The 89,040-nt window shown below is 71.3% G+C and carries 65 protein-coding genes, 1 tRNA gene and 2 pseudogenes; 46 read left to right on the top strand and 22 right to left on the bottom strand.

Features of this window, described 5'->3' with window-relative positions:
• The 6 genes and pseudogenes from AC3EQ1_RS20490 to argF form a co-directional block, all read left to right on the top strand.
• Positions 1 to 422, top strand: a pseudogene (locus AC3EQ1_RS20490) (3' terminal RNA ribose 2'-O-methyltransferase Hen1); the annotation flags it as partial.
• Positions 419 to 3,250 (top strand): polynucleotide kinase-phosphatase, encoded by a 2,832-nt coding sequence (locus tag AC3EQ1_RS20495; RefSeq protein WP_432095794.1) that lies wholly within the window; start codon positions 419 to 421, stop codon positions 3,248 to 3,250. The pseudogene AC3EQ1_RS20490 and the gene AC3EQ1_RS20495, both read left to right, overlap by 4 nt.
• A 289-nt stretch (positions 3,251 to 3,539) precedes the next feature.
• The gene (locus AC3EQ1_RS20500) at positions 3,540 to 4,088 is read left to right on the top strand and encodes a PadR family transcriptional regulator (protein WP_432095795.1); all 549 of its coding nucleotides are present in this window, start codon (positions 3,540 to 3,542) and stop codon (positions 4,086 to 4,088) included.
• A gap of 47 nt (positions 4,089 to 4,135) precedes the next feature.
• A complete protein-coding gene (locus AC3EQ1_RS20505; RefSeq protein ID WP_432095796.1) occupies positions 4,136 to 5,857 on the top strand; it encodes an acyl-CoA dehydrogenase family protein in 1,722 nt (573 codons plus the stop codon).
• An 80-nt stretch (positions 5,858 to 5,937) separates the two neighbouring features.
• The gene (locus tag AC3EQ1_RS20510; RefSeq protein WP_388856757.1) at positions 5,938 to 7,164 is read left to right on the top strand and encodes an arginine deiminase; all 1,227 of its coding nucleotides are present in this window, start codon (positions 5,938 to 5,940) and stop codon (positions 7,162 to 7,164) included.
• Positions 7,165 to 7,352: 188 nt separating this feature from the next.
• Entirely contained in the window at positions 7,353 to 8,360 is a 1,008-nt protein-coding gene (gene argF, locus AC3EQ1_RS20515; protein ID WP_432095797.1) for an ornithine carbamoyltransferase, read from the top strand.
• A 241-nt stretch (positions 8,361 to 8,601) separates the two neighbouring features.
• On the opposite strand, the gene AC3EQ1_RS20520 is transcribed toward argF, so the two are convergent.
• Positions 8,602 to 9,024 (bottom strand): ATP-binding protein, encoded by a 423-nt coding sequence (locus tag AC3EQ1_RS20520; RefSeq protein ID WP_432095798.1) that lies wholly within the window; start codon positions 9,022 to 9,024, stop codon positions 8,602 to 8,604.
• 344 nt (positions 9,025 to 9,368) lie between these two features.
• Here AC3EQ1_RS20520 and AC3EQ1_RS20525 point away from each other — a divergent pair, with 344 nt between their 5' ends.
• Together AC3EQ1_RS20525 and AC3EQ1_RS20530 are read left to right on the top strand one after the other, a co-directional pair.
• Positions 9,369 to 10,196, top strand: coding sequence for an enoyl-CoA hydratase family protein (locus tag AC3EQ1_RS20525; protein ID WP_432095799.1), 828 nt, complete (start codon positions 9,369 to 9,371; stop codon positions 10,194 to 10,196).
• Positions 10,197 to 10,228: 32 nt separating this feature from the next.
• Positions 10,229 to 12,655 (top strand): oxidoreductase, encoded by a 2,427-nt coding sequence (locus AC3EQ1_RS20530; RefSeq protein WP_432095846.1) that lies wholly within the window; start codon positions 10,229 to 10,231, stop codon positions 12,653 to 12,655.
• A gap of 75 nt (positions 12,656 to 12,730) precedes the next feature.
• Here the strand turns inward: AC3EQ1_RS20530 and AC3EQ1_RS20535 are convergent, their stop codons facing one another.
• Positions 12,731 to 13,564 (bottom strand): PaaX family transcriptional regulator, encoded by an 834-nt coding sequence (locus AC3EQ1_RS20535; protein ID WP_432095800.1) that lies wholly within the window; start codon positions 13,562 to 13,564, stop codon positions 12,731 to 12,733.
• Positions 13,565 to 13,573: 9 nt separating this feature from the next.
• Positions 13,574 to 15,451, bottom strand: a complete 1,878-nt coding sequence (locus AC3EQ1_RS20540) for an AMP-binding protein (protein WP_432095801.1) — start codon at positions 15,449 to 15,451, stop codon at positions 13,574 to 13,576.
• Between the two features lie 119 nt (positions 15,452 to 15,570).
• Here AC3EQ1_RS20540 and AC3EQ1_RS20545 point away from each other — a divergent pair, with 119 nt between their 5' ends.
• Both AC3EQ1_RS20545 and AC3EQ1_RS20550 read left to right on the top strand, forming a co-directional pair.
• Complete coding sequence (locus tag AC3EQ1_RS20545) at positions 15,571 to 16,701, top strand: acyl-CoA dehydrogenase family protein (RefSeq protein WP_432095802.1); 1,131 nt, start codon at positions 15,571 to 15,573, stop codon at positions 16,699 to 16,701.
• Positions 16,698 to 17,225 (top strand): RidA family protein, encoded by a 528-nt coding sequence (locus tag AC3EQ1_RS20550; RefSeq protein ID WP_432095803.1) that lies wholly within the window; start codon positions 16,698 to 16,700, stop codon positions 17,223 to 17,225. Before AC3EQ1_RS20545 ends, AC3EQ1_RS20550 begins: the two co-directional genes overlap by 4 nt.
• Before the next feature lie 329 nt (positions 17,226 to 17,554).
• Here AC3EQ1_RS20550 and AC3EQ1_RS20555 read toward each other — a convergent pair whose 3' ends face one another.
• The 3 genes from AC3EQ1_RS20555 to AC3EQ1_RS20565 form a co-directional block, all read right to left on the bottom strand.
• On the bottom strand, positions 17,555 to 19,207 hold the full coding sequence (locus AC3EQ1_RS20555) for an LCP family protein (RefSeq protein WP_432095804.1): 1,653 nt from the start codon (positions 19,205 to 19,207) through the stop codon (positions 17,555 to 17,557).
• A 297-nt stretch (positions 19,208 to 19,504) separates the two neighbouring features.
• Positions 19,505 to 21,586: a bifunctional polysaccharide deacetylase/glycosyltransferase family 2 protein gene (locus tag AC3EQ1_RS20560; RefSeq protein WP_432095805.1), complete on the bottom strand. Its 2,082-nt coding sequence runs from the start codon at positions 21,584 to 21,586 to the stop codon at positions 19,505 to 19,507.
• Between the two features lie 44 nt (positions 21,587 to 21,630).
• Positions 21,631 to 21,960 carry a hypothetical protein gene (locus AC3EQ1_RS20565; protein WP_432095806.1) on the bottom strand — a complete coding sequence of 110 codons (330 nt, stop codon included), beginning with the start codon at positions 21,958 to 21,960 and terminating at the stop codon, positions 21,631 to 21,633.
• A gap of 584 nt (positions 21,961 to 22,544) precedes the next feature.
• Here AC3EQ1_RS20565 and AC3EQ1_RS20570 point away from each other — a divergent pair.
• On the top strand, positions 22,545 to 23,963 hold the full coding sequence (locus AC3EQ1_RS20570) for an MFS transporter (protein WP_432095847.1): 1,419 nt from the start codon (positions 22,545 to 22,547) through the stop codon (positions 23,961 to 23,963).
• A 103-nt stretch (positions 23,964 to 24,066) separates the two neighbouring features.
• Here the strand turns inward: AC3EQ1_RS20570 and AC3EQ1_RS20575 are convergent, their stop codons facing one another.
• On the bottom strand, positions 24,067 to 25,065 hold the full coding sequence (locus tag AC3EQ1_RS20575) for a bifunctional lysylphosphatidylglycerol flippase/synthetase MprF (RefSeq protein WP_432095807.1): 999 nt from the start codon (positions 25,063 to 25,065) through the stop codon (positions 24,067 to 24,069).
• A gap of 241 nt (positions 25,066 to 25,306) precedes the next feature.
• On the opposite strand from AC3EQ1_RS20575, the gene AC3EQ1_RS20580 reads away from it, so the two are divergent.
• From AC3EQ1_RS20580 to AC3EQ1_RS20615, 8 genes are all read left to right on the top strand, one after another.
• Positions 25,307 to 26,992 (top strand): aldehyde dehydrogenase family protein, encoded by a 1,686-nt coding sequence (locus AC3EQ1_RS20580; protein ID WP_432095808.1) that lies wholly within the window; start codon positions 25,307 to 25,309, stop codon positions 26,990 to 26,992.
• A gap of 195 nt (positions 26,993 to 27,187) precedes the next feature.
• Positions 27,188 to 28,321, top strand: a complete 1,134-nt coding sequence (locus AC3EQ1_RS20585) for an acyl-CoA dehydrogenase (RefSeq protein WP_432095809.1) — start codon at positions 27,188 to 27,190, stop codon at positions 28,319 to 28,321.
• A gap of 9 nt (positions 28,322 to 28,330) precedes the next feature.
• Positions 28,331 to 29,665, top strand: coding sequence for an aspartate aminotransferase family protein (locus AC3EQ1_RS20590; protein WP_432095810.1), 1,335 nt, complete (start codon positions 28,331 to 28,333; stop codon positions 29,663 to 29,665).
• A 4-nt stretch (positions 29,666 to 29,669) separates the two neighbouring features.
• Complete coding sequence (locus AC3EQ1_RS20595; protein WP_432095811.1) at positions 29,670 to 30,179, top strand: type II toxin-antitoxin system RatA family toxin; 510 nt, start codon at positions 29,670 to 29,672, stop codon at positions 30,177 to 30,179.
• Complete coding sequence (locus AC3EQ1_RS20600; RefSeq protein WP_432095812.1) at positions 30,179 to 30,673, top strand: hypothetical protein; 495 nt, start codon at positions 30,179 to 30,181, stop codon at positions 30,671 to 30,673. The genes AC3EQ1_RS20595 and AC3EQ1_RS20600 overlap by 1 nt, the downstream gene beginning before the upstream one ends.
• 73 nt (positions 30,674 to 30,746) lie before the next feature.
• Positions 30,747 to 30,986, top strand: coding sequence for an acyl carrier protein (locus tag AC3EQ1_RS20605; protein ID WP_351513536.1), 240 nt, complete (start codon positions 30,747 to 30,749; stop codon positions 30,984 to 30,986).
• Positions 30,986 to 32,224, top strand: coding sequence for a beta-ketoacyl-[acyl-carrier-protein] synthase family protein (locus AC3EQ1_RS20610; RefSeq protein ID WP_432095813.1), 1,239 nt, complete (start codon positions 30,986 to 30,988; stop codon positions 32,222 to 32,224). The genes AC3EQ1_RS20605 and AC3EQ1_RS20610 overlap by 1 nt, the downstream gene beginning before the upstream one ends.
• Positions 32,225 to 32,311: 87 nt before the next feature.
• Entirely contained in the window at positions 32,312 to 32,800 is a 489-nt protein-coding gene (locus AC3EQ1_RS20615; RefSeq protein WP_432095814.1) for an SRPBCC family protein, read from the top strand.
• 295 nt (positions 32,801 to 33,095) lie between these two features.
• Here AC3EQ1_RS20615 and AC3EQ1_RS20620 read toward each other — a convergent pair whose 3' ends face one another.
• Positions 33,096 to 34,298 (bottom strand): GDSL-type esterase/lipase family protein, encoded by a 1,203-nt coding sequence (locus tag AC3EQ1_RS20620; protein WP_432095815.1) that lies wholly within the window; start codon positions 34,296 to 34,298, stop codon positions 33,096 to 33,098.
• A 199-nt stretch (positions 34,299 to 34,497) separates the two neighbouring features.
• Between AC3EQ1_RS20620 and AC3EQ1_RS20625 the strand changes: the two genes are divergently transcribed.
• The 8 genes from AC3EQ1_RS20625 to AC3EQ1_RS20660 all read left to right on the top strand — a co-directional run bounded on the left by AC3EQ1_RS20625 (position 34,498) and on the right by AC3EQ1_RS20660 (position 43,160).
• Positions 34,498 to 34,584, top strand: a tRNA-Ser gene (locus AC3EQ1_RS20625).
• Between the two features lie 97 nt (positions 34,585 to 34,681).
• Positions 34,682 to 35,362, top strand: coding sequence for a class I SAM-dependent methyltransferase (locus AC3EQ1_RS20630; RefSeq protein ID WP_351513529.1), 681 nt, complete (start codon positions 34,682 to 34,684; stop codon positions 35,360 to 35,362).
• Between the two features lie 23 nt (positions 35,363 to 35,385).
• Positions 35,386 to 36,852, top strand: a complete 1,467-nt coding sequence (locus AC3EQ1_RS20635) for a cytochrome P450 (RefSeq protein WP_432095816.1) — start codon at positions 35,386 to 35,388, stop codon at positions 36,850 to 36,852.
• Positions 36,853 to 37,007: 155 nt separating this feature from the next.
• The gene (locus AC3EQ1_RS20640) at positions 37,008 to 38,027 is read left to right on the top strand and encodes a hypothetical protein (protein ID WP_432095817.1); all 1,020 of its coding nucleotides are present in this window, start codon (positions 37,008 to 37,010) and stop codon (positions 38,025 to 38,027) included.
• Positions 38,024 to 40,402: an MMPL family transporter gene (locus tag AC3EQ1_RS20645; protein ID WP_432095818.1), complete on the top strand. Its 2,379-nt coding sequence runs from the start codon at positions 38,024 to 38,026 to the stop codon at positions 40,400 to 40,402. Before AC3EQ1_RS20640 ends, AC3EQ1_RS20645 begins: the two co-directional genes overlap by 4 nt.
• Positions 40,403 to 40,508: 106 nt before the next feature.
• Positions 40,509 to 41,012 carry an SRPBCC family protein gene (locus AC3EQ1_RS20650; RefSeq protein ID WP_432095819.1) on the top strand — a complete coding sequence of 168 codons (504 nt, stop codon included), beginning with the start codon at positions 40,509 to 40,511 and terminating at the stop codon, positions 41,010 to 41,012.
• Between the two features lie 184 nt (positions 41,013 to 41,196).
• Entirely contained in the window at positions 41,197 to 41,829 is a 633-nt protein-coding gene (locus AC3EQ1_RS20655) for a flavin reductase family protein (protein ID WP_432095820.1), read from the top strand.
• Positions 41,826 to 43,160 (top strand): NAD(P)/FAD-dependent oxidoreductase, encoded by a 1,335-nt coding sequence (locus AC3EQ1_RS20660; protein ID WP_432095821.1) that lies wholly within the window; start codon positions 41,826 to 41,828, stop codon positions 43,158 to 43,160. The genes AC3EQ1_RS20655 and AC3EQ1_RS20660 overlap by 4 nt, the downstream gene beginning before the upstream one ends.
• Positions 43,161 to 43,393: 233 nt before the next feature.
• On the opposite strand, the gene AC3EQ1_RS20665 is transcribed toward AC3EQ1_RS20660, so the two are convergent.
• Positions 43,394 to 43,783, bottom strand: coding sequence for a hypothetical protein (locus AC3EQ1_RS20665; protein WP_432095822.1), 390 nt, complete (start codon positions 43,781 to 43,783; stop codon positions 43,394 to 43,396).
• Positions 43,784 to 44,006: 223 nt separating this feature from the next.
• Between AC3EQ1_RS20665 and AC3EQ1_RS20670 the strand changes: the two genes are divergently transcribed.
• From AC3EQ1_RS20670 to AC3EQ1_RS20680, 3 genes are all read left to right on the top strand, one after another.
• Positions 44,007 to 44,810 carry an AraC family transcriptional regulator gene (locus tag AC3EQ1_RS20670; protein ID WP_432095823.1) on the top strand — a complete coding sequence of 268 codons (804 nt, stop codon included), beginning with the start codon at positions 44,007 to 44,009 and terminating at the stop codon, positions 44,808 to 44,810.
• 381 nt (positions 44,811 to 45,191) lie between these two features.
• Positions 45,192 to 45,950: an AfsR/SARP family transcriptional regulator gene (locus AC3EQ1_RS20675; RefSeq protein ID WP_432095824.1), complete on the top strand. Its 759-nt coding sequence runs from the start codon at positions 45,192 to 45,194 to the stop codon at positions 45,948 to 45,950.
• Positions 45,951 to 46,143: 193 nt separating this feature from the next.
• Complete coding sequence (locus AC3EQ1_RS20680) at positions 46,144 to 46,998, top strand: AfsR/SARP family transcriptional regulator (RefSeq protein ID WP_432095825.1); 855 nt, start codon at positions 46,144 to 46,146, stop codon at positions 46,996 to 46,998.
• 816 nt (positions 46,999 to 47,814) lie between these two features.
• Here AC3EQ1_RS20680 and AC3EQ1_RS20685 read toward each other — a convergent pair.
• Positions 47,815 to 49,344, bottom strand: a complete 1,530-nt coding sequence (locus AC3EQ1_RS20685; RefSeq protein WP_432095826.1) for a helix-turn-helix domain-containing protein — start codon at positions 49,342 to 49,344, stop codon at positions 47,815 to 47,817.
• A gap of 328 nt (positions 49,345 to 49,672) precedes the next feature.
• Here AC3EQ1_RS20685 and AC3EQ1_RS20690 point away from each other — a divergent pair, with 328 nt between their 5' ends.
• Positions 49,673 to 50,281, top strand: a complete 609-nt coding sequence (locus AC3EQ1_RS20690; protein WP_432095827.1) for a hypothetical protein — start codon at positions 49,673 to 49,675, stop codon at positions 50,279 to 50,281.
• Between the two features lie 378 nt (positions 50,282 to 50,659).
• Here AC3EQ1_RS20690 and AC3EQ1_RS20695 read toward each other — a convergent pair whose 3' ends face one another.
• The gene (locus tag AC3EQ1_RS20695) at positions 50,660 to 50,827 is read right to left on the bottom strand and encodes a hypothetical protein (RefSeq protein WP_432095852.1); all 168 of its coding nucleotides are present in this window, start codon (positions 50,825 to 50,827) and stop codon (positions 50,660 to 50,662) included.
• Between AC3EQ1_RS20695 and AC3EQ1_RS20700 the strand changes: the two genes are divergently transcribed.
• Together AC3EQ1_RS20700 and acnA are read left to right on the top strand one after the other, a co-directional pair.
• A complete protein-coding gene (locus AC3EQ1_RS20700; protein WP_432095848.1) occupies positions 50,813 to 51,655 on the top strand; it encodes a bifunctional helix-turn-helix transcriptional regulator/GNAT family N-acetyltransferase in 843 nt (280 codons plus the stop codon). The genes AC3EQ1_RS20695 and AC3EQ1_RS20700 overlap by 15 nt on opposite strands.
• A gap of 438 nt (positions 51,656 to 52,093) precedes the next feature.
• Positions 52,094 to 54,814: an aconitate hydratase AcnA gene (acnA, locus tag AC3EQ1_RS20705; protein ID WP_432095849.1), complete on the top strand. Its 2,721-nt coding sequence runs from the start codon at positions 52,094 to 52,096 to the stop codon at positions 54,812 to 54,814.
• Between the two features lie 95 nt (positions 54,815 to 54,909).
• On the opposite strand, the gene AC3EQ1_RS20710 is transcribed toward acnA, so the two are convergent.
• From AC3EQ1_RS20710 to AC3EQ1_RS20720, 3 genes are read right to left on the bottom strand one after another with little or no spacing between them, the layout of a single operon-like run.
• Positions 54,910 to 55,128 (bottom strand): DUF397 domain-containing protein, encoded by a 219-nt coding sequence (locus tag AC3EQ1_RS20710; RefSeq protein ID WP_432095828.1) that lies wholly within the window; start codon positions 55,126 to 55,128, stop codon positions 54,910 to 54,912.
• 14 nt (positions 55,129 to 55,142) lie between these two features.
• Positions 55,143 to 55,367: a DUF397 domain-containing protein gene (locus tag AC3EQ1_RS20715; RefSeq protein WP_432095829.1), complete on the bottom strand. Its 225-nt coding sequence runs from the start codon at positions 55,365 to 55,367 to the stop codon at positions 55,143 to 55,145.
• The gene (locus tag AC3EQ1_RS20720; protein ID WP_432095830.1) at positions 55,364 to 56,224 is read right to left on the bottom strand and encodes a helix-turn-helix domain-containing protein; all 861 of its coding nucleotides are present in this window, start codon (positions 56,222 to 56,224) and stop codon (positions 55,364 to 55,366) included. The genes AC3EQ1_RS20715 and AC3EQ1_RS20720 overlap by 4 nt, the downstream gene beginning before the upstream one ends.
• 150 nt (positions 56,225 to 56,374) lie before the next feature.
• On the opposite strand from AC3EQ1_RS20720, the gene AC3EQ1_RS20725 reads away from it, so the two are divergent.
• The 3 genes and pseudogenes from AC3EQ1_RS20725 (at position 56,375) to AC3EQ1_RS20735 (ending at position 58,959) form a co-directional block, all read left to right on the top strand.
• On the top strand, positions 56,375 to 56,857 hold the full coding sequence (locus AC3EQ1_RS20725; protein WP_432095831.1) for an ATP-binding protein: 483 nt from the start codon (positions 56,375 to 56,377) through the stop codon (positions 56,855 to 56,857).
• Between the two features lie 7 nt (positions 56,858 to 56,864).
• Positions 56,865 to 57,140: pseudogene (locus AC3EQ1_RS20730) on the top strand (transposase); the annotation flags it as partial.
• Between the two features lie 487 nt (positions 57,141 to 57,627).
• Positions 57,628 to 58,959 carry a hypothetical protein gene (locus AC3EQ1_RS20735; RefSeq protein ID WP_432095832.1) on the top strand — a complete coding sequence of 444 codons (1,332 nt, stop codon included), beginning with the start codon at positions 57,628 to 57,630 and terminating at the stop codon, positions 58,957 to 58,959.
• 67 nt (positions 58,960 to 59,026) lie between these two features.
• On the opposite strand, the gene AC3EQ1_RS20740 is transcribed toward AC3EQ1_RS20735, so the two are convergent.
• Entirely contained in the window at positions 59,027 to 59,386 is a 360-nt protein-coding gene (locus AC3EQ1_RS20740; protein WP_432095833.1) for a DUF6300 family protein, read from the bottom strand.
• Positions 59,383 to 62,979, bottom strand: coding sequence for a DNA polymerase III subunit alpha (gene dnaE / locus AC3EQ1_RS20745; protein ID WP_432095834.1), 3,597 nt, complete (start codon positions 62,977 to 62,979; stop codon positions 59,383 to 59,385). Before dnaE ends, AC3EQ1_RS20740 begins: the two co-directional genes overlap by 4 nt.
• Positions 62,980 to 63,331: 352 nt before the next feature.
• Between dnaE and AC3EQ1_RS20750 the strand changes: the two genes are divergently transcribed.
• A complete protein-coding gene (locus tag AC3EQ1_RS20750; protein ID WP_432095835.1) occupies positions 63,332 to 63,883 on the top strand; it encodes a GNAT family N-acetyltransferase in 552 nt (183 codons plus the stop codon).
• A gap of 111 nt (positions 63,884 to 63,994) precedes the next feature.
• Here the strand turns inward: AC3EQ1_RS20750 and AC3EQ1_RS20755 are convergent, their stop codons facing one another.
• Complete coding sequence (locus AC3EQ1_RS20755; protein ID WP_432095836.1) at positions 63,995 to 65,764, bottom strand: AAA family ATPase; 1,770 nt, start codon at positions 65,762 to 65,764, stop codon at positions 63,995 to 63,997.
• Positions 65,765 to 66,185: 421 nt separating this feature from the next.
• Positions 66,186 to 70,052: a GH92 family glycosyl hydrolase gene (locus AC3EQ1_RS20760; RefSeq protein WP_432095837.1), complete on the bottom strand. Its 3,867-nt coding sequence runs from the start codon at positions 70,050 to 70,052 to the stop codon at positions 66,186 to 66,188.
• Between the two features lie 473 nt (positions 70,053 to 70,525).
• On the opposite strand from AC3EQ1_RS20760, the gene ngcE reads away from it, so the two are divergent.
• The 9 genes from ngcE to AC3EQ1_RS20805 all read left to right on the top strand — a co-directional run bounded on the left by ngcE (position 70,526) and on the right by AC3EQ1_RS20805 (position 83,217).
• Positions 70,526 to 71,953, top strand: a complete 1,428-nt coding sequence (gene ngcE / locus AC3EQ1_RS20765; protein WP_432095838.1) for an N-acetylglucosamine/diacetylchitobiose ABC transporter substrate-binding protein — start codon at positions 70,526 to 70,528, stop codon at positions 71,951 to 71,953.
• Between the two features lie 62 nt (positions 71,954 to 72,015).
• On the top strand, positions 72,016 to 72,939 hold the full coding sequence (locus AC3EQ1_RS20770; RefSeq protein ID WP_432095839.1) for a carbohydrate ABC transporter permease: 924 nt from the start codon (positions 72,016 to 72,018) through the stop codon (positions 72,937 to 72,939).
• A 355-nt stretch (positions 72,940 to 73,294) separates the two neighbouring features.
• Positions 73,295 to 74,164 (top strand): carbohydrate ABC transporter permease, encoded by an 870-nt coding sequence (locus AC3EQ1_RS20775; RefSeq protein WP_432095850.1) that lies wholly within the window; start codon positions 73,295 to 73,297, stop codon positions 74,162 to 74,164.
• Between the two features lie 421 nt (positions 74,165 to 74,585).
• On the top strand, positions 74,586 to 75,785 hold the full coding sequence (locus AC3EQ1_RS20780) for an ROK family transcriptional regulator (RefSeq protein ID WP_388847206.1): 1,200 nt from the start codon (positions 74,586 to 74,588) through the stop codon (positions 75,783 to 75,785).
• Between the two features lie 120 nt (positions 75,786 to 75,905).
• Complete coding sequence (locus AC3EQ1_RS20785; protein WP_432095840.1) at positions 75,906 to 76,991, top strand: substrate-binding domain-containing protein; 1,086 nt, start codon at positions 75,906 to 75,908, stop codon at positions 76,989 to 76,991.
• A 259-nt stretch (positions 76,992 to 77,250) separates the two neighbouring features.
• The gene (locus tag AC3EQ1_RS20790; RefSeq protein ID WP_351514106.1) at positions 77,251 to 78,039 is read left to right on the top strand and encodes an ATP-binding cassette domain-containing protein; all 789 of its coding nucleotides are present in this window, start codon (positions 77,251 to 77,253) and stop codon (positions 78,037 to 78,039) included.
• Positions 78,036 to 79,349 carry a sugar ABC transporter permease gene (locus AC3EQ1_RS20795; RefSeq protein ID WP_432095841.1) on the top strand — a complete coding sequence of 438 codons (1,314 nt, stop codon included), beginning with the start codon at positions 78,036 to 78,038 and terminating at the stop codon, positions 79,347 to 79,349. Before AC3EQ1_RS20790 ends, AC3EQ1_RS20795 begins: the two co-directional genes overlap by 4 nt.
• A 246-nt stretch (positions 79,350 to 79,595) precedes the next feature.
• Positions 79,596 to 81,512 (top strand): 1-deoxy-D-xylulose-5-phosphate synthase, encoded by a 1,917-nt coding sequence (dxs, locus tag AC3EQ1_RS20800; protein WP_432095842.1) that lies wholly within the window; start codon positions 79,596 to 79,598, stop codon positions 81,510 to 81,512.
• A 193-nt stretch (positions 81,513 to 81,705) separates the two neighbouring features.
• Entirely contained in the window at positions 81,706 to 83,217 is a 1,512-nt protein-coding gene (locus AC3EQ1_RS20805) for an amino acid permease (protein WP_432095851.1), read from the top strand.
• Positions 83,218 to 83,363: 146 nt separating this feature from the next.
• Here the strand turns inward: AC3EQ1_RS20805 and AC3EQ1_RS20810 are convergent, their stop codons facing one another.
• The 4 genes from AC3EQ1_RS20810 to AC3EQ1_RS20825 form a co-directional block, all read right to left on the bottom strand.
• Positions 83,364 to 83,786: a PIN domain-containing protein gene (locus tag AC3EQ1_RS20810; protein ID WP_432095843.1), complete on the bottom strand. Its 423-nt coding sequence runs from the start codon at positions 83,784 to 83,786 to the stop codon at positions 83,364 to 83,366.
• A 208-nt stretch (positions 83,787 to 83,994) separates the two neighbouring features.
• Positions 83,995 to 86,121 carry a 3-hydroxyacyl-CoA dehydrogenase NAD-binding domain-containing protein gene (locus AC3EQ1_RS20815; RefSeq protein WP_432095844.1) on the bottom strand — a complete coding sequence of 709 codons (2,127 nt, stop codon included), beginning with the start codon at positions 86,119 to 86,121 and terminating at the stop codon, positions 83,995 to 83,997.
• Positions 86,118 to 87,338: a thiolase family protein gene (locus AC3EQ1_RS20820; protein WP_351514096.1), complete on the bottom strand. Its 1,221-nt coding sequence runs from the start codon at positions 87,336 to 87,338 to the stop codon at positions 86,118 to 86,120. Before AC3EQ1_RS20820 ends, AC3EQ1_RS20815 begins: the two co-directional genes overlap by 4 nt.
• 416 nt (positions 87,339 to 87,754) lie before the next feature.
• Positions 87,755 to 89,040 (bottom strand): HRDC domain-containing protein (locus tag AC3EQ1_RS20825; protein WP_432095845.1); only part of this gene is annotated, 1,286 nt, incomplete at its 5' end.

Below are 89,040 nucleotides of genomic sequence, written 5' to 3' on the forward strand. Positions count from 1 at the left end.
TGCTCCAGGGCTCCCTGGCCTACTCCGACAGCCGTCTCAAGGGGTACGACGCTGCCGTGCTCAGCGAGGTCATCGAGCATGTGGACCTGCCGCGGCTGCCGGCGCTGGAGTACGCCGTGTTCGGGTCCGCCCGGCCCACGACGGTCGTGGTGACCACGCCGAACGTCGAGTACAACGTCCGCTGGGACACCCTTCCCGCCGGGCGGGTGCGCCACCCCGACCACCGCTTCGAGTGGACCCGGGCGCAGTTCCGGTCCTGGGCCGGGGACGTGGCCGGACGGCACGGCTACGGCGTCGAGTTCCGGCCGGTGGGACCGGAGGACCCGGAGGTCGGCCCGCCGACCCAGATGGCGGTCTTCCACGCGGGTGGGACAGGGGAGCAGAGCGTGAGCGGGACGTCCGGGAAAGGGGCGGCAGCATGACGAACGAGTACGGTGCCCCGGCTCCCGGCCAGGACAGCCCCCTGACGGAGGCGTCCCGCCGGCCCCCCACGGACGGCCGGCCCGTCGCGGAGAGCCGGCCCCCCACGGAGGGCCGGTCCCTCACGGTCCCCGACCTGTCGCTCGTGGTCCTGGTGGGAACCACCGGATCGGGCAAGTCCACCTTCGCCCGCCGCCACTTCCTGCCCACCCAGGTCGTCTCCTCCGACGTCTGCCGCGGGCTGGTCTCCGACGACGAGCACGACCAGAGTGCGACCCCGGACGCTTTCGACGTCCTCGGCTACATCGCCGGCAAGCGGCTGGCCGCCGGCCGGCTGACGGTGGTGGATGCCACCAACGTCCAGGCCGAGTCCCGGCGCCACCTGGTGAAACTCGCCCGCGAGCACGACGTTCTGCCGGTGGCGATCGTCCTCGACGTACCGGAGCGGGTCTGCGCCGAGCGGAACGCCGCCCGTCCCGACCGTGCGGACGTCCCCGCCCATGTCATCCCGCGGCAGCGCCGCGAGCTGCGCCGTTCACTGAAGTCCCTGGCGCGCGAGGGATTCCGCACGGTGCATGTGCTGCGCGGCACGGACGAGGTGGACGCCGCCTCGGTCCGGCTGGAGCGCCGCTACAACGATCTGCGGCACCTCACCGGCCCGTTCGACATCATCGGCGACATCCACGGCTGCCGGTCCGAGCTGGAGACCCTGCTCGGCTCGCTGGGCTACGTCCTCGAACGCGACGCCGACGGGCGCCCGGTCGGCGCCGCCCACCCGGCGGGCCGTACCGCGGTCTTCGTGGGTGACCTCGTCGACCGCGGGCCGGACAGTCCGGGCGTGCTGCGCCTGGTCATGGGCATGGTCGCCGCCGGCACCGCGCTCTGCGTCCCCGGCAATCACGAGAACAAGCTCGGCCGCCACCTCAAGGGCCGCACGGTGCAGCACACCCACGGTCTGGCCGAGACCGTCGAGCAGCTGGCGAAGGAGGAGGCCGCCGATCCCGCCTTCCGCACCCGGGTGGCGGAGTTCATCGAGTCGCTGGTCAGCCACTACGTCCTGGACGGGGGCAGGCTCGTCGTCTGCCACGCCGGGCTGCCCGAGAAGTACCACGGCCGCACCTCCGGCCGGGTCCGCTCGCACGCGCTCTACGGGGACACCACCGGCGAGACGGACGAGTTCGGCCTGCCCGTCCGCTACCCGTGGGCCGAGGACTACCGGGGCCGGGCCGCCGTCGTGTACGGCCACACCCCCACCCCGCGTGCCTCCTGGCTCAACAACACCATCTGCCTCGACACCGGTTGTGTCTTCGGCGGCCGGATGACCGCCCTGCGCTGGCCCGAGCGGGAGCTGGTGGACGTCCCGGCCGAGCGGGTCTGGTACGCGCCGGCCAAGCCCCTCGCCACGCGGGCCCCGGGCGGCGCCGACGGGCGTCCGCTGGACCTCGCGGACGTCTCCGGGCGCCGCGTCGTGGAGACCCGGCACGCGGGCCGGGTGTCGGTCAAGGAGGAGAACGCCGCGGCGGCGCTGGAGGTCATGAGCCGGTTCGCCACCGACCCCCGGCTCCTGATGTACCTCCCGCCGACCATGGCGCCCTGTGCCACCTCGCAGGAGGAGGGGTATCTGGAGCACCCGGCGGAGGCGTTCGCCGCCTACCGCGCCGACGGCGTGCGGGAGGTGGTGTGCGAGGAGAAGCACATGGGCTCCCGGGCGATGGTCCTGGTGTGCCGGGACGAGAAGGTCGCGCGGGAGCGGTTCGAGGCCCCGGACGGGGCGTCGGGCGCGCTGTACACCCGCACCGGAAGGCCGTTCTTCGAGGACGCCGCGACGACCGAGCGGATCCTGGCCCGGCTGCGGACCTGCGTCGACAGGGCGGGCATCTGGGCGGAACTGGACACCGACTGGATGCTGTTCGACGCCGAGCTGATGCCCTGGTCGCTGAAGGCCGTCGGGCTGCTGCGCAACCAGTACGCGGCGGTCGGCGCGGCCTCCCGCGCGGTCTTCCCCGGAGCCCTCGCGGCCCTGGAGTCGGCCGCCGCACGCGGCCTGGACGTCTCCGGGCTGCTGGACCACCAGCGGGAACGGGCCGCGGACGCCGCCGCGTTCACCGACGCCTACCGCCGCTACTGCTGGCCGGTCGGGGCCGCGGCGCGCGGCCGGAAGGACGGGGCGGAGCGGGCGCCGGACGGCACCACCACGGTCCCGCGGAGGGCGGACGGCCTCGACGGCATCCGGCTGGCGCCCTTCCAGATCCTGGCGGTCCGGGGCCGCAGCCTCGCCGCGCTCCCGCACCTCGACCAGCTCGCGCTGATCGACCGTCTCATCGAGGCGGAGGGCGGCACGGACGGCAGCGCTCCCGGCGTCCCCGACGGCAGCGGCACCATGGACCGCGGCCACTCCCACCCGGAACCGGCAGCCGGCCTGTTGGCGCCCACCCGCCGGCTCGTCGTCGACACCGGGGACGCGGCCTCGGTGGCCGCCGGTGTCCAGTGGTGGCTGGACCTGACGGCCGCGGGCGGGGAAGGGATGGTCGTGAAGCCGGCCCGGGCCCTGGTCCGCGGGGAGAACGGGCGGCTCGTCCAGCCCGGCGTCAAGTGCCGGGGCCGGGAGTACCTGCGGATCATCTACGGCCCCGAGTACACCCGGCCGGAGAACCTGGAGCGGCTGCGGGTCCGGCACCTCGGCCACAAGCGGTCGCTGGCCCTGCGCGAGTACGCCCTCGGGCTGGAGGCCCTGGACCGGCTGGCGGCCGACGAGCCGCTGTGGCGGGTCCACGAGGCGGTGTTCGCGGTGCTGGCCCTGGAGTCGGAACCGGTCGATCCGCGCCTCTGAGCCGTCAAGACGTGTCCTCCGGGGCGCGGTGGCGGCGCTGAGCAGGCTCCGTTCCGTCCGTGCCCGACGGCGGCCCGGAGCGCCGCGGCCCGGAAGCGGCCCCCTCCCGGGCGCCCCCACGCCTCCACCTCAGCCGGAACAGCGGAGCCCCGACCTGATCCTGATCAGGTCGGGGCTCCGCTGTTCCGGCTGAGGCCGCGAGCCCCCTCCCCACCATCGGAGTGAGCCGTGTCTCATCCGGACCAGGCCCTCTTGTCTATGCAACAAGTTGCATAGCAGGGTGTGGGCCATGGCCCTTGAGCACGCGATCCTCGTCTCCCTGCTGGAGCAGCCGGGGTCCGGCTACGAGCTGGCCCGGCGGTTCGACCGGTCCATCGGGCACTTCTGGACCGCGACCCACCAGCAGATCTACCGCGTCCTCAAGCGCATGGAGGGCGACGGCTGGATCGACGTCCACGAGGTGGCCCAGGAGGGGCGCCCGGACAAGAAGACCTACTCCGTCGCCGCCCCGGGCCGGGCCGCGCTCTCGGACTGGCTGCACGAACCCGTCGAGCCCGAGAGCGTCCGCCACGACCTGGCGGTGAAGATCCGCGGCGCGGCCTTCGACGACCCGGCCGCGCTGATCGCCGAGGTGGAGCGCCACCGGAAGGCGCACGCCGACCGGCTCGACCGCTACCTCGCGGGGGAGCGGCGGGACTTCCCGGATCCCGGCGCGCTCGACACCGGCCAGGAGCTCCAGCACGTGGTGCTGCGCGGCGGCATCGAGTACGAGCGGATGACCCTCGCCTGGCTCGACGACGTCCTCGCCACCCTGCGCCGCCTCGGCGACCCGCACTGACCCGACCTCTCCCCGTCCGAACCCTCTTCCAGGAAGGTGTCCCGCACATGGCGGACCAGCTGCTGTTCAACCCGCGCACCTACGACCCCGCCCACTTCGACCCCGAGACGCGCCGGCTGCTCCGCGCCACCGTCGACTGGTTCGAGGCCCGGGGCAAGCGGCAGCTCATCGAGGACTACCGGTCCCGGGCCTGGCTCGAGGACTTCCTCGCGTTCTCCGGGAAGGAGGGGCTGTTCGCGACCTTCCTGACCCCGTCCGCCGAGGCGGGCGACAACGGCGACAAGCGCTGGGACACCTCGCGGATCGCCGCCCTCAACGAGATATTCGGCTTCTACGGCCTCGACTACTGGTACGCCTGGCAGGTCACCATTCTCGGCCTCGGGCCGGTCTGGCAGAGCGACAACGCCGCGGTCCGGGCCCGCGCCGCGGAACTCCTCCAGCAGGGCGAGGTGTTCGCGTTCGGCCTGTCCGAGAAGGCGCACGGCGCCGACATCTACAGCACCGACATGGTGCTCACCCCGGATGCCGAGGGCGGGTTCCACGCGACCGGCTCCAAGTACTACATCGGCAACGGCAACGCGGCCGGCCTGGTCTCGGTCTTCGGCCGCCGCTCCGACATCGAGGGCCCCGAGGGCTACGTCTTCTTCGCCGCGGACAGCCGGCACCCCGACTACCACCTGGTCAAGAACGTCGTCGACTCCTCGAAGTACGTCAGCGAGTTCCGGCTGGAGCGGTACCCGGTGCGGGCCGAGGACGTGCTGCACACCGGCCGTGCCGCGTTCGACGCCGCGCTGAACACCGTCAACGTCGGCAAGTTCAACCTCTGCACCGGCGCCGTCGGCATCTGCGAGCACGCGATGTACGAGGCCGTCACCCACGCCCACAACCGGATCCTCTACGGCCGCCGGGTCACCGACTTCGCCCATGTGCGCCGTGAGCTGACCGACGCCTACGCCCGCCTGGTCGGCATGAAGCTGTTCAGCGACCGTGCCGTGGACTACTTCCGCAGCGCCGGTCCCGAGGACCGCCGTTACCTCCTCTTCAACCCGATGACGAAGATGAAGGTGACCACCGAGGGCGAGAAGGTCATCGACCTGCTCTGGGACGTCATCGCGGCCAAGGGCTTCGAGAAGGACACCTACTTCTCGCAGGCGGCCACCGAGATCCGCGGCCTGCCCAAGCTGGAGGGCACGGTCCACGTCAACCTGGCCCTGATCCTGAAGTTCATGGGGAACTACCTCCTCAACCCGGCCGAGTACGCGCCGGTGCCGACCCGGCGCGACGACGCCGACGACACCTTCCTGTTCCGCCAGGGCGCGGCGCGCGGCCTGGGCTCCATCCAGTTCCACGACTGGCGCACCGCCTACGACGCCCACGCGGACCTGCCCAACGTCGCCCGGCTGCGGGAGCAGGCGGACGCGCTGTGCACCCTGGTCACCACCGCCGCGCCGGACGCCGAGCAGGCCAAGGACCTCGACCTGCTGCTCGCGATCGGCCAGCTCTTCGCGCTGGTCGTGCACGGCCAGCTGATCCTGGAGCAGGCCGAGCTCACCGGCCTGGACCGCGACGTCCTGGACGAGCTCTTCGGCATCCTCGTCCGTGACTTCTCGGCGTACGCCGTCGAGCTGCACGGCAAGGACTCGGCGACCGAGGCCCAGCAGCAGTGGGCGCTCGGCGCGGTCCGCCGCCCGGTCACCGACACCGAGCGCACCGCACGCGTCTGGGCACAGGTCGAGGCGCTGTCCGACGCCTACGAGATGCGGCCATGAGCCGGTGAAGTCCAGCCCTTGAGCCCGTGAAATCGGGCTCGGCAGGCGCGCGGGCCGCCCGTCTCGGCCAGGATGGAGCCATGGCGTTCCATGTGGATTCCGAGGCCGGGCGGCTCCGCCGCGTCATCCTGCACCGCCCCGACCTGGAACTGAAGCGGCTCACTCCCAGCAACAAGGACGCGCTGCTCTTCGACGATCTGTTGTGGGTGCGCAGGGCGCGGCAGGAGCACGACGGCTTCGCGGACGTGCTGCGGGATCTGGGCATCGAGGTGCACCTCTTCGGCGACCTGCTCGCCGAGACCCTGGAGGTCCCGGAGGCGCACAGGATGATCCTGGACCGGGTCTTCCAGGAGAAGGAGTACGGCCCGCTCGCCACCGAGCACCTGCGGGCCGCCTTCGACGAACTGCCGATCCCCGACCTGGTGGAGGCGCTCGTCGGCGGCATGACGAAGCGGGAGTTCCTGGAGCGGCACGCGGAGCCGGTCTCCGTCCGCTTCCACGTCATGGACCTGGACGACTTCCTCCTCGCCCCGCTCCCCAACCACCTCTTCACCCGCGACACCTCGGCCTGGGTGTACGACGGGGTCTCGATCAACGCCATGCGCTGGCCCGCGCGGCAGCGCGAGACGATGCACTTCGAGGCGATCTACCGGCACCACCCGCTGTTCACCCAGTCCGGCGCCTTCCACGTCTGGTCCGAGGGGCAGAGCGCCTACCCGTCGACCATCGAGGGCGGCGACGTGCTCGTCATCGGCAACGGCGCGGTGCTGATCGGCATGAGCGAGCGGACCACCCCGCAGGCGGTGGAGATGCTGGCGCGCGGCCTGTTCGCGGCGGGCTCGGCGACGACCATCGTGGCGCTCGACATGCCCAAGGCGCGCGCCTTCATGCACCTGGACACGGTGATGACGATGGTCGACGGGGACACCTTCACCCAGTACGCGGGGCTGGGCGAGCTCCGCTCGTACACCATCGAGCCCGGGTCCGGGGAGCGGGAGCTCAAGGTCACCGACCATCCGCCGGAGCACATGCACCGGGCGATCGCCGCCGCGCTCGGCCTGGACGGCATCCGGGTGCTCACCGCCACCCAGGACGTGCACTCGGCGGAGCGGGAGCAGTGGGACGACGGCTGCAACGTGCTCGCCGTGGAGCCGGGCGTGGTGGTCGCCTACGAGCGGAACGCCACCACCAACACCTTCCTCCGCAAGCGCGGCATCGAGGTCATCACCATCCCCGGGAGCGAGCTGGGCCGGGGCCGGGGCGGGCCGCGCTGCATGAGCTGCCCGGTCGAGCGGGATCCCGTGTAGCGCCGGGTCCCGGGGACTGCCGGACGCCCGCGCCGGTGGTGGGGCACTCCGGGGAGCGCGGAGGATGGGGTTCCGCGGGCGGGCCGCGGAAACGGGTGCCCCGTATAGAGATGCAAGGTGTCGTATATACTTCCAGTATTCGATCTCCTGATCCCTCACCGACCGATCCGTGACCGAGGAGCCCCACCATGGCGACAGACCTCTCGGGCCGCCACTTCCTCAAGGAGCTGGACCTCACCGCCGAGGAGTTCCGGCACCTCGTCGAGCTCGCGGCCCGGCTGAAGGCCGCCAAGCGGGCGGGGGCCGAGGAGCCGCGGCTGCGCGGCCGGAACATCGCCCTGATCTTCGAGAAGACCTCGACCCGGACCCGCTGCGCCTTCGAGGTCGCGGCGGCCGACCAGGGCGCCTCCACCACGTATCTCGACCCGTCGGGCTCGCAGATCGGGCACAAGGAGTCGGTGCGGGACACCGCCCGGGTGCTGGGCCGGATGTTCGACGGCATCGAGTACCGCGGGCACGGCCAGGAGGTCGTCGAGGAGCTGGCGGCGGCGGCCGGTGTGCCGGTCTTCAACGGTCTGACGGACGAGTGGCACCCCACCCAGATGCTGGCCGACGTGCTCACCATGACCGAGCACAGCGACCGGCCCCTGACGGAGATCGCCTTCGCCTACCTCGGCGACGCCCGCTACAACATGGGCAACTCCTACCTCGTCACCGGCGCGCTGCTCGGCATGGACGTGCGGATCGTCGCGCCGAAGTCGCTCTGGCCCGCCGAGGACGTGATCGCCCGCGCCCGTGAGCTGGCGGCGGAGAGCGGCGCCCGGGTGACCCTCACCGAGGACGTGGCCGAGGGCGTGCGGGGCGCGGACTTCGTCACCACCGACGTCTGGGTGTCCATGGGGGAGCCCAAGGAGGTCTGGGACGAGCGGATCGAACTGCTCACCCCGTACGCCGTGACCATGGACGTGCTGCGGGCCACCGGCCGGCCCGACGTGAAGTTCCTGCACTGCCTGCCGGCCTTCCACGACCTGGGCACCGCGGTCGGCCGCGAGATATACGAGCGGCACGGGCTGACCTCGCTGGAGGTCACGGACGAGGTGTTCGAATCGGAGCACTCCGTCGTCTTCGACGAGGCGGAGAACCGGATGCACACCATCAAGGCCGTCCTCGTCGCCACCCTCGCCGGGCCCGAGTAGCGGGCGGACGGGGGAGGGCGCGGGCCCGGCGGGGCAGCCTGGCGCCCGGCCCGCCGGCCGTCGGCCGACCGCGCCGGGGCCGTGGACATGCGGCCGCGGGCGGAGGCGGTGCGGGTGCGGCCGTGGGCTCGGGCGGGTCGACGTGCGACCGCGGGCCCGGGGCGGGTCGACATCCGGGCCCTGGGCGGGGTCGACGCGCGGGCGCGGGCGGCCCGGGCGGTGGGCGCACGGCCGCCGTGGGTCAGCGCGGCTCGCCCGGCGGGTGCAGCGTGAACCAGACCGCCTTCCCCCGCGGGGTCGCGCGGTAGCCCGCGCGCGAGCTGAGCGCGCGGATCAGCACCAGGCCGCGCCCCCGCTCCGCCAGGGCGTGCGGATCCGACTCCGGGTTCTTCAGGTCCCCGGGCGGGGCCGGGTTGCGGTCGTGCACCTCGATCCGGCAGCCCCCGGTCAGCAGCTCCACCACCAGGACGACCGACTGGTCGCCGGGGGTGTGCTGGATGGCGTTGGTCACCAGCTCGGCCGTGAGGAGCTCCGCGGTGTCGCGGTCGGCCGGTTCGTCCAGCTCCGCCAGGGCGTCGCGGACCAGGGATCGGGCCATCGGCACGGCCTCGGCGGTGTGGGGCAGCTCGAACTGCCAGAAGGTCGGGGAGTCGGCGTCAGGCACGAAGGGTTCCGGTCGGTAGGGGGATGGGCTCTCTGCGACGTTCCACCGTAGGGACGGGTGCCCATGGCCCGGCAGGGGTCGCCGGACCGCCCTGCGCGGGACCGAGGTCCCGAATCGGACGGGCCTTCCGCCCCGGGGCGGGCACGCTCCGCTCTCGCCGGGCCCTCTCCGCCCCGCCCTCGCCCGGGCCCTCTCCGCCCCGCTCAGCGGTGGCCCCCGGTTCCCCGGGCCCGGTTCACCCGGGGCCGCCCGCTGTCTTATGTCGTACTCATGACGACAGTCACACATCGGTGATAGCTTCGCAGGGCAGGTACCAGCCGCCCGGCTGAAGGAGGCCGTACTCCATGAGTCCGTTCACCGGTTCCGCCCGGACGACCGATCAGTGGCGGCATCTCCGCCTCACCCGGGACGGCGGCGTCGCCACGGTCACCCTGGCCCGCCCCGAGAAGCTCAACGCCCTGACCTTCGGCGCCTACGCCGACCTGCGCGATCTGATCGCGGAACTCGCCCGCGACGGCTCCGTACGGGCCCTGGTGCTCGGCGGCGAGGGGCGCGGATTCTGCTCCGGCGGCGACGTCGACGAGATCATCGGCGCCACCCTCGCCATGGACACCGGGGAGCTGCTGGACTTCAACCGGATGACCGGCCAGGTCGTCCGGGCGCTGCGCGAGTGCCCCTTCCCGGTGATCGCCGCGGTGCACGGCGTCGCCGCGGGCGCGGGCGCCGTCCTCGCGCTGGCGGCCGACTTCCGGGTCGCCGACCCGTCGGCCCGCTTCGCGTTCCTCTTCACCAAGGTGGGGCTCTCCGGCGGGGACATGGGCGCGGCCTATCTGCTGCCCCGCGTCGTCGGCCTCGGGCACGCCACCCGGCTGCTGATGCTCGGCGAGCCGGTGCGTGCCCCGGAGGCCGAGCGCATCGGCCTGATCAGCACACTCGCCGAGGAGGGCCAGGCGGGAGCGGAGGCCGCCGCGCTGGCCCGCCGGCTCGCCGAGGGGCCGGCCCTCGCCCACGCCCAGACCAAGGCACTGCTCACCGCCGAGCTCGACATGCCGCTCGCCGCCGCCGTCGAGATGGACGCGGCCACCCAGGCGCTGCTGATGAACAGCGCCGACTACGCCGAGTTCCACGCCGCCTTCAGCGAGAAGCGGCAGCCCAAGTGGCAGGGCAGGTAGCCGTGCCGGGGCGGAGCGCCGCGGCCGGGCCGCTGCGGGTCGCGGTCGTCGGCGGCGGGCCCGGCGGCCTCTACGCGGCGGCCCTGCTGAAACGCCTCGACCCTGCCCGGGAGATCACCGTCTGGGAGCGCAACGCCCCCGACGACACCTTCGGCTTCGGCGTCGTCCTCTCCGACGAGACCCTCGGCGGTATCGAGCACGCCGACCCCCAGGTCTTCCGGGAGCTCCGGAACGCCTTCGTCCGCTGGGACGACATCGACGTCGTCCACCGCGGCCGCACCCTCACCTCCGGCGGCCACGGCTTCGCGGCCCTCGGCCGCCGTACCCTCCTCGCCGTGCTGCACGCACGCTGCCGGGAGCTCGGCGTCCGGCTGCGCTTTCGCGCCGAGGCACCGCCGCACGCCGAACTCGTCCGCGACCACGACCTGGTGATCGCCGCGGACGGCGTGCACAGCGCCACCCGGGACGCCCTGGCCGGCGCCTTCCGGCCACGGATCGTCCGGCACCGCTGCCGCTACATCTGGCTCGCCGCCGACTTCGCCTTCGACGCCTTCCGCTTCGAGATCGCGGAGACCGAACACGGGGTGATGCAGCTCCACGGCTACCCCTACTCCCGCTCCTCACAGGGGCCCTCCGGGCCGCGGCACCCCGCTGCGTCACCCGGCCACCACCCCTCACCGCATGCGCAGCCCCCGGACGCACCCCCTGCGCCCTCGGAGCCCACGGCCGGCGCGCCCGGTGCCAGCACGGTCATCATCGAGATGCGCGAGGAGGTCTGGCGCCGTGCCGGTCTGGACCGGTGCGGGGAGGCGGAGTCCGCCGAGCGGTGCGCGAAGATCTTCTCCGACGCGCTCGGCGGCCGGGGGCTGCGCGGCAACCGGTCCACCTGGATCTCCTTCGCCACCGTCACCAACGAGCGCTGGAGCCACGGCCGTACGGTCCTGCTCGGCGACGCCGCCCACACCGCGCACTTCTCCATCGGCTCCGGCACCAAGCTCGCCGTCGAGGACGCCCTCGCGCTCGCCGCCTGCCTCCGGGAACACCCGGCGCTGTCCGACGCGCTCGCCGCCTACGAGGCCGAGCGCCGCCCCGTCGTGGAGTCCACCCAGCGGGCGGCCCGTGCCAGCCTGGAGTGGTTCGAGGAGCTGGACACCGTGCTCGGCCAGCCACCGCGCCAGTTCGCCTTCAACCTGCTCACCCGCAGCCGCCGCATCACCCATGACAATCTGCGGCTGCGCGACCCGGAGTTCGTCACCGCGGTCGAACGCGACGTGCTGCCGGACACCGCACCCGCCGACACCGGAGCGTCCGCCACCCCGCCGATGTTCACCCCGTTCCGGCTGCGCGGACTCACCCTGCGCAACCGGGTCGTGGTCTCCCCGATGGACATGTACTCCACCGAGGACGGCACCCCCGGCGACTTCCACCTGATGCACCTGGGCTCCCGCGCCCTGGGCGGCGCCGGGCTGGTGATGACCGAGATGGTCTGCGTCGCCCCGGAGGGCCGGATCACCCCCGGGTGCGCCGGGCTCTGGACCGCCGGACACGAAGCCGCCTGGCGGCGGATCACCGACTTCGTCCACCGGCAGTCACCCGGCGCGGCGGTCGGAGTGCAGCTCGGCCACGCGGGGCGCAAGGGCTCCACCCGGCTGATGTGGGAGGGCATCGACCAGCCGCTGCCGCACGGCAACTGGCCCCTGGTCGCGGCCTCCCCGCTGCCGTACCGGGCCGGCGTGAACCAGGTGCCGCGGCAGCTCGACGCCGCCGGGCTCGCCGGGATCCGCGAGCAGTTCACCGACGCGGCCCGGCGCGCCGCCCGCGCCGGCTTCGACCTCCTCGAACTGCACTGCGCCCACGGCTATCTGCTCTCCGGCTTCCTGTCGCCGCTCACCAACCGGCGCACCGACGGTTACGGGGGCGACCTGGCGGGACGGCTGCGCTACCCCCTGGAAGTCTTCGACGCGGTACGGGAGGTGTGGCCGGACGACCGTCCGATGACCGTGCGGATATCCGCCACCGACTGGGCCGCGGGCGGCACCACCGCCGACGACGCCGTGGAGATCGCCCGCGCCTTCCACGCCCACGGCGCCGACGCGCTCGACGTCTCCACCGGCCAGGTCGTCCCCGACGAGCGCCCGGAGTACGGCCGCTCCTACCAGACGCCGTACGCCGACCGGATCCGCAACGTCCTCGGCGTGCCGGTCATCGCGGTCGGCGCCATCTCCTCCTGGGACGACGTCAACTCCCTGGTGCTGGCGGGCCGTGCCGACCTGTGCGCGCTGGCCCGGCCGCACCTCTACGACCCGCACTGGACGCTGCACGCCGCCGCGGACCAGGGCTACAGCGGCCCCGGAGCGCCCTGGCCGCTGCCCTACGCCGCGGGCAGCCGCAAACCCCCGACCGGCCGGACCGACGCCCCGAAGCCACGCCTGACGCTGGACGCCCCGACGGCCGGCTGACGGCTGACGGCTGACGGGGGAACTCACCCGGGCCCGCACGGGCACCGTCGGGTCCGTCGGGTGCCCCGGACGGATTCAGCCCGCCGCCAGCACCCCGCGCACATGGTCGGCCGCCGCCTCGCGCAGCCGGGTGTGGAGGGCCGCGAACACCTCGGCGCTCCGTCCGCCCGGCCAGTCCGGCGGCAGCAGTGCCGCCGGCAGGCCCGGGTCGGCGTAGGGCACCCGGCGCCAGGAGTCCAGCGCCAGGAGGTGGTCCCGGTAGGCCTCGGCCGGGTCGCCGGCGGCCCGACCGGACCAGCGCCGCAGCACCGGCTCGTGGGTCCGGAGGAAGTCCCGGTGCAGCTCGGCCGTCGCGTCCAGGTCCCACCACCGCGCCACCGAGCGCGCGGTCGGCTCGAACCCGGTATGCGTCCCGGTGAACAGGTCCACGTACGGGGCGAGTTCCAGCCGCTCCAGCGTGTGCCGGGCTTCCTCCAGCAGGTGCGCGGGGGCGATCCACACCCCGGGGGCGGCGGTGCCGAAGCCCAGCCGCGCCAGCCGGGAGCGCAGCAGATGCCGCTTGTGGCGCTCCTGCTCGGGCACGGAGAAGACGGCCAGCACCCAGCCGTCGTCGAGGCGGGCGGGCGGCCGGTCGTAGATGCGCCGGTCGCCGTCGTCGAGGAGTTGCCGGGCGTCGTCGGAGAGCACGTAGCCGGCCGCGCCGCTCTCCGCCCGGGCCGGCCGTAGCAGCCCGCGGCGCTTCAGCCGGGAGACCGCCGAGCGCACCGAGGGCGGGTCCACGTCCACCGCGCCCAGCAGCCGGATCAGCGCCGCGATCGGCACCGGGCGCCCGCCGCCGGGACCGTTCCCGCGCCCGTGTGCGCCGTAGAAGGTGACGATCAGGGACCGCGGTGTGTGCTGCTCTGCCACGGGGTCACTCTAGATCGCCGCCGCCCCGGTCGCGCTGCCGTCCGCGCCCCCGCTGCCGTCCGCGCCCCTGCTTCCCTCTCCGTGCCCGTCCGGAGCGTCCGCGCCCCCGTTCTCGCCCCCGAGCCCGTTCGGTGCGTCCGCCGCCTGTTCGTCCCCGTGCTGCCCGCCCGAAGCGTCCGCCGCCTGTTCGCCCCCGCGCCCCCTCGGAGTGCCGTCCGCCCCGCCGCCCCCGCTCCCGGCCAGGTCGACGGGCGGCGCCTCGGCCCCGCCCGGGCCGCGGAGCCGGAACCGTTGCAGCTTCCCGGTCGGTGTCCTGGGCAGCGCGTCCAGGAAGACGATCTCCCGGGGGCATTTGTACGGCGCTATCTCGGACTTGACGAACTGCCGCAGGGCCTCGGTCGCCGCCGTGTCCCGGCGCGCCCCGTCCCGCAGCACGGTGTACGCCACCACCACCTGCCCCCGCCGTTCGTCGGGGCGCCCCACCACCGCGGCCTCCAGGACGTCGGGGTGGCGCAGCAGGGCGTCCTCGACCTCGGGGCCCGCTATGTTGTACCCGGCCGAAATGATCATGTCGTCGGCGCGGGCGACGTAGCGGAACCAGCCGTCGGGCTCCCGGACATAGGTGTCACCGGTGACGTTCCAGCCGCCGCGGACGTAACTGCGCTGCCGCTCGTCCGCGAGATAGCGGCAGCCGGTGGGCCCGCGCACGGCCAGCAACCCCGGTTCGCCGTCCGGTACCGGCCATCCGTCCGGCCCGATCACGCGCGCCTCGTAACCCGGAACCGGAATCCCGGTGGTGCCGGGCCGGATCGCCTCGTCGGCGGCGGAGATGAAGATGTGCAGGAGTTCGGTGGCCCCGATGCCGTTGATGATGCGCAGCCCGGTCCGGCGCCGCCAGGCGTTCCAGGTGGCTGAGGGCAGGTTCTCCCCGGCCGAGACGCAGCGGCGCAGTGAGCTCACGTCGAGCCCCGGCCGTGCGTCGAGTTCCTCCAGCATCACCCGGTACGCGGTCGGCGCGGTGAACAGTACGGACACCCGGTGCCGGCCGATCGCGGGCAGCAACTGCCGCGGTCCGGCCTGTTCCAGCAGCAGGGCGGAGGCGCCCGCGCGCAGCGGGAAGACGACCAGCCCGCCGAGGCCGAAGGTGAAGCCGAGCGGCGGGCTGCCCGTGAACAGGTCGTCGGGCCGCGGGCGCAGCACGTGCTCCGAGAAGGTGTCGGCGATGGCCAGCACGTCGCGGTGGAAGTGCAGGCACCCCTTGGGGCGGCCGGTGGTGCCGGAGGTGAAGGCGATCAGCGCCACGTCGTCCGCGGAGGTCGCGACCGCCCGGTAGCCGGTGGGCGCGGCGGCGGCGCGGGTCCGGAGGTCGTCGGGGCCGTCGCCGCCGTAGGTGGTGATCCGCAGGTCCGGCACCTCGGCCTTCGCGAGGTCGTCCACGGAGCGGATGTCGCACAGGGCGTGCCGGATCCGCGCCGTCGCGCAGATGCCCGCCAGCTCCAGGGGGCGTTGCGCGGCGAGCACGGTCACGGCCACGGCTCCCGCCTTCATCACCGCGAGCCAGCAGGCCGCCAGCCAGGGGGTGGTGGGGCCGCGCAGCAGCACCCGGTTCCCGGGCACCACGCCCAGCTCGGCCGTCAGGACATGGGCGATCCGGTCCGTGCGCTCCTGCAGTTCGCCGTAGGACCAGACGGCGCCGGTGCCGTCGACGAAGGCGGGGCGGTCCGGGCCGAACCGCTCCACGGTGCGGTCCAGCAGCTCCGTACCGCAGTTGAGCCGGTCGGGGTAGCACAGCCCGGGCAGGCCGAACGACAGCTCCGGCCACTGGTCCGGCGGCGGCAGGCGGTCGCGGGTGAACGTGTCCACGTGGGCCGATGGCTTGAGCTCCATGGCGGTGCGCCCCCTTGCGCCGGTCCGGGAATCGGGGTGGTTCCGGCCGTGCGGTTGCTGAACGAGCGTAACGTGATAGTGACGACAGTCAACGGTCCGCGATAAGAGAGGGGCTGTCCGTGCCCGCATTCGCGCTGGAACCGGAGCAGGAGAAGTGGTGCGACCAGGTACGGGAGCTCGCCGCCGGGCGCTTGCGCGCCCTGGCCGCCGTGGGCGAACCGGGCCTGATCAACCGGCCGTTGGTCACCGCACTCGGCGACGCGGGGCTGCTCGGCCGGGTCTTCCCGGTGGCGGGGGAGGCCGGGGTGTCCGCCCTCGACCTCTGTCTGCTCCGGGAGTCCCTGGCCCGGGAGTGCACCGAGGCGGAGACCGCGCTCGCCCTCCAGGGCCTCGGCGCCTACCCCGTGGTCCAGTCCGGCACCCGGGCGCAGCGGGAGGAGTGGCTTCCGGAGGTGGTGGCGGGCCGGGCGGTCCCCGCCTTCGCGCTCAGCGAGCCGGACGCCGGCTCGGACGCGGCCGCCCTGGCGCTGAGCGCCGAGGCCGACGGACCGGGCCGCTGGCGGCTCAGCGGGGAGAAGTGCTGGATCTCCAACGCCCCGCACGCCGACTTCTACTCGGTGTTCGCCCGGACCGGTCAGGACCGCGGCGCCCGCGGCATCACGGCGTTCCTCGTCCCCGCCGGGCGGCCGGGGCTGTCCGGCGAACCGCTCGCATTGCTCAGCCCGCACCCCATCGGCACCGTCGTGTTCGACGGCGTGCCCGTCACCGCGGCCGATCTGCTGGGCGAGCCCGGTGCGGGCTTCGGGGTCGCCATGCGCACGCTCAACCTCTTCCGGCCGAGCGTCGGCGCGTTCGCGGTGGGCATGGCGCAGGCGGCACTCGACGCCGCCCTGGCGCACGCCGCCCGGCGCACGGCTTTCGGCGGCCCCCTCAAGGACCTCCAGTCGGTCTCCCACCAACTGGCCGAGATGGCCACCCGCACCGAGGCCGCCCGGCTGCTGGTGCACGCCGCGGCGGCGGCGTACGACCGGGGCGCCCCGGACATCGCCAAACGGGCCGCCATGGCGAAGCTGCTGGCCACCGAGACCGCCCAGTGCGTCGTGGACGCCGCAGTCCAGATCCACGGCGCCCGCGCCCTGCAACGGGGCCACCTCCTGGAGCACCTCTACCGCGAGGTCCGCGCACCGCGGATCTACGAGGGGGCCACCGAGGTCCAGCGCACCATCGTCGCGAAGGAGCTGTACCGATGAACGAGTCGCAACGGGCCGCGAACGAGACGCCCGGTGACGAGCGTGCCGAAGGCGCGGAGAGCAGCGGCGGTGCGGAGAGCACCGACGGCCGGGGGAGTGCCGACGGCCGGGGGAGTGCCGCCGCCCCGGCCGGCCTCCGGCGGATCAACCCGCCGGAGCTCTCGCCCCCCACGGGCTTCAGCCACGCCGTGACGGCCACCGGCGGGCGGCTGGTCCTGCTGGCCGGGCAGACCGCCCTGGACGGGAACGGCGCCGTGGCCGGCGACACGCTCCCCGCCCAGTTCGAGACGGCGCTGTCCAACCTCCTCACCGCCCTGCGCGCGGCGGGCGGCGGCCCCGAGCACCTGGCCCGGGTCACGGTCTACGCCACGGACGTCGCCGACTACCGCGCGCACGCCCGCGAACTCGGCAGGATCTGGCGCAAGCTGGCGGGCCGCGACTACCCGGCGATGGCGGTGATCGGCGCGGTCCGGCTCTGGGACGAACAGGCGCTGGTCGAACTGGACGGGATCGCGGTGGTTTGAGGGGGCGGGGGCGAAGGGAGCGGGTGATCCGGGGCCGGCGCGAAGCCCCGGCCGTCGTCCTCGCCCGCCGCCTGCACCGGCTGTGTCACCGTCTCCCGCCACCGGCCGGGGTCCGAACGCAGAGCAGTGGCCGCCCCCTCGCCCGGAGGGGGCGGCCACTGCTCTGCGCCGTCTTCGTCGACCGGTCACCGGTGCCTTCGACGCGTCACCACCGTCCGGCGGACCGCATGACCGTCACTGCCACCCGACCGGAACCGCTGGGCCACTGTGACTGCCGTGCCACGGTGACTGCCGCGCAGGCGCCACTGCCGCGCGACCCCGCAGCCCGCTCACTTGTCCGTGACCGTCACCCGCCGGTCGTTGCGCAGTTCCGCGAAGAGCTGGTTCGCCTTGGCCTCGTCCCACTCCACCGCGCTGCCCTTGGAGGTGCGCAGGTTCGTGTTGGAGACCGGGACGTTGATCTTCGTGCCCTGGCCGCCCGAGACGCTCTTCAGGCCCTTGAAGATGGCCGTGAGGTTCCACAGCCGGGTGTCCTTGTCCACGATGAGTGTGCCGAGCCCCGCGTCCATCGCGTCGTAGAGCTTGGGCGGGTCGAGCATGGTCTCGGTGTTTCCGGCCTTCTTGGCCAGCGCGGCCAGGAACTTCTGCTGGTTCTTGGCCCGGCCCAGGTCGCCCTCGGCCTCCTGGTGGCGCTGGCGGACGAAGGCGAGCGCCTCGGTGCCGTGCAGGGTCTGGCAGCCCTTCTTCAGGTCCGCGCCGGACTTCTCGTCCTTGATGGCCCGGTCGAGGCACACGTTCACGCCGCCGACCGCGTCGACGATGTTGACGAAGCCCGCGAACCCGATCTCCGCGTAGTGGTCGATCCGCAGTCCGGTGTTGTTCTCGATGGTCCGGACCAGCAGTTCGGGGCCGCCCAGCGAGAACGCGGCGTTGAGCTTGTTCTTCGCCGGGCGGAGGTGCTTGCCGGTCTCGGGACGGACGAACCCCGGCAGGGTCACCCAGGAGTCACGCGGCAGGCTGACCATCGTCGTCCGCCCCTTGGGGCTGGTGTGCAGCACCATCATCGAGTCGGTGCGGCGGCCCTCACCCGTGCCGGTGTGCAGGTCCTTCTTGGCCTGCGCGGTGAGCCCGTCCCGGCTGTCGGAGCCCACGATGAGGTAGTTGGTGCCCTTGCCCGCCGCGGGCCTGCTGCCGTACTTGTCCAGGTCCACGTCGTGGTTGAGCTTCCCCTCCCCCCAGGCGTACGCGCCGCCCGGGCTCAGGAGCAGCGCCGCGGCGAGGATCAGCAGCATCCGCTTCCTCCGGCGGGGCCGCTTCGCGCCGGACCCGGCGCTACCGCGCCGCCCCGGCCCGTCCCCGTCCGCGGCGCTCCGGTCGCCGCCGAACCGGGCCGGCGGGGTGCGCCGGACCGCCGCGCGCGGCAGCTCGTCCTGCGCCGGCAGCAGTGCCTCTCCGCCCACCGCCGGCAGCGTCGACGTCTCCTGGGCGTGCAGCGGAGGGTCCTGCTGGGGGGTGAGAGGGGCCTGCTGGGCGGTGTGCGGCAGGGGGTCTCCTTGGGGCGGCAGCAGGTGGCCGCCCTGAGCGTGCGGCAGGTCGCCCCCCGGCGTCGGCACGGGGTGGTCCCCGTACGCCGCTGCCGGCGTCACCTGCCCCGGCAGTAGCGGGTCCCCGGGCACCCCCGGGTGCGGCGCCGCGCCGTAAGCGGGCCCCGTCCCGTAGCCGGGCGCTGTGCCGTAATCCGGCACGCCGTAATCGGACGCCGCGCCGTAGTCGGGCGCCGCGGCGTAACCAGGCGTGCCGTAATCGGGCCCCATGGCGTAATCGGGCGCCGCGGCGTAGTGAGGCCCGGTGCCGTATTCCGGCACCGCGCCGTATTCCGGCGCGTAGCCGTCCTGTCGCCACAGCTGCCCCGTGACATGCGCCGGCTCCGTAAAACCGCCGCTTCGGGTCTCGTCGGTCCAGTTGTCCGGCCAGTCGTTCATGACGTGAAAGTCTGCACGGTTACCGGGCGTCCTCGCCAAGCGGTTCGGGCAACCGACCGAAAGAAGTGGAATTGTGCCACCCGGCAGAACGAGACGAATCGCCAGTATCCCCGGACGCTGCGCAGAAGGTGAATTCCCGCAGGACAAGCACTTTTTACCGTCGACCGCATCCCAAGCGGGGTGGGCCGCCCGGGTGTTTCCCGGTGGAGGACGTACGAAAACCCGGGCCGGGGGACGAACCCCCGACCCGGGCGGACGGTCGTGCGAAGGCGGTCCCGGCAGAACGGAACCACGCATTCATTTCAACTGCACCGGCTTGCGCGCGGGTTCGCTGAGCACCTGCTGGCCCGCCGTGCCGGAACGCTGCATCCGGTGCCACTTCAGCCGGCTGCCGAGCAGCGCGGTGACCACGGACTGAATCGTCACCAGGTACATCAGCTGCCGGTAGACGAACAGCTGCAGCGGCATCACCCAGAGCGTCCGCAGCCGTTCGCCGTCCAGCTTCAGCGCATAGCCGGCGCCGAGCATCTGGACGCTGAGGAAGCCGACCCAGATGAGGATCGACTGGGCCGAGTTCAGGAACAGCCCGCCGTACAGCGCGAAGACGTCCACGATCGGCGCGAACAGCGGCAGCAGGATCTGGAAGAACGCGAGATAGACCAGTCCGCGGCGGCCGAACCGCCCCGGCGGGCCCAGCTCCACCACGGCCCGGCGGTGCTTCCACATCGCCTGCAGGGTGCCGTAGCACCAGCGGTACCGCTGCCGCCACAGCTGGCCGAGCTTGCTGGGCACCTCGGTCCAGGCGATGGCCGACTCCTCGTAGACCACCCGCCAGCCCGCGCGCCACAGCGCCATCGTGAGGTCGGTGTCCTCGGCCAGGGTGTCCTCGCTGACCCCGCCGACGCCCATCAGCGCGTCCCGGCGGAAGGCGCCGATGGCCCCCGGGACCGTCGGCATGCACTCCAGCATCTCGAACATCCGGCGGTCGAGGTTGAAGCCGAAGCAGTACTCCAGGTGCTGCCACTTGCCGAGCAGCCGGCTCCGGTTGCCGACCCGGGTGTTGCCGCTGACCGCGCCGACGGCCGCGTGGGCGAGCGGCTGGATGAGCCGGTGGATGGCGTCCGGCTCGAAGACCGTGTCGGCGTCCACCATGACCACGATGTTGTGCCGGGTGTGGGCCAGGCCGGTGTTGAGCGCCGCGGCCTTGCCCGCGTTGGGCTGGCGGATCACCATCACCCGGTTGTCGGGAATGCTGCGGGCGATCTCCGCGGTCCGGTCCGAGGAGCCGTCGTCGATCACGAGGATCTGCAGCTGCTGGTGGGTGGAGTCCAGCAGGGACAGCACCGTTGCCTCGATCCCCGCCTCCTCGTTGTAGGCGGGCACCAGGACCGTCACCGGCTCGTTGACCTCCCGCAGCCAGGGCGCCCCGGGGCGGGCCCGGCCGATCCGCCGGACGTGGGCGCGGGCGAGGAGCAGCAGCAGGCCCAGCCGCAGCAGGGCCAGCGAGCCGCCGATGAGGAGGATCCAGCTCATGGCCCGGACGAAGGCGTGCCCCACGGTCTGCACCAGGAGCAGGGCCTTGCCCTCCCAGCGGCTCATGGTGGTCACCGGCTCGTTGGCGGTGGGGGAGCCGAGCCCCGCCGACACCGTGGTGAACTTCTTCGCCCGGGGGTCGCGGAGGAGCTTCTTCGTCTGCGAGTACGCGGTGTCGTTCTGGCTGAACTGCCGGACCAGGCCCTGCTGCGGCTTCCTGAGCGGCCCGTCGGCCGCGACCAGGACGTACCCCTCGGCGGCGGCCCGCCGCGCGGCCGTCCACTCGCCGCCGCACATGGTCTCCACCTGCGAGGTGAGCGGCAGCCGGACCATCTTGGTGTCGATCCCCGCGGAGCCCGCCAGCGCCGTCTGGGTGAGCGACAGCTCCAGCCGGGTGCGGGCGGCGCCCGCCTGGCCGAGGTCGGAGCCCGTGTAGGTGTTGGAGCCGATCTCGTGACCCTCCGCCAGGATCCGTCGCACCAGCGCCGGTTCCCGGGCCGCCTCGGCGCCGGAGAGGAAGAAGGTGGCGTGCGCCTTGTGGGCCCGCAGCAGGGCGAGCAGGCGCGGGGTCCACACCGGATCGGGGCCGCCGTCGTAGGTGAGCGCGACGGTGCCGGCGGGCATCGCCGTGGTCTGGATCCGGTCGCCCATGATGCTGAGCACCGGATCGCCGGTGTCCGCGGCCTTCGGTACGGGAGTGGTGCAGGGCTTCCGCGTCTGGACGGCCGCCACTTCGTGGGTGGTCCAGCCTTCGAAGATCAGAGCGGTGGCGACCGCGGAGATGACGATGATCATCAGCAGCCAGTGCGCGCGTGGATCACGACGCTGCGCGTGCCGGGGACTCAAGGGACTGTGCCTCCCTGGGCCGGTGGGGGGACGGGCCAGGGCAGCTAGGGCTGCCGTGGCGGGGGTTTGCGTGCTGCCGGGACCTTTGTGGGGGTGGTCCGGTACGACACCACGTCAGCCTGCGGTGCGGCGCCACGCACCGTGGAGGCGGGAGCCGGGGGCTTGAACGTCCTGGGCGACTGCGGATCCGGCTGCAGCACTCCGAAGAGTGTGGCGATCATCAGCAGGAGATATCCGGCGCAGGCGCACCCGACGGCCACGGCGGTCAGCCACAGGAGCCGTCTGCGAAGTCCGGAGGCGCCGACGAATATCTGTGCCTGCTGGCTCTTGCTGACTCCTTGCCGCTCGCTGCGGTTCCGGCCCCTATTTCCCATGGCGGGCGAGTCTAACCAGCCTCGAACAGTCGTGTGTCTGGATCGCCGACCTCCCCGGCCGTCCGGCCCACTGCCACTTGACCTGGGCGTTTCATCTGTGATTGGGCCTGTGCACGACAAGATCCCCTTCTGAACTGCGACGATGAAAAGAAGGGGGTTTCGTTCCGCACCTGACTCGGTGATCAGGATGGCCGGGGGCTCTCCGGATCTCCATGGCGTAGATCACTTCTCCGCCGACTCGACCTGCCCCGGAACGTGCGCCGGAACACGGAGTTGTCGCCACATGGCCGCCGGGTGACCGGTCGCTGAACTCCCGCCCGAATTCGGTGGAAAGTCGTTCCCGTGGCCCGTTCGGTCCGTGGTGGCGGGAACGGATGGATCGATCAGGAAAAAGGCCGGGTGTCGTATGTCCCGGGATGATTCGGTCTTGTCCCGCCAAGGGGTGCGTCAGGTGATTCCGGAAATCCGCGCCGGAATAGAGGTGATGTACGGATTCCAACGGCATGCACCTTATCGTGGGGCCGGTGTCGAACCTCCGCCCGCGGGAGGAATCGGACCTCCGCGTACGGGAGGGAGCTGAGGACGTGCCGTTCGCGGAACCGTCCGGCGACGGCGGACCGGAGCCCGCTGACCGACCCGCCCCGGAGTCCGCGGGCCGGTCCTGGGTCCCGCTGCTCACGGTCTGCACCGGCTACTTCATGGTGATCCTGGACGTGACGATCATCAACGTCGCCGTGCCGGTCATCGGCCGCGAGCTGTCGGCCTCCCTCACCGCGGTCCAGTGGATCACCAACGGGTACACCATGGTCTTCGCCGGACTGCTGCTGACCGGTGGCGCGCTGGGCGACCGGCTGGGGAACCGGCGGATCTTCTGCGCCGGTGTCGTGGTGTTCACCGTGGCCTCGGCCGGGTGCGCCCTGGCCCCGGACACCCCGGCCCTGGTGACGGCCCGGCTGGTGGAGGGGGTCGGCGCGGCGCTGATCGTGCCCGGTTCGCTGGCGCTGCTCCAGCAGGCCTACCCGGCAACCGCGGTGCGCGCGCGGGCCTTCGGGCTCTGGGGCTCGCTGGCGGGCATCGCGGCCTCCGCCGGACCGCTGCTGGGCGGGCTGCTCGTCTCGACGGTGGGCTGGCGCTGGGTGTTCTTCATCAACCTGCCCGTCGGCGTCGCCTGCCTCCTGCTGACCCTCCGTCACCTCGGCCGTTCACCCCGGCACGCCGGCCGGCCCGTGGACTGGCCGGCGCAGTGCGCGGTCGTGGCCGCCGTGGCCCTGCTCACCGCCGCGCTCAACGAGGCCGGACGGCGCGGCTGGACCGATCCGGCGGTCCTCGGCGCGCTGGGTCTGGCCGTGGCGGCCGCCGCGGCTTTCGCGGTGCGTGAGCGGCTGGCCCGCTCTCCCGTCCTCCCGCTGGGGCTGCTGCGCTCGCGCGCGATGAGCGGCGGGGCCGTCATCGGCCTGCTGTTCAACTTCGGCTTCTACGGCATGGTGTTCACCGCCAGCCTCGACTTCCAGCACCAGCGCGGCTACAGCGCCCTGGGCGCCGGGGCGGCGCTGTTCCCCGCGGTGGCGATGACCATGTTCGCCTCCGTCCTGTCCGGCCGGCTGAGCCGCCGCACCGGGGACCGCCCGCTGGTCGTCTCCGGCATGCTGCTGGCCGCCCTCGGGCTGGCCGGCTGGGCCGCCGCCGGAGCCGACCCCGGCTATCCGCTGCTGGTGGCACCGATGATGGCCGTGGGGTTCGGCACCTCCTTCGCCCTCACCGGCTCGACCTCCACCGTGATGGGCGCGGCACCCGCCGGATACGCGGGCAGTGCCGCCGGCCTGTTCAACACCGCCCGCCAGATCGGCAGCGCCACCGGCGTGGCCCTCGGCGGCACCTTCCTCGCCACGGCCGCGGATTACGCCGCCGGGCTGCGGGTGAGTGTGGCCGTCGGGGCCCTCGCCTATCTGAGCGCCGCGGCGCTCGCGTGGCGCTGCGTGCCGCCGAAGGCCGAAGGCGCGTGAACGGTGAACACTGCGCCGGCCACCGCCGTATCACCGGGGGAGGGGCGCTGCCGGGAAGCCCTTACCACCGGAACGCCCCTGACAGGCACGCCCCGCGCCACGGTCAGACGGACTTGGTGACCCGGAGGATCTGCCAGATCGCGGGCAGCCCGGCCCGGCCGTGGAAGGCCAGATATTCCGGGAGGACGAGGTCGGGCCCCCACTTCTCCTTGTAGGCCAGCTGACTGGCGGCGGGGTAGACCTTGTCGCCGCGCTCGGCCATCAGGCGCATGAAGCGGGTGGTCATCCGGCTGGCCCCGGGCACCTCGTGCTCGGGGGAGAGGCCGACGAACGGCGTGAAGCCGAAGTGCAGCCACTCGGCACCCTCGCCGCGGAAGGTATCCATGGCGTGCAGGTTGATGGCCTCCATCACACCCGGCGGGGCCGTCGCCCGGCGGCGGCTGAGGTCGTGCAGCCAGCCGGGCCGCGAACCGTGGGCGGGGGCGTAGGAGATGTAGCCGATCGGGGCGCCGTCCAGCCGGCCGAGCAGCAGCCTGCGGTGCCGCTGGGCCGGGCCGCCGCACTCCCCGACCAGGAACTCGATCTCCTTCACGTGCCGGCCCTTGGCCTGCAGCCACTCCCGGTCGATGGCGGCGATCTCGTCGCGGTGCCCGTCGTAGGGGACCTCGGTCACCTCCAGGCCGCTCCGCCGCGCCTTGGAGATCTTGTTGCGCAGCTTCATGAACCGGCTGCCGCGCAGGGTGTGGTCCGGCAGCCGCACGGCGTACGAGGAGCCGACCTGGTTCACGGTGAAGCCGCACCGGGCGTACAGCTCGGCGTCGGAGCGCTGGAGCTGCACGGCCACCACCTTGCGGCGTGCCGCCCGCGCGAAGCCGAGGAAGGCGCCGAGCAGGCGCTCCCGGTCGGCCTCGGGCGCGAAGACGCCGCCGAACTGGATCAGGAACCGGCCGGCCTCGCGGTAGGCGACCACCCCGGAGGAGGACGGGTCGGTGAAGTAGGCGTTGCCGGCGTTCAGGGCCAGGAAGGCGCTGGGGTTGTCGGCGCTCTCCCGGAGGGCGTCGGCCACCCCGTCCGGGTCGATCCTCCGGTTGACCGTGGTCATCCGCTTCCCCCTGTCGTCGTGAGCCGCCGGCGGAACGTGCCGGGCGCCATGCTCCGGGAGGGCGCTCTGATCGGTCTGACACGGCCGTCTCAGGGGCGTCTCCGCCGATTGTCAGGTCCGGCTGTGACAGTCGTCGGCGAGCGCATCACATTGGGACATTCCTCCCGTCCGCGAGGGCGGGGACGGGGAGCGGAGGATCTGCGTGTGCAGTGCCCGTACGGCGCCGGAGGCGTCGCATCTCATGGAGGACGCAGCCGGAGGCACGGCGGGCGGCAGCCGGCTGCTGACCTACGCCTCGCTCGTCGACGGCAAGAGCGTCCCGAGTGACCAGTGGGTCTATGTCGTCGACTCGGACGCGCTGCTGGAGGACGCCTTCGCCAGCCTGACGCTCAAGCGGAAGCTGGAGAGCGGCCGGCTGGCCCCGGAGGACCTCCCCGGCGACAACATCGTCGGCCGGGTCGCGCGAGCGGACCGGGAGACCGTGCTGCAGGCCGTCGAGGCCGCGGCCCGCGCGACCGGCGAGTGGAACGCGTTCCCGCTGGACGAGCGGCTGGACCGGTTCGGCGCCCTGCTGCACCGGCGGCTGACCGAGAAGGCCGACCGCACCATCGAGATCCTGCTGCGGGAGGGCCACCCGCTGGCGCTGGCCCGCTGGCAGGTCTCCGGGGCCCTGGAGTGCTTCGGGCCCGAGTCGCTCGCCTTCTACCGCAGCCAGATGCTGCGCGAGACCCGGCACGGGGAGCGGCGCCTCTCCGTGCGCCGCCGGCCGGACGGCGTGGTCTGCCTCAACCCGCCGCAGAACGCCCCGCTGTCCAGCGCCCTGCTCGGCGTCACCGCGATGATGGCGGGCAACTCCCTCGTCGTCCGGGCCCCGCGCAGCGCCCCGCTCGGCGTGATGTACGTCCTTCACGAGGTCGTCGCCCCCGTGCTGGAGGAGCTCGGCGCGCCCGGCGGCACCCTGAACGTGGTCTGCGGCGACCCGGCCCCGGTGCTGTCCGCCTGGCTGGACAGCCCGCTCGTCGACGACGTCATGTACTTCGGCAGCAGCGAGGCCGGCATCCGCTTCCAGAACCGCTGCGTCGCGGCCGGCAAGAAGCCGATCCTCGAACTGGCGGGCAACGACGCGGTGGTGGTCTGGAAGGACGCCGACCTGGACCTCGCCGCCGAAGCGCTGACCGAGAGCTTCTACGGCTCCGGCCAGCTGTGCATGATCCCCAACCAGGTGCTGGCCCACCCGGACATCGCGGGCGACCTGGTGGCGCTGCTCGCCGAGAAGGCGCTGCAGATCCGGGGCGGTTCGGTCCGGGAGGAGGACGTGCTGCTCACCCCGGTGCTGCGCAACGAGAAGTTCTTCTCCTGCCTGGACGACGCCCTCGCCGGCGGTGCCGAACTGGTCTGCGGCGGCCACGCTATGCAGGCCGACGGCACCCGGGACGTCGCCGGCATCTTCCTGGAGCCGACGGTGGTGCTGGTCCGGGGGATGGAGGGGGCCCGCGGGATCCAGGCGGTGCGCCACGAGACGTTCTTCCCGCTGCTGCCGGTGATCGCGGCCGACCCGGCCCCGGAGGCCGTGCTGCTCGACCGGTTCGTGGACTTCGTCAACAGCAACCCGTACGGGCTGCGCAACTCGGTGTGGGCCCGGGACCCGGAGGTGGTGGACCACTTCGTCACCCGGATCACCCAGGGCGGTCTGCTCAAGGTGAACGACTCCCACATCGGCTTCCTGCCGGGCCTGCCCACGCACGGCGGCACCGGGCTGACCGGCGGGGTGTACGGCGAGGCCAACTACCCGATCCTGCGCACCTCGCACATCCAGGGCGTGAGCGTCTCCGACGGTTCCGTCCGCCCCCGGGAGGCCGTCTTCGGCGCCTGGCGGGCGATGCGGGGAGAGGGGCCGGAGCCGGCGGGCGGGACGGCGCGCGACTGACCGCGCGGGGCTCACTCCCGAGCGAGCCCCGCGACGGCACCCGCTTTCGCGACGGCACCCGCTTCCGCGACGGCCACCGCTTCCGCAGCGGCACCCGCTTCCGTGCCGGCCACCGCCCGCGACGGCACCCGCCACCGCCCCCACCCGGCCGGTGCGACCTGAAAGACGCAGAGAACGACAGAGAGCAGAGAGACCATGCGCCCACTCGAAGCGGCACGCGTGACCTGTGAATCGTTCCTCCCGGGGCTGCTCGACCGCCTCGCCGGCCTGTCGCTGGCGGAGCTGGAGACCCCCCGGAGCCCGGCCATCGGCCTCTTCCGCGAGTGCGGCGGACCCGCGCTGGTGATCCCGAAGTCCTACGGCGGGCTCGGCGCCGACCCGCTGCAGGCGATGGCCGTGACCCGGGCCCTCGGCTCCCGCGCCCCGTCCCTGTCGGTGGCGACCACCATGCACCACTTCTCCGTGGCCACCCTGTTCAGCCTCGCCGACAGCGTGCAGAGCAGCGGCATGGAGTGGGCGCTGCTCGAAGGAGTGGCGGAACAACGGCTCCTGGTGGCCTCCGGGTTCGCGGAGGGCCGGCCGGGGCAGGGCATCCTGTCGCCGACCATGTCCGCCCGGAAGGCCGAGGGCGGCTACCTCATCAACGGCGCCAAGAAGCCGTGCAGCCTGTCCCGATCCATGGACCTGCTCACCGCCAGTGTCGCGCTGCCCGCCGACGACGGCGGCACCCAGTCGGCGGTGCTCCTCATCCCCCGGGACACCGAGGGGCTCACCGTCCACCCGTTCTGGGCGAGCCAGGCGCTGGCGGGCGCGGAGAGCGACGAGGTCCGGCTGACCGACGTCTTCGTGGACGAGCAGCTGCTGATGCCCAACACCGCCGAGCCGGGCGAGCTGGACGACCTCCAGACCGTCGGCCTCATCTGGTTCGAACTGCTCATCTCCAGCTGCTACCTGGGGATGGTCAGCGGACTCGTCGAGCGGGCCGTGGACGGGCGGCGGGGCAGCGAGTCGGACCGGGCCCGGGCGCTGGTCCGGCTGGAGACCGCCGCCCAGCTCCTGGAGGGCGTGGCCCGGCGGGTGCGGGACGGCGAGACCGGCAACGAGGCCCTGGCCCACGCGCTGACCGCCCGGTACGCGGCGCAGGACGCCCTGGCCGACGCCCGTGACCAGGCCGTGGAACTGCTGGGCGGCACCGCGTACATGGGCGCCTCCGACATCGCGGTGCTCGCCGCCGCCTCCCACGGGATCGGCTTCCACCCGCCGTCCCGGTCCGCCTTCACCGGCCCGTACCTGGAGCACGTGGCGGGCGAACCGCTGCGGCTGGCCTGAGGAGACTTCATGACGACCACACCCACCGCCCCCGGCGCCGTCCCCGCACCCGGCACCGCGGCAGGCAACCCCTACCGGGGCCCCGGCCGCGAGGAACTCGGCCGGATGGTCCGGGAGCACATGAACCGGGGCCGGGCCACCCTCGGCGAGATGTTCGGCGGCCATGTCGAAGTGGCCTCCCAGGGCGCCTGGGTCACCACGGCCGAGGGGGAGCGCTTCCTCAACTGCGGCGGCTACGGCGTCTTCCTGATGGGCTCCCGGCACCCCACGGTGCTCCGGCACGTCACCGAACAGCTGGCGACCCACCCCATCGCCACCCGGGTCTTCCTGGAGCCGCAGGCGGCGCTGGCCGCCGAGGCGCTGATCTCCGTCGCCCCGGCCGGGCTCTCGCGGGTCCACTTCGCCGGATCGGGCGCCGAGGCCGCCGAGACCGCGCTCAAGCTCGCCCGCACCAAGGGCCGGCACCGGCTGGTCGCCACGGTGAACGGCTACCACGGCAAGACCGCCGGCGCGCTCAGCCTCACCGGCAACGAGGTCTTCCGCACCCCCTTCCAGCCGCTGCTGCCGGGCACCACGCATGTGCCGTTCGGTGACGCGGCGGCGCTGGAGGCGATACTGGCGCAGATGCCCGGCGAGGCCTGTGTCTTCGTGGAGCCGGTGCAGGGCGAGGCCGGGGTGGTCATCCCGCCGGCGGGCTATCTGCGCGCGGTGCGGGAGGCCTGCGACCGGCACGGGGCGCTGCTCGTCCTGGACGAGGTCCAGACCGGTCTGGGCCGGCTCGGCAGCTGGTGGGGGGCGGACGCCGAGGGCGTCACCCCCGACATCATGCTCGTCGGCAAGGGGCTCAGCGGCGGTGTCGTCCCGGTCTCGGCCGTGGTGGCGACCCGGGAGGCGTTCTCGGTCTTCGACCGCGACCCCTACCTGCACACCTCCACCTTCTCCGGCGCCCCGCTCGCCATGGCCGCCGCCCGCGGCGCCATCGCGGCGATCAAGGAGGAGGACCTGGTCGGGCGCGCCCGGGAGCTCGGCGAGGAACTGCTGCCGCAGATCCGCCGGATCGCCGTGGCGCACTACGGGGACGCCGTCCGCGAGGTGCGCGGCCGGGGCCTGCTGCTGGGCATCGAGTTCGCCGAGCCGGGACCGGCCGGCGACCTGCTCATTGAGCTGATCGCCAACGGGGTGATCGCCAACCACTCCCTCAACTCCCACCTCGTCCTCCGCCTGACGCCGCCCGCGATCCTCGACCGCGGCGATCTGGACTTCCTCTACGAGGCGTTCGACCGGGCGTGCCGCGCGCAGGCGCTCCGATACTCATCCACCGCGTCCACCGCAGGAAGCAGCTGAGACCATGCGTACCGCAGAAGTTCTTCTCCGTATCGACGGCGTCGACCCCGCCGCCGCGTTCGACCGCATCCACGACTTCGCCCGCTACCCGGAATTCACCGACGTGGTCCGGAGCGTGACCGTCCACGAGATCTCGCCGGAGGAGGAGACCAGCGAGTGGAAGGTCTACTTCCGTAACGGCATCCTCGGCTGGACCGAGGCCGACCGCTTCGACCGGGAGTCGCTGGTCATCTCCTTCGAGCAGATCGACGGCGACTTCGCGGAGTTCTCCGGCAGCTGGCGGATCAGCGCCGACGGGCCGAACACCCTGGTCGCCTTCTCCGCCGACTTCGACTTCGGCATCCCCAGCCTCGCCGGCATCCTGGACCCGGTGGCCCAGCGGGTCTTCAAGGAGACCATCGCCCGCGTGATCATCGGCCTCTTCGGCGGGGCGACCGTCCTGGGCGACGAGACGGTGGCGCGGGCCGTCGCGGCGGCGGGCGGGCCCGCCCCGAGCACCCCGGCGCTGCGCTGATGGACGCGAAGAACCTCTTCGAGACGCCCACCACCTCCCGGCTGATCCGCCTGGAGTACGGGCTCGGCCTGGTGGTGGCGGCCGTCCTGTTCTTCACCCACCTCGACGATGTCCGCTGGCTGCCGGCGGCCGGGCTGTTCCTCTACATCGACCTGATCGGCTACCTGCCCGGCGCGGTCGCCCATCACCGCAGCCCCGACGGGCGGATCCCCAAGGTCTACTTCGTCCTCTACAACGTGATGCACAGCCTGGTCACCCAGGGCCTGGTCGTGCTCGCCTGGATCTGGCTGTTCGGCGCCGAGTGGGCGCTGCTGGCCGTCCCGATCCACCTCTTCGGGGACCGCGCGCTGTTCGGCAACTATCTGAAGCCGTTCGCGCTGCGCTTCGAGCCCGAGATCCACCCGGCGTACGCCGCCTTCCGCGAGCGCTACGAGCGGTCCGGACCCGAGGCGGCCCCCGCCCCGGCGCCCGGCGGCGTGCCCGCCGCCGGCTGACCGCGCGGCCGCACCCTTTCCCACCCCACCGGCCCCACCGGGCCGCTCACCCCGAACGCGAGGGAAGCCCGTCATGAGTGACGTCTACGACCGTCTGATCAAGCTGCTGGCAGAAGGATTCGGGCTGGAGCCGGACGAGCTGAAGCCCGAGGACACCTTCGGCCACCTGGAGATGGACTCGCTCGCCCTGGTCGAGCTGACCGTCGCCGCCGAGGAGGAGTTCGGGGTCACGCTCACCGAGACGGAGGTCGGCCCCGACTCCACCCTGGCCCGGGCCGCCCAGGTGATCGAGCAGAAGGCGGGAGCCGTCTGATGGGCGGACGGGCCGAGCGGTTCGACGCGGCGATCACCGGGCTCGGCATGGTGACCCCGGCCGGGGTCGGCACCGCCGCGTCCTGGGAGCGCATCCGGGAGGGGGCCGGCACGGCCGCCGTCACGGTGCCCGAACTCGCCGGTATCGCGGCCGACTTCGCGTGCCGGGTGCAGGGGTTCGATCCGGCCGCCGTCCTCGGCAGGCGCCGCGTCCTGCAGTTCGACCGCTCCAGCCAGCTCGCGCTGGCCGCCGCCCTGGAGGCGGTGGCCGACTCCGGCCTCGACCCGGAGAGCTGGGACGGCGCCCGGGTCGGCGTGGTGCTCGGCAACGGCATCGGCGGCGCGCAGACCTGGGAGACCCAGCACCGGCGGCTGCTCGACTCCGGGCCGCGCCGGGTCTCGCCCCGGCTCATCCCGATGCTGTCGGCCAACATGACGGCCGGGTACGTCTCGATGGAGTTCGGCGCCAGGGGCCCGTCGCTGGTGACGGCGACGGCCTGCGCCTCGGGCACGACCGCCATCGGGACGGCGCGCGACCTGCTGCGCTCCGGCGCCTGCGACGTGGTGATCACCGGGGGCGCGGAGGCGCCTCTGACGCCCTCGCTGGTCGCCGGGTTCAGCCAGATGGGAGCGCTCTCCCGGCGCAGCGACGACATCCGGGCCGCCTCCCGCCCCTTCGACGCCGGCCGGGACGGCTTCGTGGCCGCCGAGGGCGCCGCCGTCCTGGTGCTGGAGCGGGCCGCCGACGCCCGTGCCCGCGGGGCCCGGATCCGGGCCATGGTCAGCGGCTTCGGAGCCTCCGCGGACGCCTACCACGCGACGGCCCCGGACCCGGAGTGCACGGGCGCCGCACTCGCGCTGCGGGCGGCCCTGGCGGACGCGGGCGTCGGCCCGGACGAGGTGGACCACGTCAACGCGCACGGCACCGCGACCGTCATCAACGACGCCACCGAGGCGCGGCTGATCCGGGAGGTGCTGGGCGACCGGGCGCTGGTCACCTCGGTCAAGGGCGTGACGGGCCACTCGCTCTCGGCCGCCGGGGCGATCGAGGCGGCGGTGGCGGCGCTCACCCTGGAGGAGTCCTTCGTCCCGCCGACGGCCAACCTGGAGGTCCCGGACCCCGGGATCGAGCTGGACGTGGTGGCCAAGGAGGGCCGGGAGACCCCGGTCGAGGTGGTCGTCAGCAACTCCTTCGGGTTCGGCGGGCAGAACGCGGTACTGTTGCTCACCCGTTCCTGATGCGTACATGACCTATGCGCCGTGCCGGTGCGCGGTGTCCGCCCGTCACCCGATGAACCGACGTGTGTCCGAACCCGAGGGGAGCCGATGAGTCCGGTGGAACGCCGCTGGGAGATCGAGGAGAGCGTCTTCGTCGAGGCGGCTCCCGAGACGGTGTACGCGGCCATCGCCGACGTGCGGTCGATGGGGCGCTGGAGCCCGGAGTGCGTCGCGGTCCGCGGGGTACCGCCCGGCCCCGCCCCGGCCGGCGCCCGGTTCATCGGCTTCAACCGCAAGGGCCCGTTCTTCTGGTTCACCGACTGCCGGGTCACCAGCGCCGAGCCGGGCGCCGCGTTCGCCTTCCGGGTCGGCACCTTCGGACTCCCGGTGGCCCTCTGGGGCTACCGGTTCACCCCGGAGGCGGACGGCACCCGGGTGACCGAGCACTGGCGGGACCTGCGCACCGGCCGGCGCGGCGGCGTCGCCCAACTGCTCGGCAGGATCTTCACCGGCACCCGCCCGGACCAGCGCCACCTCGCCAACCGGGTGCAGATGCGGGCGACCCTGGAGCGGTTGAAGCAGGAACTGGAGCGGTAGGTCCGGTTGTTCGGACCGGGCGCGAATCGGGAGCGGTGCCGGGCACCGCTCCCGGGAGGTGCCGGGCACCACGAAGCCCGGTCCGGTCCGAACGACCGGCTTTGGGGCGGCGCGCCCCGACCTGAACGACCGGCCCTGGGACGGCGCGCCCCGGTCCGACGACGGGGGCACGTCCGGGCGCAGGTCCCGGGACGTGCCCCCGCCTCTTCGGGTTCGGGTCACGTCCCGACTGCTTCGGGTCAGGGGGCCACGTCCCGCCCCGTCCGCCGCCGCGCACCCCGCCCGTCCGCGTACGTCACCTCGGCGCCGTGTGCCCCCGTCTCCGGGGCGCCCCGCAGGGCCGGCCGGTGATGCCGCCCGCCGGTCCGCCTCCCGGCCGGCCCGCCCGTCCGCCGACCACCCGGCCCGCGGACGGCGGTCCGGAGCCGGCCGCCGGACGGAGGCGTGCGCCGAGGGCCCGGACCACCGCCGCCGCCATCACGGCGTGACCCCGGCTGTTCGGCACCAGACCGGTGGCGCCCCACACCCCGGCGCCGGCCGACGAGCGACCGGCCGACAGGTCGACATGGAGCGCTCCGTGTCGTTGCGTCAGGGTGCGCGAGCGCTCGGTCTGGGCGCGCTGCCGGGCCCGCAGCACCTCCGCGTCCACTTCACGCCCCCCGGGTGAGCGCGTCAGGTCGAAGGGCTCCACCACCAGTACGTCGTAGCCGCGTTCGCGCAACGGGGCGATGATGCGCACCAGCTCCGTCCGGAAGGCGTCGGCGTCGAAGGCCGGGTGCAGCAGGTCGTGGCCGGCCACCTGGAGCACCGCCAGATCCCCGCCGAAGGCCAGGGCCTCGGGGAGCTGCCGGGAGCGCACATGGGTGGCCCGCCGCCCCCGCCCGCCGAGCAGGTTCAGGCAGGCCAGGCCCGGTTCCACCCCGCGCAGGGCGTCCGTGACCCGGTCGTACCAGGGTGCGTCCTCGTGGCCGTCGGCTGCCCGGGCCCTGCGCCGTTCCCTTCCGCCGTCGCCGAGCACCACCACCCGGCGCCAGCGCGCCCCGGCCAGCAGCCGTGCCGCCTCGCCGTCGCTCAAGGAGTGGGGGTCGGTCTCCGCGTCGGCCGCGATCCCGGTCTCCAGGTGCTCGGCGTGCTCGGAGTCCCCGGTGCCCGCTGCGTTCCCGGCACGGGCCGTTCGTGCGTCCCGCGCACCGTTCGCCGTTCCGGCACCGGTCGTTCGTGCGTCCCGCGCACCGTTCGCCGTTCCGGCACCGGTCGTTCGTGCGTCCCGCGCACCGTTCGCCGTCCCGGCACGGGCCGTTCGTGCGTCCCGCGCCCGGCCGGTGTCCCCGGCACGGGCCGTTCCCGCGTCGCGTCCACCGTCCGCGTTCCCGGCACCGGCAGGCCCTGCGGACCGTGCACGGCCCGCGTTCCCGGTACCGGCTGTGGTTCCCGCGTGCTCTGCGCTGTCGGCACTGCCGTTCTCCTCGTTCGCTGCGGGCAGGGGCTGTTCGGGCATCGGGCCTCTCCTTTCCTCGAAAGGTCCCCGGCTTCTCGCCGGACCGGCCACCTGTGGCGGCGCTCACCCTCTCGGACGCAGTTTCGGCTGTTCCGGGTGTGATGCGCGCGTCTCAGGTGCGTATCAGTGGAATGTCAGAGGCGGGCGGCAGAATCACTGCCACCGGCACAACGGGTCGATACGGCCCGGCCCGCCGTGGGGAGAGGTACCCGAAGCGGCCCAACGGGGTTCCGGGGAAACCCGGATCGGGTGCAAGCCCTCGCAGGTTCGAATCCTGCCCTCTCCGCGCCGGGGTCCCTGGCCGTGCCAGGGACCCCCGCGGCCCTCTTCCGCCGCCGCCAAGGCAGGCCTCCCACCCGCACCGCCCGCGAAGGGAAACCCGGATGATCGGCACGCTGCTCAACCGACCGCTGGAAGTGGTCGAGACGAACTTCCGGCAGCCCAACGGCACGGCCGGGCAGCTCGTCGGCCACCTGATGACCCTCCAGCACCGCTCGCTGACGGTGTGGGCGATCGAGCACATGGACGTCCGCCGCTCCCAGCGCGTCCTGGACGTGGGCTGCGGCGGCGGCATGGCGGTCAAGCTGCTCTCCGAGCGGACGCCGCAGGGGTTCGTCGCCGGCGTCGACTACTCGATGGACATGGTGAGCCAGGCCGTGCGCCGCAACGCGGACGCCGTCGCCCGGCGCCGGGTGGAGATCCGGCACGGCGACTCCGCGGAACTGCCCTACGAGGACGCCTCGTTCGACCACGTCAGCGCGATCGAGACCTTCTACTTCTGGCCCGATCCGATGCGCGGCCTCGCCGAGGCGCACCGGGTGCTCCGGCCCGGCGGGCAGGTGGCGATCACGCTGGAGATGAGCCGGGAGGCGGCCGCCGACCCCTCACTGGTGCAGCGCTTCTTCGGCAAGCGGTTCACCGAGCGCTCCGAACGCGACGGGCTGCACATCCTGTCCGGCGCCGAACTGACCGGGATGCTCACCGAGGCCGGCTTCCGGGACGTCCGGTTCGTCGCCGAGCCGCGCCGCTCGCTCGGCTGGCTCTGCGCCCTCGGGCGCAAGTGACGGCGGCGGGGAGGACACCCGAGATGGCATCAGCGACGACACCCGGCGCGGCACCGCGCACGGCACCGGAGGCGGCACCCGCCCGGCACCACGGCCCCGCCCCGGAGGCCGACGGTCTGCCGCTGCTGGGCAACATCGTGTACTTCCGCAAGGACATCCTCGACGCCATGCACCGGGGATGGCAGGCCCACGGCGACCTCGTCCGCTACCGGCTGGGCCCGCTCGTGGTGCACGGCGTCTCCAGCCCCGAGCTGGCCGGTGAAGTGCTCACCGACAGCGGCACGTTCGGCAAGCTCGGTCCGGACAACCCGCTCCGCCTCATCCTCGGCGAGGGGCTGCTCACCAGCGACGACCACGAGAGCTGGATGCGCAACCGGCGCATGATGCAGCCCATCTACGCCAAGCAGGCGCTCGCCGGCATGTTCCGCGCGATGGTGGACGCCACCGCCGACCAGCTCACCCACATGGAGCGCAGCCACGCCACCGGCGCCGAGATCGACATCCACGGCGAGATGATGCGGGTCACCCTGGACATCGTCAGCCGCTGCATGTTCAGCACCGACGTCAGCCGCACCCGGGACAAGCTGAGCCCGGAAGCGGTGGACGTCGCGGTCAACTTCGCCTTCGACCGGCTGCAGAACCCGTTCAGCCCGCCCACCGGCTGGCCCACCCCGCGCAACCGCCGCTTCCAGCAGGTGATGGACGGCCTCGACGGCATGATGTACGGCATCATCGAGGAGCGCCGGGCCGCCGGGGCCCCCGCCGAGGGCGCCAACGACCTGCTCGACATGCTGCTCGCCGCCCGGGACGCCGACACCGGCGAGGGGATGACCGACCGCGAGCTGCGGGACGAGATCATCACCACCTTCGCGGCCGGCCACGAGACCACCGCCGTCACCCTCACCTGGGCCTTCTACCTGCTCTCCCGTCACCCTCAGGTGCTGCGCCGGGCCCAGGAGGAAGTGGACCGGGAGCTGGGCGACGCGATGCCGTCCGTCGACGACCTGTCCCGGATGCCGTACCTCCTGCAGATCTTCGAGGAGGCGCTGCGCCTGTACCCGTCGGCGCCGATCGTGCCCCGGCTGACGCTCAAGGACACCGTCCTCGGCGGCCACCACGTGCCGGAGGGATCGCGCATCCTGGTCAACCTCTTCAACATCCACCGCCACGAGCGGCACTGGAGCGACCCGGAGCGCTTCGACCCCGGTCACTTCGAGGCGGCGGCGAAGAAGGGCCGCTACCGGTTCGCGTACATGCCGTTCGGCGCCGGCCCGCACCTCTGCATCGGCAAGCACTTCGCGCTGATGGAGGCCCATCTGCTGCTGGCCGCGCTGATCCGGCGGTACGAATTCCGGCACGTCCCCTCCCACCGGGTGGTGAATCACGCGACCATCACCCTGCGGCCCAAGTACGGCATGGCCATGACGCTCCACGAGCGCCGCCGCGCCCCGCTCGCGACGGCCGCGCCGACGGGCGCCGCGGCGGACTGACGCCGGAACGACAGCACACCGGGACCCGCCGCACCGGGTGGGACCGGCCGTTCCCCCGGGCACCGGCCGGACGTCCGCCGGGCCGGGCGGGACCGGCAGCACGTCCCCCGGCCCCGCGCGCGGCGGGACCGGCAGACCTCCAGGAGACGGGACTCATGCACACCGACTACACAGACGCCGACGCGGCGGCCCTGAACCGGACGCACTACCGGCCGGGGCAGCGCGAGGGGCACTACGAGAGCTTCTACCAGCGCGGCAACCACCCCACCGAGCCGCGGGCGTTCTGGATCCGCTACACCGTCTTCAGCCCGGCCGGGATGCCGGACGCGGCCATCGGCGAGCTGTGGGCGGTCTACTTCGACGGCGTCACCGGGGAGCACGTGGTCGCCAAGGAGGAGTACCCGATCGCCGAGTGCGCCTTCGACCGCGACTCCTTCGGCGCCCGCGTCGCCGACCGGGTGCTGGAGCCGGGCGCGCTGCGCGGCGAGGCGGTGGGCACCAACGGCCGGATCGGCTGGGACCTCACCTACAAGGGCGACGAGCCGCCCCTCCTGCTGCTGCCGCCGAACATGTACAGCGGCGGCTTCCCCAAGGCGAAGAGCCTGGTCGGCGTGCCCCTGGCGGTGTACGACGGCACGCTCACCGTGGACGGCAGGACCATCGACATCGACGGCTGGACCGGCAGCCAGAACCACAACTGGGGCAGCCGGCACACCGATTACTACGCCTTCGGCCAGGTCGCCGGCTTCGACGACGCGCCCGACAGCTTCCTGGAGATCGTCACCGGGCGCACCCGGATCGCCGGCCCGGTCACCACGCCCATGGTGACCTTCCTGGTCCTGCGCCACCAGGAACGTGAGTACGCCCTGGTCTCGCCGCGCCGTGCGCTCACCGCCAAGGCCGACTTCGGCTACTTCTACTGGAACTTCCTCGGCGGCGACGACACCGTGTCCATCCGGGGCCGGTTCGACGCCCGGCCGGAACACTTCGTCGGGCTGAACTACTACAACCCGCCGGGCGGCATCAAACACTGCCTCAACACCAAGATCGCCTCCTGTGAGGTGGAGATCGTCAACAAGATCACCGGCCGCACCGACCGGCTCCGTACGGGCAACCGCGCCCTGATGGAGATCCTCACCGACGACCGCGACCACGGAATCGCGATCCGGGCATGACCGAGCCGACGACCCGTACTGCCACCGCGCCCCCGACGGACGGCGGTCCGGCCGGTGCGCCCGGCGGTCACGGCCCGGTGGCCCGGATCGCCGCCCGCACCGCCCGGTTCACCCGCCGCCGCCGCCGGCCGCTGGCGGCCGTCTGGGTACTGCTGATCCTGGTCACCGGGTACGGGGCCACCCAGCTCGCCGATGCGCTGAGCGGCGGCGGCTGGTACGTCACCGGCTCCGACTCGGCCGCGGCCGCCCAGCGGGTCACCAAGGGCTTCGAGGGGCGGGGGAAGAGCTCCCTCACCCTCGTCGTCCGGGACACCCGGCACGAGCGGGGCGACCCCGCCTTCGAGACCCGGGTGCGCGGCGTCGTGGACCGGGTCACCCGCGACCGCGGGCTGGACGTCTCCGGTTCCTACGGCTGGACCACCCTCACCGGCGACCGGGCCCGCGGCGCCTTCCTCGGCGAGGACGGCCGCACCGCGCTCGTCCGGCTCGGCTCCCGGCTCGACGACGGCACCGCCCGCCGCGTACTCCCCGACATCCAGCAGGAGTTGAGCGACACCTACGAGCCCCGGGGACTGCGCGTCTCGCTGGTCAGCCAGGCGGCGCTGTGGGGCGAGGTCAACCACCTCAGCGAACGGGGCCTGGTCCGCGCCGAGCTGATCACCCTCCCGCTGATCGCCCTGGTGCTCCTGCTGCTCTTCCGCAGCGTGGCCGCCGCCCTCGCCTCGCTGCTGGTCGGCGTCACCTCGGTCGCCTTCACCCTCGGCCTGCTCGCCCTCCTCGCCCGCCACACCGAGCTCTCCGTCTTCGTCCAGAACGCCGCCACCATGCTCGGCCTCGGCGTGGGCGTGGACTACTCGCTCTTCGTCATCATGCGGTTCAAGGACGAACTCCGCGCCGAGGGGCCGGACCCCTGTGCCGACGCGGTGGAACGCGCCGTGGCCCGCACCCTGCGCACCTCCGGCGAGACCGTGGTGGCCTCCGGGGTCACCATCGTCGCCGCCATGTCGACCCTCTTCCTGGTCGACCTGAACGTCATCTGGTCGATGGCGCTCGGCGCCGTCGTGGTGGTCGCCTTCTCCATCCTCACCAGCGTGCTGCTGCTGCCGGTCCTGCTCCATCTCCTCGGTCCCCGGATCGAGTGGGGCACGCTCGGCCGCCGCAGGGCCGCGGGCACGCCCGCGCGGCCGAGCCGCTGGGCGACGGTCAGCCGCGCCGTGATGCGCCGGCCGGTGGTCTTCCTGGGCGTCAGCCTGGTCGCCATGGGCGTCCTGGCGGTGCCCTCGCTGAAGCTGGAGACCTTCACCCCGGACGCCCGGGTGGTGCCCACCGGGGCCGCCGTGCGCGAGGGCTACGACACCGCCAAGGACCAGTTCGGCGTCGGCAGCGCCGCGCCGGTCCAGGTGGTCGTGGAATCCCGCACCCCGCTGTGGGAGCGCCCGCCCGCCGACACGGCCCGGCTGACCGAGCTCCACGACGAGTTGGCCGACCTGCCCGGCGCGGCCCGGGTCGACTCGGTAGTCGCCCCATTGCGCCAGGCGGACCCCTCCCGTCCGTTCGCCCTCCTGGCACCCCGGGCCGCCACCGCGCTCCCTGCCGACATGCGCGGCGCCGTACGGCACTTCGTCGCCGCGGACGGACGGACCCTGGTGATGGAGGTGGTGGGGAAGGACACCGCCGCCTCCGAATCCGTACGGGACCTGCTGGATTCGGTGCGCACCGCCGCCGCGGGGCTGTCGGCGGACGGCTGGACGGTCCACGTGGGCGGCGAGACGGCGGAGGGCGTCGACGCCAACGAGGTCATCACGGACAGTCTGCTCCCGGTGATCGGCACCATGCTCGCCGTCATCTACCTGCTGCTGCTCATCACCTTCCGGTCGGTCCTCCTGCCGCTGGAGGCGATCCTGATGAACCTGGTCTCGATGGCCGCCACCTACGGCGTCCTGGTCCTGGTCTTCCAGGACGGCTGGGGCAGCGGGCTGCTCGGCTTCGACACCAGCGGCTACCTCACCAACTTCGTCCCGGTGCTGCTGGTGACCCTGCTGTTCAGCCTGAGCACCGACTACGAGGTGTTCCTGCTCAGCCGGATCCGGGAGGACTACGTCGCCACCGGGGACGCCACCGGCAGCGTGGCCCGCGGCATGGCCGCCACCGCGCCGCTGATCTCGGGCGCGGCGGTGCTGATGGTGGCCGTCTTCACGGCGTTCGCCTTCGCGGGCATCCTGCCCATCCAGCAGATCGGCATCGGCATGGCGGTGGCGATCGCCCTCGACGCGACCGTCATCCGGCTGCTGGTGGTGCCCGCCTCGATGCGGCTGATGACCCGCTGGAACTGGTGGATGCCGGGCCGGAAGTCCCCGGTGGAGACCCGCCGGTGAGCGCCGGCGGACGGAGTCCGGCCGTCGCCCGACGGCTTCCGGACCGGGCCGGCGCACCCCGGTGGACCCGCGGGCGGGGCCCGCGGACGCGGAGAGAGGTGACACGGTGAGCGACCCGAACCCGGCACCGGAGGTGGCCGAACGGCTGACCGTCCGGGTGCCGCCCGGAACGGCCTGGGCCGCCGTCAGCGATGTGCGGCGGATGGGGGAGTGGAGCCCGGAGTGCCGCGGCGCCTGGCTCCTCGGGCGCGGCGGGGGCATCGGCGGGGGCATCCGCCCCGGCACCCGATTCCTGGGCCGCAACCGCGCCTCCTGGCTGCCCTGGGTGACCCTCTGCCGGGTGGTGGAGGCCGTCCCGGGCGAGCGTTTCGCCTTCGACGTCAGCTTCTTCGGCATCCCGCTCTCCCGCTGGGTCTACCGCTTCACCGCGGTGCCCGACGGCTGCGAGGTGACGGAGGAGTGGCACGACCGCCGGCGGAGCCTGCACGGCCGGCTGATCACCGTCACCGCCCCGCTGCTCACCGGCGTGGTCCGGCGGCCCGCCCGCAACCGGACCACCGCCCGCGCCACCCTGGTCGCCCTGCGGGACGCGCTCGAAGCGGGGCGGTGAGCGAGCGGCGCTGATCATGTGCGCGTGAGTCCGTTATTCGTTTCCCATTCGCCGGGAGGTCCGGAGCCGTGGGACACACCTGTGACCCCGAGCAACTCCGGGCCTGTGGCAGGCCGGTGAACCGCCCCTGCCGATCCGCCCGCACGCAAGGGAAGCCCCAGCGGCTTCAGAAAGGAGCCCGGTGATGCGCCAGGCCACCGCCGGAGCACCCCCCGGCGAACCGGACGTGTCCGCCCCGTCCGACGCTCCCACCCCGCCCGACGCGTCCGGCGCGCTCGCCGTGCCGGGCGTCGGGGAGGCCGCCTGCCGGGACTTCTACGCCCGGCTGGCCTCCGGCGTGACGGTGGTGACCGCGCAGGGCCCCGACGGGCCGGCCGGCAGCACCGTCTCGGCGGTGACCTCCCTCTCGGCCGACCCGCCGCTGCTCCTGGTCTGCCTGGGCACCGGTTCGCGGACCCTGGCCGTCATCCAGGAGCAGGGGTGGTTCGCCGTCAATCTGCTGGCGGCGCCCCAGCGGGCACGGGCGGAACGGTTCGCCGACCCCCGGGCCGGCACGGCCGAAAGGTTCGCCGGCACCGGTCACCACCAGGTGCTCGGCGTCCCCGTGCTGGCGGACACCCTCGGCTGGTCGGTCTGTTCGGTGGAGGACCTGCGCCGCTACGGCGACCACGGTCTGCTCGTCGGCCGCATCGCCGCGGCGCACACGGCCCCCGGAGCTCCGCTCCTCTGGCACGACCGCTCCTTCCACACCCTCGAAGGCCGGGGCGTGCCCCTCTCCGCCCCGCCCGCACCCCGACCGCCCCTGGAGGCACCATGACGCGGCCCCCGGCCGGCCGGCCCTGCTGGCCCGGCGCCGACCTCGACCCGACGGCCCCGCCCGGCACCGAACCGGCCGCGCCGCAGCGGGTGCGCGGGGTGCTGGAGGCGGACGTGACCGTGGTCGGCGCCGGCCTCGCCGGCCTCTCCACCGCCTACCACCTGGCCGAGCGCGACCCGTCGCTGGACGTGCTGGTCATCGACGCCGAGGGCCCCGCCGCCGGAGCCAGCGGACGCGGCACCGGGCTGCTCGGCCCCCGCGTCGGGCCCCCCGTCGACCAGGCCGTACGCCGCTTCGGCCCGGACACCGCCCGCCGCATGCACCTGGCCAGCACCGAGGCGGTGGAACGGGTCCGGGAGCTGTGCGCCCGGCTGGGCGTGCCCACCGGCCCCCGGGACGGCGAGCAGATCGTGGCCACCCGCACCGCCGACGGGCTGGCCGCCCTCGCCCGGCAGGCCGCCGCCTACCGCCGACTCGGCCTGGACGTGACCGTGCTCTCCGCGGCAGGCATCCGCGACCGGCTGGACGTGCCGTACCACGCCGGTCTGCTGTACCGCGCGGCCGGCCTCGACCCGGCGGCGCTCAGCGGCGCGCTGGCCGGCGCCTGCGCCGCCAAGGGCGTCCGCTTCCTCGGCAACAGCCCCCTGCTCACGCTCCGCCCCGGCGAGACCGCCGCCGACACCCATCTCGTCTTCCCCGGCGGCACGGTGCGCACCCGGAAGGCGGTCCTCGCCGTCAACGCGGCGGCGGGCCCGCTCGGGCTGCCGGTCGGCACCGTACTGCCGCTGCTGGTCCACGCCGTCGCCACCGCGCCGCTGCCCGCCGAAGCCCGCGAGCTGCTGGGCGGCCGGACCGGCTGCGCCCTGATCGACGCCCACCCCCTGGCCCCGTACTTCCGGCTCACCCCCGACGGACGGCTCGTGCTGGGCGGCGGCCGGCCGGTGCTCCCGCCGGTGTCCGACGACTCCGGCTCGGCCGCGGTCTGGGCGGGGCTGGAGGAACGGCTGCGCCGGCTGCACCCGGTCCTCGCCGACACCGAGGTGACGCACCGCTGGGCCGGCCGGATCGGCATGACCTCCGACGGCCTGCCGGTCGTCGGGCCGCTCACCGACCGGCCGGACGTCTGGTACGTGGGCGGCTGTTGCGGGCACGGCCTCGCCCTGTCGGTGGCGCATGGCGCCCATGTGGCCGAGGCACTGACCGGCGGCACCCCGGAGCGGCTGCCCTGGCACCGGTCCCGGGCGCCGCGGCTGCCGCTGCCCGCCCCCGCCCGGCCGCTGCTGCGCGCCGGTCTCGGCCTGATGGAGCGGAGCGCCCGGCGCGCGGCCTGACCTGCGTGCAGCGGGCCCGGGGCGTGCAGCGGGCACCGGGCGTGACGTGCGTGCCGCGGGCAGGGGCGCACCGGCTCGTGCCCGAGCTGGGGCGGGGCGTACACCTCGTGCCCGCGCCGGCAGAGGGCCCACGCCCCAGATGCTCGCCCGACCGCCCGGGCGTGGCCGGTCCGTGAACGCGGGGCGCGCACAGGCGCCCCGCCTCGGCTCGCGGGCCCCGGGTCTCCCGGATCTCAGGCCTCCTTGCGCCAGACCAGCACGGCCGCCACGGCCAGCAGGGCGAGCGCCGCTATGTCGATCCTGGCCACCCGCACGGTGGCGCTGTTGAGCGCCGGGCCGGCCGAGGCGAAGAGCAGGAACGTGCCCATGCTGACTCCGCCCGCGACCATGGCGGGCACCCGCAGCGAGGGGATGAAAGCCGCGCAGAGCAGGCCGATTCCGACCAGTCCCAGCAGCACCGCGCGGTGGCGCAGCAGCACGGTCAGGTCGGCGGAGTCGGCGCCGTCGATCGTGATGCCGTACGCGGTGGTGATCCGGGACGGCGCCAGCGCGACGAAGCCGGGCAGCAGGTTCACCGCGCCGACGATGAAGAGCAGCGCCGCGGTGAGACGGTCGATCCACATGATGTCGTCTGTCCGTTCGCAGAAAAATAGTTTCGTGGACAATCAGTGCTGTTCGCAGGAAAACCGGGATGTTCGGTGAAGTTCACGAATGGTCAAGGAGGCTCGCGGCAGTGGCCGGCCGGGACGCGGAGCGGGAAGGCGGGCCCGGTGCCTCACGGGCCCCGGAGGCGGAAGCCGCCCGCCGCCACCGCGCGTGGTGCGAGCCAGGGCTTAGCATGCCCGCATGCCACCGGCCCTGCTTTCAGAAACGTGTCGTGACCAGGCCGCGTTATGGCTGTGGCCGGGCCAGGCCCTGTACGTGGGCCCCTCGTTGCGGCTGGACATCCATTCCGGCGCGGTGAGCTGCCTGGCCGTGGGCGTCGACGCGGAGTTCACGGTCGAGCTCGAACACGGCCCCCGGCAGCGGGTCCGGACCGCACTGGTGGCGGCCCGGGTCCGGCACCGCATCGTGGCCGGCGGTGGCCGGATGGCGTTCTGCTACCTGGATCCGGCGTCGGCGCGGGAACGGGCCTGCCACCGGATGATGCGCGGCGGCCCGGACGTGGCCCACGGACACGAGCATGAGGCCGAACTGGTGCGGCTGGCCGCCTCCCTGGAAGGGGATGTGCCGATTCCGGAAGCCCGGCGATGGCTGGACCTGGCAGGTCCGGACGGCCTCGCCGGGAGCCGGGACCCGCGCATCCGGCGGGCCGCCGGCCGACTGGCCGAGCCCGCGGGGCAGCGGCTCGCGGCCAAGGAACTCGCGGCCGAGGCGGGTCTCTCCGTCTCGGCCTTCCTGCGCCTGTTCCGTGCCGAGACCGGAACCACCTTCCGCCGGTACCGCCTCTGGGCGCGGATGCTCCGGGCGGCCACCCTGCTGGAGACCTGGCCCGATCTGACCACGGCCGCCGTGGAGTCGGGATTCGCCAGCCCGTCCCACTTCAGCAGCGCCTTCCACGCCATGTTCGGCCTGCGCCCCAGCGCGCTGTTCTCCCAGCGTGTGGCGATCAGCGTCGCCGGGCGCCCGGAACCCATTACCCGAAAGTAGCTAAACCGGTACCCGCCGCACCCCGCTCCTCCTCCGCCGCCGAAGACAAGCGGACGACAAGAAACGTGGGCCAGGATGCGAACCAGGGGGAGTTTGACCATGGACGACGGTTTTCCGGGGGGAGAGTCTGATGCGCATGGTCTCGGGCACGTCGAACGGGCACACCGGTGTCCCGCGGCCCGCCGAAGCACGCGTCGGATGAGGCAGACGAATCCGGAGCGGGGCACCCCACTGCGCGATGCGGGACCCGCCCGGCCACGTACCACGACCCGTTCCTGAATGTCCGGCCGTTGTTCTGTTTCCGTATCGCCGACAGCGTGGCTTCGCCGCCACGCAGTACGCATGGTTCGACCGCCAGAACTCCGTAAGGGTGGACGCTCGATGAAGATAGATGTTCTCGGACCTCTGGAAGTCAGTGACGACGGAGTTCCCGTGCGGATATCCGGCGAGAAGCTGAGGGCCATCGTCGCCGTACTCGCTCTCTCGCCCGGGCGCCCGGTGTCCCGGAACGACCTGATCGACGAACTGTGGGGTGAGGAGCCACCCCGCAATGCGGAGAACTCGCTGCACGGCCACATCGCCCGTCTCCGCCGCGTGCTCGCGGCCCGCAGCGGGAAGCCCGACCTGCGCGAGATCATCGAGACCTCGCCCTCCGGATACGCGCTCATCGACTCCATCGAGGTCGACGCCGCGCGTTTCGAAGAACTCGTCCGGCGCGCCGAACTGCTCGGCGACGAAGAATTGGGAGCGGCCGCGGCGCTGCTCACCGAGGCGACCGAGCTGTGGCGCGGCCCGGCGCTCGTCGACACCGGTCACGGGGCCATCTGCCGCATGGCCTACACCCGGCTCCAGCAGACCCGGATCACCGCCTGTGAGAGATTGTTCGACGTCCGGCTGAAGCTGAACCAGCACCGGTCGCTGATTTCCGACCTGGAGCAGATGCACGCCATGCATCCCTACCACGAGCGGTTCTGCGCCCAACTCATCACCGCCCTCTGCCGGTCCGGCCGCCAGGCGGACGCGCTGGACGCCTACAGCCAGATGTGCGAACGCCTCTCGCACAGCCTGGGGCTGGACCCGGGCCGCGAATTGCAGAGCAAGTTCTACGGAATCCTCCGCCAGGACCCGGCGCTCCTCTGAACGGGACCGCAGCCGGCCCCGAATCCGCCGCCACCGCGGCGTGTAGCATGCGAACGGTTGATCAGGACCGGCCACGACCTGCGCCGACCGAGCCCCCCGCACGACCACGAACTGTCCCCGCCAGGACTTTGCGAACACCTCCTGGACCCACTCGTGACCGTACGAGGATTGAAAACGAAAAATGAATGCGCCGATGTACTCGTTATCCGTGCCGGGCGAGCGGACCGGCCCCCGGCTCCCGCTGGAATTCGGACTGTTGGGGCCTCTGGTCGCACACTCCGAGGACGGAGCCCTCGACCTCGGGCCGCCCAAACGGCGCGTGCTGCTGCTCCGCCTCCTGCTGGAGCGCGGGCACGCCATACCGCTGGAGTCGCTCTGCGACGATCTGTGGACCAGCCGTCCACCACGCGGGGCCGTCTCCTCGGTCCACGCCCACATCAGCAGACTGCGCGACGCCCTGGAGCCCGAACGCCCGCGTCGCGGCAAGACGAGCGTGCTGGTACGGGAGCCGATGGGGTACGCCCTGCGGGTCCCCGCCGAGGCACAGGACGCCGTCCGCTTCGAACGGGCCCTGGGCAGGGCCCGCCGGCTGCTCGGTGAGGGGCGCGTCGGACCGGCGCGCCAGGAGATCGACAACGCCCTGGCGCTGTGGCGGGGAGCAGCGCTCGCCGACGCCGTCGACCACCCCTTCGCCGCCCAGGAGATCATCCGGCTCGAGGAAGCCCGCCTGCTGGGCCGGGAGTTGCGGGTCACGATCCTGGTGCGCGAGGGCAACCTGGAGGAGGCGATGCTGTCGGCCGAGGAACTGACCGCCGGCCACCCGCTCCGGGAGGTCACCTGGGAACTGCTGATGCACGCCCTGTACCTCTCCGGCCGCCCGGCCGAGGCCCTCCAGCGGTACGCGAAACTGCGCGCCCTGCTCTCCGAGGAACTCGGCATGGACCCCGGCCCCCGCCTGCGCCGCCTCCAGACCGCCATCCTCCGCCAGGACGACAGCTGGCTCCACGCCCTGGGCCCCCCGGTTCCCCCGGCGCCGCCGGGGGCCTGACCCCAGGACCCGGAAGGCCGAGGTAGCCGTGGCCGGGGAGGGCACCGGTTGCGGGCGCAGCCGCGCTCCGTGCGCACTCGGCCACCCGGCCGAGGGCGACCCCACCGAGGTCGCCCTCGGCCGGGCGCTCCGTCGCCGAAACGGGACACCGGGGTACCCCGGCGCGCGTTCCCGGCCCGGGGCGGGGGACGCGCACCGGCAGCGGGGAACCGGTCATCTCCCGGAGGACTCCAGCGAGCCCCGTGACCTGCCGGGGACGGCGGCGGAGGCTGAACTGCACCCAGCCCGGAGACGTTTCACGCTCGTGCCCGGCGATGCGGCCGTGAACTCGGAGCAATGCATGAGTGCGTCCTCGTCAATCGAGCAGTCTAATGCGCACATGGGTGCATTAATGCCGTGATGCTACAGGTCCACGAGCACGCCGGGCAATGCCTTCGGGGCCGATGACGGATCAGGCGTCCGCCGTGCCGAACGCGCCGCCGCGCCGCCTCGTCCGGAGCGGCGGGTCGTCCGTGCGAATCCAACGGGCCCGCCTCCCGCGCCTCGGGGAGCCGGTTGGGCGGAGCGGTTTCGCCCGCGGAGGTGTACGACCGGACGGGGTGCACGTCATCGCGGATCCCCGGCGGCCGGTGCTCCCACCGTGACACGTCAGAGGGTGCGGACTCCATGACCTCCGAGGTCATGGACTGTGTGACGGCACGGCAAACGGTGCACCGCATGAGGCGGGGGACTGGACACCTGAGAGCGTCGCACCCTGCTCCGGCCGCCATGCCGGCAGGTCAAGGAGGGAGTGCGACGCCGCTGAGGTGCCGACTGTCAGATGTCCCGGAAGATCTCGATCTGCGCCCCCACCGAGTTCAGCCGCTCCGCCAGGTCCTCGTAACCGCGGTTGATGACATAGACGTTGCGCAGGACCGAGGTGCCCTCCGCCGCCATCATCGCCAGGAGCACCACCACCGCGGGACGTAGCGCCGGCGGGCACATCATCTCCGAGGCCCGCCAGCGTGTCGGTCCTTCGACCAGCAGCCGGTGCGGGTCGAGGAGTTTGACGCCGGCGCCCAGGCGGTTGAGGTCGGTCAGGTAGATCGCGCGGTTGTCGTAGACCCAGTCGTGGACGAGCGACGAGCCCTGGGCCGTCGCGGCGATGGCCGCGAAGAACGGGACGTTGTCGATGTTGAGTCCCGGGAACGGCATGGGGTGGATCTTGTCGATCGGCGCCCGCAGCTTCGACGGGCGCACGGTCAGGTCCACCAGCCGGGTGCGGCCGTTGTTGGCCGGGTACTCCGGGCTCCGGTCGTGGTCGAGGCCCATCTCCTCCAGGACGGCCAGTTCGATCTCCAGGAACTCCACCGGCACCCGGCGGACCGTCAGCTCCGACTCCGTTATCACCGCCGCGGCGAGCAGGCTCATCGCCTCCACCGGGTCCTCGGAGGGGGCGTAGTCCACATCGCGGTCGATGTGCGCGACGCCGTGCACGGTCAGTGTCGTCGTGCCGATCCCCTCGACCGTGACGCCCAGTTGCTCCAGGAAGAAGCACAGGTCCTGGACCATGTAGTTGGAGCTGGCGTTGCGGATGACGGTGACGCCGTCGTGCCGCGCCGCGGCCAGCAGCGCGTTCTCCGTCACGGTGTCGCCGCGCTCGGTCAGCACGATCGGACGGCGCGGGGTGACGTTCCGGTCGACCTGCGCGTGGTACGTGCCGTCCGTCGCCGTGACCTCCAGGCCGAAGTGGCGCAGCGCGGTCATGTGCGGCTGCACGGTCCGGGTGCCGAGGTCGCAGCCGCCCGCGTACGGGATCCGGAAGCGGTCCAGCCGGTGCAGCAGCGGGCCCAGGAACATGATCACGCTACGGGTCCGGCGGGCCGCCGCGGTGTCCATGCTCTCCATGTCGAGCCGTGCGGGCGGGACGATCTCCAGGTCGCTGCCGCCGTTGACCCAGCGCGCCCGGACGCCGATGCTCCCCAGCACCTCCAGGATCCGGTAGACCTCCTCGATGCGGGCCACCCGCCGCAGGGTCGTCCGCCCCGCGTTGAGCAGCGAGGCGCAGAGCAGTGCCACACAGGCGTTCTTGCTCGTCTTCACATCGATGCTGCCGGACAGCGGGCGGCCGCCGACGACGCGGAGGTGCATGGGGCCCGCGTATCCGAGCGAGACGATCTCGCTGTCCAGTGCCTCGCCGATGCGGGCGATCATCTCAAGGCTGATGTTCTGGTTGCCGCGCTCGATACGGTTCACGGCGCTCTGGCTCGTCCCGAGAGCTTCGGCCAGCTCGGCTTGAGTCCAGCCTCTGTGCTGGCGGGCGTCTCGGATGAGCTTGCCGATGCGTACGAGGTAATCGTCTGCCATGCGAGTGAGGATATCTCAGATATGAGATGAGGCTCGGGTGGTGAACCGGGTGTGCCACCTGCCGACACGCACGCGGGAAGCGGTGCGGGGCAGGAGGAATGCGCACGTTCCCACCCACATACTGCACCGGGGTGGGAATTCGGGCCTGTTGGGCGGCGCGGACGGTGGAACGGCCCGGTCCGGCCGGGTGAGCGCGGTTCCCCGGCCCCCTCGCCGTCGTCCGGGGGAAAGCCGGCGGGTGCGGTACGGCCGATCGGGTGACGCCCCTACGATCTTCAACATCTGTCGCGGTCCGTCGCGCGCACGGCCGTCCGGGGGAGGAATCGAGATGTTCACAGCTGCCGCCGCGTCCGCCGCCACACCCGACGAGCCCGGCGCGGGCGGCGCACTGGTGCTGCCGCCCGAGCGGGGGCGGCGCGTTCTGGGTGTGTGCGCTGTCGCCGTCGCCCTTGCGGTGGCCCTCCTGCTGCTGGAGACGGTGTTGATCCTGGGGGCGGCGGTTTTCTCGAAGAGTCCTGCGGTCGGCTTCGCGGAGATCGTGGCCGCTCCCGGTGCGGCCGGTTACGCCGCCCTGCCGGTGGCGGCCGGGGTGCTCACGCTGCTGGTCTCGCTGGTCCCGGCGTGGCGGCAGCCGGAGCTGCGGATCGACGAGGTCGGCCTCACCACGGTGCGCGGCCGCCGCGCCGGAACCGTCCCCTGGGCCGACGTCGAGGCGACCGGCTTCACCCGGAGCGGCGGCGTCCTGGTGCTCGTCCTCCGCGCGCACGCCGCCCTCCCGGGCGGGCGGGAGCTCGACCGGTCCCGGCCGGTGCCCTACTACGCGCTCGGGGTCGCCGTGCGCGGCGGTCCGCGCCGTGAGCGGCAGCGCAGGATCCGCGCCGCGATCGAGCACTTCGCTCCCGGCCGCCATGCCGAGGGGCCAGTGCGGGTCTCCTGAACGCTCCCGGCCGCCCGCCCCGTACTCCCCGGCATGCGTCCTCCGCATCCCTCCCCGCGTCCGTCCTCGCATCCGCATCCGCATCCGCATCCGCTCCCGACCCGCCGCCCGCCCGCGGCCGTGAGCTGCCCGGCCGTCGCGCCGCGCCGCCGCCTCGTAGCCCACCACCCCACGCTCGACCACCCTGCGGCTCGCCACACCGGGGCGGTCGCACGCCCCACGGCCCACCACCCCAGGACGGTCGCACGCCCCACGGCGCGCCACCCCACGCCCCACCGCCCGAGGGCGGACACCCGTCCCGCGGCCCACCCCCTCAAGGCGGTCGTCTGCCCGGCACTGTCCCCGCAGCGATTCTCTGACTATGGTCAGAGAATGGATTCAGCGCAGACCGCACAGCAGGCCGATGCGGCACGGATCGATGCGGCGCAGGCAGGTGCGGCGCGGATCGACGCAGGTCAGGTCGACGCAGGTCAGGTCGATGCAGGTCAGGTCGACCAGGTGCGGCGGTTCAACCGCGCCATCACCGAACGTGTGGGCGTGCTCCACGATCACTATCTGGGCCGCGACCGGCCCGTCGGTGAGGCCCGGCTGCTCTGGGAGATCAGCGAGGAGGGACAGGACGTGCGACGGCTGCGCGAGCGGCTCGGGCTCGACTCGGGCTACGTCAGCCGCCTGCTGCGCTCCCTGGAGGCCGGGGGGCTGGTGACCGTGGAGCCGCACGCGCAGGACCGGCGGGTGCGCACCGTCCGGCTCACCGCGGCGGGCCGTGCCGAGCGCGCCGTGCTCGACGGCCGCAGCGACGAACTGGCCGGCTCCCTGCTGGAGCCGCTCAACCCCGCCCAGCGTGCCCGGCTGGTCGCCGCCATGGCCGAGGCCGAGCGGCTGCTCACCGCCGGGACCGTCGTCCTGGATCCCGTCGACCCGGACTGCCCCGACGCCCGGACCTGTCTGCACGCCTACTACGCGGAGCTGCAGGAACGCTTCGACACCGGCTTCGACTCCGAGCGGAGTCTGCTGCCGGACGCGGGTGAACTCCGCTCGCCGCGGGGCCTGTTCCTCGTCGCGCGGCTGCACGGCGAGCCCATCGGCTGCGCCGGCCTGAAGCTGCCGCCCGGCGGCCCGGCCGAGGTCAAGCGGATGTGGGTGGCGCCTCAGGCCCGGGGGCTCGGACTCGGGCGGCGGTTCCTGGCCGAGCTGGAGGCCCGGGCCGTCCGGCACGGCTGCGACCGGCTGCGCCTGGACACCAACAAGGCGCTCACGTCCGCGATCGGCCTGTACCACTCCTTCGGCTTCGCGGAGGTCGAGCCGTTCAATGACGAGCCGTACGCCCACTTCTGGTTCGAGAAGCGGATCTCCGGGGCGCGGCCGGAGTGAGCCGGGGCGGGGCGAAGTGAGCCGGAGTGACGTGCCCGGCGGAGGGTGTGCTGGACGATCCGCCGGACCCGGCCACCGTGCCCGGGGCGTCCCGTGACCCGCACCCGGGGTGACCTGCCCCCGCACCCGGGCGGCCTGCCGCCGCGGCCGAGGGCCCGGAATCGCGTGGATGCGTCCGGTTCGCGGACGCACCGGCCGACGCCGGGCCGGGCCTCCGACCTGCGCCAAGGCAGCCCGGCAGCCGTCAGGGCATGACCGCGCGGCGGTCATGTACTAGAGTTATCTCGACATCGAGATATCTGCTGGAGGCGTACCGCTTGCCCGCTGCTCACCGAATCCGAGTAAGGGTTACCTAACTTAGCCTTACCTCAGCGGATCGGCAAGAAGCTGCACCGGCAGGATTGCGGTGGTACGCGCACATTGATGAAGGAGACTGTCGTGTCGGCGAACAGCTTCGACGCACGCGCCACGCTGAGCGTGGGCGACGAGTCGTACGAGATCTTCCGGCTGGACAAGGTGGAGGGCTCCGCCCGTCTGCCGTACAGCCTGAAGGTGCTGCTGGAGAACCTGCTCCGCACCGAGGACGGCGCGAACATCACCGCCGACCACATCCGGGCTCTGGGCAACTGGGACTCGAGCGCCCAGCCCAGCCAGGAGATCCAGTTCACGCCGGCCCGCGTGATCATGCAGGACTTCACCGGTGTGCCCTGTGTCGTGGACCTCGCCACCATGCGTGAGGCCGTCAAGGAGCTCGGCGGCGACCCGGCGAAGATCAACCCGCTGGCCCCGGCCGAGCTGGTCATCGACCACTCCGTCATCGCCGACAAGTTCGGCACCAAGGACGCCTTCGGCCAGAACGTGGAGCTGGAGTACGGCCGCAACAAGGAGCGCTACCAGTTCCTGCGCTGGGGCCAGACCGCGTTCGACGAGTTCAAGGTCGTCCCGCCCGGCACCGGCATCGTCCACCAGGTCAACATCGAGCACCTGGCCCGCACGGTCATGGTCCGGGGCGGCCAGGCCTACCCCGACACCCTCGTCGGCACCGACTCGCACACCACCATGGTCAACGGCCTCGGTGTGCTGGGCTGGGGCGTCGGCGGCATCGAGGCCGAGGCCGCGATGCTCGGCCAGCCGGTCTCGATGCTCATCCCGCGCGTCGTCGGCTTCAAGCTGACCGGTGAGCTCAAGCCCGGCACCACCGCCACCGACCTCGTGCTGACCATCACCGAGATGCTGCGCAAGCACGGTGTCGTCGGCAAGTTCGTCGAGTTCTACGGCGAGGGCGTCGCCGCCACCTCGCTGGCCAACCGCGCCACCATCGGCAACATGTCGCCGGAGTTCGGCTCCACCGCCGCGATCTTCCCGATCGACGACGAGACCCTGAACTACCTCAAGCTCACCGGCCGCTCCGAGCAGCAGGTCGCGCTCGTCGAGGCGTACGCCAAGGAGCAGGGCCTCTGGCTCGACCCGGCCGCCGAGCCCGACTTCTCCGAGAAGCTGGAGCTCGACCTCTCCACCGTCGTGCCGTCGATCGCCGGCCCGAAGCGCCCGCAGGACCGCATCGTCCTCGCCGAGGCCGCCGAGAAGTTCGCCCAGGACGTGCGCAACTACGTGCCGGTCGCCGACCTGGACGAGGCGGGCGAGGAGTCCTTCCCGGCCTCCGACGCCCCGGCCGTCTCCAACGGCGTGCCGACCAAGCCGACCCTGGTCACCGCCCCCGACGGCTCGACCTACGAGATCGACCACGGCGCCGTCACCGTCGCCGCGATCACCTCCTGCACCAACACCTCGAACCCGTACGTCATGGTCGCCGCCGCCCTGGTGGCCAAGAAGGCGGTCGAGAAGGGCCTGACCCGCAAGCCGTGGGTCAAGACCACCCTCGCCCCGGGCTCGAAGGTCGTCACCGACTACTTCGACAAGGCGGGCCTGACCCCGTACCTCGACAAGGTCGGCTTCAACCTCGTCGGCTACGGCTGCACCACCTGCATCGGCAACTCCGGCCCGCTGCCGGACGAGGTCTCCAAGGCCGTCAACGACGCCGACCTCGCCGTCACCTCGGTGCTCTCCGGCAACCGGAACTTCGAGGGCCGGATCAACCCGGACGTCAAGATGAACTACCTGGCATCCCCGCCGCTGGTCGTCGCGTACGCCATCGCCGGTTCGATGAAGGTGAACATCACCACCGACGCGCTCGGCATCGACCAGGACGGCAAGCCGGTCTTCCTCGCGGACATCTGGCCGACCGAGGCCGAGGTCAACGACGTCGTGGCCAACGCCATCGGCGAGGACATGTTCAACAAGTCCTACCAGGACGTCTTCGCGGGCGACGCCCAGTGGCAGGCCCTGCCGATCCCGACCGGCAACACCTTCGAGTGGGACGCCGAGTCCACCTACGTGCGCAAGCCCCCGTACTTCGAGGGCATGACCATGGAGACGAGCCCGGTCCAGGACATCGCGGGCGCCCGCGTGCTGGCCAAGCTCGGCGACTCGGTCACCACCGACCACATCTCCCCGGCCGGTGCGATCAAGGCCGACACCCCGGCCGGCAAGTACCTCACCGAGCACGGTGTCGAGCGTCGTGACTTCAACAGCTACGGCTCCCGCCGCGGCAACCACGAGGTCATGATCCGCGGCACCTTCGCCAACATCCGCCTGCGCAACCAGATCGCGCCGGGCACCGAGGGCGGCTACACCCGCGACTTCACGCAGGACGGCGGCCCGGTCTCCTTCATCTACGACGCCTCCCAGAACTACCAGGCCGCCGGCACCCCGCTGGTTGTCCTGGCGGGCAAGGAGTACGGCTCCGGTTCGTCCCGTGACTGGGCCGCCAAGGGCACCGCGCTCCTCGGCGTCAAGGCCGTCATCGCCGAGTCCTACGAGCGCATCCACCGCTCCAACCTCATCGGCATGGGCGTCCTCCCGCTCCAGTTCCCGGAGGGCGCCACCGCGGAGGCCCTCGGCCTCACCGGCGAGGAGACCTTCTCCTTCACCGGCGTGACCGAGCTCAACAACGGCACCACCCCGCGCACGGTCAAGGTCACCACCGACACCGGCGTGGAGTTCGACGCGGTCGTCCGTATCGACACCCCTGGTGAGGCGGACTACTACCGCAACGGCGGCATCATGCAGTACGTGCTGCGCTCGCTGATCCGCAAGTAAGGATCATCACCGGGCCCACGGGCTCACGGATCCAACTGAGGGCCGCACTCCGGTTTCGGAGTGCGGCCCTCAGCCATGTCCCGTGGGGGGAGCAATCAATGGGGGAGACGGGCAGCGAGCCCGCCCGCGAAGGAGACGAACGCTTCCCACTCCGGCGGGGTGAAGGCGAGGCGCGGGCCGTCCTGGTCCTTGGAGTCGCGGACGAGGACGGTGCCGGGGGTGGCGGCGACCTCTACGCACTCGGGGCCGTCGTTGCTGCTGTGGCTGCTCTTGGTCCAGGCCGGTCGGGATGGGTTCGATGGCTTGATGGCCATGGCTCTCCCAGAGGTCAGCTGGTGGTGCCGGGGTTCTGGGTGGCGGCGTAGGTGACAAAGGCGGTCCAGGCCTGGGGTGTGAAGGTGAGGCGGGGGCCGCTCTTGTCTTTGGAGTCGCGGACGAGGACCGCGTCAGGGGCGGTGGCGACCTCTACGCACGCCGGCCCTTCGTTGCTGCTGTGGCTGCTCTTGATCCACTCCAGCGTGGACTCGTCTTCAGCTGAACGCTTGACGGTCATGTCTCTCCCCGCAGTTTCTCGATGAAAGCCATTGATTCTCGTGGTGTGAGGGCCTGAGCTCGGATAATTCCATACCTCATCTCGAGCCCCTGTACTTCGCGGCGATCGCTGGTCAATCGGCTCAAGTTCTGAACCTCCGTGTGAGCCAAGGCGGGCCCGCTGCTGAGCTTCAGCGACTGCAGCTCGCCACCCATACCCGCGTGATCCTCGCGATCGGTAGGCATCACCTGGATCTCGACGTTCCGCAACTTCCCCAACTCAAGCAGGTGTTCGAGCTGGCGCCGCAGTACCATCTTGCCCCCGATGGGTCGCCGAAGTGTCACCTCTTCCTGGACAAAGCTCAGAATGGGGGCCGGGGACCGGCTGAAGATCCTCTGCCGAGCCGTGCGAGCTGCCACCTGTTGTTCGATGATGTCTTCCCCCAACGGTGGCCTTCGCATCCCGAACAAGGCGCGTACGTACTCCTCCGTCTGCAACAGCCCGTGCATGTTGTGGTTGCTGTACGCCCCGATCTCCACCGCCTCGGCCTCGACCTTGGCCAGGTCGCGGACCTTCTTCGGGTAGCGGACCCGCTTCACATCCTCAACGAACGCGGACAGCATGCCGCCCGCGCCGAGCACTTCGTCCGCCTGCTCCAGAAACTCAGGCTTGGGCGCCCGGCGTCCGCGCTCCACCGACGACACCAGATCCTCGCCGTAGCGGATCGCCTTGCCCAGCTCGGCCTGAGTGAGTGCTGCTCGCTCGCGCCACAACTTCACCTGCCTGCCGATGGACTTGAGGAGAGCGGCCGTCTCCTCGTCCTCCGCCTCAGGCAGCTCCGCACTGCTCCCGGCCGACTGTCCTGCATGGGTCACCATGGCCACCTCCGAGGTCCTTCTGTTCAACACCTCGTATGTGCACAGCGTTACGCCGCCCCTCCGGTACACGCTCCCGCGCCATCCGACACTTACGCTCCGTACCGGTGGCGTGGCTCCTCAGTGGTCGTCCGCTCCGCCACTCTGGTCGCCATGAAGTCCGAAACCCTCCACTCCACCGGCCACTTCACCGTCCTCCTCAGCTCCACCAGCCGGGGCGCCCGGTTGGCCCGGAAGCTCGCCACCCGCCAACTCGTCGAATGGGGATGGCCGTACGACAGTGACGCCGTGCACGATGCCACCCTGCTCGTGGGCGAGCTCGCCACCAACGCCGCAACCCACGGGCGTACCCCGGGCCGGGACTTCCGGCTGCGACTGACGCTGCTCACCACCGACGCGGCCGACGACGGTGCTTCCGTCCTCCGCGTCGAGGTCACCGACACCCGCCCCGACCGGCTTCCACCCGAGTCCGCCGAGGTCGGACCTCCGGACCCCGAAGCGGAATCCGGCCGCGGGCTGCTCCTGGTCGACGCGCTGGTCGACCGCCGCGGCGTGGAGCTGACCGCCCCACTCACCAAGATTGTTTGGTGCGAACTGGCCTTAGACATCGATTCCTATGGTGTTGATGCTCGTTGAGCAGTGCATGACGGATCTGGTGGAGCGGTTGGTACCGGACGAGTTGTGGGTGCTCTTCAGGCGGGTGGTGACTGCGAAGGAGGTGAAGCGTCCGCAGGGCGGAGGCCGGCGCCGAGCAGGTGACCGCGAGGCGCTGGCGGCGATCGTTTTCGTCGCCACGTCGGGCTGCACCTGGAGGCAGTTGCCTCCTGTCTTCGGTCCGTACTGGCAGAGGGTCTACCGGCGTTTCGCCCAGTGGAGCCGAGACCGGGTGCGATGCGCGATCGACTCCGTCAGGGTCAGGATTGATCACCGCCCCGCACGGGGTACGCACAGTCATCAGCACGATCACGGATCGAATCACCTCAACAGGAGGAACAACTTGAACGCTGAAACGACGCTCCGCGACCTGGAGGAGTTGTTCACCACCTCACCTCGCACGATGGTGCCGACTGCCGAGTCCCGGCACCGCAAGCCATCGGGCGAAGGTGACCAGCGCACCTGCGAGGACTGATCCCCCCTCGCCTCAACGGGGCCCCTCAAAAGAGGGGCCCCGTCCCGCTCGCTGGCGTAAGGAGTGGCTGATGCTGAGCATGCGCATAGATGACACGTTGCCCTGCACATCATGGGAGTGGCGTGGTGATCGCTGGTGCAGCGGTTCGTCATGGATCTCCCCTTACGATCATCCAGCGCTGGAGACCTGGACGGCCCAGGACGGCCAGCGCATCTTCTTCCACGTGCGCGAGAGAGCCCCTGGGCGACAGCCGCACGCCCCATGTTCGCCACGCCTTATGAGCAGGCAGGCATATGACGAAGTGGTTGCTGAAGGCCGCGCCTGGACACGAGCGCACCACCTCATCGAGAGCACTCCGCAGGGCATCACCGTCAGCACGGGCGCCCGTTGCCCGGCACCCGTGTACCTGACGGTGAACCGCAGCACGTTACATGCCCATTGGGACGTGACACGACTCCGTGAAGTGATACCGCACCAACACCTCGACCGCATCGAGATCGCACGGCTCCTCGCGCTGACCGGCCACTACAGCACGCGCACCGTGTGGCAGGAGATCTCCCTGCTCACCGAACGCTCCAGTGCCTGGTTCCATGACGGGGAACTCCAGGTGCTGATGCCAGAGGCAGCCGGCCATGACGAGCCCCGTGAACTCGCGGCGGACGCGCGAGTCCTCGATGGCTACGAGCGGCTCCTCGATGCCGTACTGGCAGATCACCATTACCTGCCGGAGCGGACAGCGATCGAGCTGTCCGGAGGGATGGACAGCAGCAACGTGGCTATGTCCTTGGCCGCCCGACACGGGCCCACCTTGTTCAGTGGCGCGCTGATCCAGGATGGGACTGCTGGCGAACAGCAGAGGCGGCGGCGCGAAGCGGTGATCCGCTACGCCGGGTTCCGGGACACTGCCCTGTGTTCCGCTGACTACCTGCCGATGGACCCGACGCACGCTTCGAGGGTGCCGCTGGGACCACACGAGGAGATCTACATTGCCGGGCACAGCACGCTGCTCGGCAGGTGGAAGTCGGACGGGGTCCTTTGGGCCGTAGCGGGGGTGGGCGGTGACGAGATGCTGAGTCTGCCACCCGGAGAGCACCCGCCGCTGGTGCCGGCTGACGTTCCCCGCTGGCTCACACCCAGCACGTTCGAGGCTTTGCAGGACCAGGAGAGCGGTATCCCGCCGGCGCCACCGATCTCCGACTCCACGCTGCGTGCTCTGGCCTGTGGTGCTCCGATGTACCTACGGGCCGGCCTGTGGCCGCTGTATCCGCTGGCGGACCCGGCGATGTGGCGGTTCGGCCAGTGGCTGCCGTTCTCATGGCGACGGAACAAGCACTTGGCCCGCCTACGACTTCAGCGGCTCGGCTTCGACCAGGAGGTGACGCATCCGCCGCTGCGGGAAAGCTTCCACGAAGTCCTCCAGCAGGCCCTTCTCCGCTTCGGGCCGGACATGATCCGCAGGATGCTGGCGACTGGGTCACCGCTGATCGACGAGAAGCTCATCGACGCCGACGAGATATCGGCCGTGGCGCTACGGCTGGAGCAGCGACGCTGCCTGGAGCGAGACGAGATGGTGGCGCACGTGCTGCGCCTGCACCACGCCCTGATCTGATCGCCATGCGTGTGAGGCCCGGTCCGCAGCCGGGCCTCACCCATGCTTCCTCCGCATTCAACGGAGGCTACAGCTCGCCTCGGCTCCACTGATCGAACTCTTCGCTCAGGGCCTCTTCGTCCACGGTGCGATGCCGCACGGACTCGACCCACGCGGAGAGGAGTCTCCTTGCGACCTCCAGGTTGTCCAGGCCAACCTGGTCATCGACTGCGAAGAGCGCGAGCAAATCGGCTGCTGCCGGCTCCCCGTGGTCGCAGGCCGGGCAGAGGAGCGCCTCTTTGAGACCAGATACCGCCGCGTCACGGCCGTTTCTCCAGGCATGCGGGAACTGGGCGAGGAGCAGAGCAACGCCGCCGCAGCGCGGGCACGGAGGGACCTCTTCGAGCTTGAGGAGGATTTCGTCCCCGTCGGGTTGCTCCTTGATCACGCCACTCCCTGCCATGCGTCCTGGCCAAAGGATCCCTTGATGTCAGAGGCGATCGTGGACGCGTTCACGGTGGAGTGAAGTTGATAAACGATCGTCTTCCGGACGCCCCGTACCGAGAGGCGAACAGGGTTCTCTCCCGGATGCGCACCCACGATCCGCTTGAGTTCCTTGACCATGGGCTCATTGACGCGGTGGTAGGGAAGGCTGAGCATGACCGGAGCTGCGCCGGTACGCTCCGCTGAGGCGACATCGAGCACCTGCAGTTCCTGACCAAAAATGCTGATTGCGCCGTCGCGGTCATTGATGCGACCTTGCACGGAAATCACGCTGTCTTCGACCAGAGCGCCCACGACCAGTTGGTACGTGGCCGGGAAGAACAGCACCTCGATGGTGCCGTCACGGTCTGCGAGGTTGACGATGGCCCACGCGTTGCCCTGCTTGGTCATCTTGGGCTGAACACTGGTGATCAGCCCGGACAAGCGGACCACGCCCTCGGTGCGCCCGGAGGACAACAGATCGACGATCGTGGTGTCCCGGTTCGCTGCGAGGATGTGCTCAGTGCCGTCCAGAGGATGCGCGGAGACATACATGCCGAGCATTTCCCGTTCAGTGGACAGCAGTTGCTTCCGCGGCCACTCTTCTTCGCCGATCTGTACGTCGAGTCCGAACCCGGACTCCTCGGCACCATCACCGCCCAGGCCGGCAAACAGGTCGTCCTGACCGTACGCTGCAGCTTTCTTCAACGGAACGACCGCGTCAATGGCCATTTCGTGCGCGGCGGACAGGCCCCTACGGGTGTGCCCCAACGAGTCGAATGCACCGGCCTTGATCAGCGATTCGATGGCCCTCTTATTGAGGGCAGGAAGATCGACCTTGTCGAGGAAGTCGGCGAACGAGCTGAATTTGCCCTTTGACTTCCTGGCCGAGACGATCGATTCGATGACGTTGTCACCGACGTTGCGTACCGAGCGGAGGCCGAATCGCACGTCATCGCCAACGGCTGCGAACTCTGCCACGGACTCGTTGACGTCCGGCTGCAGAACAGTGACGCCGAGCTTGCGAGCGTCGGCCAGGTAGATGCCGGCCTTGTCTTTGTCATCTCCGACGGATGTCAGGAGAGCGGCCATGTACTCGGCCGGGTAGTTCGCCTTGAGGTAGGCGGTCCAGTAAGAGACGAGGCCGTACCCGGCAGTGTGTGACTTGTTGAAGGCGTAGCCCGAGAACGGGAGCATGACATCCCAGATGGCCTTGATGGCCTCCTCTGAGTAGCCGTTGTCCTTCATTCCGCCGTGGAACTTTTCCCACTCCGCGGCGAGCACCTCGGGCTTCTTCTTGCCCATCGCTCGACGCAGCATGTCGGCGCCGCCGAGCGTGTATCCCGCGAGGGTCCGAGCGATGGCCATGATCTGCTCTTGGAAGATGAGCAGGTGGTGAGTGGAGCCCAGGATCGGATCGAGGACTTCCTTCAGCTCCGGGTGGATCGGATCAGGATCCTGCTTACCGTTCTGCCGCAGCGCGTAGTTGGTGTGCGCGTTGGCGGCCATCGGACCGGGACGGTACAGGGCGAGGGCAGCCGCGATGTCCTCGAATCGGGTCGGCTCCATCAGCTTCAGCAGGGCACGCATGCCGCCGCCATCGAGCTGGAAGACGCCGAAAGTGTCTCCCCGACCAAGAAGTTCGAACGTCTTCTTGTTGTCGAGCGGGATGACGACGGTTTCCGTGTCCCCATCCACCGGGTCAACGCACGCGAGCTTGACCCCACGGTTCACACGGATGTTCTGGATCGCGTGGTCGATCACGCCCAGGTTCCGCAGACCCAGGAAGTCCATCTTGACCAACCCCATGTCCTCGCAACTGGGGTAGTCAAAGCCGGTGATCTTGACGCCGTCCTTGGCCCGCATGTGCAGTGGGATGCGCTCGGTCAGCCTGGTCTTGGACAGGATGACCGCAGCCGCGTGCACACCGGTACCACGTGTCAGACCCTCGACGCCCTTGGCCGTGTCGATGACCTTCTTGACATCTTGCTCATTCTCGTACATCTGACGGATCTCGCCGCACTCGCCGTACCGCGGGTGCTCGGAGTCGAAGATGCCGTCCAGAGGGATCGACTTGCCCATGATGTCGTCGGGCAGGGCCTTGGTGATCCGCTCACCGTGCTGGAACGGGTAGCCGAGAATGCGCGAGGAGTCCTTGATGGCGTTCTTGGCTTTGATCTTGCCGAACGTATTCACCATGGCGGTGTATTCGTCGCCGTACTTCTCGGTGACGTAGCGCACCATCTTGTCCCGCTGACGGTCGTCGAAGTCGAGGTCGACATCCGGCGGGTTGATGCGCTCCGGGTTCAAGAACCGCTCGAACAGCAGGCCATGCTCCAGCGGGCACAGCTCGGTGATCCGCGTCGCGTAAGCCACGATCGAGCCGGTCGCCGAACCACGGCCCGGGCCGACCGGAACTCCGTTGTCGCGCGCGTACCTGCAGATGTCCGCGACGACGAGGAAGTACGACGAAAATCCCATAGGTCCGATAACCGACATCTCGGTCTCGAATCGCTCAAGGACCTCGGCGGGGATCGGGTCGCGATAGCGCATCGCGAGGCCCTTCATGCACTCCTTGCGCAGCCATGACTCCTGGGTCTCGCCTTCAGGGACATCGGGGAACTGCGGCATCTCGTCGACGTTGTCGAAGACCTCGTCGTACGCCCCGATCCGCTCCGCGATCAGCAGCGTGTTGTCGCAAGCCTCGGGCAGCTCGGAGAAGAGCTCTCGCATCTCCGCGGCAGTCTTGAGGTAGTAGTCGTTGCCCGAGAAGCGGAATCGCTTCTCGTCGGCCTTGTTCTTCCCGACGCCGATGCACAGCAGGTTGTCGTGCGCGTCGGCCTGGTCCGCATGGATGTAGTGCGCATCGTTGGTGGCCAGGAGTGGGATGTTCAGATCCTTGGCCAGACGCATCAACCCGTCTCGGACCTGCTTCTCGATGGCCAGGTCGTGATCCATCAACTCCAGGAAGTAGTTCTCCTTGCCGAAGATCTCCTGGTAGGCGCCGGCGACCTGCTTCGCCTCGTCGTACTGGTTCAGACGCAGCCGGGTCTGGATCGCGCCGGAGGGACAGCCTGTCGTGGCGATGATGCCCTCGGCATGCTCGCCGATCAGCTCCATGTCCATACGCGGCTTGCCCGCCGGGAACTGGCCCGTGTAAGACGCCTCGGTCGACAGGTAGAAGAGGTTGCGCAGCCCGGCCACGTTCTCGGCCCACATCGTCATGTGGGTGAACCGGCCACCACCGGAGACGTCCTTCGACCCCTCACCGTCGTCCGACATGGCGCGCTGCCCGCCCGGCCCCCAGAACTCCTGCTTCCTGTTCCGGCGTGAGGACGGGGCCACGTACGCCTCGATCCCGATGATCGGCTTGACGCCGTCGAAGCCCTTGGCCACCTGATGAAACTCGTACGCACCGAACATGTTGCCGTGGTCGCTCATGGCTACGGCCGGCATGCCTTGCCGGTCGACCTCGGCAAACATCGGCTTCAGCTTCTGCGCTCCGTCGAGCATCGAGTATTCAGTGTGATTGTGCAGGTGAACAAAGCTGTCAGCCACCGGGCGGGCACCTCCGAGGGCGGTCGTGGGAAGCCCCCACCCTATCCCGCAGACGAAGATCAAATTCGCCCTCTACACCCCTCATGGACCGCCCAGAACCGTGCAGAGCTGGTGACCACGCGTTATCACACACGAGGAGGATGCAACTCCGTGGCGTGGCCAACACGCCGTGTCGGCTGCGATCTTCAGGGCGCACAGCCGAACAGGAATGCTCTCGCTTGGGCGATCTCGGTTTGACAGGCGGGCCGCCAAGGCGGCCGCCTGGGTGCCGAGGGGTGAGCACCCACAGCACTGGTGCCGACTGTGCGTAAATGCGTTGTCGACCGGCCGCGAACTGCGGAATCATCCGTCCATGGGACTGCCCTCCGAAACTCTCCTGTTCGAGCAGGTCGAGCTGCGCCGGTGGCGTGTCGACGACCTCGACACCCTCTACGGTGTGACCACCGAGGCACTCGACCACCTCCGGCCCTGGATGCCCTGGGCCGCCGAATCGAGCCGGGAGCACTCGGCGGAGTTCCTGGCCACCTCCCAACTGGAGTGGATGTCGGGCGAGGCCTTCAACTACGCGATCACCAGCAGCGGCACCGTGATCGGGAGCTGTGGGCTGATGCGCCGCATCGGGACCGGTGGCCTGGAGATCGGCTACTGGATCCACCCCGGCTGGACCGGACGGGGACTCGCCACCATGACCGCCGCGGCCCTGGTCCGCGAAGGGCGGTCGCTGCCGGGGACCGACCACCTGGAGATCCACCACGACGAGGCCAACCAGGCGAGCGCCGCCGTCCCCCGCCGCCTGGGCTTCACCCACGTCGAGCGAAGGAAGCGGCCCGACGGGCCGGAGGCGCCGGGCGAGGTGGGCATCGACTGGGTGTGGCGCCTCAGCGCCGCGCCCGAATGCGCCTGAACACCCGCCACATGTCCCCCGAGGGCGTTGCTCGGGATGGAAAGGCCCCCGGGGGACGCCCTGATCACTGACACATGTCGGCGGCCTGGCCCCCCGACGGTGGTTCGCAGTTCAGGGCTCGATCGCGCTGTCGTAAAGTTCCTGGTATGCCTCAGAGATGTCCGCGAGGCGTACCGTGGTGATCTCCGCGCGGGTGGGAGTGTCGGATCCTCCGTAGAGCTCGTACAGACGAAGATCTCTCAGCGCGGCAGCTTTCCGACACAGTTCACGCGCGAAGCGGCCATTGCCCAGCTGGTCGACAAGATCGTCGTCCACGGCGCGCCTGCAGTGCGCTTCGAGCGTGGTGGAAGCGTCCTCATCGAGGGCATCGCCCTGGGCTTCGAAGAAGCTATGGGTGATTTCCACGAGTTCGTCGGCAGAGTACGAGGGGAAGCTCACGCGCGTGGTAAACCTTGAAGCCAGGCCTGGATTGGTCGCGAGCAGCGTGTTGATCTCATGCGGGTAGCCGGCCAGGATGACGACGAGTCGGTCTCGGTCGTCCTCTGCGCGCTTGAGCAGGACCTGGAGTGCTTCGTCACCGAAAGCGTCGCCGCCGGAGTAGCCGCTGTTCGACAGTGCGTAAGCCTCGTCGATGAACAGGACGCCGTCGAGTGCGGAGTCGATCGCTTTGCTCGTCTTGATGGCTGTCTCGCCGAGATGCTGACCGACGAGATCGACACGTTGCGCCTCTACTACGTGCCCCTGTTCAAGCAGTCCCAGCCCGGCGAACACCTGGCCGAGCACTCGCGCCACGGTGGTCTTGCCGGTGCCGGGCGGACCGGCAAAGACAAAGTGCTGTGGGGCCGAAGTCGAAGGGAGTCCCTGCTCTCTTCGTACAGCGGTCATGCGCAACTGCGCGACAAGCGTGCGAAGCTGGCGTTTCACCGGCTCCAGTCCCACCATGCCGTCCAGCAGCGCCATTGCGTCGCTCAGCCACGACTCCCGGGTTCGGGTGTCAGGGGCGAGCGATGTGTTATCGGCCGTCACCGCAGTAGAGGGTGTCTGCCGGGTGGGGACAGCGGTGGCCCGGACCGTGACGGCCTGCGCGCGGGTGGCGACATCGGCCAGGGTGGGGAAGCAGCGGAAGGCGAATTGGTAGTGCCGCAGGGCGTCTTCATGCTGCCCCAGCCCCTCGTATGCAAGGCCCCGTTCGTAAGCGACCTCTCCCTCGAAGCGGCTTTCCTTGTCCATCGCCCTCGGGAGTGCTGCGAGGGTGTTGAGCGCCTCGTGGAATACATTCTGCTCGATGAGGGCTCTGGCCACGTACAGCTGGGATTCCTCGCGAAGGAGCGCGTCAGTGATGTTCCGCGAGAACTGCAGGACGAGGGGCCAGTCCTGCTTCAGGAATGCGTATCTCGTACACGCGAACCGCGTCTCGTCACAGTCGAGGTAAGCCTCCGAGAGCGACTTCCATGCTTCGTCCGGCCGCCGTTCGTGAAGGAGTTTCGACATGACGGCGAGCCAGAGATCGCGTGCGGTCTCAAGGCGGAATGTGACGTAGACGCCGAGGTCGAATCGGGACTTCAGCGGCATACCGCATCTGGTGCGCAGAGCGCCGAAGGAGCCACGGTTCTGTGACATCGCGTCGATGGCTTCCGACTGACGGTGCCCCGTGGCGTGCAGTCCCAGCCAGGCATCGGCAGCCGACGGATCGTGCTGAGTGGCTTGTTCGAAGCGCTGCGCTGCCCAGTCCAGCCGGCCCTGCCGCAGAAATCCGACAGCCTCCTTCCAGGCACGCTCGCACTTTCTGGTGGAGTACCGCGGCGTAGACGCTCCCGGCATTGTTTCCCCTCTCTGCAGAGCAGCGGGATCCGGCTTCCTGTCGGAGAGGGAGTATTTCACCTCAGTGGATCATCATCGGCGCCGGACCCGGTGCGCAGGCAGGTCTGTGTCAACTTCCAGCCAACTTCGCGGATCACCAGTCCAGTACTCAACCGGGCACACCGCGGAGGTCGCGGTCCGATCCCGGCTCCGTCCGGCTTCGCGGTCCGGCAAGAGGTCGGCTGGGAACAGGAACGACCACTGCGTGATCATGGGGGAGGGGGCGGACTTTTGAAGGCCGCGCGGTGGCCCCGGGGCCGATGGTTGGCCTCTGTCCGCTGGCCGAAGATGTCTGCAGGCCATGCGTCCCGACGGGGCGGGGGCACCGCGCATTAGCAGGGCCCCCGCTCGGCCGCCTCGCGGAGTCGATGGGTTCGGTCCCTGCTCCCGGACCCGCCGGATCCGGGAGCAGCCATGACGTCGAACGGCACAGGCCGCCAGGTCAGCCCGTGCGCGGCTGTGCCAGCAACTCCACCTCCGCCAGCCTCCCCCGGCCCCCCACCGCCTCCAGCCGGTAGTGCCGGTACGTGCCCGGGTGCGCCACCGCGAACACCCGGGTCTGCCGGTCCCAGGTGAACGACTGGTCCGACCGCCGGTCCAGGACGGTCCACTGCTCACCGTCGTCCGACCCCTTCAGGACCCACCCCGCCGGTGCCTCGGCCCTCTTCGACGAGGTGAGGGTGTAGTACGCCACCCGGGCCGCCGACCGCGGCTCCACCGTGACCGAGGAGAAGGCGCCGTCCGTACTCGACGTGTCGTCGAACAGCGCGGAGCCCTCGTTCACCGTCACATCGTCCATCGGCCGCGGCGGCTCGTCGCCAAGGGTGAGCGAGGACGGTCCGGCGTCCTTCCCCGTGCCCCAGGTGGACGGTTTCGGACCCATGGTGAACTCCAGCGTGCCGCCGCGCGCGATCTCCGCGTGCGGGAGCGCCGTCGAGGTCCAGGTCTTCCCGTTGACCTTCAGGCCCTGGACGTAGACGTTCCGGGCGCTGTTCCGCGGGGCGGAGACCACCAGGTCACGGCCGCCCGCCAGGTGCACGGTCGCCTTGGTGAACAGCGGTGAGCCCACCGCGTACTCCGGGCTGCCCATCACCAGCGGATAGAAGCCCAGCGCGCTGAACAGGTACCAGGCGGACATCTCGCCGTTGTCCTCGTCGCCGGGGTACCCCTGGCCGATCTCGCTGCCGAGATAGAGCCGGGACAGCACCTCGCGCACCTGCTTCTGTGTCTTCCAGGGCTGTCCCGCCGCGTCGTACATGTACGGGATGTGGTGCGACACCTGGTTGCTGTGCCCGTACATGCCCATGCGCACGTCCCGGGCCTCGGTCATCTCGTGGATGACGCCGCCGTACGAGCCCGCGTACTTCGGCTCGGCCGTCTCCGGGGTGGCGAAGAAGGTGTCGAGCTTCTCGGCGAAGGCGCGCTTCCCGCCGTACAGCGCGGCCAGGCCGCGGGTGTCCTGCGGGGCGGTGAAGGCGAAGTTCCAGCCGTTGGTCTCGGTGTAGTCGTGCCCCCAGACCCGCGGGTCGTAGGACGAGGGCGGCAGCCGCCAGTCGCCGGCCGGGTCCTTGCCCTGGAAGAAGTCGACCGCCGGGTCGAAGTGCTTGACGTAGTTCAGGGCGCGGTTGCGGAAGTACTCCGACTCCTCGCGGTACCGCGCCTTCCCGGTCTTCGCGTAAAGGGCCTTGCCCATCCGGGAGATGCCGAAGTCGTTGAGGTAGCCCTCCAGGGCCCAGGACATGCCCTCGCGGGTCGCGGTGCTGGTGTAGCCCTGGAACACGGAGGTCTCCATGCCCTTCCGGCCGACACCGGGGATGGGCGGGGCGACGGTGGCGTTCTTCAGCGCGGCCTCGTACGCGGTCCCGGCGTCGAGGTCCACGCCCTTGAGGTAGGCGTCGGCGAACGCCACGTCCGAGCTGGTGCCGGTCATCAGATCGGCGTAGCCGGGGGAGGACCACCGGGAGATCCAGCCGCCGTCCCGGTACTGCTGGACGAAGCCGTCGGCCATCCGCCCGGCCCGCTCCGGGGTGAGGAGGGAGTACGCGGGCCAGGTGGTCCGGTAGGTGTCCCAGAAGCCGTTGTTGACGTAGACCTCACCGTCCACGATCTTCGCGCCGGTCCGGGTCGGGGTGTTCGCGCCCACCGGTGCGGAGAACGGACTGGCGTACCGGTGCACCGGGTTCAGCGGCGTCCCGGTGTTCTCGAAGCCGGAGTTCGGATAGAGGTACAGCCGGTAGAGGCTGGAGTAGAGGGTGGTGAGCTGGTCCCGGGTGGCGCCCTCCACCTCGACCCGGCCGAGCAGCGCGTCCCACTGGTCCCGCGCCTGTTCCCGCACCGAGGCCAGGGTGGCCGTCTCCGGGATCTCGTGGGCGAGGTTGGCCCGCGCCTGGTCGACACCGATCAGCGAGGTGGCGATGCGCAGCGTCACGGTGCGGTCCGCGCCGGGCCGGAAGCGGAAGAACCCGCCGACGTCCTTGCCCCCGCCGCCGCTGAGCCGGCCGCCGGCGCTGACCGGCGCGTCGAACACGCCGTACACGAAAAGCCGCGTGGCGCCGGTGGACAGCCCGCTGCGGACGTCGGAGAAGCCGGTCACCACACCGCGCGCGGGGTCGAGCGTGAGCCCGCCCTTGTTGTTCACGTTGTCGAATATCACGCTGGCGTCGTCCCGGGGGAAGGTGAACCGCATCAGCGCCGCGTGGTCGCTCGGCGCGATCTCGGTGCGCAGCCCGTTGTCGAAGGTGACGCCGTAGTAGTGCGGGCGGGCGGTCTCGTTCTCGTGGTGGAAGGGGAGGGCGCGGGCCGTGCGCCCGGCGTCCGGGGTGCCCGCCGCGGCGGACGGCATCACCTGGAACGTCTGCCGGTCGCCCATCCAGGGGCTGGGCTCGTGACTGGCGGCGAAGGCCTGGACGGTGGGCAGGTTGTCGTCGTTGTTGGCCCGTGCGTACTCGTAGAGCCAGCTGGACGAACCGGCGTTGGTGACCGGCGTCCAGAAGTTGAAGCCGTTCGGGACGGCGGTGGCCGGAAAGGTGTTGCCCCGGGAGAAGGTGCCGCTGGAGTTGGTGCCGCGGGTGGTCACCGCGTGGTCCGCCACATGGGCCGGGGGCGGTGCGGGCGGCTCGGGGGCGATCGCGATGTCGTCCACCCAGCCGCGGAACTTCGCGGGTCCCTTCGGGGCGTCGTAGGCGACGAGGATCCGGTCGATCGTCCTGCCCGCGGCGACCCGGCCGATGGCGGACTCCTTGTGGTTCCACTGGTTGACGTACAGGGTCTTCGAGGCGGCCTGGCCCTGCGGGGTCAGCGGGGCGCCGTGCTGGTCGACGGCGCCGAGCTCGCTCAGATAGCTGCCGTCGGTGAACGCCAGGTCCACCGCGACCCGGGTGGCCGGATAGGTCAGGTCGCCCTCGGTGAGCGAGGGGTGGATCCGGTAGGAGAGCCGGGTCGTCGGGGTGACGGCCGTGTCGACGTCGAAGACCTTGTTGTACGAGTAGGCGCGGCCCGCGGGCTGGTGGACCCCCGCGTAGCGCAGCGCCCGCACACCGGTGAACCCGGCGTTGGCCTTCCCGGTGGGGGAGCCGGCCGGGCCCCGGTCGGGATAGCTGCGCATGTCGGAGGCGGACGGTGTGGTGTCGTCGCCGTTGGAGAACTGCACCTCGGCGAGCTGGGTGAGCTGCTCACCGGCGTTCCGGGTGAGGTCCAGCCGGTAGTGCCGGTAGGCGTGGGTGTTCCGGGCCGGGAAGGTGCGGGTCTGCTGGCGCTCCTCGAAGACCTCGGACTCGCGGGTGTCCAGCGGCGTCCAGTTCTCGCCGTCGTCGGAGCCCAGGAACGTCCAGTCCCGCGGGTCGCGCCCGGCCGCGTCATTGGCGGAGGTGAGGGCGTAGCGCACCACGGCCACCGGCTCCGCGAGGTCGAACTCCAGCCAGGCGGAGTCGTCGAACACCAGCCATTTGCTGCCGGTCTCGCCGTCGACGAGGTTCTCCTTGATCTCCCCGGCGGCGGTGTTCTCGGCGCTGGCCCGCACCTCCGTCACCCGGTCCGTCACATCGCCCGGCAGGCCCGGGGAGTAGCCGCCGTCGACCCCGGACGCCTTCTTCCGGCCGTCCGGACCGGTCTCCACGGTGTTGCTCCAGGTGGGCTGGGGATCGCCGGTCTCGAAGGAGGTGGTGAACTCCTCGCCGACCCCCACGGGTTGGCGGGGGAGCGCCGCCGGAGTCGCTTGCGCTGCCGCTCCCGGTAGCGCCGAGGCCAGTACGACGACGGCCGCCACCAGGGCGGCCGTACGTCCGTGACCTCGCCATCGCCTGCGCTGCATGTCCAGCCCCTCCAACGGTTCAGACAACGTTGTCACACCGGTTGCGCAGAAATCAGTAATGGTGGATGGGGCGGACGGTGTCAAGGCGGCGGGTGGTACCACTCTGACGGGTCGTCGGCTGATTGCCGGGTGGGGCACGCCGTGCATTCCGCTTTTGTCCGGGCGCCGGAGACCCGTATGCGGCCGAGGTCTCAACTCGGGAAATCTGTTGTCCAAACTTGTATTCGATCTTGCCCAGTTGGCCGCGAATGGACTATACCTGTCGGCGTCCGAGGGCCGTACGAGGCGGTCGAGGGCCGTACGAGGCATTCACGGACCCGGAGGAACGGGTGCGGCGGGGCGCGACGAGCGCCGGTCGCCGCGGCACTCCAGTCATCCCGGCGCACACCCTGCACGACCCGAGCTTCAACGACCGCGGTGCCGGGCAGGCTCCCGTACACCGCCTGAGTCCTGGAGAAGGCGAGGACTTGAGCATGGGATCCACCTCTGAGTACGGGCGTCGTGACGTGATCAGGAGGGCGGCGGCACTCGGCCTGATCGCGGTGCCGTCGATGAGCGCGCTCAGCGCGTGTGCGACCAGCGACAGCGACGGCGACAAGCCGGTCGACAAGGGCGAGAAGTCGGAGAAAAATCCGCTCGGCGTCAACGCCGGCGCACCCCTGGACGTCGTCATCTTCGACGGCGGCTTCGGCGAGCAGTACGCCAAGGACGCGGAGGCGGAGTACCGGAAGGCGTATCCGAAGGCCAAGGTCGCGCACGCCTCCACCCAGAAGATCCAGTCCACGCTCCAGCCCCGGTTCAACGGCGGAACCCCGCCGGACCTCATCGACAACTCCGGTGCCGAACAGATGGACTTCGGCACGCTGGTGTCGAAGAACCAGCTCACCGACCTGACCGAGCTGCTCGACGCTCCGTCCGTGGACGACCCGTCCAAGAAGGTCCGCGACACCCTGCGGCCGGGCGTCGTGGAGATGGGCCGGTTCGACGGCAAGCCGGTCTGGATCCTCTACTACGCCTACACGGTCTACGGCGTCTGGTACTCGCGCTCCACCCTGGAGAAGAACGACTGGGAGTACCCCGAGACCTGGGACGACATGCTCAAGGTCTGTGCCGCGGCCAAGAAGAAGGGCATCGCCGGCTGGACCTACCCCGGCAAGTACCCCTACTACCTGCCGTTCAGCCTCTACCCGTTCATCGCCAAGATCGGCGGCGCCGACGTCCTGAAGGCGATCGACAACCTGGAGCCGAACGCCTGGAAGCACCCGGCGGTCAAGTCGGCCTTCGAGGCGTACTACGAACTCCACCAGAAGGGCTACATCCTCAAGGGGACGCCCGGTCTGACGCACATCGAGGCGCAGACGGCGTGGACCGGCGGCAAGGCCCTGTTCATACCGAACGGTTCCTGGGTGGAGAACGAGGCGAAGAAGACCACGCCCAAGGGGTTCGGGATGACCGTCGGCGCGCCGTCGGGCCTGGACTCCTCGGACCGGATGCCGTTCGGCACCCTGTGGGCGTCCGGCGGCGAGCCGTTCGTCGTGCCCCGGTCGGCGAAGAACCCGCAGGGCGGCATGGAGCTGCTGCGCATCATGCTCGGCGAGAAGTCGTCGAAGAACTTCACCCGGCAGGTCTCCTCGCTCACCTCCCTCAACGGCGGAACCGAGGGACTCACCCTCCCGCCGGGGCTGAAGTCCGCCACCGAGGCGCTGGACAAGGCCGGGGAGAACATCGTCAACCCGCGGATCCAGGACTGGTACGTGGCCCTGGAGAAGGAGAAGATCGGCGTCGCCGCGCTCGGCGAGATGATGGCCGGCCGGATGACCCCGGTGGAGTGCGTCGCGAAGTGCCAGAAGTTCGCCGACGAGACCGCCAAGGACGACGCCGTCAAGAAATACCGGCACTGACGGTGCGGACCGGCGCGTCACCAGCGGCGGCGCCCTCAGGGGAGGATCGGGGTCGGTAGGGAATGCAGCACGGCAAGTACCGCTTCGTCGCGGGGTTTCTGGCCCTGCCTCTGGCGATCTACGCAGTCTTTGTGATCTCGCCCTTCGTCCAGGCCATCTACTACTCGTTCACGGACTGGACCGGGCTGAGCCCCGACTTCTCGATGGTCGGCCTCCGCAACTACGAGCGGATGCTGCACGACGACATCTTCTGGACGGCGCTGGGCAACAACCTGCTGCTGCTCCTCGTGCTGCCGCTGGTGACGCTCGGGCTGGGGCTCTTCCTCGCCTTCATGCTGAACGTCGGCGGCCGGCGCCGGAAGAACGCGGCGATCGGCGGAGTGCGCGGCTCCGGCCTCTACAAGATCGTCTACTTCTTTCCGCAGGTCCTCTCGATCGCCATCGTCGCGCTGCTGTTCCAGTTCGCGTACAACCCCAACAGCGGTGCGCTGAACTCGTTCCTGCAGGCCGTCGGGCTGGACTCGGTGCAGCCCGACTGGCTGGGCGATCCCGATCTGGCGCTGTGGTGCGTCATGGCGGTGATGGTCTGGAGCAATGTCGGCTTCTACGTGGTGCTCTTCTCCGCCGGGATGAGTTCGATCCCGAAGGACTTCTACGAGGCGGCGCTGCTCGACGGGGCCAACCGCTTCCACACCTTCTGGCGGATCACGTTGCCGCTGCTGTGGGACACCGTGCAGACCGGCTGGATCTACATGGGGATTCTCTCGCTCGACGCGTTCTCCTTCGCCGTCGTGCAGATCATGACGGTGGGGCCGGGCGGACCGGCCTACTCCACCGAGGTCCTGTCCTTCTTCCTCTACACCAAGGCGTTCCGGGACGGACAGGCCGGCTACGCGACCTCGCTCGGCGTGGCCCTGCTGATCGTGACCCTGCTGTTCGCCTTCGTCGTCATGAAGTTCGGCCGGCGCGAGCGGCTGGAGTACTGATGGCGGGGACGACGACGGAGACGACGGCGGGAGCGGCCGTACCGAGGGCCGGGACGGCAGCACCGATGGCCCGGCCCTCGGCAGCACCGAGGGCCGGGACGGCCGAACCGATGGCTGAGAGGGCAGTACTGACGACCGGTGAGGCAGCACCACTGACGACCGGTAAGGCAGCACCGATGGCGGTGACGGCAGTACCGATCGATAGGACGCCGCACCGGACCGACCGCCCGAACGCCGACCTGGGGGTAGCACCGTGACCGCGCAAGCAGAGCCCTCGGACCTCCCGGGCGTGACGAAGGCGGACGGGCGGCCCGTCCCCGGTGCCCCCGCGCCGGCCCTGCCGCGGCAGCGGGGGGTGTTCGGGAGCGGCGGCGGCCGCCCGGACCGCGGGTCGGACGGTGAAGGCCGCGTCCTCAACGTCTTCTCGCACGGTGTGCTGGTGGTCTGGGGGCTGCTGGTCACCATGCCGCTGATCTGGGCGGTGATGAGCTCGGTCAAGGACGACCGGGAGATCTTCACCTCGCCCTGGGCGCTGCCGTCCGCCCTGCATCTGGACAACTGGACGCGCGCCTGGACCAAGGCGCACATGGGGGACTACTTCTTCAACACCGCGGTGGTCGTGGGCGGTGGACTGATCGGCACCATGCTGCTCGGCTCGATGGCCGCCTATGTGCTGGCCCGCTTCGAGTTCCCGGGCAGCCGGTTCCTGTACTACCTGTTCGTCGGCGGGATGAGCTTCCCCGTCATCCTCGCGCTGGTGCCGCTGTTCTTCGTCATGAAGAACATGGGGCTGCTGAACACCTACCACGGGCTGATCCTGGCCTACATCGCCTACTCGCTGCCGTTCACCGTCTTCTTCCTGACCGCCTTTTTCCGCACCCTGCCCACCTCGGTGGCGGAGGCGGCGCTGATCGACGGGGCCTCGCACACCCGGACGTTCTTCCAGGTCATGCTGCCGATGGCGAAGCCCGGCCTGATCAGCGTCGGGATCTTCAACTTCCTGGGGCAGTGGAACCAGTACCTGCTGCCGACGGTGCTCAACACCGGGCCGGACCGGAAGCTGCTGACCCAGGGCCTGGTGCAGCTCGCCGTCAGCCAGGGGTACAAGGGGGACTGGTCGGGACTCTTCGCCGGTCTGGTCATGGCCATGCTGCCGGTGCTCGCCGTGTACATCGTCTTCCAGCGGCAGGTACAGGCCGGCCTCACCGCGGGGGCGCTCAAGTAGCAGGAGCGGCGGCGGGGCGCGACGAAGCAGCGACGGAGCCGAGCAGGCGGCCGGGGCCGCGCGGAGCAGGGGCCCGACGGGCGGGCCCGCGCGCGGCAGGCGCACAGCCGGGCCCGGCCGACGGAACGGGAACGGGGGCAGGCCGGGGCGGCGCGCTCATGATCCGCACACCGCCCGGATGCCCTCGGGCGGGGGTCTGTTTCCGGCCATTCGGCCGGGAGCGGGCTCCCACCTGTTCCCTTTCCTGCTCGGGGCGCGCAGGTCCGGACAGGTTGCCTACGATGGCGCTCATCCGATGCCTGGCCCGCTCAAGGCCTTGACGGGAAACAACGTCTGGGGCTCTGCTTAGAGTTCATATGTTGTATACGACGGGGTCTCATCGGCGCGGCTCCGTCCTGCCCCAGGTGGGAGTGATCAGAGCGTGGAGACTCCGGGATCGCAGTCGTCGCTGCACCGGGCCAATCTGGAGCGCGTCGTCCGCGCGGTGCGGCTGGCCGGCTCGCTCACCCAGGCGGAGATCGCCCGGAGCACCGGGCTGTCCGCCGCCACGGTCTCCAACATCGTCCGGGAGCTGAAGGACGGCGGAACGGTCCAGGTCACCCCCACGTCGGCGGGGGGCCGGCGGGCCCGCAGCGTCTCGCTGAGCGGGGACGCCGGCGTCGTCGTCGGCGTGGACTTCGGCCACACCCACCTGCGGGTCGCGATCGGCAACCTGGCGCATGAGGTGCTCGCCGAGGAGTCCGAGCCGCTGGATGTCGACGCCTCGGCCGCCCAGGGCTTCGACCGGGCGGAACTGCTGGTCAACCGGCTGATCGCGGGCACGGACATCCGTCCGGAGAAGGTCATCGGGGTCGGCCTCGGCGTGCCCGGCCCGATCGATGTGGAGACCGGGACCCTGGGCTCCACCGCGATCCTCCCGGGCTGGGTGGGCATCAACCCGCGCGAGGAGCTCTCGGAGCGCCTCGGGGTGCCGGTGCACGTCGACAACGACGCCAACCTGGGCGCCCTCGGCGAGCTGGTCTGGGGCGGCGGGCGCGGGGTGAAGGACCTGGCGTACATCAAGGTGGCCAGCGGCGTCGGCGCCGGTCTGGTGATCAACGGGCAGATCTACCGCGGGCCCGGCGGCACGGCCGGGGAGATCGGGCACATCACGCTCGACGAGTCCGGGCCGGTGTGCCGCTGCGGCAACCGCGGCTGCCTGGAGACCTTCACCGCGGCCCGCTACATCCTGGGGCTGCTGCACTCCAGCCACGGCCCCGACCTGACCGTGGAGCGCATGGTGCAGCTCGCCCGGGAGGGCGACCCCGGCTGCCGCCGGGTGATCGGCGACGTGGGCCGGCACATCGGCAGCGGCGTGGCGAACCTCTGCAACCTGCTCAACCCCAGCCGGGTGGTGCTCGGCGGCGATCTCGCCGAGGCCGGTGAGCTGGTCCTGGCGCCCATCCGGGAGTCGGTCGCGCGGTACGCGATCCCCAGCGCGGCGCGTCGGCTGTCGGTCGTTCCGGGGGCCCTCGGCGGCCGTGCCGAGGTGCTCGGCGCGCTGGCGCTCGTCCTCAACGAGATGGGTGATTCCACCCTTTTGGACGGTTCGGTCCCCGCTGCGGCGCCTGCCTTCACTTAGATAACGAATGGCACCGTTGCCATCTCGTTAAGAATTTACTTCTTGACGACCGACGGGCGGCCGAGTTGACTTCCAGCCACCTCGGCCGCCCACGTCGCGGCCTCGTCAGGGAGGTTCCACATGAACGCATCGATGCGTCGCGTCGTGATCGGTACGGCCGCTGTCTCCATGGCGCTGTCCATGGCCGCGTGCGGCAAGGCGGGAAGTGCAGGCGGGGACGGCGACAGCAAGACCATCGGTCTGCTGCTGCCGGAGAACAAGACGACTCGGTACGAGACCTTCGACCGGCCGCTCATCAAGGCGAAGATCAAGTCCCTCTGCAAGGACTGCGACGTCGCCTACAACAACGCCAACCAGGACACCGAGACCCAGAAGAAGCAGTTCGACGCCCTGATCACCAAGGGCGTGAAGGTCATCATCCTGGACCCGGTCGACGCCACCGCCACCCGATCCTGGGTGGACGCCGCCGCCAAGAAGGGCGTGAAGGTCGTGGCCTACGACCGGCTCGCCGAGGGCGACATTTCGGCATACGTGTCCTACGACAACGAGAAGATCGGCCAGCTCCAGGGCGAGGGCGTGCTCAACGCGCTCGGTGACGACGCCAAGGACAGCCGGGTCGTGATGATCAACGGCTCGCCGACCGACCCCAACGCCGCCCTCTTCAAGGCCGGCGCCCACAAGGTGCTCGACGGCAAGGTCAAGAAGGTCGTCTACGAGCAGGACATCCCCGACTGGTCCCCGGACGAGGCCAATCGCAAGATGGCCGCCGCCATCACCTCCCTCGGCAAGGACGGCTTCGACGCGGTCTACTCCGCCAACGACGGCATGGCCGGCGGCATCACCACCGCCCTGAAGTCCTCCGGCGTCAAGGACGTCCCGGTGGGCGGCCAGGACTCCGAGCTCGCCGGCCTCCAGCGGATCCTCAGCGGCTCGCAGACCTTCACCATCTACAAGGGCATCAAGCCCGAGGCCGAGACCACCGCCGAGATCGCGGTCCGGCTCCTCAAGGGCGAGAAGATCGACTCCGTGGCCCCGGAGACGGCCGCCAGCAAGAGCAAGAAGGGCATCCCCACCAAGCTCTACGACGCCACGATCGTGACCAAGGACAACATCAAGGACACGGTCCTCAAGGACAAGGTCTACACGGCCGGCCAGATCTGCACGGCCGACTTCGCCAAGGCCTGCAAGGCCGCCGGCATCAAGTAGCGGCCCGGCCGCCCGCGCCCGCCTCCCGCGCCGCGCGGCCGGCAGCCTCCCGCCGGCGGGTCCGCCACGGACCCGCCGCCCGTTGGGCCGACAGGCGTACGGCCCCCGGCCGTACGCCGGAAGCCCGTCCCGGCACCCGCCCCGCCTCCACGCCACCGGCGGGGCGGCTGCCGGACAATCCCCGCGGTCCCCCTTCCTCCCCCGTCCACCGCGCACCGTTCCCCTGCGCGGCACCCCCGCCCTCCCGGCGGCGAAGGAGATGATTCACGTGTCCGCTACGCCCGTGCTGGCGTTGCGCGGGGTCTCCAAGCGGTTCGGCGCCGTGCAGGCGCTCACCGACGTCCATCTGGAGATCCACCCCGGTGAGGTGGTCGCCCTCGTCGGCGACAACGGCGCCGGAAAGTCCACCCTCGTCAAGACGATCGCGGGCGTGCACCCGATCGACGAGGGCGTCATCGAGTGGGAAGCCCGGCCGGTCCGCATCGACCGCCCGCACGACGCCCAGGAGCTGGGCGTCGCCACCGTGTACCAGGACCTGGCGCTCTGCGACAACCTCGACGTCGTCGCCAACCTCTTCCTCGGCCGCGAGCTGCGCCGCGCCGGCGTCATCGACGAGGTGGCGATGGAGAAGCGGGCCAAGGAGCTGCTGGACACGCTCTCCATCCGCATCCCCAGCGTGCGCATCCCGATCGCGTCCCTCTCCGGCGGTCAGCGCCAGGTCGTCGCCATCGCCCGTGCGCTGATCGGCGAGCCCAAGGTCGTCATCCTCGACGAGCCCACCGCGGCCCTCGGCGTCGAACAGACCGCGCAGGTCCTCGACCTGGTCGAACGGCTCCGCGAGCGCGGCCTCGGCGTCATCCTCATCAGCCACAACATGGCCGATGTGAAGGCGGTGGCCGACCGCGTCGCGGTGCTGCGCCTCGGCCGCAACAACGGTGTCTTCCCGGTCAAGGACACCTCCCACGAAGAGATCATCGCGGCGATCACGGGTGCCACGGACAACGCCGTGACCCGCCGTCAGGCGCGCACCGCGGAGGCGGCGACATGAGCGACACCGTCAAGGACCCGCTGCACGACGACGGCAGCACCCCGGAGGACGGCGGCGCCGTCACCGTCGTCGACGACAGCGCGGCGCCCATCCCCGCCGTCGACCCCCGGCTGCTGGTCCGGGAAGAGGGCCTCAAGGGCTATCTGACCGAGTTCAAGCGGAAGGTGCGCGGCGGCGAGCTCGGCTCGATCCCCGTCGTCCTCGGCCTGATCGCCATCGGGATCATCTTCCAGTCCCTCGACGCGAGCTTCCTCGCCGCCGACAGCCTCAGCAACATCAGCATCTACATCGCCGGCCAGGGCATCATGGCCGTCGGCATCGTCTTCGTCCTGCTGCTGGGCGAGATCGACCTGTCGGTGGGCTCGGTCGCCGGTGTCGGTGCCGCCATCTGGGCGGTGCTCAGCGTCTCCCACGGCATGAACGACGGACTCGCCGTCCTCGCCGCGATCGCCGCGGGCGCCCTGATCGGCGCCTTCCACGGCTTCTTCTTCGCCAGGATCGGCGTTCCGGCGTTCGTGGTGACGCTGGCCGGCTTCCTCGGCTGGAGCGGTCTGCAGATCTGGCTGATGGGCAGCGAGGGCAGCATCAACACGCCCAGCGGCAGCATCGTGGAGAACCTCACCAACTACTTCTTCGAGGACATCGCCGCCGCCTACGGGCTGGCCCTGGTGGCCGTGCTCGCCTACCTCGCCTCCATGCTGCTGGACACCCGGCGGCGGCGGGCCGCGCAGCTGCCCGCCCGCCCGACCGGCGAGATCGTGCTGCGGACGACCGTCCTGGCGGTGGTCGTGTTCGCCGCCGCCTACGAGCTCAACCAGTCGCGCGGCCTGCCGCTCGCCCTGGTGATCTTCCTGGCGGTCCTGGTCCTCACCGACTTCGCGGTCCGCCGCACCACCTACGGCCGGCAGATCTTCGCGGTCGGCGGCAGCACCGAGGCCGCCCGCCGCGCCGGTATCAACGTGGAGTGGATCCGGATCTCGGTCTTCACCATCGCCGGCACGCTCGCGGTCGTCGGCGGACTGTTCATCGCCAGCCAGTCCGGCGGCGCCACCAAGAGCCTGGGCGCCGGCAACGTGCTGATGAACGTGATCGCCGCGGCCGTCATCGGCGGCACCAGCCTCTTCGGCGGACGCGGCAAGATCTGGTCCGCGCTGCTGGGCATGCTGGTCATCCAGTCGATCCAGCAGGGTCTGAACCTGCTCGGCATGGCCAGCGAGATCCAGTACATGATCACCGGCGCGGTGCTGCTCGCCGCCGTCGTGATCGACTCGGTCTCCCGGCGGACGCAGAAGTCGGCCGGCCGCACCTGACCGACCGCTTCCCACCTGACCGACCGATTCCCGTCTGACCGGCCGGCTCCCCGCCCGACCGCACGGTCCGCCCGCCCCCGCACGTGCCCGGCGCCCCCTCGGCGCCGGGCACGTGCGCTTTATCACGTCTGAGCCATTCGCGTGACGTAGATCGCCACGGCCCCTCCCACACCGCTACGGGCGGAAGATTAGACTCGTCGGACCGGCAAGGATCGACAGGCGAAACTCGACAGCAAGGAGGCACGGGTGGCGCTGCTGACCCGCATTACGGGACCGCGCGATCTGGACCGGCTCGGTCCGGAGCAGCTGGACCAGCTGGCGGGAGAGATCCGGACCTTCCTCGTCGACGCCGTCTCCAAGACCGGTGGACACCTGGGGCCCAACCTCGGTGTCGTCGAGCTGACCATCGCCCTGCACCGGGTGTTCGACTCCCCGCGGGACAAGGTGCTCTTCGACACCGGGCACCAGTCCTACGTGCACAAGCTGCTCACCGGCCGCCAGGACTTCTCCAAGCTCAAGAGCAAGGGCGGGCTGTCCGGCTACCCGTCGCGTGCCGAGTCCGAGCACGACGTCATCGAGAACAGCCACGCCTCCACCGTCCTCGGCTGGGCGGAGGGCATCGCCAAGGCCAACCAGCTGCGCAAGAAGGACGACCACGTCGTCGCGGTCATCGGCGACGGCGCCCTGACCGGCGGCATGGCCTGGGAGGCGCTCAACAACATCGCCGCCGCCAAGGACCGCCCGCTCGTCATCGTCGTCAACGACAACGAGCGCTCCTACGCGCCCACCATCGGCGGCCTCGCCAACCACCTCGCCACGCTGCGCACCACCGACGGCTACGAGCGCTTCCTCGCCCGCGGCAAGGAGGTGCTCAACCGCACCCCGGTCGTCGGCAAGCCCCTCTACGAGACGCTGCACGGCGCCAAGAAGGGCCTGAAGGACTTCATCGCCCCGCAGGGCATGTTCGAGGACCTGGGACTGAAGTACGTCGGCCCGATCGACGGCCACGACCTGGAGGCCCTGGAGTCCGCCCTGCAGCGCGCCAAGCGCTTCGGCGGCCCGGTCATCGTGCACTGCCTCACCGAGAAGGGCCGCGGCTACCAGCCCGCCCTCCAGGACGAGGCCGACCGCTTCCACGCCGTCGGCAAGATCCACCCCGACACCGGTCTGCCGATCGCCGCCTCCGGCGCCGACTGGACCTCGGTCTTCGGCGAGGAGATGGTCAAGCTCGGCCACGAGCGCGAGGACATCGTCGCCATCACCGCGGCCATGCTCCAGCCGGTGGGCCTGGACAAGTTCGCCAAGGCGTTCCCGGACCGCGTCTACGACGTCGGCATCGCCGAGCAGCACGGGGCCGTCTCGGCCGCGGGCCTGGCCACCGGCGGCGTGCACCCGGTCTTCGCCGTCTACGCCACCTTCCTCAACCGCGCCTTCGACCAGGTCCTCATGGACGTCGCCCTGCACCAGTGCGGAGTGACGTTCGTGCTGGACCGCGCCGGAGTCACCGGCACGGACGGCGCGTCGCACAACGGCATGTGGGACATGTCGATCCTCCAGGTCGTCCCCGGCCTGCGGATCGCCGCCCCGCGCGACGCCGACCAGGTCCGCGCCCAGCTGCGCGAGGCCGTCGAGGTCGACGACGCCCCCACCGTGGTGCGCTACTCCAAGGGCGCGGTCGGCCCGGCGGTCCGGGCCGTCGGCCGGGTCGGCGGCATGGACGTGCTGCACAAGCCGGAGGACGCCTCCTCCGCCGACGTCCTCCTGGTCTCGGTCGGCGCCCTCGCCCCGATGTGCCTGGAGATCGCCGGTCTCCTCGACAAGCAGGGCATCTCCACGACCGTGGTCGACCCCCGCTGGGTCAAGCCGGTCGACGAGCAGCTGCCCGCCCTCGCCGAGCAGCACCGGGTCGTCGTCACCGTGGAGGACAACTGCCGCGCCGGAGGCGTCGGTTCCGCCGTCTCCCAGGCCCTGCGTGACGCGGGCGTCGACGTACCGCTGCGCGACTTCGGCATCCCGGCCCGCTTCCTCGACCACGCCTCCCGCAAGGAGGTCATGGCGGAGATCGGCCTGACCGCGCCGGACATCGCCCGCCAGGTCACCGGTCTCGTCGCCAAGCTCGACGGCCGCTACGAGGACGAGCCGGCCGAGGCCACGCGCGACTGATCTGCAGCGGACGAACACCGGCACCGGGCCGGTCGGAGCACCTGACGGGTACTCCGACCGGCCCATTGCATGCGTCGCCCGCCGACTCCCTCGGGTGAATCCCTTTCTCCCTCCGGGTGTGGCCCCGGCCCTGCCGCCCGGGTGCGAGAACGTATCGCGGACGGCCAAGCGTGGAGGTGTGCCGGTGAGCAGCATGCAGGAACCCAGGAGCCGCGACGCGGATGGCGGCTACTTCCGGACCAAGACGGTCGAGCAGTCCATCCAGGACACCGAGGAGCCAGAGCACCAGCTACGCAAGTCCCTGTCCGCCTTCGACCTCATGGTCTTCGGCGTCGGTGTCATCATCGGCACCGGCATCTTCGTCCTCACCGGAGCGGTGGCGAAGGAGAACGCCGGACCCGCCACCGCCCTCGCCTTCGTGGCCGCGGGCATCGTGTGCGCCCTGGCGGCCCTCTGCTACGCCGAGTTCGCCTCGACGGTGCCGGTGGCCGGGTCCGCGTACACCTTCAGCTACGCCTCCATCGGCGAACTCCCGGCCTGGATCATCGGCTGGGACCTGGTGCTGGAGTTCGCCCTGGGCACCGCGGTGGTCGCCGTCGGCTGGTCCGGCTATGTGCGGTCGCTGATGGACAACGCGGGGTGGCACCTGCCCGACTACCTGTCCGGTCCCGACGTGGTGAAGGAGGGCGTCGGCTTCGACCTGCTGGCGTTCCTGCTGGTGCTGCTGCTGACGGTGATCCTGGTCGTCGGGGTGAAGCTGTCCGCCCGGCTCACCGCCCTCGTGGTGGGCATCAAGGTGACGGTGGTGCTGATCGTCATCATCGCCGGATCGTTCTTCATCAACGGCGACAACTACGACCCGTTCATCCCGCCGGCCTCGGGCCAGGTAGCGGGCTCCGGTCTCGACGCGCCCCTGGTCCAGCTGATGTTCGGCTACGAGCCGACGACCTTCGGCTGGCAGGGCATCTTCACCGCGGCCTCGGTGGTCTTCTTCGCCTTCATCGGCTTCGACGTCGTCGCCACCACGGCCGAGGAGACCCGGAACCCGCAGCGGGACATGCCGCGCGGCATCCTCGGCTCGCTCCTCATCTGCACCGTGCTCTACGTCGCGGTGTCGATCGTGGTCACCGGCATGCAGAAGTACACGGAGCTGTCGGTGGAGGCGCCACTCGCGGACGCCTTCAAGGCGACCGGCCATCCCTGGTACGCGGGCGCCATCAGCTTCGGGGCGGCCGTCGGACTCACCACGGTCTGCATGATTCTGCTGCTGGGTCAGACCCGGGTGTTCTTCGCGATGAGCCGGGACGGGCTGCTGCCGCGGTTCTTCTCCAAGACCCACCCGCACTTCGGCACCCCGTACCGGCCGACGATCCTGCTCGGCTGCATCATCGCCGTCATCGCGGGCTTCACCAGCATCTCCGAGCTGGCGACCCTGGTGAACATCGGCACCCTGTTCGCCTTCGTCGTGGTGGCCATCGGCGTGATCGTCCTGCGCCGGAGCCGCCCCGATCTGCCCCGCGCCTTCCGCACCCCGTGGGTTCCGGTCCTGCCGATCGTGTCGGTCTGCGCCTCGCTCTGGCTGATGATCAACCTGCCGGCCGAGACCTGGGTGCGGTTCGGCGGCTGGATGATCGTCGGCATCATCGTGTACTTCCTCTACGGGCAGAAGCACAGCCGGATGAACCCGACGTCGACGCGGCGCTGACGGCACCGCTCACCGCACACACCGCACGCGTGGGACCCCGGGCAGCCGCCCGGGGTCCCGGCGCATGCCCTGCACTCCTCCGAGCCCTCCGACGCCCTCACGGGCCTCCTGGCTTCCTCAGGAGGTGCCGCCGGCCTCCCCGGCGCTCAGTCCTTCTCCCGGGCCTCCGGGCGCACGGCACTCGGACCGGCGTACGCGGCCCCGTGCTCGGCCACCCGCCGGCGCAGCTCCCGGTCGGAGGTGATGACGAGCGTCCGCCGCCCCGAGGCCTCCCGGGCCACCTCCACGATCCGGTCGTCGCCGCTCCCGGACGCCGGCTCCACCCGGATCCCCGGCACGGACTCCACGTTCCGTGCCGCGCCCTCGACCACGAGCACCAGGTCCACCGGAGTGTTCACCGCCCACTCGGGCACGTTCCGCACCGGTGGCAGCCCCTCGGCCGCCACCCGGACCAGCCGGTCCCGCAGGCGTTCGGCCGCACCGTGCCGGTCCCGCCACCAGCCGTCCGGGACGGATCCCACCGTGTTGGCCGCGTCCACGATCACCAGGGGCCGTTCTGCCGTCTCCACGGAGCCAGCCTGTCACGGCCGTCCGCTGCCGTGCCCGCCCTTCGGCGTTCCCGGTGCGGCACAGCACGAACGCGGCACAGCACGAACGCGGCACACCACGAAGCCGGCAGAGAGCATGAAGGCGGCACAGCACGAAGCGCCGGGCCCGGCCCCGCGAAAGGGGGCGCGGACCCGGCGCTTCAGCCGGACCGTGGGGTTCCCGCGGTCGTTACGCCGGGACGCTCGCGACGCCGGGCTCGAGGAACCGCTTGCCGTTCACCCGCTCCGAGACACCCTCGCGGTCCAGGTACGGCGTGATGCCGCCCAGGTGGAAGGGCCAGCCGGCACCGGTGATCAGGCACAGGTCGATGTCCTGGGCCTCGGCCACGACGCCCTCGTCCAGCATCAGACCGATCTCCTGAGCGACGGCGTCCAGCACGCGGGCGCGCACCTGCTCCTCGGTCAGGACGGTGTCGCCCTGCACCAGGAGGGCGGCGACCTCGGGGTCCAGCTCCGGCTTGCCGGAGTCGTAGACGTAGAAGCCGCGCTTGCCGGCCTTGACCACCGCGGCCAGGTTCTCGGAGACGGTGAACCGCTCCGGGAACGCGCCGTTCAGCGTCTCCGACACGTGCAGACCGATGGCCGGGCCGACCAGCTCCAGCAGCACCAGCGGGGACATCGGCAGGCCGAGCGGCTCGATGGCCTTCTCCGCGGTCGCCACCGGGGTGCCCTCGTCGATGACGTTCTGGATCTCGCCCATGAAGCGGGTGAGGATCCGGTTGACCACGAAGGCCGGGGCGTCCTTGCACAGGACCGCGGTCTTCTTCAGCTTCTTCGCGACACCGAAGGCGGTGGCCAGCGACGCGTCGTCGGTCTTCGCACCGCGGACGATCTCCAGCAGCGGCAGGACCGCGACCGGGTTGAAGAAGTGGAAGCCGACGACCCGCTCCGGGTGCTGGAGCTTCGACGCCATCTCGGTGACCGACAGCGAGGAGGTGTTGGTGGCGAGGATCGCGTGGGCCGGAACGACCGCCTCGACCTCCGCGAACACCTTCTGCTTGACGCCCATCTCCTCGAAGACGGCCTCGATGACGAAGTCCGCGTCGCCGAAGGCGGCGGCCTTGTCGAGCGAGCCGGTGACCAGGGCCTTGAGGCGGTTGGCCTTGTCCTGGTTGACCCGGCCCTTGAGCAGCAGCTTGTCGATCTCGGCGTGGACGTAGCCCACGCCCTTGTCGACGCGCTCCTGGTCGATGTCGGTCAGCACGACCGGCACCTCGAGGCGGCGCAGGAAGAGCAGCGCCAGCTGGGAGGCCATCAGACCGGCGCCCACGACGCCGACCTTGCTGACCGGGCGGGCCAGGTTCTTGTCCGGCGCGCCGGCCGGGCGCTTGCCGCGCTTCTGCACCAGGTTGAAGGCGTAGATGCCGCTGCGCAGCTCGCCGCCCATGATCAGGTCCGCGAGAGCCTGGTCCTCGGCGTCGAAGCCCTGCTGGAGGTCGCCGTTCCGGGCGGCCTCGATGATGTCCAGCGCGCGGTAGGCGGCCGGGGCGGCGCCGTGCACCTTGCCGTCGGCGACGGCGCGGCCACGGGCGACGGCCTGGTCCCAGGCCGCACCGCGGTCGATCTCGGGGCGGTCGACGGCGAGTTCGCCGCGCAGCACCGAGGCCGTCCAGATCAGCGACTGCTCCAGGAAGTCGGCGCCCTCGAAGATCGCGTCGGCGATCCCGAGCTCGTGCACCTGCGCACCCTTGAGCTGCTTGTTCTGGTTGAGCGAGTTCTCGATGACGACCTTGACGGCGCGGTCGGCGCCGATCAGGTTCGGCAGGATCGTGCAGCCGCCCCAGCCGGGCACCAGACCGAGGAAGACCTCGGGCAGCGAGAACGCCGGCAGCGCCGCGGACACCGTGCGGTAGCTGCAGTGCAGACCGACCTCGACGCCACCGCCCATGGCGGCACCGTTGTAGTACGCGAAGGTCGGCACCGCGAGCGACGACAGCCGCTTGAAGACGTCGTGGCCGCCCTTGCCGATGGCCAGCGCGTCCTCGTGCCGCTTCAGCAGCTCGACGCCCTTGAGGTCGGCGCCGACGGCGAAGATGAACGGCTTGCCGGTGATGCCGACGCCGACGATCTCACCGTTCGCGGCCTCCGCCTCGACCTGGTCGATCGCGACATTGAGGTTGCCCAGCGACTGCGGGCCGAAGGTGGTCGGCTTGGTGTGGTCCAGGCCGTTGTCCAGGGTGATGAGCGCGAAGCGGCCCGCACCCTGGGGGAGGTCGAGGTGGCGTACGTGCGCCTGGGTCACGACCTCGTCGGGGAACAGCTCGGCGGCTCCCTTGAGAAGTTCTGCGGTGCTCACTTGCCTGCCCCCTCGAAGTGCGGGTTCTCCCAGATCACGGTGCCGCCCATGCCGAAGCCGACGCACATGGACGTCAGGCCGTAGCGGACGTGCGGCTGCTCCTCGAACTGCCGGGCCAGCTGCGTCATCAGCCGGACACCGGAGGAGGCGAGCGGGTGGCCGAAGGCGATCGCGCCGCCGTACTGGTTGACGCGCGGGTCGTCGTCGGCGATGCCGTAGTGGTCGAGCAGGGCCAGCACCTGGACGGCGAAGGCCTCGTTGATCTCGAACAGGCCGATGTCGTCGATCGAGAGGCCGGCCTTGGCGAGGGCCTTCTCGGTCGAGGGGACCGGGCCGATGCCCATGACCTCGGGCTCCACGCCGGCGAAGGCGTAGGACACCAGGCGCATCTTGACCGGCAGGCCGAGCTCCCGGGCCACGTCCTCGGCGGCGAGCAGCGAGGAGGTGGCGCCGTCGTTCAGGCCCGCGGCGTTGCCCGCGGTGACGCGGCCGTGCGGACGGAACGGCGTCTTCAGGCCGGCCAGGCTCTCCAGGGTGGTCCCCGGGCGCATCGGCTCGTCGGCGGTGGCCAGGCCCCAGCCGGTCTCGCCCGCCTCGGCGTTGGTGCGGCGGACGGACACCGGCACCAGGTCGGCCTGGATCTTGCCGTCGGCGTACGCCTTGGCGGCCTTCTCCTGGCTGCGCACCGCGTACTCGTCGGCGCGCTGCTTGGTGAGGTGCGGGAACCGGTCGTGCAGGTTCTCGGCGGTCATGCCCATGAACATCGCCGACTGGTCGACGAGCTTCTCGGACACGAAGCGCGGGTTGGGGTCCACACCTTCACCCATCGGGTGGCGGCCCATGTGCTCGACGCCGCCGGCCACGACGACGTCGTAGGCGCCGAAGGCGATGGAGCCCGCGGTGGCGGTGACGGCGGTCATCGCACCGGCACACATGCGGTCGATGGAGTAGCCGGGCACGGACTGCGGCAGACCGGCGAGGATGCCCGCGGTCCGGCCGAGGGTCAGGCCCTGGTCACCGATCTGGGTGGTGGCGGCGAGCGCCACCTCGTCGATGCGCTCGGCGGGCAGGTCCGGGTTCCGGCGCAGCAGTTCGCGGATGCACTTGACGACGAGGTCGTCGGCCCGGGTCTCGTGATAGATGCCCTTCGGGCCCGCCTTGCCGAACGGGGTGCGGACGCCGTCGACGAAGACGACGTCCCTAGCGGTACGAGGCACTTGGCTCTCCTCCTGATGCGGAACGGGCACGGTGCTGCCTGCGGCGGCTCTCACCGCCATGCTACTTGCGGGTAACCAGCCTGCCCAGTCCTGCCGCCCGGAGCGGTACAGATCACAGTCGACGCGCCGTCGGAGCCGCTCGTCCGGACCCCTCGGAGCGGCGGAAACGGAACCTCGCGCCCCGGCCCGGGAGCACCCCGGGAGGCCGGACGGCCGGATCGGCGAAAGGCCGGCGGGGGTCCGGACGGCCGCAGTGGCGAAGGGCGGCGGGACCGAATGGCCGGAGTGGCGAAGGACAGCGGGACCGGAGAGCAGGGCGGGCCCGGACGGCCGGTGGGCCCGGACGGCCGGAGGAGGCGACGCCGTCTCTGCGTCGCCCCCTCCGGGACACCCTTGCGCCGCGCCGGGCGCGCCCGTCAGACCGCGGTGATCGACAGCGCTCCCGCCAGCAGCGGAGCCGTCTGGTCGATCTGCCACGGGCGGGCGCCGTGCGCGGTGAGGAAGGCCGAGACCGCCTCCACCGTCGGCTCCGCCGGGGGCTCCCAGCACAGCCGGCGCACGGTGTCCGGGGTGATCAGGTTCTCCTGCGGCAGGTTGAGGCTCTCCGCGAGCGCCGACACCGCGGCCCGCGCGGCCGAGAGCCGGGAGGCCGCCGCCGGGTCCTTGTCGGCCCAGGCGCGGGGCGGCGGCGGTCCGGCGACCGGCTGCCCCGGCTGGGGGAGCTCCGCGTCGGGCAGCGCCCGGGCCCGCTCCACCGCCGCATGCCACTGGTCGAGCTGCTTGCGCCCCATCCGGTTGCCGAAGCCGGGCAGCGCGGCGAGGGCCGAGGCGTCGGCGGGCAGCGCGAGGGCGGCCTCCACGATCGCCGCGTCGCCCAGCACCTTGCCGGGGGAGACGTCCCGCCGCTGGGCGATCCGGTCCCGGGCGGTCCACAGCTCCCGGACCACGGCCATCTGCCGGCGGCGGCGCACCCGGTGCATGCCCGACGTGCGGCGCCAGGGGTCCTTGCGGGGCGGGGCCGGGGGCGCGGCGGCGATGGCCGCGAACTCCTGACGGGCCCACTCCAGCTTGCCCTGCTGCTCCAGCTCCTCCTCGAGGGCGTTCCGCAGGTCCACCAGCAGCTCCACGTCGAGCGCGGCGTAGCGCAGCCAGGGGTCGGGCAGCGGGCGGGTGGACCAGTCGACGGCGGAGTGGCCCTTCTCCAGCGCGTAACCGAGCACGTTCTCGACCATCGCGCCCAGACCGACGCGGGCGAATCCGGCGAGCCGGCCGGCCAGCTCGGTGTCGAACAGCCGGCTCGGGGTCATGCCTATTTCGCGCAGGCACGGCAGGTCCTGGGTGGCGGCGTGCAGCACCCACTCGGCGTCGCCGATCGCCTCGCCCAGCACCGACAGCTCCGGACAGCCGACCGGGTCGACCAGGGCGCTGCCCGCGCCGTCCCGGCGGAGCTGGATGAGATACGCGCGCTGCCCGTAGCGGTAGCCGGAGGCGCGCTCCGCGTCGACGGCCACGGGGCCGGAGCCGGCCGCGAAGGCCGCGACCACCTCGGCCAGCGCCTCGGGGGTCGCGGTGACCGGGGGAATGCCCTCTCGGGGCTCCAGCAAGGGGACCGGCGCGGGGAGGTCCGGACGGGATGTGGCAGCTGCTGGTGTCGCAGCGCCGCCGGGGATGCGCAGTGTGCGGTCTGCTGCGGTCTCTTGGG

The sequence above is a fragment of the Streptomyces sp. bgisy100 genome (genome assembly GCF_057709105.1).

Excerpts from the sequence above, each read along its gene's own strand:
- AC3EQ1_RS20790 (WP_351514106.1), top strand. The coding sequence starts at position 77,251 with ATGATTCACGTGTCCGCTACGCCCGTGCTGGCGTTGCGCGGGGTCTCC.
- AC3EQ1_RS20565 (WP_432095806.1), bottom strand. The coding sequence starts at position 21,960 with ATGGGAAATAGGGGCCGGAACCGCAGCGAGCGGCAAGGAGTCAGCAAG.
- AC3EQ1_RS20590 (WP_432095810.1), top strand. The coding sequence starts at position 28,331 with ATGACGACCACACCCACCGCCCCCGGCGCCGTCCCCGCACCCGGCACC.
- AC3EQ1_RS20795 (WP_432095841.1), top strand. The coding sequence starts at position 78,036 with ATGAGCGACACCGTCAAGGACCCGCTGCACGACGACGGCAGCACCCCG.
- AC3EQ1_RS20645 (WP_432095818.1), top strand. The coding sequence starts at position 38,024 with ATGACCGAGCCGACGACCCGTACTGCCACCGCGCCCCCGACGGACGGC.
- AC3EQ1_RS20805 (WP_432095851.1), top strand. The coding sequence starts at position 81,706 with ATGCAGGAACCCAGGAGCCGCGACGCGGATGGCGGCTACTTCCGGACC.
- AC3EQ1_RS20595 (WP_432095811.1), top strand. The coding sequence starts at position 29,670 with ATGCGTACCGCAGAAGTTCTTCTCCGTATCGACGGCGTCGACCCCGCC.
- AC3EQ1_RS20620 (WP_432095815.1), bottom strand. The coding sequence starts at position 34,298 with ATGCCCGAACAGCCCCTGCCCGCAGCGAACGAGGAGAACGGCAGTGCC.
- AC3EQ1_RS20640 (WP_432095817.1), top strand. The coding sequence starts at position 37,008 with ATGCACACCGACTACACAGACGCCGACGCGGCGGCCCTGAACCGGACG.
- AC3EQ1_RS20510 (WP_388856757.1), top strand. The coding sequence starts at position 5,938 with ATGGCGTTCCATGTGGATTCCGAGGCCGGGCGGCTCCGCCGCGTCATC.
- AC3EQ1_RS20715 (WP_432095829.1), bottom strand. The coding sequence starts at position 55,367 with ATGACCGTCAAGCGTTCAGCTGAAGACGAGTCCACGCTGGAGTGGATC.
- argF (WP_432095797.1), top strand. The coding sequence starts at position 7,353 with ATGGCGACAGACCTCTCGGGCCGCCACTTCCTCAAGGAGCTGGACCTC.
- AC3EQ1_RS20580 (WP_432095808.1), top strand. The coding sequence starts at position 25,307 with ATGGAGGACGCAGCCGGAGGCACGGCGGGCGGCAGCCGGCTGCTGACC.
- AC3EQ1_RS20670 (WP_432095823.1), top strand. The coding sequence starts at position 44,007 with ATGCCACCGGCCCTGCTTTCAGAAACGTGTCGTGACCAGGCCGCGTTA.
- AC3EQ1_RS20750 (WP_432095835.1), top strand. The coding sequence starts at position 63,332 with ATGGGACTGCCCTCCGAAACTCTCCTGTTCGAGCAGGTCGAGCTGCGC.
- AC3EQ1_RS20675 (WP_432095824.1), top strand. The coding sequence starts at position 45,192 with ATGAAGATAGATGTTCTCGGACCTCTGGAAGTCAGTGACGACGGAGTT.
- AC3EQ1_RS20665 (WP_432095822.1), bottom strand. The coding sequence starts at position 43,783 with ATGTGGATCGACCGTCTCACCGCGGCGCTGCTCTTCATCGTCGGCGCG.
- AC3EQ1_RS20500 (WP_432095795.1), top strand. The coding sequence starts at position 3,540 with ATGGCCCTTGAGCACGCGATCCTCGTCTCCCTGCTGGAGCAGCCGGGG.
- AC3EQ1_RS20630 (WP_351513529.1), top strand. The coding sequence starts at position 34,682 with ATGATCGGCACGCTGCTCAACCGACCGCTGGAAGTGGTCGAGACGAAC.
- AC3EQ1_RS20600 (WP_432095812.1), top strand. The coding sequence starts at position 30,179 with ATGGACGCGAAGAACCTCTTCGAGACGCCCACCACCTCCCGGCTGATC.
- ngcE (WP_432095838.1), top strand. The coding sequence starts at position 70,526 with ATGGGATCCACCTCTGAGTACGGGCGTCGTGACGTGATCAGGAGGGCG.
- AC3EQ1_RS20685 (WP_432095826.1), bottom strand. The coding sequence starts at position 49,344 with ATGGCAGACGATTACCTCGTACGCATCGGCAAGCTCATCCGAGACGCC.
- AC3EQ1_RS20720 (WP_432095830.1), bottom strand. The coding sequence starts at position 56,224 with ATGGTGACCCATGCAGGACAGTCGGCCGGGAGCAGTGCGGAGCTGCCT.
- AC3EQ1_RS20735 (WP_432095832.1), top strand. The coding sequence starts at position 57,628 with ATGAGCAGGCAGGCATATGACGAAGTGGTTGCTGAAGGCCGCGCCTGG.
- AC3EQ1_RS20575 (WP_432095807.1), bottom strand. The coding sequence starts at position 25,065 with ATGACCACGGTCAACCGGAGGATCGACCCGGACGGGGTGGCCGACGCC.
- AC3EQ1_RS20760 (WP_432095837.1), bottom strand. The coding sequence starts at position 70,052 with ATGCAGCGCAGGCGATGGCGAGGTCACGGACGTACGGCCGCCCTGGTG.
- AC3EQ1_RS20495 (WP_432095794.1), top strand. The coding sequence starts at position 419 with ATGACGAACGAGTACGGTGCCCCGGCTCCCGGCCAGGACAGCCCCCTG.
- AC3EQ1_RS20660 (WP_432095821.1), top strand. The coding sequence starts at position 41,826 with ATGACGCGGCCCCCGGCCGGCCGGCCCTGCTGGCCCGGCGCCGACCTC.
- AC3EQ1_RS20690 (WP_432095827.1), top strand. The coding sequence starts at position 49,673 with ATGTTCACAGCTGCCGCCGCGTCCGCCGCCACACCCGACGAGCCCGGC.
- AC3EQ1_RS20505 (WP_432095796.1), top strand. The coding sequence starts at position 4,136 with ATGGCGGACCAGCTGCTGTTCAACCCGCGCACCTACGACCCCGCCCAC.
- AC3EQ1_RS20680 (WP_432095825.1), top strand. The coding sequence starts at position 46,144 with ATGTACTCGTTATCCGTGCCGGGCGAGCGGACCGGCCCCCGGCTCCCG.
- AC3EQ1_RS20710 (WP_432095828.1), bottom strand. The coding sequence starts at position 55,128 with ATGGCCATCAAGCCATCGAACCCATCCCGACCGGCCTGGACCAAGAGC.
- AC3EQ1_RS20525 (WP_432095799.1), top strand. The coding sequence starts at position 9,369 with ATGAGTCCGTTCACCGGTTCCGCCCGGACGACCGATCAGTGGCGGCAT.
- AC3EQ1_RS20605 (WP_351513536.1), top strand. The coding sequence starts at position 30,747 with ATGAGTGACGTCTACGACCGTCTGATCAAGCTGCTGGCAGAAGGATTC.
- AC3EQ1_RS20725 (WP_432095831.1), top strand. The coding sequence starts at position 56,375 with ATGAAGTCCGAAACCCTCCACTCCACCGGCCACTTCACCGTCCTCCTC.
- AC3EQ1_RS20655 (WP_432095820.1), top strand. The coding sequence starts at position 41,197 with ATGCGCCAGGCCACCGCCGGAGCACCCCCCGGCGAACCGGACGTGTCC.
- AC3EQ1_RS20550 (WP_432095803.1), top strand. The coding sequence starts at position 16,698 with ATGAACGAGTCGCAACGGGCCGCGAACGAGACGCCCGGTGACGAGCGT.
- AC3EQ1_RS20615 (WP_432095814.1), top strand. The coding sequence starts at position 32,312 with ATGAGTCCGGTGGAACGCCGCTGGGAGATCGAGGAGAGCGTCTTCGTC.
- AC3EQ1_RS20555 (WP_432095804.1), bottom strand. The coding sequence starts at position 19,207 with ATGAACGACTGGCCGGACAACTGGACCGACGAGACCCGAAGCGGCGGT.
- AC3EQ1_RS20540 (WP_432095801.1), bottom strand. The coding sequence starts at position 15,451 with ATGGAGCTCAAGCCATCGGCCCACGTGGACACGTTCACCCGCGACCGC.
- AC3EQ1_RS20785 (WP_432095840.1), top strand. The coding sequence starts at position 75,906 with ATGAACGCATCGATGCGTCGCGTCGTGATCGGTACGGCCGCTGTCTCC.
- AC3EQ1_RS20585 (WP_432095809.1), top strand. The coding sequence starts at position 27,188 with ATGCGCCCACTCGAAGCGGCACGCGTGACCTGTGAATCGTTCCTCCCG.
- AC3EQ1_RS20635 (WP_432095816.1), top strand. The coding sequence starts at position 35,386 with ATGGCATCAGCGACGACACCCGGCGCGGCACCGCGCACGGCACCGGAG.
- AC3EQ1_RS20770 (WP_432095839.1), top strand. The coding sequence starts at position 72,016 with ATGCAGCACGGCAAGTACCGCTTCGTCGCGGGGTTTCTGGCCCTGCCT.
- AC3EQ1_RS20610 (WP_432095813.1), top strand. The coding sequence starts at position 30,986 with ATGGGCGGACGGGCCGAGCGGTTCGACGCGGCGATCACCGGGCTCGGC.